Origin of the sequence: Stenotrophomonas sp. B1-1, from assembly GCF_010894375.1 — a bacterium.
GTDB lineage: Bacteria > Pseudomonadota > Gammaproteobacteria > Xanthomonadales > Xanthomonadaceae > Stenotrophomonas.
This window is the reverse complement of record NZ_JAAIUZ010000011.1, coordinates 227,361-342,703: the sequence shown is the minus strand read 5'-3', so window position 1 is coordinate 342,703 and position 115,343 is coordinate 227,361. Positions and strand designations below refer to the sequence as shown.

Sequence of the window (115,343 nt, the reverse complement as noted above, 5' to 3'; positions counted from 1 at the left end):
CGATCCACGCCCTGCTGGCGAAGACCGGCTGGACCCTGGACCAGGTCGACCTGTTCGAAGTGAACGAAGCCTTTGCCGTGGTGGCCATGGCGCCGATGCGTGAACTGGGCATCAGCCACGACAAGCTCAACGTGAATGGCGGCGCCTGCGCACTGGGCCATCCGATCGGCGCCTCGGGCGCACGTCTGGTGGTCACCCTGGTCAACGCCTTGCGCACGCGCGGCGGCAAGCGCGGCATCGCTACCCTGTGCATCGGCGGCGGCGAAGCGACGGCAATCGCCATCGAGTTGATCTGAAAGGAATTAACGGCGATTTCGCAAAAATGAATGCGGGAGCGCTTGACACCCAATCTTGGCTTGTCATCATGTTGTCGGCGCGCAGTTGCGCGTTGCCTAATCTAACGACGAGGATTCACACAATGAGCATCAACAAGCTGCTGGTCGCTATGTCCCTGGCCCTGGCCCTGGCCGCCTGCTCGAAGCAGGAAGCTGCCCAGGACGCCGCTGCTTCGGCCAACGAAGCCGCCACCGAAGCCCAGGCTGCTGCCGACCAGGCCGCCGCTGCCGGCGCCCAGACCGCCGACGCTGCCCAGCAGGCCGCTGACACCGCCGCCACCGCTGCCGACGCTTCGACCGACGCTGCTGCCCAGGCTGGCGCTGCTGCCACCGACGCTGCTGCCGGCGCTGCTGCCGACGCTGCCAAGGCCGGTGAAGCCACCGCCGAGCAGGCCAAGGACGCTGCTGAAGAAGCCAAGAAGTAATAACTTCTTTCTTCACGCTGTTCTGGAAAAGCCGCTGGTTCGCCAGCGGCTTTTTCTTTGCCTGAATGCCGCTGTTGGCCTCGCGACCGGGCCTTCACAGCGGCCTGAATAGGCTGGCGTCCCATCCATCGCTGTACCGGAGACCGCCATGAAGATCCGCACGCTGACCACTCCCCTGCTGGCCGCCTCGCTGGTGCTGGCCCTGGCCGCCTGCAAGGGCCCGGAAGCCGAACAGGCCCGCCAGGATGCCGCGCAGGCCGCCGACAGCGCGGGCGCCGCCGCGCGTGATGCAGTGGACCAGGCCGCCGCGGCCACCCGCGAGGCCGCTGACAAGACTGCTGCGGCCTCCGAGCAGGCCGCCGCCGATACCCAGCAGGCGCTGGACAAGGCCGCCGATGCGACCGCCACCGCCGCCGACCAGGCCAAGGCTGCGGCCACCGATGCGGCCGCGCACGCCAGCGATGCCACCGCCGATGCCGCGCAGAAGGTGGCCGACAAGGCCCGCGATGTCGCAGATGACGCGAAGGCCAACGCGGCCCACGAAGAAGCCAAGCACTGATGTTTCCCCTGTCGCCGGGCCTGTTGGCCCGGCGACGTTACGGCAGGGCGCGCGCCAGCATCTCGCCCAGTTCCAGCCCCGGCGGCAACGTCCCCAGCGCCAGGCCATGCTCGCCCTGCAAGCGGCTGCGGATGAAGGCGTCGGCCATGGGGCTTTCCGCCCGCAACAGCACCGCGGCCTGCAGCAGCAGTGCCGTGCGCTCGCAGAAGGCGCGTGCCTGCCCCTCATCGAACCCGGGTGATTCTTCCCAGCGCTGCAGCGCCTGCGAGTAGCGCAGGTCGGCATCGGCCGCCGCCTGCAGTTCCTGTTGCAGGGCGGCCATTGTTTCCGGCTCACGCGCCAGCGCGCGCAGCACGTCCAGGCACTGGATGTTGCCACTGCCTTCCCAGATCGAATTCAACGGCGCCTGCCGGTACAGGCGCGGCAGCATCGACTCTTCCACGTAGCCAGCGCCGCCCAGGCATTCCTGCGCCTCGTTGACGAAGGCCGGGGCGCGCTTGCACAGCCAGTACTTGCCCAGCGCCGTGCCCACCCGCGCCAGCGCGGCTTCTGCCGGATCGATGGCGGCGCGATCCACCGCGCGGGCGATGCGCATGGCCAGCACCGTGGCCGCCTCCGATTCCAGCGCCAGATCGGCCAGCACGTTGGTCATCAGCGCATGGTCCACCAGCGGTTTGCCGAACGCGCGCCGGTGCCGTGCATGGTGCAGCGCCTGGGCCAGGGCCATGCGCATTTCCGCCGCCGCGCCCAGCATGCAGTCCAGCCGGGTCATCATCACCATGCCGATGATGGTGGCCACCCCGCGCCCTTCCTCGCCCACGCGCCAGGCCTGTGCACCGCAGAACTCCACTTCGCTGGACGCATTGGCCCAGTCGCCCAGCTTGTCCTTCAATCGCATCAGCCGGAACGCATTGCGGTCACCATCGGCCAGGCGGCGTGGCATCAGCAGGCAGGTCAGCCCACCGGGGGCCTGCGCCAGCACCAGGAAGCCATCGCTCATCGGCGCGGAGAAGAACCACTTGTGCCCCGACAAGCGATAACGCTCGCCGTCGATCGGCTCGGCGTGGGTGCTGTTGGCACGCACGTCCGAGCCGCCCTGCTTTTCGGTCATGCCCATGCCCAGCGTGATGCCGGCCTTGTCGGCCACCGGCACATCGCGCGAATCGTAGACAGGCGCGGCCGCCTTGCGTGCCCACTCGGCCAGGTGCGGCTGCGAGCGCAGCACTGCCACCGCGGCGTGGGTCATGGTGAGCGGGCAACTGGTGCCCGCTTCGGCCTGGTGATGCAGGTAGCTCAGCGCCGCGCGCGCCACGTGTGCGCCCGGTTGCGGTTCGTGCCAGGACAGCCCGGCCACGCCGTGCTGCTTGGCCGTGCCCATCAGCTGGTGGTACGCCGGATGGAACTCCACCAGATCGATGCGGTGCCCCTGCGCATCGTGCGTGCGCAGGCGCGGCCGGTCGCGGTTGGCATCGAACCCCAGGCGGTACAGCTCATCGCCGGCCAGTGCGCCATACACCGCCAGGCGCGGTGCGAAGGCACCGCCGCCCTCACGCTGCACTGCCTCCACCAGCGCGACATCGTCGGTCCATAACTGCCGCCCGGCGAACGGTGGTGGCTGGTTCAGCACCACGTGCGTTTCGTAGGGAACGTTGCTGTTGAAGCCCGGTCCGTTCATCCATTGCTTCCCGTTGCGGAAAAGGAGCCCCTCGATTGTGCCGCATCGTCCGGCCAGCGCCCGTTCAGCGCGGTTCTCACCGCCTGCACGAGCGCCGCGCCAGAGTGGCCACATGAGCGACAACGAAGATCTGGTGGTATTGCGGCCAGAAGGCCTGTACTGCGCCGCCGGCGATTTCCACATCGATCCGTGGCGGCCGGTGCCGCGCGCGGTCATCACCCATGGCCATGGCGACCACGCGCGCCCGGGCATGGGCGAATACCACTGCAGCACCGGCAGCGTGCCGATCCTGCGCTGGCGCTTGGGCGATGTGCCGCTGCACGCGCATGCCGAAGGCACGCCCTTTTCGCTGGGCCGGGTGCAGGTATCCCTCCACCCGGCGGGGCATGTGCTGGGCTCGACCCAGGTGCGCATCGACGATGGGCGCCAGGTCTGGGTGGCCTCGGGCGATTACAAGCGCCAGCACGATCCCACCTGCACGCCGTTCGAGGTCGTGCCCTGCGATACCTTCATCAGCGAAGCCACCTTCGCCCTGCCGATCTACCGCTGGCCACACACCGCCGATGTGGCCGCCGACATCGTGGCCTGGCGCCGCGAATGCGCCGCGCGCGGGGAAGCGGCGGTGCTGCTGTGCTATGCCCTTGGCAAGGCCCAGCGCGTGCTGGCCGAGCTGCTGCCGCTGGACGATCAGCCGGCGTGGCTGCACGGGGCCATCGCCAATGGCGTGGCGGTCTACCGCCAGGCCGGGGTGGACATGCTGGACACGGTGACCGTGGCCGAACAGGGGCGTACCCCGGATGCAGCCGGGCAGCTGATCCTGGCCCCGCCGTCGGCGGCGGGCACGCCGTGGCTGCGCCGCTTCGGCCGTCATCAGTTGGCGTTCGCGTCGGGCTGGATGCAGCTGCGCGGCAACCGGCGCCGGCGCAATGTTGACCGCGGCTTCGTCATTTCCGACCACGCCGACTGGCCGGCGCTGCTGCAGACCATCGAACAGACCGGCGCGCGGCGCATCATCGCCACCCACGGCAACACCGATGCGTTGATCCCCTTCCTGCGCGAGCGCGGCGTGGCCGCCGAGGCCTTCCGCACCGATTTCGGGGCCGAGGAATGAAGGCCTTCGCCGCGCTCTACCAGCGCCTGGACCGCAGCACCGCAACGCTGGACAAGCGGGCCGCGCTGGTCGACTACTTCCGCACGGCACGTCCACGCGATGCGGCATGGGCGCTGTACCTGCTGAGCGGGGGCAAGGTGGGCGGCGCGCGCCGCAAGGTGGCCGCCAGCGGTGAGCTGCGCCGCTGGATCACCGAGGCGTCCGGGCTTCCGGCCTGGCTGGTGGAAGACAGCTATGCGCAGGTGGGCGACCTGGCCGAAACGTTGACCCTGCTGCTGGATGACCCGGCAACGCCCGCCCCCGAACGGGCCCTGGCCGACTGGATCGAACAGCATCTGCTGGCGGTGGCCAACCAGGACGAGACGGTACGCCACGCCGCCGTGCTGCAGGGCTGGCAGCAACTGCCCGCCGCCGAACGCCTGGTGTTCAACAAGCTGCTGACCGGCGCCCTGCGCGTGGGGGTATCGCAGCGATTGGTGCAGCAGGCGCTGGCCGAATGGTCGGGGCTGGACATCGCCCGCATTGCCCAGCGCATGCTGGGTGAGTGGGTGCCCTCGCCCGCCGCGCTGGCGCAGCTGCTGTCGCCAGACGAACTGCCGACCGACCGCCAGCAGCCCTACCCGTTCTTCCTGGCCTCGCCGCTCGAAGGCGCACCGGACGAGCGGCTGGGCGCGCTGGATGACTGGTTGCTGGAATGGAAGTGGGACGGCATCCGCCTGCAGCTGCTGCGCCGCAATGGCGAGGTGGCCCTGTGGTCGCGCGGCGAAGAGCGGCTGGATGGTCGCTTCCCCGAAATCGAACAGGCCGCCGCCGGACTGCCCGATGGCTGCGTGATCGACGGCGAGCTGCTGGCCTGGGACAGCGCCGATGACCTGCCGCGCGCCTTCACTGCCCTGCAGACCCGCATCCAGCGCCGCAAACCCGGTGCCGCCACCCTGCGCAACACGCCGGTGCGCGTGCTGGCCTACGACCTGCTGGAACGCGATGGCCAGGATCTTCGCGAGCTGCCGCTGCACGAACGCCGCGCGCAGCTGGCGCAGCTGCTTGATGCACTGGCCGATCCTCGCCTGCAGCTCTCGCCACCGGTGCTCGCCGAGGACTGGGCCGAGGCCGCGCGCCTGCGTGACGGTGCCCGCGAACGCGGCGTGGAGGGGCTGATGATCAAGCGCCGCGATTCGGTCTACCAGGCCGGGCGCCGTCGCGGCGACTGGTGGAAATGGAAGATCGAGCCGCTCACCATCGATGCGGTGCTGCTGTACGCGCAGGCCGGCCATGGGCGGCGCAGCACCTTGTACACCGACTACACCTTCGGGGTGTGGGACGGTGACGCGCTGGTACCGGTGGCCAAGGCCTATTCGGGCCTGGACGACAAGGAGATCCTGGCGCTGGACCGCTGGATCCGCGCGCACACCCGCGAGCGCTTCGGCCCGGTGCGCAGCGTCGACGCCGTGCAGGTATTCGAGCTGGGATTCGAAGCGGTGAACCGCAGCAGCCGACACAAGTCGGGCATCGCGGTGCGCTTCCCGCGCATCCTGCGCTGGCGCCACGACAAGCCCGCCGGCGAGGCCGACCAGCTGCACACCCTGCAGGCACTGGCGCGATGACCCGTGCGCAGGCCCTGCAGCGCCTGCAGGCGTGGTTCGCCGCGCGCGGCTGGCGCCCACTGCCGTTCCAGCGCGCGATGTGGCGGCACTACCTGGCGGGCGAATCGGGCCTGCTGCATACGCCCACCGGCAGCGGCAAGACCCTGGCGATGTTCGGCGGGCCGTTGCTGCAGGCCTTGATCGATCCACCACCGGCGCCGGCGCGGGCCAGCGCGGTGCGTCCGCTGCAGGTGCTGTGGGTCACCCCGCTGCGGGCACTGGCCAGCGATACCGCACGCGCACTGCAGACAGTCATCGATGGCATGGGTCTGGGCTGGAAGGTCGGCCTGCGCAGTGGCGATGCCAGCAACCGCGAGCGGCGCCAGGCGCGCGAGGGGCGCGTGGATGTGCTGGTGACCACGCCCGAATCGCTGGCGCTGTTGTTGAGCTATGCCGATACGCTGCCGCGCATGCAGCACCTGCGCTGCGTGGTGGTGGATGAGTGGCATGAACTGCTGGGCAGCAAGCGTGGCGTGCTGTTGCAGCTGAACCTGGCACGGTTGCGCGATGCCAGCCCCGGCCTGCAGCTGTGGGGGCTGTCGGCCACGCTGGGCAACCTGCAGCAGGCGCGGCAGGTGCTGCTGCCCGACCAGCCCGACGCGCCGCTCGTGGAAGGCGCGCGGCAGCGACCGGTGCAGGTGCAGACCCTGCTGCCGCCGGCCGGCGAACGGTTTCCGTGGGCCGGCCACCTGGGCCTGGTGCAGTTGCCGCGGGTCCTGCATGCGATCCAGGGCGCACGCAGCACCCTGCTGTTCACCAACACCCGCGCGCAGGCCGAACTGTGGCACCAGGCGCTGGCCGCGGTGTGGCCGGAAGACGCCGACAGCCTGGCCCTGCACCACGGCTCGCTGGACCCGACCCTGCGCCAGCAGGTGGAAGACGGCCTGCGTGCAGGCAGCCTGCGCTGCGTGGTGGCCACCTCCAGCCTGGACCTGGGCGTGGATTTCCCGGAAGTGGACCAGGTGCTGCAGCTGGGCAGCCCCAAGGGCGTGGCGCGCCTGCGCCAGCGCGCCGGCCGCGCACGCCATCGCCCTGGCGCCAGCGGCCGCATCACCTGCATTCCCAGCCATGCGCTGGAAGTGGCCGAATTCGCGGCGGCACGCAACGCGCTGCGCGAGAACGTGGTGGAAGCACGCCGTCCACGGGTCCTGTCGCTGGACGTGCTGGCCCAGCACGCGGTGAGCTGCGCGCTGGCCGGCGGCTTCCAGGCCGATGTGCTGCTGGCCCAGGTACGGCGCACCCACGCCTTTGCCGATCTGACCGATGCGCAGTGGCAGGCCGTGCTGGACTTCATCGTGCAGGGCGGCCGGGCGCTGTCGCAGTATCCGGATTTCCACAAGGTGCAGATCGATGACAGCGGCACCTACCGGGTGCCCGATCGCCGCCAGGCCCTGCGCCACCGCTTGTCGATCGGCACCATCAGCAGCGATGGCAGCGTGCGCGTGCAGTTCCTGCGCGGCGGCAGCCTGGGTTCGGTGGAAGAACAGTTCGCAGGGCGCCTGCGCCCGGGCGACCGCTTCCAGTTCGCCGGGCGCCTGCTGGAGCTGGTGCAGCTGCGCGACATGACCGCCTATGTGCGGGTGGCACGTGGCCGCGGCGACGGCAGCGTGCCGCGCTGGCAGGGCGGCCAGCTGCCATTGTCGATGCCACTGGGGCAAGCCTTGCTCGCAGTGCTCTCCGGAAGTGATGACAGTGCCGAATCAACGTGGCTGGCGCCGCTGCTGGCGCTGCAGGCACGCGTGTCCGCGCGGCCCTCGCCGGCGCAGCTGCTGGTGGAGGACGTGCGCCGCCGCGAGGGCCAGTTCGTGTTCATCTACCCGTTCGCCGGGCGCCACGTGCATGAAGCACTGGCCGCGCTGCTGTCACTGCGCTGCACGCGGCTGCAGCGCAACAGCATTGGCTATGCGGTGAACGATCATGGCCTGGTGCTGGCACCGGCACAGCCGATCACCCTGGATGCGCAGGCGTGGCATGCGTTGTTCACCCGCGACGGGCTGCTGGACGATCTGCGCGCGGCCGTGAACCTGGGCGAGCTGGCACGCCGCCAGTTCCGCGGCATCGCGCGCGTGGCCGGACTGCTGGTGCCCAGCCTGCCCGGCGGCATGCCGCGCTCGCTGCGCCAGTTGCAGGCCTCTGCGGGCCTGCTGCATGACGTGCTGCGCCAGCATGACCCCGAGCACGTGCTGCTGGCCCTGGCCGAGCAGGAAGTGCTGCAGGACGCATTGGATCTGCCCGGGCTGCAGCAGGCGCTGGCACGCATTGGCGGTCAGGCGGTGTCGCTGCAGCATCCGGCCTCACTCACGCCGCTGGGTTTTCCGCTGTGGGCCGAGCGCCTGCGCGGCCAGTTCAGCAACGAAGACTGGCGTACCCGCGTGCAACGCGCCGCGCAACAGCTGGAACGCCGCCATGACCACTGAGCTGGCCATGCAGCTGGGCGGGCAGACGCTGCGCCTGCTCGGCGCGCGTGCATTGCTGTGGCCGGCCCGGCAGGCCCTGCTGATTGCCGACCTGCACCTGGGCAAGGCCGATGTGTTCCGCCGCGCCGGCATCGCCTTGCCCGCCGGCGGCACCCTGGGCGACCTGCAACGGCTGCAGGCGCTTGTGCAGCAGCACGCGTGCCGCGAGCTGTGGATCCTGGGCGATATGCTGCATGGCCCGCTGCACCGCACGGCGTGGCTGGCGCAATGGCTGGCCTGGCGCGAACAGCAAGCGGGCCTGGACGTGCATGTGATCCGTGGCAACCACGACCGCCAGCTTGCCGCAGCGGCGCTGCGCGTGCAGCTGCACGATCAGGTGCGACTGGGGGACATCGTGCTGCGCCACGAACCACAACCCGAAGCCGGCGCCTGGGTGATTGCCGGCCACCTGCATCCGCAGATCGCCCTGCCGGCGCTGCGCCGGCGCTTTCCAGCATTCTGGCTGCGCCCGGGAATCACCGTGCTGCCCGCGTTTTCCGCGTTCACCGCGGGCGTCGTGATACAGCCCGCGCGCGACGAACAGCGCATTGCCTGTGTGGAAGGCAGCCTGGTGCCGGTACCGCCCCGCCAGGCTTAGGCCGGGCGGGCCAGCATGTCGGGCATCAATCGAAACGTGGGCTCGCTGTTGCCGACGTGGCGCGGCAGTGCACGCACCGCCGCCAGCATTTCCTGCGCACAGGTGCGGATGTAGCCATGGTGTTCGGCGCCCGCGTGGCTGATCAGGCTACCCACGTGGAATTCAAAGACATCCTCCAGCACGTCGGGCTGGTCTTCGTGCAGCATCTGCAGCAGACCGCGCAGTTTGCAGATTTCCGATTCCAGCTCGTGGACCGCGAACAACATGGCATCCTCCTTCGAACGTGCGGCGCATCCGGGCCGCAGCAGGCCGCGACGGCGCGGCCGCCCGGGCCATGCGCGAAGTTCGATCACGGAGTGTTCGATCACGGAAAGGAAAACGGGCGACGCGGCGTGCGCGTGCACAGCTGTTCTCGCACAACCGGGGTGAGATGTTCGTTAGTTCAGGTGACGGGCACGTTCACGGCAGCGCTGATCGCACTGCTGCTGGCGGCCGCACGCGGCGCTTCGGCCAGCGCGGCAATGAAGCCCGGATCCAGCGGCAGTGCGCCGAACCAGCCGTGCTGGGTGCCGCTGAGCACGCGCAGCATGTGCCCGCGCCCGCCCGGCATGCGCCCCATCGGGCCAAGCAGGACGTCGCGCGCATGCGCCCATAGATCGCCATTGGACTGGAACAGCGGCGTCAGCCAGCGGCTCCAGCGCTGGTACACCGCTACATGCGCACGCCGCTGTGCCTGGTAGGCCTGCAGCGCCGCTTCGCCACGGTGGCTGCGCAGCGCATCGCGCAGCGCCAGTGCATCGATCAGGGCCATGTTCACGCCCTGCCCCAGCTGCGGGCTCATCGAATGTGCGGCATCACCGGCCAGCACCAGGCGGCCATGGTGCCAGCGCTTCATCACCGCATCGCGGTACACCGCGCGTGCCAGCTGGCCGGCATCGACCAGGTGCGCGAAGCGCGCGCTGGCCTGCGGCCACAGGGCATGCAGTTCCTGCAGCCAGGGCGCCATGCCTTCCTGCTGCCAGCGCTCGAAATCATCACGCGGCAGGCTCCAGAAGAAGCTCAGGCGCGGCGTGGCATCACCGGGGCGGGTGCCCACCGGCAGCAGGCCGATCATCTTGCGCGCCGCCACGTAGCGTTGCCGCAGCTCCTGCATGTGCGGCCAGTCTTCGGCTGGCAGCAGGCACCACAGCGCACCCCACGGGTACACCCGGTCCAGCGCGGTGCCGCCTTCTACGCTGTCGCGCAGGGTGGATGCCGCACCATCGGCGGCCACCACCAGGTCGAACGGGCCGTGCCAGCGCCCCTGCGCATCGCGTACGCGCCCCTGTGCGCTGTCCACCGCCTCGATAGCGGTGCCCACGTGCAGGTGGCCGGCGCCTTCGCGCGCATCTTCCAGCAACGAGAACAGCGCGCCGCGCTGCATGCCCAGCCCGTGCAGGCGTGCATCCAGACCGGCATAGCCCATGTCCATCACCGCGCGTTCGCAGGGCGTATCGCCGTACAGGCGGTGCACCGGCGCGGCGTGCGCACGCACGGCGTCGAGCAGGCCCATCTGCCACAGCACCTGCAGGCCGCTGGGCTGCAGCAGGAAGCCGGCCCCTACCGGGCCCGGCGTGGGCACGCGTTCGAAGATCTCCACCTCGTGGCCATCACGGGTGAGCAGGATGGCCAATGCCTGGCCAGCGGTGCCGTAGCCGATCACGGCAATGCGCAGTCGTTCCGTCATGCTTGCATTGTGCCCGAGGCGGATTGCCAATGGCGAAGGGAACCCGCAACGGCATCCACGCATGGCGTGGATCTACTGGCCGACGCCGGAGCGCCCGCCGTTCCGTCAGCCACCCGCAATCCCCGCCCGCCGTTGCCCTGCGCAAAAAAAACCCCGCCGTAGCGGGGTTTTCAACGCACTGTCGAGTGGATCACTCGGCCGGCGTAATGTTCGAAGCCTGGGCACCCTTCGGGCCCTGGGTCACGTCATAGGTGACACGCTGGCCTTCCTGCAGGCTGCGGAAGCCCTTGGAGTTGATGGCGGAGAAGTGCGCGAACACGTCGGCGCTGCCATCCTCCGGCGAGATGAAGCCAAATCCCTTGGCGTCGTTGAACCACTTGACGGTACCGTTCGGCATGTTAATGCGAGACCTTTGCAATGAATGGGTGGTGTACGCTGAACCCGCGTACCGGCTGAGTATGCAAAGCTTGCCCGAGGATGACAATCACCCCCGCGCCAATTCGCCTACCAGTTCCGGAAGTCCGTTGCTGGCGGCCTGCACGTTTGCCAGCACTTCGGCCATGGTGATCTCCTCGCCGTCGCCACAGCCGGCGGCCCAGTTGGCCACGATCGCCAAGCAGGCGTAGTCCAGCCCCAGCTCCCGTGCCAGCGCGGCTTCAGGCATGCCGGTCATGCCCACCAGATCGCAGCCATCGCGGCGCATGCGGGCGATTTCGGCAATGGTTTCCAGGCGCGGGCCCTGGGTGGCGCCGTAGCAGCCGCCGTCGTGCACCTTCACCCCGGTCACTTTCGCCGCCGCCAGGATCTTGCTGCGCAGCATCGGCGTGTACGGGTGACCGAAATCGACGTGGACCACGTCGGTGCCGTCTTCTTCGCAGATCGTGCTGATACGACCCCACGTGTAATCGATTACCTGATCCGGACAGGCCAGCACGCGCGGACCGAAATCGTCGCCGATGCCGCCCACCGTGTTCAGCGCCAGGACGCGCTGCGCGCCGATCTGCTGCAGCGCGGCCAGGTTGGCGCGGTAGTTGATCTTGTGCGGCGGCAGCGAATGGCCCTCACCGTGGCGGGCCAGGAAGGCCACGCGGTGGCCCAGCAGGGTGCCGACGCGCACCGGGCCCGACGGACGACCGAAGCGGGTTTCGACCTCGTGGGTCTGCACATCGTCCAGCTTGGCCAGGTTGTAGACACCGGTACCGCCGATCACGGCCAGGGCAATCTGTTGCATGGGAATCACTCCAGAAAAAGACGAACGCCGGCACCCGAGGGCGCCGGCGACAGGGTGGGATCGGCCGCGGACGGCCGTGCCGTCACTCCTTCATGGCATAGATGGCCGGCACGCAGCGCAGGGTCTCGTTCACATCCATGCCGAAGCCGAACACGTAACGGTCCGGCAGCTCGATGCCGGCGTAATCGGCGGTGACGTCCGGCAGGCCGCGGTCGTGCTTCTTCACGGTCATCGCAGCAATGCGCACGTCGGTGGCGCCCTGTTCCAGGCACCAGGTGCGCACGCCCTGCAGGGTGTAGCCCTCGTCCAGGATGTCGTCCACCAGCAGCACGCGGCGGCCGAACAGCGAGGTGGCCGGCTTGTGCTTCCAGACCAGGTCGCCGCCGGTGGTTTCACCGCGGTAGCGGGTGGCGTGCAGGTAATCGAACTGCACGTCCTGGCCGCGCGCGCCCAGTTCCAGTGCCAGCTGGCCGGCGAACGGCAGTGCGCCGTGCATGATGGACAGGAACAGCGGCACCTCGCCCTTGTAGTCGCGCGCGATGGCGTCGGCGATGCTGGCAATGGCCTTGTCGATGGTGGGGCGGTCGACCAGCAGGTCAGCCTGGGCCAGGGCCTGGGAAATGGTGAGGTTCGGCATCAGACGGTTCTTCCAAGGGTTTGCAGCAGATGGGATTGGGTGGTGCCATGGCGGGCATCGGCCAGCAGGCCGTCCCAGCCAAGTGCGCCGCGGCCAAGCAGGCCCAGCAGCGCGGCGGTATTCAGTGAACGGCCCTGCACGGCATGCAGGGCTTCATCGACCAGCTCGGGGTGGCAGACCAGCACCACATCGCAGCCGGCATCCAAGTGGGCATGCACGCGCGCCGGCACGCCACCGGCGCTGTGCGAAGCGGCCATGCCGATGTCATCGGAGAACACCACGCCGCGGAAGCCCAGCTCACCGCGCAGGATGTCCTGGATCCAGCGCGGCGAATAGCCGGCCGGCTCAGGCGCCACCTGCGGGTAGATCACGTGGGCCATCATCACCGCATCGGCACCGGCGGCAATGCCGGCGCCGAACGGCACCAGGTCCTGCGCGCGCAGTTCGTCCAGCGCGCGCGGGTCGACGGCGGTATCGACGTGGGTGTCTTCCAGCACGGTGCCGTGGCCGGGGAAATGCTTGAGCGTGGCGGCCATGCCCACCGCGTGCATGCCGCGCACATAGGCGGCAGTGAAGGCGGCGACCACCTGCGGGTCTTCGCTGAAGGCACGGTTGCCGATGGCGCGGTTGCCACGGGCCAGATCCACCACCGGGGCGAAGCTGAGGTCCAGGCCGCTGGCGCGCACTTCACTGGCCATCAGCCAGGCGTGCTGTTCGGCCAGCGCCAGCGCCTGCTGCGGATCGCGCGCGTAGAGGGCGCCGATGTCCTGCAGCGGCGGCAGTTCGCTGTAGCCCTCGCGGAAGCGCTGCACGCGGCCGCCTTCCTGGTCCACGCAGAGCAACTGCGGGCGCGGTGCGGCGGCGCGGATGGCGGCGGTCAGATCGGTCACCTGCTGGCGCGAGGCGAAGTTGCGCTTGAACAGCACCACCCCGGCCACGGCATCGTGCTGCAGCCAGTCGCGTTCCTGGGCGGTCAGTTCAGTGCCGGCAACGCCGATCAGCAGCATGGGTCGATCTCCACAACAGGCGCCCGCATGGCGCAGTGCCGCATTGTCGCAGAACCGGCCGATGGACGCAGTGTTCGGCGAAATGGGGAGACGGGGTCAGAGCCCCTGCGGGGATCCGACCCCGGGGTTGGATCCCCCGCAGGGGCTCTGACCCCGCGCGGTCTAGACCGCGCAGCCGTCCGGGCCGCAGGCTGCTTCACCCGCGGCGGCCGAGGGGGCGCCCTGCTCGGCGGCAATCTGGCGCAGCGCCTGGGCGAAGGCTTCCGGCGGCTGCGCGCCGGAAATCGCCCAGCGCCCGTCGATCACGAAGGTGGGCACCGAGGAAATGCCCAGCGCCTGCGCGTCGGCCAGCTTGGCCTGCACCTGGGCCAGGCCACGATCGGATGCCAGCATCTGTTCGATCTCGGCTGCGGCCAGCCCGCCGGCCGCGCCGGCCTTCACCAGTACGGCAGGGTCGGCCAGGTTCTGGCCGTGCTCGAAGTGGGCGCGGAACAGCGCTTCGCCCACCGCGTCCTGCACGCCGTGTTCGCCGGCCAGCCACAGCAGGCGGTGCGCAGGCAACGTGGTCACCCGCACCTGGCCCTGGCCGAAGTCCATTGGCAGGCCCTCGGCCTGCGCGGTGGACTGGGTCTGGCCCAGGATCTGTTCGGTGCGCTCGGCCCCGCCGAACTTGCGCGCATAAGCCTGGCGCAGCGGGACCGGCGTGGCGTCAGCGTCCGGGTCCAGCTGGAACGGCTGCCAATGGATGTCCAGGGCGGGCGCATCGGCGCCCAGCAACTGCACGCCCTGCTGGAAACGATGCTTGCCGATCCAGCACCAGGGGCAGACCACGTCGGAATAGATATCGATTCTCATGCCCCCAAGATGGGGGCCGCCCGCCGCGGCAAAAGGGGGCGCTACCGCGCGATCACCGCTTCACCACTGTGAATAGGGATGACTGGCCAGCGCGACGTTGTAATAGCGCGCGTCGTCGGTCACTTCCGCGCCCACCCAGTCCGGCAGGTCGATGGCCTGGTCGGCACTGTCCAGTTCCACCTCGGCCACCACCAGGCCGGCGTTGTCGCCCAGGAACTCATCCACTTCCCAGGTCAGCCCGGCGTGTTCGACCAGATGGCGGCGCTTGTCGATCAACCCGCCCACGCACAGCGCCAGCAGGTCGCGGGCATCGTCCACGGGAATGGGGTAATCGAACTCCTGGCGGGTGTGCCCCAGGGTGCGCGACTTCAGGTTCAGCGCCGCCTGTTCGCCTTCGATGCGCACGCGCACCGAGGCGTTCTGGGTGCCGCGATCCAGTGCGCCCATGTCGTTGATATAGCCCTGCGCCATCGGAATGACCCGATGCGCGGCGGTACGCCAACCGTCGCCGGTCACCAGAAACTTGCGTTCGATTTCAATGCCCATGGGCGAAGTATGCGGCCGCCAGCAGCGACCTGCCTACCCGGCGCGCGGCCGCCGCACTACACTGCGCCACCCTGCAAGGATCGCTGAACCATGACACTGTCCCTTTCCACGCTGCGCCCGCTGGCGCTGGCCCTGCTGCTGCCCGCCGGCGCATGCCTGGCCCAGGCCCCTGCACTGCCCACCCTGCAACAGGCGCAGGACGCGATGGATCTGGCGATTGCCGAGCAGATCGCCGCGCGCCCGCGCAGTGACAGCAGCAGCCTGGTCGCGATGGCGTTCCGGCCCACGCTGGAATCGCTGAGCAGCTGCGCGGTGGGCAGCACCGCCGACACCGCCACCTGCATCGTGGTGGGCAGTGCGGGCATGAAATCGGGTGCGCGCCTGCTGCACCTGGCCTGGGTGGATGGCCAGTGGACCCTGCCCGATCCGCGCCGCCTGCCGACGCCCGCGCCCAGTCGCGAGGAAGTACAACCGCTGCTGCGCGCGCACCTGGCGACCGTGGCGGCGCGTGAGAGCGATGCCGAGGAGCGGGCGCGCTTCATGCTGGCCGTGCGCGATGCGCAGGTGCTGGAGGTTGCCGACTGCGAGGTGCCCGACGAGCGTGCCGTATTCGAATGTGCGGTCACCGCCCAGGTGGGCGATGAGCAAGGCACCGAAACGCTGGCATTCATCCGCGAGGATGGCCAGTGGCGCAGCGCGCCGGCGCCCCGATAGCCGACGCGCGGCCACCTGCGGCGGCGGGCACCGGGGTATTGCCGGTGCCCGCGCGTTGTCAGCGCTTTTCGAAGACCGCGATGCTTTCCACGTGCGCGGTGTGCGGGAACATGTCCATGGCACCGGCGCTGACCAGGGTGAAGCCCTGTTCGTTGACCAGGTAGCCGGCGTCGCGCGCCAGCGAACCGGGGTGGCAGCTGACATAGACGATGCGCTTGAACTGCTTCAGCGGCAGCTGCTGCAGCACTTCAATCGCGCCCGAGCGCGGCGGGTCCAGCAGCAGCTTGTCGAAGCCCTGGCGCATCCACGGGGTGGCGCGCTGGTCCTGGGTCAGGTCGGCGCTGAAGAACTGTGCGTTGGCCAGGTCGTTGCGCTCGGCGTTTTCGCGGGCGCGCGCGACCAGGCCGGCATCGCCTTCCACGCCCACCACTTCGCGCACCTTGCGGGCCAGCGGCAGGGTGAAATTGCCCAGGCCGCAGAACAGGTCGAGCACGCGTTCGTCAGCACCGGGCTCCAGCAGCTCCAGCGCGCGGGCGATCATCGCCTCGTTCAGCTTGGCGTTGACCTGGATGAAATCCAGCGGGCGGAAGGCCAGTTCCACGTCCCACGGCGCCAGCCGGAAGGACAGCGGCACGCCCTGCCCGTCCAGCGGGTGCACGGTGTCCAGGCCGCCCGGCTGCAGGTAGATGGCAAACCCGTGCTGCTGGCCGAACGCGGCCCAGGCGGCGCGGTCGGCGTCGCTGAGCGGCTGCAGGTGGCGCACGGTCAGGGCAATGGCGTTGTCGCCGCCGATGAACTCGATCTGCGGAATGTCGCGCTTGCCATCCAGGCCTTCGATGAAGGTGGACAGGTCCTGGACCTTGGTGCCGATTTCCGGGATCACGGTCAGGCACTGGCTCAGGTCGGCCACGAAACGCGGATCCTGTTCGCGGAAACCGACCAGGGTCTTGTCCTTCTTTTCCACCCGGCGGACCGAGAAGCGGCCCTTGCGGCGGTAGCCCCAGCTGTCCCCGACCAGCGGCGGCAGCACGGTGCCCGGGGTGACGTGGCCGATGCGCTCCAGGTTGTCCATCAGCACGCGCTGCTTGGCCACGATCTGCTGGCTTTCGTCCAGGTGCTGCAGCACGCAGCCGGCACAGGTGCCGAAGTGCGGGCACTTGGGGGTGACGCGCTGCGGCGAGGCCTGCAGCACTTCCACCGTGCGCGCCTCGTCGAAGTGGCGGCTGCGGGCGGTCTGTTCGGCCATCACCACTTCGCCCGGCAGGGCGCCGCTGATGAAGGTGACCTTGCCGCCTTCGCCTTCACGGCGGGCGACGCCACGACCGTCATGGCTGAGGTCGAGGATTTCGGTCTGGAACGGGGTACGGTCGATGCGGGAACGGGATCGGGCCACGTGGCGACAGGCTGCGGGCAAAAAAGGGCGCACATTGTCGCAGATCCTGGCCGGGCGGGCCGATGGCCGCTTGCACACGCCGCCGCCGTGCATGATGATTGTCCACAGCTGACATGGAGGCAGCCCTATGCAGATGACCCCGCGGACCAGCCGGCCCCGCTTCCTGCTTGTCGAGGACGACATCATCAGCCGCGGTTTTTTCAAAGCGGCGTTGGAAACGTTACCAGCCGATGTGGACACTGCTGACTCACTTGCCAGCGCGCTTGCCCGTGGCGAGCCGGGCACGCATGACCTGTGGCTGATCGACGTGAACCTGCCCGACGGCAATGGCGCCCAGCTGCTGCAGGCGCTGCGCCAGTCGCATCCGGACACCCCGGCCCTGGCCCATACCGCCGACGGCGATGCCTCCATTCATGCCAGCCTGCGCGAGGCCGGCTTCAGCGACACGCTGGTGAAGCCGCTGGGCCGTGATCAACTGCTGAAGGCAGTGCGCCGGGCGCTGGTGAACAGCCCGGGCGCTGCGCCGCTGCCGCCGGCTGCGGTGGAGCTGGCCGTGGAGGACTGGGATGAGACGGCCGCCCTGGCGGCACTGAACGGCCAGCGCAACCACCTGATTGCCCTGCGTGAGCTGTTCCTGGCCGAGCTGCCGGGGGTCCGCGATGCGGTCGAACAGGCGGTGGACCAGCACGACGAGCGCCAGCTGCGCAGCCAGCTGCATCGGCTGCAGGCCAGTTGTGGCTTCGTGGGGGCGGCCCGGCTGGGCCGCGCCGTGCGCCAGCTGCACCACGCGCCCGACTCCGGGCAGGCCCAGGCGGGCTTCCGCGCCGCGGTAGCTTCCCTGCTGCACTGAGGGTGTGGGTGTGTCGGCAGGGCTTGCAGCCCTGCACCTGCCGAATCAACGTCAACGGCCGAAGCAACAGCAACAGCGGGCTATCCGTGGGATGGCGGGATGGTTCCGGTGGCGGGGGACGGCGCAAGTACGTCCATGTAGCCTCGGTCGCGCCATCCATGGCGCTCACGCCCCCGCCACCGGACCCACCCCGCCTTCGACAGTTGGCCGCGATCTGTCGGAACGGCACGGGGTCGGATCCCGTTGCTGCGCAACGGGCTCTGACCCCAGAAAGAATTCGGTATCTGACAGAGTGTGTCGACCAAGGTCGACACCTACCAGAGCAAGATGCGGTGCCGACAGATCGCGGGGGACTGTCACCGGTTCCCAGCGGCCAGTAGATTCACGCCATGCGTGGGTGAATCTCAATCGGAATCGAAAGTTTCGAAGATCTACCGTGTCGACCAAGGTCGACACCTACCAGAGCAAGACGCGGTTCCGACAGATCGCGGAGAACTGTCGAAGGCGGGGGGGGGGGCCGGTTGAGGGGGCGTGAGCCGCATGGATGCGGCGACCGAGCTTACATGGGTGAGGGCGCTTTGCTTGCGAAGCACTGCTTCGCAAGCGCCCGAACGCCCAGCCGCCAGCGGCTGGGCCGGGCGCCGGAGGGGGACTTGCAGCGTCCCCCTCAACCGGACCCACCCCGCCATCCCACGGATAGCCCGCTTTTGACGTTGACGTTGACGTTGACGTTGACGGTAGCGGGTGCAGGGCTGCAAGCCCTGCCGACAAACCCCTCAGCGGCGGGGGGTCAGCTGCTCCAGCAGTTCCCAGGATTTCAGGCCGCGTGCGCCCAGGTGATGGGCCAGCACCCGCCGCATCGGCAGCCGCAGGCTGGCCAGGTCGGCCGCATCGGGTTCTTCGTCGGCACCCAGCGCCAGCAGCGCCGAACCGGTGGCCGCCGCGCTGCGCTCGCCATCACGCACGCTCAACAGCCGCTGCGGACCCTCCTGCGGGTCCAGGGCGTAGCGCGCCGCCGGATCGATCGGCTGGCCGTCGCTGGCCGTTTCCAGATCGAAGCCCAGGCCCAGTGCCGCCAGCAGTTCGCGCTCGAAACGGCGCAGGGTCCAGGCCAGGCCGGCGCCCACCGCCAACCGTGCGCGCGCTTCGCCGTAGGCCAGATAGAGATCGGGCAGCGGGTCCTGGCGCGGGGCCAGGCGCAGGGTCAGTTCACTCAGGTAGAAACCGGCCAGCATGGCCTGCCCCACCAGCCGCGGGGCTGCATCCAGGGCCTCGGCACCGCGCAACTGCGCCAGCTCACCGCGCTGTTGGGCGCTGAAGCGGATCCATTGCAGCGGCTGCAGGGCGGCGCGCAGCACCTGCCCTTTCGCGGTGGACACCCCGCGCGCCAGCACGCCAATACGGCCATGCTGCGCGCTCAGTACCTCCACCAGCAGGCTGGTCTCGCGGTAGGCCCGTGCGTGCAGCACGAACCCGGTGTCGTCCTCGATCAGCATCGAAGCGACCGCAACGGCTTACTCGTAGCCGAAGGCCTTCAGTGCGGCCTCGTCGTCGGACCAGCCTTCACGCACGCGCACCCAGGTTTCCAGGAACACCTTGGCCCCGAACAGACGCTCCATCTGCAGGCGCGACTTGGCCCCGATCTCCTTCAGGCGGGCGCCGCCCTTGCCGATCACGATGGCCTTCTGGCCCTCGCGCTCGACCCAGATGACCGCGCCGATGCGCAGCAGGTTGCCGTCTTCGGTGAAGCGCTCGATTTCCACCGTGGTGGCGTACGGCAGTTCTTCGCCCAGCTGGCGCATCAGCTGCTCGCGCACCAGTTCGCCGGCCAGGAAACGCTGGCTGCGGTCGGTGATCTCATCCTCGCCGAACATCGGCGGGGCTTCCGGCAGCAGCTTCAGCACGTCGCGCACCAGCGCTTCCAGGCCGTTGCGCTTCTGCGCGGAAATGGGATGCACGGCGGCGAAATCGCGGCCGTTGGTGACTTCCTGCAGGAACGGCAGCAGCGCGCCCTTGTCCTTCAGGCGGTCGATCTTGTTGACCACCAGCACCACCGGCACGCCGGCGTCGCGCAGCACGTTGAAGGCCAGGCTGTCCTCTTCGTCCCAGCGACCGGCTTCGATCACCAGCAGGCCGGCGTCCACGCCTTCCAGCGAGCCGCGGGCAGCACGGTTCATCACCCGGTTCATCGCCCGCTTCTGCACCTTGTGCAGCCCCGGGGTGTCGACCAGCACCAGCTGGCCTTCGGGATAGGTGGCGATGCCCAGCAGGCGATGGCGCGTGGTCTGCGGGCGGTTGGAGACGATGCTGACCTTGGCGCCGACCAGCGCATTGGTCAGGGTCGACTTGCCCACGTTCGGGCGGCCGATGACGGCCACACTGCCGCAATGATGGGGAATCTGTTCGCTCACTTGGAATCCAGTTGTTCAAGGACGGCCGCAGCCGCCTGTTGTTCGGCAATCCGCCGCGAGGAGCCTTCGCCCTCGATGCTGGCGGCGGGGTCGGCTACGTTGCAGCGTACCCGGAAGTGCTTGGCGTGGTCGTCACCGGATTCTGACACCAGTTCGTACTGCGGCAACGCCTTCTGTCGGGCCTGCAGCCATTCCTGCAGGCGGGTCTTGGGGTCCTTTTCCGGCCGCCCGGTGGCCGGCAGCGCCTCCATGGAGGCACTGAACCAGGGCAGCACCACCGTGCGGCAGGCCTCGAAGCCCCCATCCAGGTAGATCGCGGCCACCACCGCTTCCACGGCGTCGGCCAGGATCGAGTCGCGGCGATGGCCGCCGGATTTCATCTCACCAGCGCCCAGGATCAGGCGCTCGCCCAACTGCAGGGTGCGCGCGATCACCGCCAGCGCCTCTTCCCGCACCAGCGCGGCGCGGGCGCGGGTGAGCGCGCCCTCGTCGGCCTTGGGCCAGCGGTGGTACAGGGCCTCGGCCACCATCTGGTTGACGATGCTGTCGCCCAGGAATTCCAGGCGCTCGTTATGCGGCGCACCGGCACTGCGATGGGTCAGCGCCTGCTTCAGCAGGGCCGGATCGCGGAAGCTGTGACCGATCAGGTCACCACGTTGGAAAGGTTTATTCGGCACCGCTACGGGTCAGGTCCTGGGTCGATTCAAACTTGCCAACCACGTCCAGGTTGCCGACCAGCGGGCGGCGCACTTCGTAGTTGACGGTAAGGGTCCAGCCGCCATCGCGTCGGGCGAACTTGACGTTGGCCGGCTTCACGTTGTCCGAGTAGTTGATGTACAGCCGCTTGAAGAACAGGTCCTGGATCTGCGCCGGCGCCATGGTGCCCACGTTGGGCTCGGCCGCCAGGCTCTTCATGGCCGAACGCACCGAGTAGTACTCCTGGTACATCGGGAACAGCTTCATGCCGATGTACAGGAAGAACCCGACCACGGCCAGTACGACCAGGAACGAGGTCAAAGTCATGCCGCGCTGCGTGTTCATCGTCTTCATGGCGTTTCTCCCCAGATACGCGAATGGATGTGAAGTCAGTTTCAGTTGATGCCCGAACCGATACGCGACGGTTCGAAGCCGTCCTTGCAGAACCAGCCCGAGCAGTTCAGCCAGATCAGGAAGGCCTTGCCGCGCAGGTTTTCTTCCGGCAGCAGGCCCCAGAACCGGCCGTCGTCGCTGTTGTCGCGATTGTCGCCCATCACCAGATATTTACCAGCCGGCACGGTCCACTGGCCCTGGCCGCGCGGGAAATCGGTCTCCAGCACGGTATGGGTGCGGCCCGGCAGGTGCTCGACCAGCAGGTTGGCGCCTTCGCCCTGGCCACGGTGGCCGGCGTAGATGCCCTTGTTGTCATACTTCAGCGCTTCGCCGTTGAGGGTGACGCTGTCGCCGTCGAAGGACACCGTATCGCCCGGCACGCCGATCACGCGCTTGATGAAGTTCTCGCCCTTGGCCGGGTCGTTGTCGCTGTGGCCGGGGAAGTGGAACACCACCACGTCGCCGCGCGAGGGCTCGCCCACCGGCACGAACTTGGTGTTGCTGATCGGCAGGCGCAGGCCGTAGGAGAACTTGTTGACCAGGATGAAATCGCCGATCAGCAGGTTGGGCATCATCGAGCTGGACGGAATCTTGTACGGCTCGGCAATGAAGCTGCGCACCACCAGCACGATGGCCAGCACCGGGAAGAAGGCGCGTGAGTAATCCACCAGCACCGGCTCGGTGTCGAGCAGGCCGGCGCGCTGGGCACGGCGCTTGGCGAAGTACAGCTTTTCGGCAAGCAGGATCAGGCCCGAGGCCAGGGTCAGTACGACCAGGAGGATCTCAAACAGTTTCATTCAGGGTCCTTTGCAACGTCACCGGACGAACGGCCCCGAAGGGCCGCTGCGGGCTTACTTGTTGTCCATCTGCAGCACGGCCAGGAAGGCTTCCTGCGGAATTTCCACGCGGCCGACCTGCTTCATGCGCTTCTTGCCTTCCTTCTGCTTTTCCAGAAGCTTCTTCTTGCGCGAAACGTCGCCACCATAGCACTTGGCCAGCACGTTCTTGCGCATGGCCTTGACCGTGGTGCGGGCGATGATCTGCGAGCCGACGGCGGCCTGGATGGCCACGTCGAACTGCTGGCGCGGGATCAGGTCCTTCATCTTCTCGCACAGCTCGCGGCCGCGGCGGTCGGCGTGGCTGCGGTGCACGATCAGCGACAGGGCGTCGACCTTGTCACCGTTGATCAGCACGTCCACGCGCACGAACGGGCCGGCATCGAAGCGCACGAAGTGGTAGTCCAGCGAGGCATAGCCACGGCTGACCGACTTCAGCTTGTCGAAGAAGTCCAGCACCACTTCGGCCATCGGCAGCTCGTAGCTGATCTGCACCTGGCTGCCCAGGTAGTTGATGCCGATCTGGCTGCCGCGCTTTTCTTCGCACAGCTTGATGATGTTGCCGATGTACTCCTCGGGGGTGAGCACGTTGGCGCGGATGATCGGCTCGCGGATCTCTTCCACATGGTTCACCGGCGGCAGCTTGGCCGGGTTGTCCATGTTGATGATGGTGCCGTCGGTCTTCAGGACCTCGTAGACCACCGTCGGCGCGGTGCTGATCAGGTCCAGGTTGTATTCGCGTTCCAGGCGCTCCTGCACGATTTCCATGTGCAGCATGCCCAGGAAGCCGCAGCGGAAACCGAAGCCCATCGCTTCGGAGCTTTCCGGCTCGAAGCGCAGCGCGGCGTCGTTCAGGCGCAGCTTGTCCAGCGCTTCGCGCAGGTCCGGGTAGTCCTCGGCATCGACCGGGAACAGGCCGGCGAACACGCGCGGCTGCATTTCCTGGAAGCCCGGCAGCGGCTTGGGCGCCGGATCGGCGGCCAGGGTGAGGGTGTCGCCCACTGGTGCGCCGTGCACGTCCTTGATGCTGGCGGTGACCCAGCCCACTTCACCGGCACGCAGCGCCGGCAGCACTTTCCGCTTCGGCGTGAACACGCCGACGTTGTCGACCTGGTGGGTACGGCCGGTGGACATGACCTGCAGCTTGTCGCCGGCCTTGATCTGGCCCTGCATGACGCGCACCAGCGAGACCACGCCCAGGTAGTTGTCGAACCAGGAATCGATGATCAGCGCCTGCAGCTTGTCGGTGTCGCGCGGCTGCGGTGCCGGGATGCGGTGCACGATGGCTTCCAGCACGTCCTGCACGTTCAGGCCGGTCTTGGCACTGACCGGCACGGCGTCGGCGGCGTCGATGCCGATCACGGCCTCGATCTCGGCCTTGGCGCGTTCGATATCGGCGGTGGGCAGGTCGATCTTGTTGATGACCGGCACCACTTCCAGGCCCTGCTCGACGGCGGTGTAGCAGTTGGCCACCGACTGCGCTTCCACGCCCTGGGCGGCATCGACCACCAGCAGCGCGCCTTCGCAGGCGGCCAGCGAACGGCTGACTTCATAGGAGAAGTCGACGTGGCCGGGGGTGTCGATGAAGTTCAGGTGGTAGGTCTGTCCATCCTTGGCCAGGTACGGCAGCGACACCGACTGGGCCTTGATGGTGATGCCACGCTCGCGCTCGATCGGGTTGGAGTCGAGCACCTGCGCTTCCATCTCGCGGGCCTGCAGGCCGCCACAGAGCTGGATGATGCGATCGGCCAGCGTGGACTTGCCGTGGTCGACGTGGGCAATGATGGAGAAGTTGCGGATGTTCCGCATCGAATCAGAAGACATAGGTGGCGGCGGCGCGCGGCGTCGTCAGGGTAACGGTGGATTATCGCATGCCCGGGGCCAGCCCGCTTGGGCGCGCTCGCGGGGCGGCTGGAAATGGCCGAAGCCCCGCCAGAGCGGGGCTTCGGGGGATTGCCAGGGCCGCCAAGGGCGGCCGTGAAGGCGTTACTGGCCGGCCTTGACCGCCACGAAGGCGCTGTTGCCGCTGTTGGCACGCACCAGCAGCAGGACCACATCGCCCTTCTTGTAGCCGGACAGCGCGCGGTTGAGCGCGTCGACACGGCCGACCGGGGTATTGCCGACACGCAGGATGACCATGCCCGGCGCCAGGCCGGCATCGCGGGCACTTTCACCCTTCACCCCGGTAATGCGCACGCCCTCGCCCGCATCCAGGCCGAGCTGCTTGCGCTGCGGCGAGGTCAGCTCGGTCACGTCCAGGCCCAGCAGGGCGTTGGCACCGGTCTGCGGGGGCGCATCCGCGTCGGCGGTGGACGTACCACGGCCGTCGGCCTGGCCGTCTTCGGTCAGCGCGGTCAGGGTGGCGCTGAGCTCACGCGGCTTGCCGTCGCGGTAGACCACCAGGGTCACCTTGCTGCCCGGCGCCATGGCACCGATCAGCGGCGGCAGATCGGACCAGGTGTTGACCGCGCGGCCATTGACCGAGCGGATCACGTCACCCAGTTGCACACCGGCCTTCGCCGCGGCGCTGCCCGGCACGATCTGGTTGACCAGGGCGCCACGGCTGTCGGGCAGGCCCAGGCCCTGCGCTTTGAGCGAATCGACCTGCTCGACCACCGCACCCAGCTGGCCACGGGTGACCTTGCCACTCTTCTTGATCTGCTCAACCGCGCTCATCGCCAGGTCGATCGGGATCGAGAAGCTGATGCCCATGTAACCGCCGGACGCGGAGTAGATCTGCGAGTTGATGCCGACCACTTCACCGCGGGTGTTCAGCAGCGGGCCACCGGAATTGCCCTGGTTGATCGCCACGTCGGTCTGGATGAAGGGCACGTAGCGCTGGTCCGGGCCACCGGTGCTGCGGCCCAGCGCGCTGACGATGCCCGCGGTGACCGAATGATCCAGGCCGAACGGCGAACCGATCGCGACCACCCACTGGCCCGGCTTCAGGGTGTTGGAATCGCCCAGACGCACGGTCGGCAGGTTCTTGCCTTCGATCTTCAGCAGGGCCACGTCGTACTGCTGGTCGCTGCCGACCACCTTGGCGGTGAACTCGCGGCTGTCACCCAGCTTGACCTTCACATCGCTGGCATCGGCCACCACGTGGTAGTTGGTCAGCACGTAGCCGTCGGGCGAGATGATGAAGCCCGAGCCCATGCCACGGCCCTTGATGCTGGGCCCGCTGTCGCCCCCACCCTGCCCCGGCATCGGGAAGTCCGGGCCGAAGAAGCGGCGGAAGAATTCGGGCATCTCGTCGTCGCCGGGGCCCATGCCGCCGCGCGCCTGGCGGTTCTGGCGCACGATGGTGGTATCGACGTTGACCACGCCCGGGCCGACCTGTTCGACCAGGTTGGTGAAATCAGGCAGGCCACTGACCAGCGGCTGCGCCGGTGCGCGGGGGGCGGCGGCCGCTGCGGCCGGCTGCGCCGGGGCGGCCGGTGACGGCGCCTGCGCGCAGGCCATCAACGGCAGGGTCATCACCAGCAGGCCCATGGCATGGGTACGGAATCGGGCAGTCATCGGACGGCAACCTCCGGATCGGATGGAAAACGGGAGAGGCGCCCCGCCAGCGGCGGGGCGTGGACCGGCGCGCTCCAGGTCAGTCGCGCGGGCGGGGCGGCGCCGGCAGATCGTCCTGCAGGCGCGGCTCGAAGGGATAGAACGCGGCGCCACCGGACGCGGCCGGGAAGCTGGCATTGAGGGCGCTGCCGCCGGCCGGGGCCAGGCTGGACTTCGGCCAGGGCCGTGCCTGCAGGCTGCCGACATCGCCGAAGGGCAGATGGCGGGTGTTGGCGGTGGGCACCGAGGGCGCCAGCGGCACCGCGGCCGTGGCCACGGCGCGCTGCGGCGCCTCGTCACGCTGGGCCACGCGCGCGGCCTGCTGGCTGCGGGTGGCACTGGCGCGGCGGGCATCCTGGCGGCGGCTGGCGGCCATGGCCACCGCCGGCACAGCAGCCACGGCCATCGCGGCGCTGTCCACCGACGCTTCGGTTACCGGCGCGGCAGCCGGCGCCAGTTCGGCCTGGCTGGCCACCACCTGCGGGGCCGGGGCTTCGCCGGGTGCGGGGGGCTGCAGCTTTTCGCCGCCCATGAACAGGGCCACGGCGGCCACCGAGGCTGCCAGTGCGGCACCGCCGCCCCAGGCACGCCAGCCCGTGCGACGCACCTGCCGGCGCGGTTCAGCCACCGGCGCGGGTTCGGCGGCAATCGCCGCGGCCACGCGTTCGCTGAAACCGGCCGGGGCCAGCAGCGAGGCCTGGCCACGCATCACATCGCCCAGCAGCTGCCAGCGTTCCTGGCAGCCGGCCAATTCCGGATCATGTTCCATGCGGCGCAGCAGGAAGCGCGCCTCGTCGGCGCCCAGCTCGCCATCGACCAGGGCCGACAGCTGTTCGCGGTGGCGCTGGTCCAGGCGTTGCCCGGCCGGGGATTGATGGTTCTGCGATTCGTTCAACGGGTTACTGGTCATACGCGGCTCTTCTCGCGGGTGGCGCTGCCGATGTCCAGCAGCGGCCGGAGTTCAGTGTCGATCGCCTCGCGCGCCCGGAAGATCCGCGAACGCACGGTGCCGATCGGGCACCCCATCTTCTGCGCGATTTCCTCGTAGCTCAGGCCTTCCACCTCGCGCAGGGTGATCGCCGACCGGAGTTCTTCCGGCAGCGCGTTGACGGCCTTCATCACCGTCTGTTCCAGTTCCTGGCGCATCAACTCGCGTTCGGGCGTGTCGGTGTCGCGCAGACGGGTGCCGCTGTCGAACTGCTCGGCATCACCGATGTCGATGTCATCGGTGGGCGGGCGTCGATTGTGTGAAGCCAGGTAGTTTTTGGCAGTGTTCACGGCGATCCGATGCAACCAGGTTGAGAACTGGGCGTCGCCGCGGAAGCTTCCAATGGCGCGATAGGCGCGCATGAAAGTGTCCTGGGCCACGTCCTGACATTCGCTCCAGTCGGCGATGTAGCGACCGACAAGGGCCACCACGCGATGCTGGTACTTGCGCACCAGGACATCGAACGCGGCGCTCTCGCCGTGCTGCACGCGCCGGACCAGTTCCAGATCCAGCTCCTGTGGTGTTTCAACCTCGGCCATGAGGGGCCGCACTCCTGTCAGCCCAACCGACGTCGGGCAATGAGACTGCCAATCCCGGGAAAAGTTCAGTCGCCGATCACCCGGCGCCGCACCAGCTTTTAACCACCGTTCCGCTAGCGTCCGGTTCCACGGCCATGGATCCGGGGTCGCCTACCCCTCCTATTGGGATTTGACGCGGGGGAAACAACCTCTGGATCATAGCCGCTTCTCCATACACAACCGGATGGAACGTCCATGCTCTCAGGCTTCGATGGGCTCCGCTTCAGCCACTGGCACCCCGAAATCCGTGAAGACGGCGTGGTGGTCCTTACCCTGGATCGTCAGGACACCAGCGTCAACGCGATGTCGCAGGACGTGCTGCTGGAACTGGGCGACCTGCTCGAACGCATCGCCCTGGACCCGCCCAAGGGCGTGGTGATCCAGTCGGCGAAGAAGGCCGGCTTCATTGCCGGTGCCGACCTGAAGGAGTTCCAGGAATTCGACCGCCGCGGCACCGTGAACGATGCCATCCGCCGCGGCCAGTCCACCTACCAGAAGCTGGCCGAGCTGCCCTGCCCCACCGTGGCGGCCATCCATGGCCACTGCCTGGGCGGCGGTACCGAACTGGCGCTGGCCTGCCGCTACCGGGTGGCCTCCAATGACAGCAGCACCCGCATCGGCCTGCCGGAAACCCAGCTGGGCATCTTCCCGGGCTGGGGCGGCAGCGCGCGACTGCCGCATCTGGTGGGTGCGCCGGCGGCGATGGACCTGATGCTGACCGGGCGCACCCTGTCGGCCTCGGCCGCGCGTGGCATCGGCCTGGTCGACAAGGTGGTGGCACCGGCCGTGGTGCTCGATACCGCCGTGGCGCTGGCGCTGTCCGGCACCACCCGGCCGTTCAAGCAGCGCGCGACCGCATGGGCGACCAATACCTGGCTGGCGCGCACCCTGCTGGCACCGCAGATGGTCAAGCAGGTGGCGCGCAAGGCGAAGAAGGACCAGTACCCGGCGCCGTACGCACTGATCAGCACCTGGCAGCGCAGCGGCGGCAAGCCGATCCAGGCACGCCTGGATGCCGAGCGCCGCGCGGTGGTGAAGCTGGCCAGCACGCCGACCGCGCGCAACCTGATCCGCATCTTCTTCCTGACCGAGCGCCTGAAGGGCCTGGGCAGCGGTGATTCCGGCATCCGCCACGTGCACGTGGTCGGTGCTGGCGTGATGGGTGGCGACATTGCCGCCTGGGCCGCCTACAAGGGCTTCGAAGTGACCCTGCAGGACCGCGAGCAGCGCTTCATCGACCCGGCCATGGAGCGCGCCCAGGCATTGTTTGCCAAGAAGGTGCGCGATGAGAGCAAGCGCCCGGCGGTGGCCGCGCGACTGCGTGCCGACCTGGAGGGCAACGGCGTGGCCGAAGCCGACCTGGTGATCGAGGCCATCATCGAGAACCCCGAGGCCAAGCGTGCGCTGTACCAGACGCTGGAACCGAAGATGAAGCTGGACGCCCTGCTGACCACCAACACCTCGTCGATTCCGTTGGTGGAACTGCGCGACCACATCCAGCGCCCGGCGCAGTTTGCCGGCCTGCACTACTTCAACCCGGTGGCGCAGATGCCGCTGGTGGAAATCATCCACCACGACGGGATGGCGCCGGAGACGGAGCGCCGCCTGGCCGCGTTCTGCAAGGCGCTGGGCAAGTTCCCGGTGCCGGTGGCCGGCAGCCCGGGCTTCCTGGTCAACCGCGTGCTGTTCCCGTACATGCTGGAAGCGGCCACCGCCTATGCCGAAGGCATTCCGGGCCCGGTGATCGACAAGGCGGCCGTGAAGTTCGGCATGCCGATGGGGCCGATCGAGCTGATCGATACCGTGGGCCTGGACGTGGCTGCCGGCGTGGGCCGTGAACTGGCCCCGTTCCTGGGCCTGCAGATTCCGGCGGCGCTGCAGACGGTGGAACCGGACAAGCGCGGCAAGAAGGACGGCCAGGGCATTTATACCTGGGAAAACGGCAAGCCGAAGAAGCCGGACGTGGCCAGCAACTACCAGGCCCCGACCGATCTGGAAGACCGCCTGATCCTGCCGCTGTTGAACGAGGCGGTGGCCTGCCTGCACGAAGGCGTGGTGGCCGATGCGGACCTGCTGGATGCGGGTGTGATCTTCGGCACCGGTTTCGCCCCGTTCCGTGGCGGCCCGATCCAGCACATCCGCGCGGTGGGTGCCGATGTGATCGTCGAGCGTCTGAAGGCGTTGCAGCAGCGCCACGGCGACCGCTTCGCCCCGCGCCCGGGCTGGGACAACCCCGCCCTGCGCGAACCGGTGGTGTGAGTTGGTCGGCCGGGCCTGCGGCCCGGCACCCGCAGAGGCAACAGCAACAGCCGAAGCCAGAGCCGGAGCAACAGCCGGCTCTGGCTTTTCTATTTGCTGGGCGGGGCGGTGTGGGCTGGCAGGACACGCCGTAAATCCATCCCTGGAGGCTCGTAGGCGCCTTGCTCGTGTGCGCAATCCTGCGCACACGGCAAGACCGGGGTTGGGCGTCCTGCCCAACCCGCCCGAGGCATGCCTCGGGCCCATGGCGCCTGCGGTCCTGCCAGCCCACACCGCCCCACCCCTGACAGTTTCCCGGCGACGGTGGGTAAACAGCCACTTCATTTGGGATCACTACGAACTGGTGGGTGGCTACCTTGGGGGCCACCAGGAGCGAAGCGACCGGCGTTTGAATTTGATTTTCTTTTTTCTTTTCCGTGGCTGACGCGCACGGAAACCGTCAGGGCCGGGGCGGGTTGGGGGCGCGGGACCGCAGGCGCCATGGATGGCGCCTACGAGCCTCCAGGGACGTATTCACGGCGTGTCCCGCGCCCCCAACCCGCCCCGGCCCAACACGAAATTCGCACCGCCCAGCCACGAGGGGCTGCGCCGTTGGCGGGAACCCCGTCGAGCAAGCTCGACGCTGCGGAACAGGCTGTTACCCGCATGGGGCATGTCGCCGTCACCACGGCGTGCCATGCTGGCGCCCTTGATTCCTGCCAGCGAGAACGCCCGCATGACCACCATCATCGCCCCGCGCGTCCACGACATCGGCGGCCTGGAAGTGCGCCGCGCCGTGCCCACGCTGCAGGCCCGCAGCATCGGTTCGTTCGTGTTCGTCGACCAGATGGGCCCGGCCATCATGCACCCCGGCACCGCCATCGACGTGCGCCCGCACCCGCATATCGGCCTGGCCACGGTGACCTACCTGTGGTCCGGCGCCATCGGCCACCGCGATACGCTGGGCTCGGACCAGGTGATCCGCCCTGGCGATGTGAACTGGATGACCGCCGGCCGTGGCATCGCCCATTCCGAGCGCACGCCGCCGCCGGATCGCGGCCACGACAACCCGATCCATGGCATGCAGACCTGGGTGGCGCTGCCCAAGTCGCATGAGGAAATCGAACCGGCGTTCTACCACCACGCCGCCGCCACCCTGCCCGAGCAGCGCCGCAACGGCGTCTGGCTGCGGGTGATCGCCGGCCGCGCCTACGGCGAGGAATCGCCGGTGAAGGTCTTCGCCGATACCCTGAACGTGGCCATCGACCTGGACCCCGATGCCGAGATCGACATCGACAATGGCCACCACGAACGTGCGCTGTACATCCTGGAAGGCCAGGCCCAGCTGGATGGCGTGGACATTCCCGCCCAGCACCTGGTCATTCCCGAAGCCGGTGCCATCGGCCGCCTGCGCGCAAAGACGCCGGTGAAGGCGATGCTGTTCGGCGGCGAGCCGCTGGATGGGCCGCGCCACCTGTGGTGGAACTTCGTGTCCAGTTCCAAGGAACGCATCGAACAGGCCAAGCACGATTGGGAAGCCGGTCGCTTCGGCACGATCCCGGGTGACGACAAGGAATTCATTCCGCTGCCGCAGTATTGACGGCAGTCGAGCACGCTCGACTCTACTCAGCCACAGTCGAGCAAGCTCGACTCTACGGGCTGTACACATGTTCATCACCGGCCGCCCACTTCAATGCGACCGCACGCATCCGCGCGCCACAATGGAGTGCACGTCATGGGCATGGGAAAGCGCTTGGCCGCCGAATTCCTCGGCACGTTCTGGCTGGTGTTGGGCGGCTGTGGCAGCGCGGTACTGGCCGCCAAGTTCGGCGGCGACGGCAATCCGCTGGGTATCGGTTTCCTGGGCGTGGCGCTGGCCTTCGGCCTGACCGTGGTCACCGGTGCCTATGCGTTCGGCCATGTGTCGGGCGCGCATTTCAATCCGGCCGTCAGCGTCGGCCTTTGGGCCGGTGGCCGCTTCCCGGCCCGCGATCTGCTGCCGTACATCCTGGCCCAGTGCGTCGGTGGCCTGCTGGCGGGCTTCATCCTGCTGCAGATTGCTTCAGGTGCCAGCGGCTTTGCCATCGATGGCAGCCAGGCCGGCGCGTTCGCCAGCAATGGGTACGGCGCACTGTCGCCGGGCGGCTACAGCGTGGCGGCCGCCTTCCTGTGCGAAGTGGTGCTGACCGCGGTGTTCCTGGTGGTGATCATGGGCAGCACGCACGGCAAGGCGCCGGCTGGCTTTGCGCCGCTGGCCATCGGCCTGGCCCTGACCCTGATCCATCTGATCAGCATTCCGGTGACCAACACCTCGGTGAACCCGGCCCGATCGACCGCCGTGGCCTTCTTCGCCGGCAGTGGGGCTACCGGCCAGTTGTGGCTGTTCTGGGTGGCGCCGCTGCTGGGCGGCGTGATTGGCGGGATGATCTACAAGTGGGTCGGCAGCGACCGGTGATCTCCGCCGCGTCCATTGCGGCCGTCACCCGGCCGCAATGGTTACATTTGCAACCGCAATTTGTGCGATCGCTCACGTTCCGTTAAGGTCGGCTTGACCTCCCGTGCACGTGCCGGGAACGTCGGCATCCGGGGATGGGATGCCCGCGCCGCCGGTGCCATCGGCGGGGACTCTAGGCCACACCACCTTGGGGGAATGCATGAAGTTCGTGCCTGTTCTGTTGTCGAGCCTGTTGTTTGCCGCGGCCAACGCCGCCGCACAGGCGCCGGTTGACTGTCCTACGCTGCCAGCCAGCAGTGGCCTGCAGTGGCAGCAGCAGGTGCAGAGCGATTTCCTGATCTGCCGCGCCAGCACCGCCGACGGCCGCGAGGTGCTGAGCCTGATGCTGAGCCAACGCGATCCCAACATTCCGCTCAGCCGCTCGCTGCGCGAGGAAAAGGGCAGCTTCGGCGGCGAATCGATGTACTGGTACAAGCCCGACCTGGGCGGCCAGCAGCCGCCCGGCTATGCCGAGCGCCGCATCAGCGTGGTCAAGCTGGACAAGGGCCGCTACGCGCAGATCGCCCTGTACCCGGGCAGCACCCAGGAAATGGGCAGCCTGCAGCAGCTGGCGCAGGGCATGAGCCTGAACCCCACTGCCGTGGCCGACGGCCGCTGAATGAGCGCGGGGATGACTGCCTGGCAGCCTCCCCGCCATCCCGCCCGACCCATCGCTAGCGCCGGGCCATGCCCGGTGAACTGCGTTGCGTGGGCGCGGGAAAAAACGCCGGGTGGGACCCGGCGCTACCGCTCAGAAGCGGCCTTCCTGGAAATCGACGAAAGCCTGCATCAGTTCCTGCCGGGTGTTCATCACGAACGGCCCGTGGCGCATGACCGGCTCGCGCAGCGGACGGCCCGCCACCAGGATCAACCGCGCGCCCTCGGCGCCGGCCGACACGTGCAGCTGCTCGCCACCGCCCAGCACGGCCAGTTCCTGCCGCGCCACATCGCGCGCCGCATCCTGCTCGCCCACGGTCAGCGCACCTTCGAACACATAGGCGAAGGCGTTGTGGCCTTCCGGCAGCGTGTACGTCCAGGCGCGATCCGGCGCCAGGGTGATATCCAGATAGACCGGATCGGTGGCCGGCTGCGCGATCGGCCCTGCAGTGCCATCGACCGTACCGGCGATCACCTTCACCTGCACGCCGTCGGCCGGCTGCACCACCGGAATGCGCTCGGGCGCGAACTCCTGGTACTTCGGGTCGGTCATCTTGTCCCGCGCCGGCAGGTTCACCCACAGCTGGAAGCCACGCATCTGCCCGCTTTCCTGCTCGGGCATTTCCGAATGCACCAGGCCGCGGCCGGCGGTCATCCACTGCACGCTGCCCGGGGTCAGCAGGCCTTCGTTGCCGTGGTTGTCGCGATGCCGCATGCGCCCGTCCAGCATGTAGGTGACGGTCTCGAAGCCCCGATGCGGATGCTCCGGGAAGCCGGCGATGTAGTCCTCGGCGCGGTCGGTGCCGAATTCATCCAGCAGCAGGAAGGGGTCCAGATCCGGCAGCGAGGGGCCACCGATGACCCGGGTCAGGCGCACACCGGCGCCATCGGACGTGGGCATGCCACGGATCGTGCGCAGCACGCGCACCGGCTCGGGAAGACTCATGGCAACTCCTGTGGGATGGATGCCCATGAAGATGGACGCTGCAGCGCGGCGGGCCAATGGATGGCGCCGCAACCGATTGTTCCATTGCTGGTGTTTGCCGCGCGTCATGTCCGCCACGCGGCATCGCCTGCGTTGTGTTCGACCAAAGTACTACCGAAGAAGGCTCCCGTGGACATTGACCCTGCCAAGGGCACGCGGGACTCTTTCACTGTCTTTCCGGGAGAGAGCACCTCATGAAAGGGTTTTCCAAACTGGGCTGGGCCGCACTGGCCCTGCTCGGCGCGTTCTGTCTGGGCACCGTCGCCCTGCGCCGCGGCGAACACATCAACGCACTGTGGATCGTGGTGGCCGCGGTATCGCTGTATCTGGTCGCCTATCGCTACTACAGCCTGTTCATCGCCAACAAGGTGATGCAGCTCGATCCGACCCGGGCCACCCCGGCGGTGATCAACAACGACGGTCTGGATTACGTTCCGACCAACAAACACGTGCTGTTCGGCCACCACTTCGCCGCCATTGCCGGCGCCGGCCCGCTGGTGGGCCCGGTGCTGGCCGCGCAGATGGGCTACCTGCCCGGCCTGCTGTGGCTGGTGGTGGGCGTGGTGCTGGCCGGCGCAGTGCAGGACTTCATGGTCCTGTTCCTGTCCAGCCGCCGCAACGGCCGTTCGCTGGGTGACCTGGTGCGCGAGGAAATGGGCCAGGTGCCCGGCACCATCGCCCTGTTCGGCGCCTTCCTGATCATGATCATCATCCTGGCGGTGCTGGCCATGGTGGTGGTGAAGGCGCTGGCGGAAAGCCCGTGGGGCATGTTCACGGTGATCGCCACGATGCCCATCGCGATCCTGATGGGCGTGTACATGCGCTACATCCGGCCGGGCAAGATCGGTGAGATTTCCGTGGTGGGCCTGATCCTGCTGCTGGCCGCGATCTGGTTCGGCGGCAAGGTGGCGGCCGACCCGGTCTGGGGCCCGGCGTTCACCTTCACCGGTACCCAGATCACCTGGATGCTGATCGGCTACGGTTTCGTCGCATCGGTACTGCCGGTGTGGCTGCTGCTGGCCCCGCGCGATTACCTGTCGACCTTCCTGAAGATCGGCACGATCATCGCCCTCGCCATCGGTATCGTGGTGGTGATGCCGGAACTGAAGATGCCGGCACTGACCCAGTTCGCCGCCAGCGGTGACGGTCCGGTGTGGAAGGGCGGCATGTTCCCGTTCCTGTTCATCACCATCGCCTGCGGCGCGGTGTCCGGTTTCCATGCGCTGATTTCCTCGGGCACCACGCCCAAGCTGCTGGCCAATGAAGCGCACATGCGCTACATCGGCTACGGCGGCATGCTGATGGAATCGTTCGTGGCGGTGATGGCGCTGGTGGCTGCCTCGATCATCGATCCGGGCATCTACTTCGCCATGAACAGCCCGGCAGCGGTGATCGGTGCCGACGCCGTGTCGGCCGCGCACTACATCACCAACACCTGGGGCTTCACCATCACCCCGGAACAGTTGAATGCCACAGCGGCGGCGATCGGTGAACCGACCATCCTGCACCGCGCCGGTGGTGCGCCCACGCTGGCGGTGGGCATCGCGCAGATCCTGCACGAGGCCATTCCCAGCAGCAGCGACGCGATGATGGCGTTCTGGTACCACTTCGCGATCCTGTTCGAAGCGCTGTTCATCCTGACCGCCGTGGATGCCGGTACCCGTGCCGGTCGCTTCATGCTGCAGGACCTGCTGGGCAACTTCGTGCCGGCCCTGAAGAAGACCGAATCGTGGACGGCCAACATCATCGGCACGGCCGGCTGCGTGGCGCTGTGGGGCTACCTGCTGTACACCGGTGTGGTCGATCCGTTCGGTGGCATCCAGACGCTGTGGCCGCTGTTCGGCATTTCCAACCAGATGCTGGCCGGTATCGCGCTGATGCTGGGCACGGTGGTGCTGTTCAAGATGAAGCGTGACCGCTACGCGTGGGTGACCGCCGTGCCGGCCGTGTGGCTGCTGATCTGCACCACGTATGCAGGCTTCATCAAGATCTTCGACAGCAACCCGGCGCAGGGTTTCCTGGCCCAGGCGCACAAGTTCCAGGCCGCCATTGCCAGTGACACCATCACCGCACCGGCCAAGAGCGTGGCGCAGATGCAGCAGATCGTGGTGAACGCTTACGTCAACACCGGCCTGACTGCGCTGTTCCTGCTGGTGGTGGCCTCGGTGCTGGTGTATGCGATCAAGACCATCCTGGCTGCCCGTCGCAACCCGCAGCGGACCGACCGCGAGACCCCGTACGTGGCGCTGAAGCCGCACGAAATGGTGGATCTGTAATGAGTACCCAACTGGTTCCGGTAGGCCAGTACCAGGCGCACCGCCGCATCTGGCGGCGCCTGGTGCAGACCGCGCGCCTGTGCTGTGGCATTCCTGATTACGACAACTACGTCCGGCACATGCTGGAAAAGCATCCGGATCAGGAGCCGATGGACTACAAGACGTTCTTCCGCGAGCGACAGGAAGCGCGATACGGCGGCCGCAACGGCGGACGCTGCTGCTGAGGTGCTGTGTGGGTGCCGGGCTTGCAGCCCGGCGCCCGCAGAAGCCGGAGCAACTGCAACTGCAAGAGCGTCGGCTCTGGGTTTCTGTTTGTTTGGCGGGGCGGTGTCGGATTGCGGGGACGCCGCAAGTACGTCCATGTAGGCTTGGCCGCGGCATCCATGCCGCGGACACCCCGCAATCCGACACCGCCCCACCTTCGACAGATTGCCGGTGACGGCGGGACACACGCGGGGTCAGATCCGTTTTCCGAAGGAAACGGATCTGACCCCATTTTGTTTATCGATATCTGACAGATGTGCCGACCAACGGTCGGCACCCACCTAAAGCCGCGCGACCGAGCCTCCATGGACGGATTCACGGCGTCCCCCGCAACCGGCCCCACCCCGCCATCCCACGGAATGTCCGCTGTTGCCGTTGCTTCAGTCGAGCATGGCTCGACTCTACAGCGGGTGCAGGGCTGCAAGCCCTGCTGGCCTATTCCACCAGGGTGATGGGCGTGAGGGTGACCTTGGCGTTGTTCGCCGCGCCCATCCGGTCGGTGTAGCCCTGCCCGCGCTGCAGCAGGTAGATGCTGTCCAGGTAATCGATGTCGTTGGCAAACCACGATGTCGGCATGGCCTTGAGGATCGCCCCGGCGATATCGGCAATCACCGCGTACTCGGGAGCGAACGCGCCCAGCGCCGTCTTCACGCCGGTGGCCAGAGCGACCAGCAGCTCCTGGTAGTTGGTATCGCCATCGTCTTCAAACAGCTGCACATTGGCCGCGTTGAAGCGGTAGTTGCCCCAGATCACCAACGGCTGTTGGGGCGTGTAGTCGGTCTGGTCATGGTCCAGCCACGGCATGTCCACTGTCATCATTTCCGGTTCGGTGGCGTCGACCTGCAGGCCTGACACGACCGCGAACACTTCGGCCGCGCCCAGCGCCCACGGCTCCTGATCGTCATTCAGACGAATACGGTCCAGGCGGGTGATGTCCAACGAAGCGCTGGCGCCGTCGGCCGACAGGGTGATGCGTTCGGGCGACTGCAGCCCGCGCGCGCGCAGACCCGCATTGACCAGGGCCATGCCCTCCTTCACTGCACGGCGGGTATCCACGTCCACGATCAGCACGGGCACATCCGGCGCGTGCCGGGCATCGAGCAGGTGCGCGCGGCCCTGCGCGTCGTAGGCGGTCAACGTGGTCCAGTCGCGGTCGTTACCACGTGGCAGGCTGGCCACCCACAACCGCTCCGGTGCGACCGCAGCCAGCGAGGCACCTGCAGGCACGAACGCCCGCAGCTGCAGCAGCCCCGGCCCCTGCTGGACCAGGCCCTTGCGCTGGCGCACCTGCTGGTCCTGCGTGGCCAGTAGCGTGCTGGCGCGGGTGCGTGCCTGCGGATCGAAGCGGGCCATCACCTGCTGCAGGGCGACTCCCTGCTCCGGCCCCGACTGCAGGGCAGCGCGCGCACTGGCGGCAAACCCCGGCTGGGCCAGCAACGCGGCAACCTCGCGCGCGCTGCTTTCGGTGATCGCCTGTACGTCAGCGCGCTGCGGTGTCAAAGGCGACTGCGCGAAGGCGCTGCCAGCGGCAAGCACCAGGGTCAGTACTGCCGCACGAAACATCCGTTCTTTCGTCATGGTCATACCTGGGCACAGGCTGGCGGCTGCCAGCGGAAGTGCCCACGGTACGGAGCGCACCGGATCGGTTCCGGTATGCACCGCACAATTCGTGCGGTTGCCGGGGAATGCGTCAGGCGCGGCCTGCGCATTCCCCCGGCCGGTTACGCGCCGGCCATCGCCTTCAGGATCAAGCCGGTGACGTAGGCCAGGCCGGTGCCGGTGGCATAGCCCACCGTTCCCAGCAGCACGCCCACCGGCGCCAGCGACGGATGGAACGCAGCGGCCACCACCGGCGCCGATGCGGCCGCGCCAATGTTGCCCATCGAGCCGACACCAAAGAAGAACAGCGGTGCGCGCACCAGGCGTGCCACGATCCACAGCACCAGCACGTGGGTGGCCATCCAGATCAGGCCCAGGACGAACAGCCAGGGGCGATCCAGCAGCGACAGCAGGTCCATCTGCATGCCGATGCAGGCAATCAGGAAGTACAGGAACACGGTGCCCAGGCGCGATGCACCGGCCGATTCCAGGCGCCGTGCGCGGGTGAAGCTCAGGCCCAGGCCGAAGGCGGTGGACAGCAGCACCACCCACACGAACTGGCTGTCCAGGCTGAACTGGCTGGACCAGCCGACGTTGGCCTTGAACCAGGCGGCCAGCTGCGCGGCAATGGCATGTGCCAGCCCCACCCCGCCCAGCGCCACGCCGACGATCACCATCAGGTCGGTGAGGGTGGGAATGCGCGAATTCTGCGCTTCATAGGCGCTGATACGCGCCTTCATTTCATCGATGGCGCGGGTATCGGCACCGCTGCGGGTGTCGATCTGCTGTGCGCGGTTGGCCAGGAACAGCAGGATGGCCATCCACAGGCTGGCGCAGGCCACATCGACCACGGCGAACTGGCCGAAGGTGGTGGCGTCGGTGCCGAAGATCTCGCGCATGGCCACCATGTTGGCGCCGCCACCGATCCAGCTGCCCGCCAGCGCGGCCATGCCCGCCCAGGTATCGCCGGCCACGGTTTCCGGATGGATGAACTTCATCACCTGGAACGACACGATGGCACCGAGCATGATGCCTGCCGTACCGGCGCAGAACACCAGGATCAGCTTCGGGCCGAGCTTGGCGATGCCTTTCAGGTCGATCGACAGCGTCAGCAGCACCAGCGCCGCCGGCAGCAGCACGTCGCGGGCGACCGGGTTGTACAGGGCCGTGTTGTGGCCATCGATCAGCCCAACGGTGTTGTAGATGGCCGGAATGAAGTAGCACAGCAGCAGGGCCGGCACCCAGGCGAAGATCTTCTTCAGCAACGGGGTGGGGCCACTGGCGGCCCAGAAGATCAGGGCCAGGGTGGCAGCAATCAGGCCAAGGCCTACGATATCGCTGGTGATCAGCGCGGTAGCGGGTTCGGTCGGCATGGGATCCTCTGTCGATCGAAAGGGCGTGGAAAAAAGAAGTGCCGCATCGGTGCGGCACGGCCCGAGGTTAACATCCTCTTCACGCAGGGTCATGCTGCAGTGCCGGCCACCCTGCCCTTCCTCAACGGAGCCTGTGCCATGCAACTGGGAGCTTTTTCAGTCAGCCTGTCGGTGAAGGACCTGGCCGCCTCGCGCTCGTTCTACGAGGCGCTTGGGTTTTCGGTGACCGGCGGCGATGCCAGCCAGCACTGGCTGGTGCTGCGCAACGACGGCATCGTGATCGGGCTGTTCCAGGGCATGTTCGAAGGCAACCTGCTGACCTTCAACCCGGGCTGGGACCAGCACAAGCAGGAACTGGCCGACTTCCAGGACGTCCGCGAGCTGCAGGCCGCCATTGAAGGCAAAGGGATCGAACTGGCCGTGCGCACCGACCCCGATGGCCAGGGAACGGGCTATGTGCAGCTGGCCGACCCGGATGGCAACGTGATCCTGATCGACCAACACGTGACGCGGCCGAAAGCGCGGTAATCCGCGCCGGTTGGCGGCGGTAATCCGCTTTGGTAAGCGTCGACCTTGGTCGACGACCGACGTGCCAACCAAGGTTGGCACCTACCGGGCGTCGGGCGGTAATCCGCTTTGGTAGGCGTCGACCTTGGTCGACGACCGACGTGCCAACAAAGGTTGGCACCTACCGGGCGTCGGGCGGTAATCCGCTTTGGTAGGCGTCGACCTTGGTCGACGCACGACGTGCCAACCAAGGTTGGCACCTACCAGGCGTCGGGCGGTGATCCCCTTTGGTAGGCGTCGACCTTGGTCGACGCACGGCGTGCCAACCAAGGTTGGCACCTACCAGGGACCGACGTGCCAACCAAGGTTGGCACCTACCAGGGACCGACGTGCCAACCATGGTTGGCACCTACCAGGGACTGGCGTGCCAACCGGGGTTGGCACCTGCCACGCGTTCGGATCAGGCCGGGCGCGATGCGGCGAAGTCGAGCGTGACCCGGGTGCCGCGTGGTTCGCAGGGCTGGAACTGCAGCGTCCAGCCCAGGTGCTCGCAGAGACGGGCAATCAGTTCCAGGCCGATGCCACCGCGGTCGGCGCGCTCACCGCGGGCCAGCCGCGCATGGATCGCGGCGATTTCTTCCGGACTCATGCCGTGCCCCGGGTCCTGCAGGGTCAGCACGGCCTGCGCGTCCAGGCTCAGCGCGATGTGGCCGCGCCCGCTGTTCTCGATGGCGTTGCGCAGCAGGTTGCCGATGGCCGCCTGCACCACCGCCAGCGGCGCAACGATATCCACCGCCGCCGCCTGGATGCCGATGCTCAGGTCCTTGTCACCCAGCAGGTGGCGATGGTCGTCAACGATCTCCGGCAGCAACTGGTCCAGCGCGATGCGCTCGGCACGCGAGCTCAACCGTGCCGGATCACGTGCCAGCACCAGCAGCAGTTCGATCAGCTCTTCCACGCCCAGCGCGGTGCGCAGCACCCGCTGCATCTGCTGGCGCGCGCGCTCGGGCAGGCCCGGCTGCTCCAGTGCCAGTTCGGCCGCGCCGGTCACCACGGCAATCGGCGTGCGCAGTTCGTGGCTGGCCGTGCTGATGAACACCCGTTCGCGCTCGACGAACTGTTCATTGCGGTCCAGGTAATCGTTCAAGGCATCGGCGATGGTGTGCAGCTCGGAGCTGCCACGCGGATCCACCTCGATGCGCTGGCCCTGCTCGCCAGGGCGCAGTGCGCCGATGTTGCGCGCCAGCAGGCTCAACGGCCGCACCATGCGCTCCATGCCGAAGGAAGCCATCATCACGGTAACGAAGATCATGATGATGCCGGCCAGCATCACCCAGCGCGTGGCGAACTGTTCCAGGTCGTGGAAATCGGTGATGTCCAGCGCCAGCGCCACGCGGCCCAGGGTGGGCGTATCGCGCACCATGACGGCCGTTTCGCGGTCGTCGATCAGCACGCCGTCGTGCAGGCCGGGATGCAGTGTGCGCACGCTCTCGGGCAGGTCGGGCTGGCCGAACCGGTACAGGCTGAGCGTGTCCGAATCCTGCCAGTGATAGTCCGGCTCATGCCGGGTGTGTTCCAGGATGCTGTCCAGTTCGGAATTGAGCAGCGCACGCCAGGCGGCATGTTCGGCATGCTCGTGCACGTAGTTGCCGACGCTGAACACCGCCAGCGACAGCAGCGCCAGGTAGCCCAGCAGCCACCACACCACGCGCCGGTACAGCGGGCCGGGCTTACGCGCGCGGGGCATTGCTGTCGTCCTCTGCCGCCGGGCCGGCAGCCAGGCGGTAGCCCACCCGCGGCAGGGTGTGGATCAGCTTGTCGGCGAAGGGACCGTCCACGCTGCGGCGCAGCTCATACACGTGCGAGCGCAGCAGGTCCCCATCGGGCGGTTCATCGCCCCACAGGGCGAATTCCAGTTGCTGCCGGGTTACCGCACCGGGGCTGGCGCGCATCAGCACTTCCAGCAGCTTGCGGCACGCCGGATACAGGTGCAGTGCCTGTCCGCCACGCTGCGCTTCCAGGGTGGCCAGGTCCAGCACCAGATCGGCCACCTGCAGGCGCTTGCGTGGATTGCGGCCCTGGGCCCGCAGCAGCAGCGCCTCCAGCCGCACCTCCAGTTCCGGCAGGGCGAAGGGCTTGGTCAGGTAGTCGTCGGCGCCGGCGCGGAAGCCGGCGATCTTGTCGGGCAGTTCATCGCGGGCGGTCAGCATGATGACCGGCACTTCCGAACCGTGCTCGCTGCGCAGACGGCGCAGCACTTCCGGCCCCTCCATGCGCGGCAGCATCCAGTCCAGGATGACCGCATCGTAGGGATGGCTGCCGGCCAGGTGCAGCCCGGTGATGCCATCGGGGGCCACATCCAGCACGTGCCCGCGCGACTCGAAGTAGTCGAACAGATTGGCCACCAGCTGACGGTTGTCTTCGATCACCAACAGGCGCATGCGTAGCGGATCCACGGGAACTGGCCCCATGGTAGCCCTGCCCGTGTCGGAAAGCGGTCGGGATGGCGCCCTTCCGACAGGTTTCCCACGCCGCCAAGCGCAGCCTGTGGGTTTTGCCCCGGAGCCTGCCGTGCCCGACGCCCTGCCCCGCCGTTGGCTGCAACCCCTGCTGTGGCTGCTGGTTGCCGTTGCCCTTGCGGCTGGTTTGGGGCTGCGCCAGCCGCAGCCGCCGGATGAACCACGCTTCGTACTGGCGGCCCGCAGCATGGTCGAGAGCGGGCAGTGGCTGCTGCCCCATCGCGGGGTCGAACTGTATGCGGAAAAACCCCCGGTGTTCATGTGGTTGCAGGCGGCCGCGTACCAGCTGGTGGGAAGCTGGCAGTGGTCGTTCCTGCTGCCTTCGCTGCTGGCTGCGCTGCTGACGCTGTGGCTGGTGGCGGACCTGGCGCGGCGCCTGTGGTCGCCCCGTCATGCGCTGTTCGCCGTGGCCGCGCTGTTCTGCACCCTGCAGTTCGGCCTGATGGCCAAGCGCGCGCAGATCGACATGGTGCTGGTGGGCATGACCACGCTCGCCCTGTGGGGCGTGCTTCGCCATCTGTGCGAACGCCGCAACCTGCCCGCGTTGTGGCTGGCCGGGGTCGCCGCCGGCGTCGGCACGGTGACCAAGGGCGTGGGCTTCCTGCCGCTGCTGATCGTGCTGCCCTGGCTCGGCTGGCGGCTGCACCGGCGCCACCTGGGACGGGCCGTGGACGGCCCGCACCCGGCCACCCTGCTGTGGTTGCTGCCGGCCTTCCTGCTGGGCACGGCCGTCTGGCTGGCGCCGCTGGGCTGGGCCCTGCTGCATGAGCCCAGCACCGCATTGCAGTCGTATGCGCATGAGCTTCTCTTCAAACAGACCGGCACGCGCTACGCCAACGCGTGGCACCACCGGCAACCGGTCTGGTACTACCTGCAGGTGATGGCCACGCTGTGGCTGCCCGGCAGCCTGCTGTTGCCCTGGCTGCTGCGGCCGTGGTGGCGGCGCCTGCGCCGCGGCGACCTGCGCCATTGGCTGCTGCTGGGATGGGCGGTGCTGGTCCTGGTGTTCTTCAGCGCCAGCCCCGGCAAACGTGAGGTCTACGTGCTTCCCATGCTGCCGGCGCTGGCGCTGGCGGTCGCGCCACTGCTGCCGGGCCTGCTGCGCCTTGTGTGGGTGCGGCGTTACCTGTTCGGTTACAGCGCCGCGCTGATGCTGTGCACCGGTACGCTGGGCGTGCTGCTGATGAGCGACAGCGCATGGGCGCAGGCACAACTGGCACGACGGGCGATGCCCGAAACATTGCTGCCGGTGCTGGGACAAGGGCTGTTGAGCTTCGCCATCGCCGTGGCAACGCTGGCCGTGTGGCTGCGGGTGCGCCGCGCAGGTCTGTTGGTGCTGCTCAGCCATGGCCTGCTGTGGCTGCTGTACGGCGGCCTGCTGATGCCGGCGCTGGATCCCTTCGCCTCGGCTTCGGCGGTGATGCAACGGGTTGGCCAGCGGATCGGGCCCGATGCCGAACTGGCGATGGTTGCCTGGCGGGAGCAGAACCTGTTGCAGGCCGATCGGCCGGTGCAGGAGTTCGGCTTCAAGCGCCCTTGGGACGAGCAGTGGCACTCCGCGGGGCCGTGGCTGGCGCAAGCCCCGCACACACGCTGGGTACTGGTGCTGGACCAGGCCATGAGCCCCTGTGTGGACCGCGCGCAGGTGATCGATATCGGCGTGGCCAACCGCAATCACTGGTTGCTGCTGCCAGGTACGGCCTGGAACGTGGATTGCCATGCGGCAACGGTCGGGATGTCGCAGGAGGAATACTGAACGGATCGCGGCCGGCGCCGGCAGATTAACCCGTCGCCAACACCGGTCCGACCCTTCTCCGACACGTTGCTGACCAGCATGGCCGCGATTCCCGCCACGGCACCGGTCCGCATGCCCGCACATCCTCTTGCCCCCGCACTCGCGATTGCCCCATCCCGGCTGGGCTCACGCTTCGCGCTGACCCACCTGTGGCTGCCGTTGGCCATTGGCATTCCAGCGTTCGCCCTGCTGATGGGTTTCGGCGGGGACCAGTGGCTGGCCGATCACGTGTACCAACTGCAGGGCGGGCACTGGGCCTTTCAGCACGCGTGGCTGACCGGCACCCTGGTGCACCAGGGCGGCAAGTGGCTGAGCACCCTGGCCGCCCTGGTCGCCATCCTGCTGTGCTTCCACCACTGGCGGCGCGGGCGTGACCGCACGCTGCGCTGGGCGCTGCTGTACGTGGTGGCTGCCGTGGCACTGGGCACCGGGCTGGTATCGCTGCTGAAGGCGCTGGTGCCCATGGACTGCCCGTGGGACCTGCTGCGCTATGGCGGCCACGATGCCTTCGTGGGTCTGTTCGATCGCCGCCCGCAGGGCATGCTGGCGCGTGCCTGCTTCCCGGCCGGCCACGCCAGTGCCGGTTATGCATGGCTGTGCCTGTACTTCTTCGCCCAGCTCTGGCGCCCCAGCTGGCGCTGGGTGGGGCTGGGCATCGGCCTGGCCGCCGGGCTGGTGTTCGGCGTCAGCCAGCAACTGCGCGGTGCGCACTTCCTTTCGCACGATGTCGCCACCGCGCTGCTGTGTTGGCTGTTGTCGCTCGGCCTTTTCCTGGGCGTGCAGCGCTGGCTGGCGCGGCCGCGCCGCCAGGAGGCACAGGCATGAACGCATCGGTTGAACGCTCGCCGCGCCTTCCCGCGCTGGCATCGCTGCTGCAGTGGCGGCCGCTGCTGTCCACCGAAGCGCTGATCGCGCTGGCCAGCCTGTTCTTCGCCGTCGCAGGCAACGGGCTGTTCTGGCACAGCGCGATGGCCAGCCACCCCGGCAGCCTGCGCTATGCACTTTCGCTGCTGCTGTTGCTGCTGGGCGCACATGGCCTGCTGCTGGGGTTGCTGGTGTGGCGCTGGAACGCCAAGGTGATGGTCAGCCTGCTGTTGCTGGTCACCGCGTTCGCCGCGCACTACATGGGGCGCTACCACATCTATCTGGATGCGGACATGCTGCGCAACGTACTGGCCACCGACCCGAAGGAAAGCCGGGAGCTGATGACCGCCTCGCTGCTGTGGCCGCTGCTGTGGCTGGCGGCCGTACCGATGCTGCTGCTGTGGCGCGTGCAGCTGCGCAGGCGAAGCTGGGGCCGCACGCTGCTGTGGCGCGCGGGCTTCCTGCTGCTGGCAGCGGCGACCGCGCTGGGCGGTGCGCTGTTGTCGTTCCAGGATGTGTCGGCACTGATGCGCAACCAGCGCGAGGTGCGCTACCTGGCCACGCCGGCCAACGTAATGCTGGGCCTGCCGCGCGCACTGCGCAGCGACAACCCGGTGCAGCGCGCGCCGAAGCTGCCGATCGGCACCGACGCCATGGCCACCCCGCGCGCGCCGACCAGCAAGCCGCGGCTGCTGGTGATCGTAATGGGGGAAACACTGCGTGCGCAGGACTGGGGCCTCAACGGCGGCCGCAACACCACGCCCGAGCTGGCCCAGGCGCCGGTGATCAATTTCCCCGACATGCACTCGTGCGGCACCAGCACCGAAGTCTCGCTGCCGTGCATGTACTCGCCCTGGGGCCGGCACGACTACGACGAGAAGAAGATCCGCGCGCACCAGTCGCTGCTGCACGTACTGAACCGCGCCGGCATCACCCCGCTGTGGCGTGACAACCAATCGGGCTGCAAGGGCGTATGCGAAGGTCTGCCGTTCCAGTCGCTGGCCGATGCGACCACGCCTGGGCTGTGCGCGGATGGCCGCTGCATGGATGAGATCCTGCTGCAGGACCTGGCCACGCAGGTGCGCACGAAGCCCGGCGACCGGGTGGTGGTGCTGCACCAGCTGGGCAACCATGGGCCAGCGTATTTCGAGCGTTATCCTGCCGCGTTCCGTCGATTCACCCCCACGTGCGACACCCGCGACATCGGCCAGTGCAGCCGCGAACAGATCACCAACAGCTACGACAATGCAGTGCTCTACACCGATCATTTCCTGGCCCGAACGATCGGCACGCTGCAGGGGCTGGACGACTACGACACGGCGATGATCTACCTGTCCGACCATGGTGAATCACTGGGCGAAAAGGGCTTGTTCCTGCATGGCGTGCCCTACGCCATCGCGCCGGCCGAGCAGACCCGGGTACCGATGACGATGTGGTTCTCACCGGGCTTCGCGCACAGCCGTGGCTTGGATCTGCAGTGCGTGCGCAAGCGCGCGGCGGCGTACACCGACCACGACAACCTGTTCCCCTCAGTGCTGGGGCTGATGCAGGTGAAGACCGCACTGTACGAACGCGACCGCGACGTGTTCGCCAACTGCGCACGGTAGGGGTGTTTGTGGCAGGGCTTGCAGCCCTGCACCTGCCGAATCAACGTCAACGTCAACGTCAACATCAACGTCAAAAGCGGGTGTGCTGAGGGTTGGCGGGGTGGGTCCGGTCGAGGGGGACGCTGCAAGTACGTCCATGTAAGCTCGGTCGCCGCATCCATGCGGCTCACGCCCCCTCGACCGGACCCACCCCGCCTTCGACAGTTTCCTGCGATCTGTCGGAATGACGGGGTCGGATCCCGTTGCTTCGCAACGGGCTCTGACCCCAGATTCATTTGGATATCCGACAGAATTCATCCACGCATGGCGTGGATCTACTGGCCGCCGACCAACTGTCAGAGGTGGGGCGGTGTCGGATTGCGGGGTGTCCGCGGCATGGATGCCGCGGCCAAGCCTACACGGGTGAGGGCGCTTTGCTTGCGAAGCACTGCTTCGCAAGCGCCCGAACGCACAGCCGCCAGCGGCTGGGCCGGGCCCCGGAGGGGTACTTGCGGCGTCCCCGCAATCCGACACCGCCCCGCCAGCCCACGACACGGATGAATTCAGTCGCTATCTGACAGATGTGTCGACCAAGGTCGACACCTACCAACAACCGCGCGGAACAACTGGCGCAGTCAGCAACAGCCGCGGCCAACTGTCAGAGGTGGGGCGGTGTCGGATTGCGGGGTGTCCGCGGCATGGATGCCGCGGCCAAGCCTACACGGACGTACTTGCGGCGTCCCCGCAATCCGACACCGCCCCGCCACCCCACGGATACCCAGCTTTTGACGTTGCCGTTGCAGTGAGCGGGTGCAGGGCGCAGCCCTGCCGGACCTTTGCCACTTGCGGTGGCTGCGGCTGCCCACTAGCCTTCGGCCGTCGTTCACCACCCAAGGACTACCCGTGAAACACCGCCATCTGCTGCTGGCCTCGGCAATCGCCGCCGCCACGCTGGCCCTGGTTGCCTGCAAGAAGGAAGCTACCCCCGGTTCTGAAGCCGCCGCCCCCAGCGCGCCGGCCGGGGAAACCGCCGACCAGTTCGTTGCCCGCATCAACGCTGAATACAAGGCCGCCTACCCCGAGATGACCTCGGCGCAGTGGCTGTCCTCTACCTACATCAACAGCGATTCCGAACGCATCGCCGCCAAGGCCAACGAACGCTCGCTGACCCAGCTCAACAGCTGGATCGAACAGGCCGCCAAGTTCGAAGGCCAGCCGATGAGCGAGGACAGCAAGCGCGCCATCCACCTGCTGAAGCTGATGTCGTCGATGCCGGCGCCGCGCGATGCCGCCAAGCTGGCCCAGCTGACCCAGATCGCCACCCGCATGGAAGGCAGCTACGGCGCCGGCAAGTACTGCACCGACGCCAACGATCCGGCCTCCTGCCGCCAGCTGGGCGACCTGGAACAGGTGCTGTCGCGCAGCCGCGACTATGACAAGCAGCTGGACGCCTGGCAGGGCTGGCACAGCACTACCAAGGGCATGCGCGGCGACTACCAGCAGTTCGTCAGCCTGGTGAACGAAGGCGCCAAGGGCATGGGCTTCAGCGATGCCGGGCAGATGTGGCGCAGCGGCTACGACATGCCGCCGGAACAGATCGGCCCGGAAACCGACCGCCTGTGGGAACAGGTCAAGCCGATGTACGAGCAGCTGCACTGCTACACCCGCGGCAAGTTGGACAAGACCTATGGCAAGGACAAGGCCGAAGTGGGCAACGGCCTGATCGCCGCGCACCTGCTGGGCAACATGTGGCAGCAGGACTGGTCGAACCTGTGGGACCAGCTGGAGCCCTACCCCGGCGCCGGCAGCCTGGACATCACCGCCGCGCTGGAAAAGCAGTACCAGACCAACCTGAGCGCGGCGCTGGACAAGGCCGGCAAGGACGCCGATGTGACGGCGCGCTACAAGGCGCAGCGTGAGGCCGAGCTGCGCACCGCACGGCAGATGACCGAACGCGCCCAGGACTTCTACGTCTCGCTGGGCATGCCTTCGCTGCCGCAGTCGTATTGGGACAAGACCCAGTTCATCAAGCCCGACGACCGCGACGTGGTCTGCCACGCCAGCGCCTGGGACATGAACATGGAAGGCGACGTGCGCACCAAGATGTGCATCAAGCCCAACGAAGAAAACTTCACCACGATCTACCACGAGCTGGGCCACATCTATTACGACCTGGCCTACAACCCGCTGCCGCCGCTGTTCCAGGGCGGTGCCAACGATGGCTTCCATGAAGCGATCGGCGACACCATCGTGCTGGCGATGACGCCCAAGTACCTCAGCTCGATCGGCCTGGTCGATGCCCCGACCGAAAGCCGCGAAGCGGTGATCAACAACCAGATGCGCATGGCGCTGTCGGGCGTTTCGTTCCTGCCGTTCGGCCTGATGATTGATCGTTGGCGCTGGGGTGTGTTCGATGGTTCGATCACCCCGGACAACTACAACAAGTCCTGGTGGGACCTGAAGGCCAAGTACCAGGGCGTGGCCCCGGCCAGCGCGCGCGGCGAAGAATTCTTCGATCCGGGCGCGAAGTACCACGTGCCGGGCAACACCCCGTACACCCGCTACTTCCTGGCCCGCATCCTGCAGTTCCAGTTCTACAAGGGCCTGTGCGATGCGGCTGGCTACAAGGGCCCGCTGCATGAGTGCACCTTCTACGGCAACAAGGAAGCCGGGCAGAAGTACTGGGCGATGCTGAGCAAGGGCGCCAGCCAGCCGTGGCAGGCCACGCTGAAGGAGCTGACCGGCAGCGACAAGCTCGACGCCGGCCCGATGATCGAGTACTTCACCCCGGTCAACGAGTGGCTGAAGCAGCAGAACGAAGGCCAGATGTGCGGCTGGCAGGCCAGCGCGGCACCGGCGAAGTAAAACGGAAAGGGGCGGATCCGCGAGGATCCGCCCCTTTCAAGCAATGCAGTCGAGCATGGCTCGACTCTACAAACGTAAGGCAGGCCTCAGCCCTTCTTCGCCGCCATCACTGCGGCCAGCTCGGCCTTGAACTCGTCGAAGGTCTGACCCTTCTCCTGCACTTCGGCCTGCGCCGCATCGCGCAGCGCATCGGAATAGATCAGGCGCACCGGCGTGCCATTGCGCTCGTGCAGCTCACCGGCCTGCATGATCATGGCCAGCACGTGCGCGGCGCTGTGGGTCTGGCCGGCAATGCGGCCATCCATGCCCAGCACCCATTCGCCATCGCGGCGGACCACACCGGCCAGCAGCGCACGCTGCGGATCGCGCAGTTCGGCATGCGGTTCGACCGGCGAAGCGGTGGCCGCCGCCTTGTTGGCAGCCTGCTTTTCCTGGCGGCGACGCTGGTCGCGGCGGATCTTGGACGTGGTGGACATGGGGGGTCGTATCGCACAGCAAGGGGGCGCAAGAATAACCCAGCCCGGCCGCCGCGCCGCTTCACGCCAGCGGCGGCTGCTCCTGGACAGGGGCCTGCAGGGCGCGCTGGCGCAGATGTTCCCAGTACCAGAACACGAAGCCGGCGGCGAAGAAACCGGCCTGGCCCAGCGCCAGGTGCAGGGGGCTGGCACTGAGCAGCGGCGAGACCACACCGGCCACCACGGTGCTGATCATCAGCTGCACGAAGGCCTGCAACGACGAGGCCAGGCCACGCTGGTGCGGGTACATGTCCAGCACCGCCAGGGCCAGGATCGGGAAGATCAGCGCCATGCCGGTGCCGCCCAGGAAGATCGGCAGCACCGCCCAGGGCAGTGCCAGCTGCGGCGCCAGCGCCACGTAACCGATGTTCAGCAGCGCCGACAGCGCGCACAGGGTGAAACCGATGCTGATCTGGCGGGTCGGCAGGGTCCGCCCGGCCATGCGCCCGGACAGGAACGAGCCCAGGGTCATGCCGCCGATGGTGGGAATGAACAACCAGGCAAAGCCGCCTTCGCCCAGGTGCAGGTGCTGCATCACGAACACCGGCGCCGAGGCGATGTACAGGAAAATGCCACCGAAGTTGATGCTGCCGGCCAGCGCCAGCCGCAGGAAGCGCGGGTTGAAGCCGATGCGCACGTAGTCGCGCAGCAGGCCGCGCGGTGACAGCGGTACGCGGGCCTCCACGGGGTGGGTTTCGGGCAGGAAACGTGCCGCGGCCACCAGCAGCAGCAGCGAGAACACCACCAGGAACCAGAAGATGAGCGGCCAGCCGGCGCCGCTGAGCAGGATCCAGCCGCCGATGATCGGTGCGATGGCCGGGGCGATGCCGAACAGCATGGACACCTGGCTCATCAGCCGCTGCGCGTCATGGCCGTGGTACAGATCGCGGATGACCGCGCGGCCGACGATCATGCCCACGCCGGCCGACAGGCCCTGCACGGCGCGGAACACCAGCAGGGTGCTCAGATCGGTGGACAGCGCGCAGCCCACCGAGGCGCCGACGAACACCACCAGACCGCCCAGGATCACCCGCTTGCGCCCCCAGGCGTCGGAGAGCGGGCCGTGGGCCAGGCTCATCAGGCCGTAGAACAGCAGGTACACGCTGATGGTCTGCTGCACCGCCACTTCATCCACGGCCAGGCGCTGGGCCAGCTGCGGAAAGGCCGGGAAGATGGTGTCGATGGAGAACGGCCCGAACATGGCCAGGCCGGCCAGCAGCAGGGCCATGCGACGGGTGGAGGGTGCAACGGCGGCGGTCATCGGCGGGCGTCCGGCAGGGCCGTGCGCAGCATGCACGGCAGGCGCCGCTTCCCCGTGGCAGGGACGGCGCCAGATGAATACGAGAGTCCGCCCATGATAGGCGCCCCAGCCTGCCGGCGCCATGCATGAACGCGGTCGCTCACGGTCAGGGCCATCCTTCATTCAGCCCCGTCAACGCGGCCGCGACCCACTGCGCCGGCCCGGCAACCGGCTATAATCGGCGGGCAACACGGTGGGAGAAGCGGAACACCGCTGCCGAAGGCGCAACGCCCGTAATCGCTCAGGCCCGATACCACCCGTAACACAACTCTGGAGAGACCGGTTCGATCCGGCGCCGAAGGGGCACGAAGCTGCGGTTTTCCGCGCTTTTAAACTCTCAGGCAAAAGGACAGAGGGGCGCCCCGCAGACCGCCGACCGGCGGCTTGTGCCCGTGCGTGTGCCCTTCCCTGACGGATCCTTCGCCATGTCCCAGAACACCCCCTCCCTGCGTGAGCTCGAGCACCACAGCGCGTTCGTTGAACGCCACATCGGCCCCAACGACGCCGAGATCGCGCAGATGCTCGACGTGGTTGGCCACGCCACGCTGGATGCGATGACCGATGCCATCGTGCCGGCGAAGATCAAGTCGCCCGCGCCGCTGGCCCTGCCCGAATCGATCACCGAAGTGCAGGCACTGGCCAAGGCCCGTGCGATCGCCGACAAGAACACCGTGCTGCGCAGCTTCATCGGCCAGGGCTACTACGGCACCCACACGCCGAACGTGATCCTGCGCAACATCCTGGAAAACCCGGCCTGGTACACCGCCTACACCCCCTACCAGGCGGAAATCTCGCAGGGCCGCATGGAAGCGCTGATCAACTTCCAGACCCTGTGCGCCGACCTGACCGGCATGGAGATCGCCAACGCCTCGCTGCTGGACGAAGCCACCGCCGCCGCTGAAGCGATGACCCTGGCCAAGCGTTCGGCCAAGTCGAAGTCGGATACCTTCTTCGTGCACGACGCGGTGCACCCGCAGACCCTGGAACTGCTGCGCACCCGCGCCGAGCCGATGGGCATCGTGCTGCGCGTGGGCACCCCGGCTGAAGCACTGGAAGCCGAAGCCTTCGGCCTGCTGCTGCAGTACCCCGATACCTTCGGCCAGGTGGGCGACTACAAGGCGCTGGTTGATGCCGTGCACGCGCGTGGCGGCCTGGTGGCCGTGGCCACCGACCTGCTGGCGCTGACCCTGCTGGCCGCCCCGGGCGAATGGGGCGCGGACATCGTGGTCGGCAACAGCCAGCGCTTCGGCGTGCCGTTCGGCTTCGGTGGCCCGCATGCGGCCTTCATGGCCTGCCGCGATGCCTACAAGCGCTCGATGCCGGGCCGCCTGATCGGCGTGTCCATCGATGCGCAGGGCAACCCGGCCTACCGCCTGACCCTGCAGACCCGCGAGCAGCACATCCGCCGCGAGAAGGCCACCTCCAACATCTGCACCGCGCAGGTGCTGCTGGCGGTGATGGCGTCCATGTACGCCGTCTACCACGGCCCGGATGGCCTGACCCGCATCGCCCGCCGCACCCACCGCCTGGCCTCGATCCTGGCCGCGGCGCTGCGCACGGTCGGCGTGCAGGTCGGTGGCGACTTCTTCGACACCCTGCACATCACCGGCGTGCACGCCGATGAGATCCACGCCAAGGCCCGCGCCGCCGGCTACAACCTGCGCGCGATCGACAGCGACTCGGTGGGCATCAGCCTGGACGAGACCACCACCCGCGCCGATATCGTGGCCCTGGCCGCCGTGTTCGGTGCCGGCCTGGACGTGGAAGCGCTCGATGCCAGCACCGCCGATGCGCTGCCGGCCGGCCTGCTGCGCCAGTCCGCGTTCCTGACCCACCCGGTGTTCAATACCCACCACAGCGAGCACGAACTGCTGCGCTACCTGCGTTCGCTGGCCGACAAGGACCTGGCGATGGACCGCACGATGATCCCGCTGGGCTCGTGCACCATGAAGCTCAACGCCACCGCCGAGATGATCCCGGTCACCTGGCCGGAGTTCTCGCAGATCCACCCGCTGGTGCCGGCCGACCAGGCGCTGGGCTACAAGGAACTGATCGAATCGCTGGAAGCCATGCTGGTGGAATGCACCGGCTACGATGCGGTCAGCCTGCAGCCGAACTCCGGCGCGCAGGGTGAGTACGCCGGCCTGCTGGCGATCCGCGCCTACCACCGCTCGCGCGGCGAAGGCCACCGCGACATCTGCCTGATTCCGGATTCGGCGCACGGCACCAACCCGGCCTCGGCGCAGATGTGCGGCATGAAGGTCGTGGTGACCAAGACCGATGCCAACGGCAACGTCGATGTCGAAGACATCCGCGTCAACGCCGAGAAGTACAGCGACCGCCTGGCCGCGATCATGATCACCTACCCGTCCACGCACGGCGTGTTCGAGGAAGAAGTGGTCGAGATCTGCGAGATCATCCACCAGCACGGCGGCCAGGTGTACACCGACGGCGCCAACATGAACGCCCTGGTCGGCGTGGCCAAGCCGGGCAAGTGGGGTTCGGACGTGTCCCACCTGAACCTGCACAAGACCTTCTGCATTCCGCACGGCGGCGGTGGCCCGGGCGTGGGCCCTTGTGCAGTGAAGGAACACCTTGCACCGTTCCTGCCGGGCAAGCTGGGCGACAACGGCCCGGTCGGCATGGTCAGCGCGGCCAGCTTCGGCAGCGCCTCGATCCTGCCGATCAGCTGGATGTACATCGCCATGATGGGCACCGAAGGCCTGCGCAAGGCCACCCAGGTGGCCCAGCTCAACGCCAACTACATCGCCAAGCGCCTGGCCCCGCACTTCAAGACCCTGTACACCGGCCGCAACGGCCTGGTGGCACACGAGTGCATCCTGGACGTGCGCCCGCTGGAGAAGACCAGCGGCGTGGGCGCCGAGGACGTGGCCAAGCGCCTGATCGACTTCGGCTTCCATGCCCCCACCCTGAGCTTCCCGGTGGCCGGCACGCTGATGGTCGAACCGACCGAAAGCGAATCGCTGCACGAGCTGGACCGCTTCATCGACGCGATGATCCAGATCCGCGAAGAGATCCGTGCGATCGAAGACGGCCGCCTGGACCGCGAGGACAACCCGCTGAAGAACGCCCCGCACACCGCCACCGCGGTGACGGCCAGCGAGTGGACCCACGCTTACCCGCGCGAACTGGCCGCCTTCCCGCTGCCCAGCCTGAAGCTGCAGAAGTACTGGCCGCCGGTGGCGCGCGTGGACAACGTGTACGGCGACAAGAACGTGATGTGCGCCTGCATCCCGGTCGATGCCTACAAGGACGACGAAGTCGAGGCATGATCGACAAACGGCCCGCGCAAGCGGGCCGTTTTCGTTCAGGGTAGCGCCGGGCCATGCCCGGCGAGCGCAGCGGCTGAACCGATCACGGGTCCGGCATCTGCCCCAGGCTCAACTGCCACGACACGCCGAAGCGGTCCTGCACCCAGCCATAGCGGTTGCTGAAATCGTAATCGCCCACCGGCATCAGCCAGTGCCCGCCCTCGCCCAGCACCCGCGCCGCACGCTCGAACTGCTCGGCGCCGGAACATTCCACGAAAAGGGAGATCGACGGGCTGAAGGTGAAATCGTGCACGTCCAAGCTGTCGAAGCACAGATAGTGCGTGCCACCCAGCAGGAAGATCGCCTGCCGCACCTGCCCCGGCACGCCCGCGCCGGCGCCTTCGGGATGGCGCTGCAGGGCCAGCAGGCGGAAATCGGCGAAGGCTTCGGCGTACAGCGCCAGGGCGGCCTCGGCCTGGCCGGTGAACATCAGGAAAGGACGGCTGCGCAGCATGCGGTGCTCCTGTTCGACGGGTCGTTCAGGACCCAGGCCATCAGGATCGCACCGCAGATGTAGGCAGCATGTATCGATCACGCCGGGCCACGCCCGGCGGCTTCGATCCGAAGGCGGCGGTCAGGCCTCGCGCAGGCGCCGTGCGATCGCGCTGCCGGCCGCGATGGTCGCCGTCAGCGCCACCATGGACAGGAACTGCAGACGGGTCTGCGCTTCGCTGAGCAGCAGGCCGAAGATCAGCGCCAGGATGGCCAGCGCGCACACCGTCAGCCACGGGAAACCGGCCATGCGGAACGGCAGGCGCGTGCCCAGGCGGTCGGCGCGGCGGCGCAGCACCAGCTGCGAGACCAGCGACAGCGTCCACACCAACAGGCAGGTGGAGCCGACGATGTTCAGCAGCACCGGCAGCACCTTGTCCGGGAACAGCAGTTCCATGATGGTGGCGGCGAAGCCGAACAGCACGCTGGCCAGCACGGCGATCACCGGCACCTGGCGCGGGTCGGTCCAACCCAGCACGGCCGGCGCTTCGCGGCGCTGGGCCAGCGAGAAGATCATGCGCGAGGCACCGTACAGGTTGGCATTGAGCGCCGACAGCAGGGCAATGACCGCGATCAGGGTGATGGCCGTGGCCGCGCCTGGAATGTTGGCGACCTGCAGGACGGCGGCAAACGGCGATTTCAGCGACTCGCTGTTCCACGGCACCACCGCGATGATGACGCTGAGCGAACCGATGTAGAACACCAGGATGCGCCAGGCCACGGTACGGATCGCGCGGGCGATGCTGCGCTCGGGGTCTTCGGTTTCCGCGGCGGCCACCGCCACGATCTCGGTGCCGCCAAAGGCGAACACCACCACCAGCAGGGCCGCACCGATGCCGGCCAGGCCCTTGGGCGCGAAGCCGCCGTGCTGGGTGAAGTTGCTCAGCCCCGGCGAGGTGACCTGCGGCAGCCAGCCCATCAGCAGGGCGATGCCGATGGCGATGAAGGCCAGGATCGCGGCGACTTTCAGGATGGCGAACCAGAACTCGAACTCGCCGAAGTTCTTCACCCCCAGCAGGTTGATGGCGGTGAAGAACAGCATGAAGGCCAGCGCAGCCATCGGTACCGGTACTGCGGGCCAGACGGTGGCCAGCAGCCCGGCCGCGCCCACCGCCTCGGCAGCGATCACGATCACCAGCTGCACCCACCACAGCCAGCCCACGGTGGCACCGGCGGTGGCCCCCATGGCATCGGCGGCATACACCGAGAACGCACCGCTGGTCGGCTTGGCCGCGGCCATCTCGCCCAGGGCGTTCATCACGATGATCACCAGCGCGCCGGCCACCAGGTACGACACCAGTACCGCCGGCCCGGCCGCCTGCACGCCTACACCGGAGCCCAGGAACAGCCCGGCGCCGATCGCGCTGCCCAGGCCCATCATGATCAGCTGGCGCGGCTTGAGCGAATGGCCCAGGCGCGAGGTCGAAGCGGTCGAAGAAGGGTTGGCGGGCATCGGCAGGGCTGGCGGCGGCTACAGGGGCGACACCTTACATTGTCCCCCACCCGGCGGGATAGGCACAGTGCAGCAGGGCGCTCAGGCCGGCAGCGGTTCGCCGATGCGGGCCCGGTAGGCGCGCGGCGAAAAGCCGGTTTCCGCCTTGAATTTACGGGTGAAGGCGCTCTGGTCGCTGAAACCGCAGGCCTGGCCGATGCAGGCAATGCTGTCCTGGCCGTGCAGCAGGTGCATGGCCATCTGGATGCGCAGGCGGGTCAGCACCTGCTGCGGGGTCATCTGGAACACCTTGCGGAAGCTGCGCTCGAGCTTGGACAGCGAGAAGCCGGTGATGTCCAGCAGGGTCTGCATGCGCACGTTTTCGGCGTAATGCGCGTTCAGATGGGCCAGCGCCAGTCGCAGCTGTTCGTACTGCGCGCCCAGGCTGTCCTTCTGCCCCAGATCGCGGGAGATACCGATCAGCCCCTGGATCTGCCCCTCCACCAGCAGCGGTCGCTTGCAGGTCAGGCACCAGCCCGGCTCGCGGTTGGCGAACAGGTGCAGCTCCATCAGGTTCTCGATCACTTCACCGCCCAGCACGCGCGCGTCCTGGTCCACGTAGTCGGCGCTCAGGCCGGTGGGATAGATCTCGGCGGCGGTGCGCCCGATCACGTCCTTGCGCGCACGCAGCCCCAGCCGCCGCAGCATGGTCTGGTTGACGTGGGTATAGCGCCCCTGCCGGTCCTTCATGAAGAACAGCACGTCCGGAATGGCGTCGAACAGGGCTTCGATGTCGGTGGGCTCGACTCGCATGCGGCAAGCATACCCGAGCCGGCTTTTGCCCGTACGTTCACCCGCGGCGGACCGTGGGTTAACGGACCGGGCGCGACTGTCATGCCCTGCCCCCTCGTACCCCGGAGATACCCTGATGGCCGCCAGCAAGCCCACCGGCAAGCGCGCAACCGCCCCGTCGCAGAAGACCCAGAACCCGCCGCGCGGTGAGGGTGACGAACTGCACCTGCAGGCCGGTGGCACGCACCCGGCCATGACCACCGCCCAGGGTATCCCGGTGGCCGACAACCAGAATTCGCTACGGCAGGGGCCGCGCGGCCCCACCCTGCTGGAGGATTTCATCCTCCGCGAGAAGATCACCCACTTCGACCATGAGCGCATTCCCGAACGCATCGTGCATGCGCGCGGCACTGCGGCCCATGGCTATTTCCAGTTGACCACGTCGCTGGGCAAGTACACCCGCGCCCGCGTGCTCACCGAGGTGGGCGCGAAGACGCCGGTGTTCACCCGCTTTTCCACCGTGGCCGGCGGTGCCGGCTCGGTCGATACCCCACGCGATGTGCGCGGCTTCGCGGTGAAGTTCTACACGCCGGAAGGCAACTGGGACCTGGTCGGCAACAACATCCCGGTGTTCTTCATCCAGGACGCGATGAAATTCCCCGACCTGGTGCACGCGGTGAAGATGGAGCCGGACCGCGGCTACCCGCAGGCCGGCAGCGCGCACGATACGTTCTGGGATTTCATTTCGCTGATGCCCGAATCGATGCACATGATCATGTGGGCGATGAGCGACCGCGCCATTCCGCGGTCACTGCGCATGATCGAAGGCTTCGGCGTGCACAGCTTCCGCCTGTTGAACGAGGCCGGTGATTCCACCTTCGTCAAGTTCCACTGGCGGCCGAAACTGGGAATCCAGTCCACCGTCTGGGACGAAGCGGTGAAGCTGCAGGCCGCCGACAATGACTTCCACCGTCGCGACCTGTTCGAGGCCATCCAGCGCGGCGACTTCCCCGAATGGGAACTGGCCGTGCAGCTGTTCAGTGAGGAAGATGCCGAGTCGTTCCCGTTCGACCACCTGGACCCGACCAAGATCATTCCCGAATCGCTGGTGCCGCTGCAGGTGATCGGCAGGATGGTGCTGGACCGCTGGCCGGACAACTTCTTTGCCGAAACCGAACAGGTGGCGTTCTGCCCGGCCAACGTGCCGCCGGGCATCGACTTCAGCAACGACCCGCTGCTGCAGGGCCGGTTGTTCTCGTACCTGGATACGCAGCTGACCCGGCTGGGCGGCCCGAACTTCCATCAGATTCCGGTCAATGCGCCCAAGTGCCCCTTCGCCAACCACCAGCGCGATGGGCACATGCAGATGCAGGTGCCGAAGGGGCGCGTGGCCTATGACCCCAGCTCGCTGGAAGACGACAGCCCGCGCGAGACGCAGGCCGGTTTCCGCAGCCACGCCACGGCCGACGACGGACGCAAGGGGCGCACCCGTGCGGAGAGCTTCGCCGACCACTACAGCCAGGCGCGTGCGTTCTTCCGCAGCCTGGAAAAGCCCGAGCAGGCACATCTCGCCTCGTCCCTGGTGTTTGAACTGTCGAAGGTGGAAACCCTGAAGGTGCGCGTGCGCACCGTCAGCCATCTGCGCAACATCGATGAATCGCTGGCCAAGCGCGTGGCCGACGGACTGGCCCTGGTGGAGCTGCCCGAACCTGCGCCGACCGCAACGCCCGCACGCGACATGCCCGCCGTTCCGGAAGTGCGCATCATCGGCCGTACCAAGGACACGCTGCAGGGGCGCTGCATCGGCATCCTGTTCGACGAAGGCTCGGACGCGGGGTTGATCGCCAGCCTGCGCAAGGCCGCACAGAAGGTCGGCGCCGAGGTGAAGCTGGTCGCGCCGAAGGTAGGCGGTGCGCGCCTGAGCGACGGCAAGGTGCAGGCCGCCGACGGCCAGTTGGCCGGCACGCCGTCGGTGCTGTTCGATGCGGTGGCGGTGGTGCTCAGCGCTGACGCCGCCAAGGCACTGGTCAAGGAAGCGGCCGCCGTGGAGTTCGTCAGCCATGCCTGGGCCCATCTGAAGGCAATCGCCAGCGATGCGGGCGGCCAGGCGCTGTTGAAGGCTGCACGCGTGGGCAACGATGCCGGCATCGTCGAGGCCGAGGACGCCAAGGGTTTCCTGGCTGTCGCGGCCACCCGCCAATGGGCGCGCGAACCCAAGCTGCGCCTGCTGGCCTGAATCTTCCTCCCCGGAGAAACGACATGTCCCAGGGTGACAAATCCGCGTACACCGACAAGCAGAAGCGCCAGGCCGCGCACATCGAAGAAAGCGAACGCGAGCGCGGCGCCAGCAAAAGCACGGCCGAGCGTATTGCCTGGGCCACCGTGAACAAGCAGGACGGCGGTGGCAAGCGCAGTGGCAGTGGCCGCAAGGACCACCGCTAGCGAACGGCGCGTCAGCCCGGCAGGGCCTTCACCCAGTTGGACACCACGGTGGCGGCCGCGTCGGTGCGCGCCTGCAGCAGCAGGTGTGGCCCTTCCAGGGTGACATGCCGGGCGTCCGGCAGCAGCGCCTGCAGTTCGGCCACGCTGGGCGGCCACAGCAGGCGGTCCTGGCGGGCCTGCAGGCACAACGTGGGCACTGCAATGCGCGGCAGCGCCTGCCGCGCATCCACGCGCAGGGTGGCGGCAGCACGCTGGCGCAGCGTGGCTGCTGGCACCTGGGCAAGCGCCAGGCGCAGCTCACGCACGGTCTGCCGGCTGCGCCAGCGCCCCAGCAAGAGCCGCGACAGCAGCAGCAACGGTGGCATCGGCCACGCCGGCAGTGGCCAGGCGGGCGCGAGCAACGCTGCACCGGCAGCCGGAACCGGCAACGGCCGGCGCGCGAAGGTGGTGCACAGTGCCAGTCCGCGCAGCGCGGGTGGCGCCTCGGCCGCCAACTGCATGGCCAACGGGCCGGCGAAGGATTCACCCAGCAGCACGAACGGCTGGCTGGGCAGCTGCGGGCGCAGCAGCTGCAGCAGGCTGGCGTAGTCCTGCGGGCCGTTGCTGGGCAAAGCCAGCGCGCGGGTTGGCACACCGTGCGCGCGGACGGCGGCCAGGAACGCGACCGACAGGTGGCCGGTGCCATCCAGCCCCGGCAACATCACCAGGCAGGGCGGCACCGGGCCGGTCAACGTTGCGCCCCCGGCGCGGGTGCGGCCGGCGCCGGCGTGCGCACCGCGACCGGCAGCGCCTGCAGCTTGCGCACGGCGGCGATCGGAATCGCTTCGGCACGCCGCTGCTGTGGCCACCAGACAAACAGGAACGCGCTGCTGGAACCGAGCAGGCGTGCGGTGCCCGGCAACGGTGCTGCATCGCCATTGAGCTGCAGCTGCACGACTTCGCCGCGCCCGTGGTTGCGGATCTGCTCGCTGCGCACCATCACATAGTTCGCCGCGCCGACGGCCATGAACCCGGCCACACCCAGGGTCATCGCGGTGAGGGCGCGCAGCCCCACTCCATCCCAGCTGGTCAGCACCGAGCGCGACAGCGCCACCCGCCACAGCATGCTGCGCTGGCGCAGCGTCTGCAGCTTGGCCGCATTGCGCGCGCGCAGGGTGTCGGGCCAGCTAACCAGCAGCACCAGCAACACGCCCAGCAGCAGCAACAGCACGTAGGCGGGGTCGCGCATGCCGGCCACCAGGAAGTCGCTGGGCTGCATGTAATCCAGGATCGACAGTTCAAAGCCTTGGTAGAACCAGAAACTGCACCACAGGCCCAGCAGTGACACCAGCAGATAGGCCACGGTGAACAGCAGCGCCGGTTCGCGGCGCATGCGCCGCAGGGCCCTCATCACCAGGGAATCATCGTCGCCACGGGTCAGCGGCAGCATCGACCAGTCGGTCGGTGGCTCGCGCGCGGCAACGGCTACGACCTCGATATCCTGCAGCCGTGGCACATCGCCATAGGCCGGTTCCGGTTCCCTGCTGTCCATGCGCGATCCCCCTTTGCCCCCGAGCATCGCCGAAAACGGCGCCCGGCGGTAGAGTCGAGCTTGCTCGACTGCCTGCGCGGGTAGATCAAGAGCAGTCGAGCAAGCTCGACTCTACGTTCTTGACCGCCGCAGTCCCGGTAGAGTCGAGCAAGCTCGACGCTACCGGGGGCGGCCGGTCAGGCCGCGCGCGCCATCGCAGCGCGGGCAGCGGTGCCCTGCTCCAGCTGGAACACCGCGACCGACGTGGCCAGCGCTTCGGCCTGTTCTTCCAGCGCGCGGCTGGCCGCGGTGGCTTCTTCCACCAGTGCGGCGTTCTGCTGGGTCACCTGGTCCATCTGCACCACCACCTGGTTGACCTGCTCGATGCCGGCGGCCTGTTCCTTGCTGGCCGCGGCAATATCGCTCATCAACTGGTTGGTGCGTGCGCTGGCCTGGGCCAGGCGCGCGATTGCGGCCTGCGATTCCACCGTCACGTCCAGGCCGCTGCGCACCTTGGCCGCCGAATCGTCGATCAATTCCTTGATCTCCTTGGCGGCCACGCCGGCGCGCTGGGCCAGGGTGCGCACTTCACTGGCCACCACGGCAAAGCCACGCCCCTGCTCGCCGGCACGCGCCGCTTCCACGGCGGCATTGAGCGCCAGGATGTTGGTCTGGAACGCGATGCCGTCGATGGTGGCGGAGATTTCCGAGATACGTGCCGAGGACTGGTCGATTTCACCCATCACCGTCGCCATCTGCGCCATGGCCTGTTCGGTGGCACGCACCGCGGCACCGGCCGCATGGGCTTCGCTGTCGGCCTGGCGGGCCAGCTCGGCATTCTGCCGCACGGTCGAGGTCAGCTCTTCCATCGAAGCCGCTGCTTCTTCCAGATTGGCCGCCTGCTGTTCAGTACGGCGCGACAGGTCACTGTTGCCGGCGGCCAGTTCCTGCGCCGCGTTGTTGATGCTGCCGGCCGCATCCTGGATGCCGCGCACGATGCCGGTCAGCTGCGCGGTGGTGGTGTTGGCATCGTCGCGCATGCGCGCGAACACGCCCTGGTACTGGCCCTCCATGCGCGCGGTCAGGTCGCCCTGGGCAATGGCCTGCAGCACGTCGGAGACATCGGAAATGCTGGACTGCGAGCTGGCCATCATCGCGTTCAGATGCTCGACCATGGCCTGGTACTGGAACTGGAACGCAGCGGCATCGCCACGCACGCTGAAATCGCCTGCGCCCGCTGCACGGGCCAGGCCGTCGATCTGCGCACTGATGGCCATCAGGCTCTGCTTCACCGCAGCCAAAGTGCGGGTAAACTCGCCCTTCTCGCCCGGGTACTGCGGCAGATCACGGCTGAGATCGCCAATTGCGTAGCGCTGCATGACCTCGGCCATCAGCAGTTCCACCTGCACGTGCGATTCCACCAGCGTGTTGGTGGCCTGCACCATGCGGCCGAAGTCGCCGGGGAAGGCGCTGGCGTCCATGCGGTAACGGATCGCGCCGGCCTCGTGCTGCTCGGCCATCTGCAGCTGCGCGCCGATGGCGGCCTGCACGCTCTGCCGCACGCTGGCCATGGCCTCGCCCAGCTGGGTCAGCTCATCGCGGCCACCCAGGCGGAATTCCTGGTCCAGTTCGCCCTTGGACAGGCGCTGGGCCAACTGCACGGCACGCGCCAGCGGCGCGGTCATGCTGCGACCGATCATCATCGAAGCCGCAATGCCGACCAGCAGCGCAACGCCGCCCAGCACCAACAACTGCAGCAGGCTGCGCTCGCCCAGGCGGATGGCTTCGGCGGCCGCTTCGCGGCTTTCCTTTTCCTCGTAGGCCACGCCATCGGCCAGGGCCTGGTTCCAGCCATTGGCTGCTTCCTGCACCGGACCCAGGGTCAGGGCTACCGCGCCGGGGAAATCGCCCTGCGACATCAGCTCGCTGGTCTGCTTGTTGAGGGGCCGTGCGATGGCGCGCTTTGCCACGATGGCCTCGCCAATCGCCTTGCCGTCGGCATCACCGGGCAGCGCCTGGTAGCGGGTCCAGCTGGTTTCGTAGCGCTTGACCAGGTCGGCAATGCGCTGCTCGTCGGCCTCGCGCGCATCGCCCTGGCGGATCAGCATTTCGCGGCGCACGACCATCATCTGGTTGTTGGCGTCCAGCATTTCCGAGAGCAGCCGCACCTTGGCCACGCTCACGTCCACCACCTGCTGCATGGCGTGCTTCTGCACGGCAGTGGCGGTGGCACCGGTGGCGACCACGGCCGCGACCAGCAACAACAGCAGGCCAAAGCCAAGGCCAAGGCGCCAGGCAACCCTGACGTTCCTCAAGTAGTTCATCGATGCATCCAAAAACGTGGGGGGTCCGACCTTATCGGCCCGCCCTCACGCCGCCTTGACGCGCGCAGTGTGAACGCTTCCGGTGCCGTTCACGTTGTGCGGCCGGTTCACCTCAGCCGGCGCTGGGCTGCAGCGGGCAGGCACTGGCCAGGCGGCCGGCCAGGTCATCGCGCAGCGCGCTGAGGGCATGGATGCGCGCATCGATGTCGGCCAGCTTCTGCTGCAGGGCGATGGCCAGCAGTGCGCCGGCATCCTCCTGCTGCCACAGCGCGGGCAGGCGCTGGCCGATCTCGGCCAGGGTGAAGCCCAACTGCTGTGCGGTGCGGATGTAGTGCACCAGCATCGCCGTTTCCGGCGGGTAGTCGCGGTAGCCGTTGCCCAGCCGGCGGGCGCCGATCAGGCCCTGCTTCTCGTAGAAGCGCAGTGCTTCGCGGGACAGCCCGCAGGCCTGGGCCAGTTCGCCGATGCGCATGGATTCTCCAACAAAGCTTGACCTTGAAGTTTACTTCAGGCCTGACAGTGGGCGCTCTTTCAGAGAACGAGTACTCCATGCAGCTCCCCTCCTATCTGCGAATCGTCCGTGCCAGCGCCGCCTACGACCTGCTGGTCACCCTGCCCTTCGCGCTGCCCTGGGGCTTTTCCGCCGTGCATGCGGCCATGGCCGCGCTGGCCGCCGCCTGGTCGCTGCCCGGCACGGTGCCCGCGCTGGACCCGCTGCACATGTTGCTGGCCAACCTGCTGGGATCGGTCGTGGTGGTGTGGTCACTGGCGCGCTGGTGGGCGCCCAGCGTGTTGATGGGGCGTCTGGATGCCGTTGCACGCGGCTTGTTTGCTGTCTGGCAGGTGTACGCCGTGGTACACGGGGCCAGCAGCATCGTGCTGCTGTTCACCGCGGCCGAAGTGGCGTTCGGCGTACTGCAGCTGCAACGGATTGCGCGGCCTGCGGTCGAGAAGGCAGACACGCCCTGACCGTCCCGCTTCACAGACCCAAGGCGGCGCGTTCACGCAGGCTGGCCGCGGGGCACAGGCATGGTGGATGCGTACCCCGCCGGAGTTTTCCATGCTTTCACCCCGTGTAGCCGTCCTTGCGCTCTCGTTGTTGGCCAGCCCTGTGTTCGCGCAGGCGCCACCCGCCGGTCTGCCCGCGCCCATTGCCGAACAGGCCGGCCCGGACACCGCATTGCGCTCGCCGCTGCACGCGCAGGTACTGCTGGACCGCGCCAATTTTTCGCCCGGCCAGATTGATGGCGAAGTGGGCAGCAACCAGCGCCGTGCGGTGTCGGGCTTCCAGGCGGCGCACGGGTTGACGGTGACCGGCGAACTGGACGATGCCACCTGGAAGGCGCTGCAGGCCGATGCCACCGCGCCCCTGACCAGCTACACGCTGACCGCCGAAGACGTGGCCGGTCCGTTCCAGCCGGTACCGAAGACACCTGCTGCGCAGTCCAAGCTGAAGGCCCTGGGCTATGCCAGCGTGGAAGAAGCGCTGGGCGAGCGCTTCCACGCCTCGCCCGAGCTGCTGAAAGCGCTGAACCCCGGCGTGGACCTGGGCAAGGCCGGCAATCGCATCCAGGTACCCAACATCGCCCCGGCGCCGCTGGCGAAAGCGGCCAAGGTGCTGATCGACAAATCCGATTCCACCCTGCAGCTGCTGGATGCGCAGGGCAAGGTGATCGCGCAGGTGCCGGTGTCTTCGGGCAGCGAGCACGATCCACTGCCGATCGGCGAATGGAAGATCCTCGGCGTGTTCCGCGACCCGCCGTTCCACTACAACCCGAAGCTGTTCTGGGATGCGCGCAAGGGCGACAAGAAGGCGACGCTGCCGCCGGGTCCGAACAATCCGGTTGGCCGGGTCTGGATCGATCTGTCCAAGCCGCACTACGGCCTGCACGGCACCCCCGAACCCGGACACGTGGGCAAGACCGAATCGCATGGCTGCGTGCGCATGACCAACTGGGATGCGCTGCGCGTGGCCGATGCGGTGGACGAATCGGTGCCCGTGGTGATGCAGGAGTAATGCCATGCGGCTTTCGCAGCTGATCGTGCTGGGGGTGGTGTTCGGCCTGGGGTTGGGATGGTGGCTGCGGCGTGATGCCGAGCCTGCGCGTGCTTTCGTACCAGCGCCAACGCAGGCCACGGCGCAGAACGCGCCAGCGGCGTTGTCTGCGCCTGCGCCGGCCACTGCGCCGACGCCCGCGCCCACCGTGGCGCCAACCGCTGCCGCCGCCGCTGCGCAACCGATCGGCCTGCTGCTACCGGTGCAGGGCGTGCAGCGCGCGCAGTTACGCGACACCTTCACCGATGCGCGCAGCGAAGGCCGCGTGCACGATGCCATCGACATCATGGCGCCGGCCGGCACACCGGTACTGGCGGTGGCCGACGGTACGGTGGAAAAGCTGTTCGACAGCGAACGCGGTGGCCTGACCGTCTACCAGTTCGAACCCAGCGGGCAATGGTGCTACTACTACGCGCACCTGCAGCGCTACGCCGACGGCCTGGCGGAAAAGCAGGCAATCAAGCGCGGCGATGTGATCGGTTATGTGGGCAGCACCGGCAATGCCAGCGCCGATGCCCCGCACCTGCATTTCGAGGTGCATGTGCTGGGGCCGGAGAAGCAGTGGTGGAAGGGTGAATCGATCAACCCGTACCCGTTGTTCTAAAGCCCGCTGTTCTAGAGCCCAGAAGCAACCCGCACCGCCTCGCACGCGGCAATCAGGTCTTCGACCAGGCGACCGCTGACATCCAGCTCGCCCTCGTACTCGGCCAGGTTGCGCTGCTGGTGGCACTTGTCCAGCACGCGCCAGACCTCCGGGCCCACGCCCAAGGTGTGCTTCAGTGACTGGAACACGATGTAGCGGTTGCTGGGCCGGTAGCCCTGCCCGCGCAGTGCCGCCAGGCTCAGCGCGTGGGCCGCGTTGTAGGCCAGGTCGAAGCGGCTTTCCAGCGAAAGCGTGCCATTGCGTGCATCGCGCAGGCGCGCCAGGCCGGAACGCTGCAGTCCCTCGACCTCGCGCGCGTCCGGCGGTTCCAGCGAAAGCGGCTTACCCGGCCCGACCAGATTCTGCAAAGGCGAGGTCATCCTTTCCTCCAATCACCCACAGCTTGGGTTGTTCCAGTACCCGCTGCAGGAAGGCATTGCCTTTGCGCAGGCGCTCGCTCAGTTCGTCGTGCGTGTACAGCGTCGGGTTCACGGGCCGCCCCAGGCGTTCCTCCAGCGGGTCCAGCGCGGCCATCAGGTCAGCATAGCCCAAGGTGTTGGACACCAGCAGCAGATCGATGTCGCTGTGCGCGGTGTCGCTGCGCTTGGCCACTGATCCGTAGACGAATGCACAGGTGATCTGGTCCTGCAGCGGCTGCAATGCGTCGCGCAGCGGACCGGCCAGGCCCACGGTCTTGTGCACCAGCGACACCAGTTCGGCGTGGATGGGCGACTGCGCGTTGGCCCGGTAGCGCTTCTGGTTGCCCACCTTGCGTTGGTTCACCAGACCGCTGGCGACCAGCTTGGCCACTTCGCGCTGCACGGCGCCCGAGCCGGCGCCACTGCCGCTGATCAGTTCGGAAATGCTGAAATCGCTGCGGTCCTGACCGAACAGCAGGGCCAGCACCCGTTGCTGGGTCTGGGTGAACAGCGCGTCGGCCAGGCCGATGGGGCCGGATGAAGAGGCAGTGGCGGCGGATATACCCATATTGGGCATTATTGTGCCCATATTGGGTATTTGGCAAGTGCCTCGCCAGGCATGGCCCGGCGCTACCGGGCGGATACGCGGCGGCGCCAGCGGCGCAGGGCGATGCTGGCGATCGCCAGCCCGGCGCCGACGATCAGCAGGCCCAAGGCCAGCGGCTGCCAGAAGAAGAACGGCCACAACCATACGTAATCCAGATCGGTCAGCTTCAGCACGTCCATTGGCGGCAACAACTCCACCGAAGCCGCACGTCCAGCCAGCGCCGGCTCGACATCCAGCACGGTCACCCGCAACCAGGAACGGCCGCGCGGCAGCGCATCGCCGCGGCCGTAACCGAAGTACGCGTCAAACAGTCCCCCGCCCGCGATGGTTTCCAGCCGGCGCACGACGTCCGTGGTCGGAGGGCCGGCACGTACGCTGATGCGGAACTGCGCCTGCTGTGTGGGGGTTTCCACGCTGAAGCGCACCGTGGGGTCCAGCGCCGGATCCGCTGCTTCGGGCAGATAGCGCAGGCGCAGCCGCAGGCGATCATCAATGAAGCGGTAGACCGTCACCTGTGCAGAGGCGCCCGGCTGCAAGCGCAGCGGCAGCGTCTGCGTGCGAGACGCGAGGTGGTTGGCGACCGCGCCCAGCAGCAGCACAAGGCAGGCCAGCCCCCACAGGCTCCACAACACCCACAGGGTGATCCGCGCGACCGTCTCGCCCTTCACCGTTGTCCTCGTCATTGCACTACTTCCCTGCAGGCATGGCCCACACAGTAACGAAAAAGCCCCGCATGCGCGGGGCTTCTCCTTGCAACGACGCCGGGCATGGCCCGGCGCTACCGGTCAATCGCTCAGGCGAACGGGTCCTGCAACACCATGGTGTGGTCGCGGTCCGGGCCGGTGGAGACGATGCTGATCGGGCAGCCGGCCAGCTCTTCCAGCGAACGCAGGTAGGCGCGTGCGGCCGGCGGCAGGTCGTCCCAGTTGGTGATGCCGTGGGTGTTCTCGCTCCAGCCCGGGAACTCCAGGTACACCGGGGTGCAGTCTTCCCAGCCCTGCGCGTCCAGCGGCGCGTACTCGGTACGCTTGCCGTTGTATTCGTAGGCAATGCAGACCTTCAGCTTTTCCATGCCGTCCAGCACGTCCAGCTTGGTGATGCACAGGCCGCTGATGCCGTTGATGGCCACGGCGCGCTTCAGCGCGACGATGTCCATCCAGCCGCAGCGACGCGGGCGACCGGTGGAGGCACCGTATTCGGCGCCGCGGTCACGGATGCCCTGGCCGATTTCATCGTCCAGCTCGGTCGGGAACGGGCCGCCGCCGACGCGGGTGGCGTAGGCCTTGGCGATGCCCAGCACGTAGTCGATCGAATCGGCGCCCACGCCGGTACCGGCCAGCGCACCACCGACGGTGGTGTTGGAGCTGGTGACGTACGGGTAGGTGCCGTGGTCGATGTCCAGCAGGGCGCCCTGCGCGCCTTCGAACAGCACGCGCTTACCCTGCTTGCGCAGGTCGTGCAGGATGCCGGCCACGTCGGACTTCATCGGCTGCACGTATTCGCCGAAGGCCAGCGCTTCGTCGTAGGTCTTCTGGAAATCGACCGCTTCGGTGCCCAGGTACTTGGTCAGCACGAAGTTGTGGTAATCCAGCGCGGTGCGCAGCAGTTCTTCCAGCTGCTTGGGGTAATGCAGGTCGGCGATGCGGATGCCGCGACGCGCCACTTTGTCTTCGTAGGCCGGGCCGATGCCGCGACCGGTGGTGCCGATCGCCTTGCCACCGGCAGCGCGCTCGCGCGCCTGGTCCAGGGCGATGTGGTACGGCATGATCAGCGGCGCGGCCGGGGAGATCTTCAGGCGCGAACGCACTTCCACGCCAGAGGTTTCCAGCTCGGCGATTTCCTTCTGCAGTGCGGCCGGCGAGATCACCACGCCGTTGCCGATCAGGCACAGCGCATCGTCACGCAGGATGCCCGACGGGATCAGGTGCAGGACGGTCTTCTTGCCGTTGATGACCAGCGTGTGGCCGGCATTGTGGCCGCCTTGGAAGCGCACGACGGCGCCGATTTCCTCAGTGAGCAGATCGACGATCTTGCCCTTGCCTTCATCGCCCCACTGGGCACCCAACACTACGACAGACTGACCCATGACGGGCTCCTCGATTTTGTTGCGGCCATCGGGGCCGCGGACGGTTGACCCGTGGCGAGGCTGGCCAGCGCGTGGGTGGCGGCTCCAAACGGGGAGCGGCCGGCGATGGATGGCCCAGACACGGAAAAAGCCGAACGGGGAGGCCCGTCCGGCTTTTGTGCATTATCCGGGTTTCCGGGGTCCGCTGCCACCCTTCCGACGGACGGCTTCACCGGCCGGTCAGGCGCCCCGCCCGGTCGCGCCGGCCGCTGGCCGGCAATGCCAACCAAGGTTGGCATCTACCAAAGCAAGACCACGCATGTGAACGCAGGCGGCCCGGCAGGCCCTTCAGTGCCGGGCCCACCACAGCAGGCTCAGGCCGGCCAGCAGCACCAGCCCGCCGAAGCTGCGCAGGGCCGGGCTGGGCAGGTCCAGCAGGCGCTCGGCCATGCGCTTCCAGGCCAGCGGCGCGGCGAACAGCAGCAGCCCTTCCAGCACGGCCACCAGGCAGAGGGCGGCGAACAGGTCTTTCATGGGGGTACTCCGGAAAAAGCACGGGGCCCGGCTGTTGGCCGGGCCCCGTGGGTCATGCGTGAAACTCAGCGGTCGTTCTTCAGGTACTGCAGGAACGGGTCGTTCTTGTCCAGCACGATCACGCCGTTACCGTCGGTCATGGAGCCACGGTAGGCCTCCAGGCTGCGGTAGAACGCATAGAACGACGGGTCGGCAGCGCCGGCCTGGCCGTAGATGCGTGCGGCATCGGCATCGCCTTCACCGCGCAGGCGCTGGGCATCACGCTCGGCCTCGGCGATCAGCACGGTGCTGTCGCGGTCGGCCTGGGCGCGGATGGTCAGCGACTGCTCTTCGCCCTCGGCGCGCAGCTTGGCCGCTTCCTGCTTGCGCTGGGCGCGCATGCGCTCGTACACGTCGTTGATCACCTGGCTGTCGGTCGGCAGGTCCACCTGCTTGATGCGCAGGTCGATCATCTGCATGCCCAGCCCGGCCACCGCTTCGTTGATGCCCTTGAGCTGTTCGGCAATCAGTTCGCTGCGGTCGCCGGAGACCAGCTGCTGCAGGGTGCGCGAGTTGATCTGGTTGCGCAGCGAATCGGTGATGATCGGCGCCAGGCGGGCATTGGCCACGCGCGGGTCGCCACCGGTGGCACGGAAGTAGTCGCCCACGTTGGAGATGTAGCCGATGGCGAAGAAGTCGACGCTGACGTCCTTCTGTTCGGCGGTGAAGTAACGTGCCGGGGCGGTGTCCAGCACCTGGAAGCGGCGATCGAACACACGCACCGTCTCCACCACCGGCAGTTTGAAGTGCAGGCCCGGCTTGATGTCCGAACGGACCACCTTGCCCAGGTTCAGCACCATCGCCGTCTGGTCTTCACGCACCACATAGACCGAGCCCAGCAGGCCCAGCAGGGCCGCTACGGCGACCGCAATCCACATCGAACTTCTCATCGGCTGCCCTCCTCACGGCCACTGGGTCGCCCGGTCGGGCGGCCGACCGGCCGGCCCGGGTCACGGGAAGCTTCCACCGCCGTGGCGCCCGGCAGCGACGGCATCACCACCTCCGGGTTCACCACCGGGGCCGGCGCCGAGGCGCTGGGGCGGGTATCGCCGGTCATCGGCACGTAGATCAGCTGGCGGCCATCGCCACCGATCACCTTGCGGTTCTCGCTCAGCACCTGCTGCACGGTCTCCAGCCACAGGCGCTTGCGGGTGACTTCCGGGGCGTTCTTGTACTGGGCCTGCAGCAGGCTGAAGCGCTGCGCATCACCCTCGGCCTTGGAAACCACGGCCTGCTTGTAGCCTTCGGCGGTGGTACGGGCACGCGAGGCCTGGCCACGCGCTTCGGGCACCACCTTGGCGGCGTAGGCCTGGGCCTCGTTGATCAGGCGTTCCTTGACCTGCTGGGCGCCGTTGACCTCGTCGAAGGCCGGCTTGACCTCTTCCGGCGGACGGGCGTCCTGCAGGGTCAGGCCGGTCACGGTCAGGCCGGTCTTGAACGCCTTCAGCAGCGCCTGCAGGCGTTCTTCGGCGGCCACGGCCAGCGGACCACGGTTGTTCAGCACGGCATTGAGGTCGGCACGGCCGACTTCCTCACGCACCGCGCTCTGCGCCGACTGCTCCAGCACCTGGTTGGCATCGACCGTGCCGAACAGGTACTGCTGCGGGTCGTCGATGCGGTACTGCACGTTCAACGAGACATTGACGATGTTCTCGTCGCGGGTCAGCACCGGTACCTGGATCGAGAAGGTCTTGATCTCGGTGGCGTTGACCTTGGTGACCGACTCGATCGGCCACGGCAGCTTGAAGTTCGGGCCAGGGGTCAAGATGCGCGAGAACTGGCCAAAGCGCAGCACCACGCCGCGCTGCTGTTCGCCGATCAGCTGGAAGCTGGAGAACAGCACCAGCAGCACCACGGCCGCCGCCACCCAACGCAGGATGCCCCCGTCGAACAGATCCTTCAGCGGCCCGGGCAGACCGCCCCAGCCACCGCCATTGCCACCGCCGCGTGACCGGAACGGCCCACGTCGATTGTCCTCGGGGCCTTGTCCGCCCTTGTTGCCGCCGGGTGTATTCCAGGCCATGCACGCTCCATCAAGATATGGGCTGCGACGCGGGCCCTTCCCGCAACGCCAGCCGTGAACCATCTCCGATCATACAAGATGGGGCGGACCGGCAGGATTGAAAGGGTGGTGACGCGGTAAGGTTGTGTTTTCCTCGAAGTCAGGCAACGCCGATGGCCCCCACCCCTCCGTTCACCGCCTTCCGGATCGAAAACGACAGTGCCGGCTACCGCAGCGGCCTGACCCAGCTGGGCGTGGACGACCTCAACCCCGGCCAGGTGCTGATCCGCGCCCACTGGTCATCGGTGAACTATAAGGACGCCCTGGCCGGCACTGGCAAGGGCCGGATCCTGCGGCGCTTCCCGCTGGTGGGGGGCATCGACGTGGCCGGCACCGTGGTGGCTTCCAGCGACCCGGCCTGGCGCGAGGGCGATGCGGTGCTGGCCACCGGCTGCGGCCTGAGCGAGACCCGCGACGGCGGCTACAGCCAGTACGTGCGCCTGGAATCGAGCGCGGTGATCGCTCAACCCAGCGGCCTGACCCCGCGCGAGGCCATGGTGCTGGGCACCGCCGGCTTCACCGCCGCGCTGGCGCTGCTGCGCCTGCAGGACAACCGGCAGACCCCCGGGCACGGTCCGCTGGCAGTCACCGGCGCCAGTGGCGGTGTGGGCGCGCTGGCCGTGGATATCTTCAGCCGCGCCGGCTACAGCGTGCATGCCATCAGCGGCAAGCCCGAACAGGCGGGGTTCCTGCGCGACATTGGTGCGGCCGAGGTGCTGCAGCGTGACGCATTGGCTGATACCGCCCCGCTGCAGTCGGCCCGCTTCGGCGGCGGCCTGGACAATGCCGGCGGCCCGATGCTGGCCAGCCTGCTGGCGCAGACCGTGCCCTACGGCAGCGTGGTCAGCGCCGGCCTGGCCGCCAGCCCGGCGTTGGAGATGACGGTCATGCCGTACATCCTGCGCGGCGTGTCGCTGCTGGGGGTGTCCTCGGCCAGCGCCCCGCGCGATCTGCGCGAAGCGGTGTGGGCCAAGCTGGGCGGCGCATGGAAGCCGCAGCACCTGGACCGCATCTGCACCGCTGAAGTGGGCCTGGACGAACTGCCCGGCGTGTTCGAACGCATGCTGGCCGGCGGGTCGCTGGGGCGCACGGTGGTGCGGATCGACTGAGCGTTGCAGGCAGGCGACGGACGGCAGGGCGCGGCCCTCCCGCCATCACGTTGCCCGCACTACACTGCGGGCAACACATGGGGAACAACATGGCACGCATTCTGATCGTCGACGATTCACCGTCGCAGCTGTTGGGGATACAGCGCATCGTCGAGAAGCTCGGGCACCAGATCCTGACCGCCACCGATGGCGCGGCCGGCGTGGAAACCGCCAAGGCCGAGCTGCCTGACCTGGTGCTGATGGACGTGGTGATGCCCAACCTCAATGGCTTCCAGGCCACCCGCACGCTGGCCCGCGACGAGGCCACCCGGCATATTCCGGTGATCCTGGTCACCACCAAGGACCAGGACACCGACCGCATGTGGGGCATGCGCCAGGGCGCCAAGGCCTACATCACCAAGCCGTTCTCGGAAGACGAACTGTCCGAAGTGCTGGAGCGGGTGTTCGCCGGCCAGGGCTGAACCCGTTTCTGTAGAGTCGAGCCATGCTCGACTGCTCTTGGTTGCAGCAGTCGAGCATGGCTCGACTCTACATTTCATGGCGCCAGGGCGATCTCAGATCGTTTCGCCGAACGCCTTGGCCAGGTTGCGATAGGCCTTCTTCTGCGCATCGTCGGTCGCGGCCGGGGCCACGATCTCCAACTCCACGATCTGGTCGCCGTCGGGGTTGCCCGGCAACCCGCGACCGCGCAGGCGCAGCTTGCGGCCGGCATCGGAATCGGCCGGGATCTTCAGCTCCACGCTACCGCCCAGGGTCGGCACGCTGATGCTGGTCCCCAGCGCCGCCTGCCAGGGCGTCACCTGCAGGGTGTACAGAATGTTGCGCCCGTCCACCTCGAACTGCGGGTGCGCGGCATATTCCACTTCCAGCAACAGGTTGCCGCCGTGGTTGCCCTGCCCGGCCAGGCGGATCACCTGCCCCGGCCGGATACCCTTGGGCACGCGCACGTCCAGCTGCCGGCCATTGACCGTGATGCGCAGGCTGTCGCCCTTGTAGGCCGCTTCCAGCGGTACCGACAGCTTGGCCCGGGTATCGCGGTTGGGCGCGTGGCCCTGGCTGCTGAAGCCCGGGCCGGCGCCCGGCCCCTGGCCGCCGCGCTGGCGTGCGAACAGGCTTTCGAAGAAATCGCTGAAGCCGCCGCCGGCACCACCGCCGCCGCCGAACACTTCCTCGAAGTTGAAACCGCCGCCACCATAGTTGGGCGGCACGTTGAATTCCTCGCCGGGCCGGTAGCCCTGCGCGCGCAGCTGGTCATAGGCCGCGCGCTTTTCGGGGTCGCGCAGCGCCTCGTAGGCCTCGTTCACCGCCTTGAACTTGTCTTCCGCCCCGGCCTCCTTGCTGACGTCCGGGTGGTACTTGCGTGCCAGGCGGCGATAGGCGGTCTTGATTTCCGCATCGCCCGCGCTCGGCTCCACCCCCAGGGTGGCGTAGTAATCCTTGAATTCCATCCAGCTACCTCGATCTGCTTCGGCCGCGCCGGTGGCGCCGCCCCGGGTTCATTCTACGCGCCGGCGATGCTACGCCGCGCACCGTGCGGCCCTGGTGAGGCCGACTGATCCTGCGCAATGCAGCCGCCCTGCCGGTGCGGCAGGCTGAGGCTGGCGGCCCCCGCCGCAACGTTCCAAGATGGGGCGTGCACGCCGGGTTTCCAATGTCTTGACGCGTTCATCCCACCCACCCTTCTAGCCTGCCCCCGCAAGGAGTTCCCATGACCATCCACGTCGGCGACCGCATTCCGGAAGTCACCCTCAAGCGCATCCGCGAAGGCGTCGAGACCCTCGATACCCACGCCCTGTTCGACGGCCGCAAGGTCGTGCTGTTCGCCGTGCCGGGTGCCTTCACCCCCACCTGTTCGGCGCGCCACCTGCCCGGCTACGTGGAGGCGTTCGATGCGTTCCGCCAGCGCGGCATCGAGGTCTACTGCATGGCGGTCAACGATCCGTTCGTGATGAAGGCCTGGGCGGCCGACCAGCGCGTGCCCGACGGCCTGCTGATGCTGTCCGACGGCAATGCGGGGCTGACACGTGCGCTGGGCCTGGAGCTGGATGCCAGTGCCTCGGGCATGGGCATCCGCGCGCGCCGCTTCGCCCTGTACGCCGACGACGGCGTGGTGCAGGCGCTGTGGATCGAGGAACCCGGTCAATTTGAAGTGTCTTCGGCGCAGTACGTGCTGGAGCATCTGCCCACCTGACACCCCACCCAGAGGAAACGGCCAGCCATGTCCACCAAGCCAGCCAAGACCAGCAAGCCCAGTGCCACCGTCACCGCCATCAGCGACCGCAAGGCGCTGCGCGAGCGGGCCCGCCGCAACATCGAAGACGGTGCCATCACCGACAGCTACAGCGCCGACCGCAAGGCGGTGATCAAGCTGCTCAACGATGCATTGGCCACCGAGTATGTGTGCGTGCTGCGCTACTACCGCCACTACTTCATGGCCAAGGGCATGCTGGCCGATGCGGTGAAGGCCGAATTCCTGGAGCACGCCCAGCAGGAACAGGCCCACGCCGGCAAGCTGGCCGAACGCATCGTGCAGCTGGGCGGTGAACCCGACCTCAATCCGGACACGTTCTCGGCGCGCTCGCATGCCGAATACAAGGAAGGCAGCGATCTGCGCGACATGGTGCGGGAAAACCTGGTGGCCGAGCGCATCGCCATCGACAGCTACCGCGAGATGATCAATTTCGTCGGCGACCGCGACACCACCACCAAGCGCATCCTGGAAGAGATCCTGGCGCAGGAAGAAGAACACGCCGATGAGTTCGCCGATCTGCTGGATGGCTGGATCGGGAAATAGCGGCCCGGCAACCGCTCTGGTAGATGCCCACCTTGGTGGGCAGTTGTTCCGGGGTGTGCCAACCAAGGTTGGCACCTACCGTAGATGCCCACCTTGGTGGGCAGTTGTTCCGACGTGTGCCAACCAAGGTTGGCACCTACCAAAGCAGGTCGCGGCGCTACCGCAGCACGTTGAACCGCACCTGGGTCCAGGCGCCGTCGGACGCCAGCGCGGTCAACGTATGCGCGCCGGGCTCGGCAAATTCGCGCTGCATCAGCTGCGCACCCTGCGTCTGCGCGATCCAGCGGCCATCCAGCAGCCAGTCCACGTGCTGCTCGCTGCCCAGCGCGCGCAGCTGCAGGCGCACGCCATGCTCGGCATTGGGCGCACGCGCCAGTGCGGCGCCGTCGTTCAGTCCATCGATATGCAGGGCCACGCTGGCCTCGCGACCGTCGTCGCGACAATCCGGTGAGAGCGCCGGCAACTGCGAGGCGTCGCGCGTGGCCTTGGCCAACCACGGTGACAGCAACGCCGGCCAGCGCGCGATCTCGCCCGGCACTTCCACATGCGGCGCGCTGCAGTCGGCGGACAGGCGCAAGCCGCTGCGCGCATCGGCCACGTAGCGCTGCCGCCCCGGTTGCCAGCGCCGCGCGTCGCGCTCGGGGAAGGTCAGCGGCGCCGCACCGTCCAGCAGGAAGGCTGGCATGCGCCGCTGGCACAGCGACGCCGGCAGCCCCTCGGCGCGCTCACCGGTGGGCCAGCACACGTCTGCCTCGCTGACACTGGCCGGCATCGGCGCGGCCGCCGAATCACCGCGCTGGCGCGGCAGGCTGTCCACCACTTCGAACATCAGCGGCAAGGCGGTCACCGCACCGTACTGGCCGGGCAGCGGCGTGCCATCGGGCCGCCCCACCCACACGCCCACGGTGTAGTGGCGGGTGCCGCCGATCGCCCAGGCATCGCGGAAGCCGTAGCTGGTGCCGGTTTTCCACGCCACGCGCGGGCGCCCGCCGACATCGAAGGTGCCCACGCCGTAGCCTGGCCGTGGATTGGATTCAAGCATCTCGCGCACGATCCATGCCGCGCCCGGCGACACCAGTCGGCGCTCCACCATCGGCTCATCGGCGGTATAGCGCACGCGACCGGCAATGCCATTGCGATTCAATGCAGCGAACGCGCCCACCAAGTCTTCCAGGCGCGCGCCGGTGCCGCCGAGAATCAACGACAGATTGGGCTGCGCGCCCGGCGGGAATCGCAGCTGGATGCCGGCGTGGGACAGACGGGCGGCGAAGCGTGCAGCCCCCACCCGTTGCAGCAGGTCCACCGAAGGCACGTTCAACGACAGGCGAAGCGCGGTGGCCGCACCTACCGGGCCGTTGAAGGCCATGTCGAAATTTCCGGGACGGTAACTGCCGAAGCTCTGCGGCGCATCCACCAGCAGGCTTTCCGAATGGATCAGCCCATCGTCCAGCGCCATGCCGTACAGGAAGGGCTTGAGGGTGGAGCCGGGCGAGCGCCAGGCCTGCACCATGTCCACGTGCCCCAGCCGCTGCCGATCACCGAAGGACAGCGTGCCCACGTAGGCGCGCGCCTGCAGGGTCTGGTTGTCCACCACCAGCAGCGCGGCGGAGGTGCGCTCGGGCAGGCCGGAAAAATAGCTGGCCACGCGCTCTTCCAGGGTGCGCTGCAGGCCGATGTCGATGCCGCTTTCAATGCGCGCCTGGCCGGGATAGGTGGCGTGCAGCCGCTGCGCCAGCAGGGCCGCATGCATCGGCGGCCGCAGCGAGCGCGCCACCACGTTTTCGACGCGTGCATCAGACACCTCGTCGGCCGACCACACGCGCTGCTGGGCCATGCGCGCCAGCACCTTGTCACGTGCTTTCTGCGCCGCTTCCGGGTGCCGGTCCGGGCGCAGCCGGCTCGGTGCCTGCGGCAGCACCGCCAACAGGGCCGCCTCGGCATGCGAAAGCTGCGCCGCCGACTTGCCCAGGTACGCCCAGCTGGCTGCCTCCACACCTTCGATGGTGCCGCCGTAGGGCGCCCGTTCCAGGTACAAGGCCAGGATCTGCGCCTTGGACAGGTGCACTTCCAGCTGCACCGCGCGCAGCATCTGCTTCAGCTTGCCCCATGGCGTACGCGAGTGCGGGTCGAGGATGCGCGCCACCTGCATGGTCAGGGTGGAGCCACCGGACACGATGTGGCCGCCGCGCAGCAGCTGGGCTCCGGCACGCAGGATCGCCAGCGGATTGATGCCAGGGTGCTTCCAGAACCAGCGGTCTTCGTAGGTCAGCAGGGCCTGCAGGTACAGCGGCGACACGCTGTCCACCGTGGCCGGGTAGCGCCACACGCCTTCGGCATCGGCGAAGGCCCGCAGCGGACTGCCATCGGCGGCCACCACCAGCGTGCTGGTGTCGCGCTGCTTCGGTAGCGGCGGCGGGAACGCCCAATCCAGTACCAGCAGCAGGGCCAGCAGCGCGGCGGTGCCCCAGCGCAGCCACGGCCACAGGGGCCGCAGCCGGCGGCGCAGGGCCGCCAGCCGCATTCTGATCGATCGCTTCATGGTCTGCGGTCAGCAGGACGGGCCGCGCCACCGCGGCCCGTCCGCGCCATCACGGCTGCACCACCGTGATCGTGGTCGGGTTGCTGCGACCAACGCCACGCAGCTGCGGGCGGTACATGTCTTCCACCAGCGGCGGCGGCACTGTGTAGGTACCCGGGGTGACCGCGCGCACCAGGTAGAAGACGTTCGCCTTGCTGCCACGGGACAGCTTCAGCGCCGCCACGTAGCGGTCATCGCGGAACTCCTCGTGCTTGGTATCGGCCGCTTCGCCACGGTCGCTGATGGTGATGCCATCGACCACCACGTCGGCCCACTGCTTGGCATCGCCCAGGTTGAAGTTCTCGATTTCCAGGCCGGCCGGCAACAGGTCGGTCAGCAGTGCATCGGGCATGGTGGTATCGGCGGTGACGGTAACGCGCACGATCAGTGCCTCGCCTTCCTTCAGCGGGCGCGGCGTCCACGGCTTGCCATCGGTGCCGTAGTAGCTGCGCTCCACGCCCAGCACGCTGTTGTCCGGTGCCGGTGCCGTGCGCGGAATGCCGGCCACGTCGATGCTGGCGAACATCGGCGGCTGCCCCTGCGGGCTGAAGCGCACGCCGCTGGCCAGTTCGCCAGCGCTGAAGTTGCGACCGAACAGCTTGCGCTCGCCAATCGCTTCGGTGTTGCCACCGATCACCAGCTCACCGGCGACCAGCGCCTTCTGGTTGGCCGACAGCGCCTTGCCCAGGCGCGCGATGGCGACCTGTTCCTGGGTGCTCAGCCACATCCAGCCGGCATTGCGGCGCGCATCCAAGCCGCGGCCCAGATCAACGGCGCGGGCATCCCAGGCCGGCTTGGCCAGCTTGTTTTCATGGGTCAGCGCGATCATCAGCGCGTCGTCACGGATGGCACTGCCGTAGTCGCCGAAGTACGACGGCCGTTCGCTGCTGGACTTGGCGAACGCCGCCGCCAGTGCCGCCTGGCCACGCTTGGCATCGCCCTGCAGCGACAGCGCCACGCCCAGGTGGACCAGCGACAGGCCACCGACCGCCTTGCTGCGCTCGTTGTCGTACAGCGTGCGCAGGGTGCCCAGCGGGGCACGGTTGACCCGCGCCAGCACGTACCCCGAATAGGCCTGGTTGGCGAACTTCAGCTTTTCGCGTTCGTCCTGGCCATAGAACTGGTTGCCACCGGACAGCAGGTCCTCGCTCAACCGGTTCAGCGCCTTCTGCAGCACGTTGTCCGGCACGGCGAAGCCGGCGTCCTTGGCATCGAGCAGGAACTCGGTGATGTACGGGGTCAGCCACGGGTTCACGTAGCCATCGTCACCCCACATGGAGAAGTTGCCGTTGGCCACCTGCATCGATGCCAGTCGGCCGAACGCGCCTTCCATGCGCTCGCGACGGGTCTTGGCATCCAGGCCATCGGCACCCAGCATCGACGAGGTGGCCTGGTCCAGGATCAACGCCGCGTAGCCCTTGCTGGTGGTCTGCTCGGCACAGCCATACGGGTAGTTCAATGCGCCCTGCAGCGCACTGGCGAACGGAATGGGCGGCAGCGGGCTGACCAGCAGGCGCGCGTTCACCGATTCGGCCATCAGGCCCTCGGTCAGGCTGCCATCCAGGCTGACCGCGGCCAGCGGATCGAGCGTGCGCACCTGCGAGCGCACGACCTGCGGCCACGCCGCACGCACCGGAAGCTCGTAGCGGCGGTCGGCCTTGAAGCCGTTGCCGTCCACCCGCACCCGCACCTTGGCCACGCTGTGCCCCTCGCGCGCCGACAGCGGGAAGCTGAGCGTGCTCTTGGCATCGGCATTCAACTGCACGCTGCGCGTGCCTTCGGCCAGCGACAGCGGACCTTCGGTTTCCACCCGCACGTTGAACGCGCCCGGCTTGCCGGTGAAGTTCTGCACATCCAGGGTGACCGTACTGCGGTCGCCCGGGGCGAGCACGCGCGGCATGCTGGCTTCGGCCAGGATCGGTGCGCGCACCACGGTTTCCACGTCGCGCTTGCCGTACTGGTCGTCGCTGTAGACCACCGCCGACACGCGCAGGGTGCCGTTGAAGTCGGGCACCTTCAGGCGGATGCGGGCAATGCCCTTGGCATCCAGCTGCACCGGGCCGGAGAACAGGTCCACGGTCTGCACGCGCGCGGTCGGCCGCTTGGCCTGCGGCAGCGCCTGCAGGCCCATGTCGCCGCCGAACTTCAGCTTGCCACTGCCGCCATCGAAGCTTTCGATCACCCGGCTGTAGATGTCGTAGGCATCGATGCCCAGGCGGCGTTGGGCGAAGAAATGCGCGCCGGCATCGGGCACCGGGAAGCGGGTGATGTTGAGGATGCCCACGTCGACGGCCGAGACCGTGACATGCGCGGTCTTGCCGGCCAGCTGCGGTGCGCTGACCGTCACCGGCAGGTCCTGTTCCGGACGCATCTGCTTGGGCGCGACCAGGCCCACGGCCACGGCGCGACCCTTGCGGTCCATCGGCACGTGTACCACGCCCACCGCGCGCGCCGGGGTGATCTTGCTGGGCGCGGTACCGCCACGGAACACCAGCGCGGTGATGTAGACATCGTGGCGTTCCCAGTTGGCCGTGACCGGAATCTTGAAGGTGGCGCCCGGCTTGGCGTCGATCTCCTGCACGTACAGCATGCGATCGGATTCGACCATCAGCAGGCCCTTGCCGGCGTGCGGCGGGGTAACCGTCACCTGCAGGGTGTCACCGGCCTTGTAGCCGGTCTTGTCCAGGCCCAGCTTGACCTTGTCCGGGCGGGCGTCCAGGCCGCGGTTGTCATCGCCCCAGCTCCAGCCGGCACGGAACGGATAGCGACTGGTCAGGCCGGTGGACGGATCGAACACGTCCACCCGGTACTCGCCCCACTCCACCGGGAAATCGAAGGCCACCGCGCTGCTGCCGGCATCGACGGTGCGCGTTTCCTTGTTCTCGAAGCGGCGGGTGAAATCGTAGTCCCAGCGGTTGTCGTTGAAGGTCCAGTGGTAGTCGCGCAGCTCGCGCACCAGGGTTACCTTCAGGCCCTTGGCCGGCTTCGGCGTGCCCGCCGCATCCACGCGCAGCAGCTCGAAGCGCGCATTGCCGTTGGAATCAGCGCCATCATCGGGGTTGAACAGCGGGCGCACGCCGACCAGTGCATCGGCAGGCCACATCACCCGCTTCAGGGTGCGGGTGACCGTGCGGCCACCGGTCTCGTACAGGCTGCCCGACAGCACCACGGCAATCGGCGCCTTGGCCTTGGCCGCCTCTTCGGGCAGTGCAACGTCCTGGCGCAGCTGGCCGTTGGCCGGCAGCGTGGTATCGATCACGTCCTTGGCATCACGCGGCAGCTGCAGGGTCGCGTCGCCGAAGAAGTAACCCGGCAGGCCCTCCACCGGCTTCTGCTCAGCCGCTACGGCCATGCGCGCGGTGAAGCGGTTGCCATCGGCCGGCGCACCATACAGATAGGCGCCGTTGGCCAGCAGGCGCAGTTCCTCGCCCGGCTTCAGCGTCTTCTGCGCGCTGTCCAGGTCCAGCTTCATGCGCTCGGGCAGGAACTCCTCGATGCGCAGGGTCATGCCCTGGATCGCTTCCTTGCTGGCCGGGTCGGTACGGAACTCGACCTGCCAGCGCCCGGTCGGCGCCTCGGCGGGAATGACCTGCTCGAAATTGATGTAGCCCTGCTCGCCCGGCTGCAGGCGGGTCTCGCGGAAGGTCTTGCCGTCGGGCTGCTTCAGGCGCAGGAACACCGGCTGAGGCTTGACGGGCTTGCCGTCGTTGTCGCGCAGCAGCGCCGACAGACGCACGGTTTCGCCCGGGCGATACAGATCGCGCCCGGACCAGGCGTAGACATCGAACCAGGCGTTGTCACGGCCGGCCACGGCGAATTCGCTCAGGTCCAGCGCGGGCTGGTTGAACGGCAGGAAGCTGGTGTCCTTGCCACTGCTGGCCACCAGCACATGGGCCGCGTCCAGGGTGTAGTTCAGCAGGGCGTTGCCGTTGCCATCGGTGCTGCCCTTCAGCACCACCTCGCCCTTGGCGTCCAGCACGCGCAGGTCCACGCTCTTCAGCGCGGCGCCATCCTTCAACGAGGCGGTGTGGACGAACAGCTTGTCCTTGTAGGCGCGGGTATGCAGGCCGATATCGCTGACCGAGAAGAACGCGGTGTCGAATTCGCCTTCGTAATCACCGGTGCGCTTGAGCAGGGCGAAGTACAGGCCCGGTTCCTGCAGTTCCTTAATGTCCTGGGTTGGCAGATACGTCAGAACGCGCTCGTTCTGCTTGCCGCCCAGGATGAAGCGGTTGACGTAGACCGGTTCGGCCAGCTTGTTGATCGGGCTGCGCTCGTAATCGCTGCTCAGTTCCCAGCTGCCGCGACGGCCGCCGCGCTGGTACTGGCTGAAGAAGGTCGGCAGGTCCTTCTCGCGCACGCGCAGGAACTCGACGTCCACTTCCGGCACGTTCACCGACACCACCGGCAGGCCGCGGCTTTCCTTGGCCGGCAGCACGCTGCCCTGCGAGGCAAAGCCGGCCACGGGCTTCAGTTCGCCACTGAACACCTTCTGCTTCAGCTCCTTGCCCAGGCGATTGCCATCGGCGGCCAGCAGGTCCGGGGACACGACCAGGCTGTATTCCTTGCCGGCCTCCACGAACGGGTAGCGCAGGGTCAGGCCGTCATCGGACAGGGTCCAGCTGCTGTCTTCGGTGCCGACCTTCTCTTCGAAGCGCACCAGCTTGTCGAAATCCTGGGTGCCGACCAGCGGGCGCGAGAACTCCAGTGCCAGCGACAGGCCGTCATTCTTCTGGTCCGGATAGGCGCGCAGCAGGGTGAAGTCCTTCACCTGCTCGGCCTGGGTGGTGATCGCTTCACCACTGGCCTTGGGCAGCTGCCCACTGTCGTTGCGGCAACCGGCCAGGCCCAGCAACAGGCCTCCTGCCAGAACAGCCGCCGCCCAACCCCACCGCTTCCGCCGTGCCGGACCGCTCATGTCGTCACTCCTTGATCGAGGCGGCCATTATAGGGCCGCCGCGTCAAGGTGTTGACGGCGGGTGGCCGGTAGTCGCCAAAGTTGGTTGGCGCTGGGCCCCACGCACGCGCTGGCTGCCCACCAAGGTGGGCAGCTACCAGGCCCCGTGCAACTACCGGGGCCTCATTCGGCCGGCACCCGTACCTTGCCTTCCATCAGCACCCGGGCGCTGCGGCTCATGATCGCCTTGGTCACCGTCCACTGGCCGTCCACCTGCCCGGCCTGGGCGCCGACCCGCAGGGTGCCGGAGGGGTGGCCGAAGGTGACTGCCTCACGCTGGCCGCCACCGGCCGCGCGGTTGACCAGGGTGCCCGGAATTGCCGCGGCCGTACCGATGGCCACTGCCGCCGTACCCATCATCGCGTGGTGCAGCTTGCCCATCGACAGCGCGCGCGCATGCAGATCGATGGCCGAGGCCGGTATGGCTTTGCCGCTGGACGACACGTAGTCCTGTGCCGGCGCCACGAAGGCCACCTTCGGCGTGTGCTGGCGGGTCGCCGCGTCTTCCACCTTCGCGATCAGGCCCATGCGCAATGCACCGTGGGCACGAATGGTCTCGAACTTCTGCAGGGCCGCCTTGTCTTCGTTGATGGCCGGCTGCAGTTCGGTGCCGGTATAGCCCAGGTCGGCCGCGTTGAGGAAGATGGTCGGGATGCCAGCGGTGATCATCGTCACCTCGAAGCTGCCCACACCCGGCACGTCCAGAGTGTCCACCAGGTTGCCGGTGGGGAACATCGCGCCGGCATCGCCGTCATCGGACGGATCGATGAACTCCAGCTGGATCTCGGCCGCCGGAAAGGTCACGCCATCCAGCTCGAAATCACCGGTTTCCTGCACTTCGCCGTTGCACATCGGCACGTGGGCGATGATGGTCTTGCCGATGTTGGCCTGCCAGATGCGCACCGTGCACAGGCCGTCGCGCGGCACGCGGGCCGGGTCGACCAGGCCATTGGCAATGGCGAACGGCCCCACGGCCGTGCTCAGGTTGCCGCAGTTGCCGCTCCAGTCGACGAAGGCGGTATCGATGGAGACCTGTCCATACAGGTAATCCACGTCGTGATCCGGCACCGAGGCGGCGGAGATGATCACGCACTTGCTGGTGCTCGACGTTGCCCCGCCCATGCCGTCGGTGTGCTTGCCATACGGATCGGGCGAACCGATCACCCGCATCAGCAGCGCATCACGCGCGGGGCCCGGCACCTGCGCCGCTTCGGGCAGGTCCTGCAGGCGGAAGAACACGCCCTTGCTGGTGCCACCGCGCATGTAGGTGGCGGGAATACGGAGTTGCGGGAGGAAGGTCATCGTCGGATCCAAGCGTTTGAATGTCAGGAGATGTCTTGCATCAGCCCATCAAGGCCACGGTCAACACACCACACGCGTATGACGTGCACGCGCGCAGGCTGGTCAATGTAGTAAACGAGATAGCGTTCAAATGACGATACCGGGATGAAACGCAACGTGCCCGGCAACTGCGCGGCAAGATCGGCGTGTCTGCTGGAGCCCGAAGCGGGAAACAAGGCAATGCGCTGCAGGGTGGCCTCCAACTCGACCAGGAAACGCGTACCTAACGCGGCTCCTCCCTGTCGCGCAAACCACAGCGCGGCATCTGCAGCGTCGGTCTCTGCCCTCGGCCTCCAGTCAATCGCCTTCACGCTCCATCCTTTCGGTCAGTTCGCGACGCATGCGCTCGAACGTGTCAGCGGTCACAGGCGTGGCAGGCCCTGAGGCCAAGCCCTCGGCGATCAACTGTCGAAGCAATGCTTCCGCCTTGCTGCGCTGGCGCTGGCGGATCAGGTCGCGCACGTAGTCGGAGGTGCTGGAGTAACCGCCTTCGCGCACTTCCTCGTCCACGAACTGCTTGAGCGGATCGGTCAGCGAAATGTTCATGGTGGCCATCAGACTCTCCTTTGGCAGTTTTTGCCAAGTCAGTGTGCGCCCCACCCTGGTGTCGGACAAGCCCGCCCCCGACAGTCAGGGGCAGGCATTCAGCCCGGCCTCACGCCACCTTGGCGCCTTCCAGGAAGTCCTGTGCGAAGCGCTGCAGCACGCCGCCGGCCTCGTAGATCGCCACTTCCTCGTCGCTGTCCAGGCGACAGGTAACCGGCACCACCACGTCCTGGCCGTCGCGGCGGTGGATGACCAGGGTCAGGTCGGCGCGCGGGGTGCGCTCGCCCACTACGTCGAAGGTCTCGGTGCCGTCGATGCCCAGGGTCAGGCGGGTGGTGCCCGGCTTGAACTCCAGCGGCAGCACGCCCATGCCGATCAGGTTGGTACGGTGAATCCGCTCGAAGCCCTCGGCCACGATCGCTTCCACGCCGGCCAGGCGCACGCCCTTGGCGGCCCAGTCACGCGAGCTGCCCTGGCCGTAGTCGGCACCGGCGATGATGATCAGCGGCTGCTTGCGGTCCATGTAGGTTTCGATGGCCTCCCACATGCGCATCACCTTGCCTTCCGGCTCCACCCGCGCCAGCGAACCCTGCTTCACGCTGCCGTCGTCGTTGCGCACCATTTCGTTGAACAGCTTCGGGTTGGCGAAGGTGGCGCGCTGCGCGGTCAGATGGTCACCACGATGGGTGGCATAGGAATTGAAGTCTTCTTCCGGCAGGCCCATCTTCGCCAGGTATTCGCCGGCGGCGCTGGAGGCCAGGATCGCATTGGACGGCGACAGGTGGTCGGTGGTGATGTTGTCCGGCAGCACGGCCAGCGCACGCATGCCCGCCAACGTGCGTTCACCGGCCAGCGCACCCTCCCAGTACGGCGGGCGGCGGATGTAGGTACTCTGCGGGCGCCAGTCGTACAGCGGGCTGACCGCCGCGCCATGCTCCACGCGCACGTTGAACATCGGGTTGTAGACCTTGCGGAACTGCTCGGGCTTCACCGAGGCCTTCACCACGGCATCGATCTCGGCATCGCTCGGCCAGATGTCCTTCAGGCGGACTTCGTTGCCTTCGGCATCCACGCCCAGCACATCCTTTTCGATATCGAAGCGCACGGTGCCGGCGATGGCGTAGGCGATCACCAGCGGCGGCGAGGCCAGGAAGGCCTGCTTGGCATACGGGTGGATGCGGCCATCGAAATTGCGGTTGCCCGACAGCACGGCGGTCGCGTACAGGTCGCGATCGATGATTTCCTGCTGGATCTTCGGGTCCAGCGCGCCACTCATGCCGTTGCAGGTGGTGCAGGCGAAGGCCACGATGCCGAAGCCCAGCTGCTCCAGATCGGGCAGCAGGCCGGATTCTTCCAGGTACAGCTGCACGGCCTTCGAGCCCGGTGCCAGCGACGACTTCACCCACGGCTTGCGCTGCAGGCCGCGCGCGTTGGCGTTGCGCGCCAGCAGCGCCGCGGCGATCACGTTGCGCGGATTGGAGGTATTGGTGCAGCTGGTGATGGCCGCGATGATCACCGCGCCATCGGGCATCAGGCCCTGCGCCTGTTCGCCACGACCGGCCTCCAGCTTGGCTTCATCGGCAATGCCGCGCTCGGCCAGTTCGGCGGTGGCCACTCGCTTGTGGGGGTTGCTCGGCCCGGCCATGTTGCGCACCACGCTGGACAGGTCGAAACGCAGCACGCGCTCGTACTGGGCAGTGACCAGGTCGTCGGCCCACAGGCCGGTGGTGCGCGCGTAATTCTCCACCAGCGCTACCTGCGATTCCTCGCGACCGGTCAGGCGCAGGTAGTCGGTGGTCTGCGCATCGATGTAGAACATCGCTGCGGTGGCACCGTACTCGGGGCACATGTTGGAAATGGTGGCGCGGTCACCGATGGTCAGTGCCGCAGCGCCTTCGCCATAGAACTCAAGCCAGGCGCCGACCACGCGTTCCTTGCGCAGGAACTCGGTCAGTGCCAGCACCACGTCGGTGGCGGTGATGCCCGGCTGCGGCTTGCCGGTCAGCTCCACGCCGATGATGTCCGGCAGGCGCATCCACGAGGCGCGGCCCAGCATCACGTTCTCCGCTTCCAGACCGCCCACGCCAATGGCGATCACGCCCAGCGCGTCCACATGCGGGGTGTGGCTGTCGGTGCCCACGCAGGTATCGGGGAAGGCCACGCCGTCCTGCACGTAGACCACCGGCGACATCTTCTCCAGATTGATCTGGTGCATGATGCCGTTGCCCGGCGGAATCACGTCCACGTTCTGGAACGCCAGCTTGGTCCAGTCGATGAAGTGGAAACGGTCTTCGTTGCGGCGGTCTTCAATGGCGCGGTTCTTCTCGAACGCCTGCGGATCGAACCCACCGCATTCCACCGCCAGCGAGTGATCGACGATCAGCTGCACCGGCACCACCGGGTTCACCTTGGCCGGATCGCCGCCCTTGTCGGCGATCGCATCGCGCAGGCCGGCCAGATCGACCAGGGCGGTCTGCCCCAGGATGTCATGGCAGACCACGCGCGCCGGGAACCACGGGAAATCCAGATCGCGGCGGCGTTCGATCAGCTGCTTCAGCGAATCGACCAGCGTGGCCGGCTCGCAGCGGCGCACCAGGTTTTCAGCCAGCACACGCGAGGTGTACGGCAGCGTGGCGTAGGCGCCGGGCCGGATGGCATCGACGGCGGCGCGCGCGTCGAAATAGTCCAGCGTGCTGCCGGGAAGGTTCTTGCGGTAGTCGGTATTCATGGGCTGGCGGAATGCTTGGGGCGGGCCGGGTGCCGGCGATGCGGCGGCGAAATCACCCGGCCGGCAACGAGCCGGCCGGGTGCAGACAGCAGGTGGATCAGGCGCGCTTGTCGATGGCGACGAACTCGCGGTCTTCCGGGCCGATGTAGTTGGCACTCGGGCGGATGATCTTGCCGTCGATGCGCTGTTCGACGATGTGCGCGCTCCAGCCGGCGGTGCGGGCGATCACGAACAGGGGGGTGAACATGGCCGTCGGCACGCCCATCATGTGGTAGCTGACCGCGCTGAACCAGTCCAGGTTCGGGAACATCTTCTTGATGTCCCACATCACCGATTCCAGGCGCTCGGCGATGTCGTACATCTTCATGCTGGACTGCTCTTCGGACAGCTCGCGGGCCACGTCCTTGATGACCTTGTTGCGCGGGTCGGACACGGTGTAGACCGGGTGGCCGAAACCGATCACCACTTCCTTGCGCTCGACGCGGGCCTTGATGTCTTCCTCGGCTTCATCCGGGCTGTCGTAGCGCTTCTGCACTTCGAAGGCCACTTCATTGGCGCCGCCATGCTTGGGGCCGCGCAGCGCGCCGATGCCACCGCAGATCGCGCTGTACATGTCGCTGCCGGTACCGGCGATGACACGGCAGGTGAAGGTGGAGGCGTTGAACTCGTGCTCGGCGTACAGGATCAGCGAGGTGTGCATCGCACGCACCCACGAATCCTGCGGCTTTTCACCGTGCAGCAGGTGCAGGAAGTGGCCACCGATGGAGTCGTCGTCGGTTTCCACGTCGATCGCGCGGCCGTTGTGGCTCCAGTGGTACCAGTACAGCAGCATCGAGCCCAGGCAGGCCATCAGCTTGTCGGCGATGTCACGCGCGCCCGGATGGTTGTGGTCATCCTTCTCCGGCGCCACGCAGCCAAGCACCGATACACCGGTGCGCATCACGTCCATCGGGTGGGCCGACGGCGGCAGTTCTTCCAGCGCGGCCTTCACCGCGGCCGGAATGCCGCGCAGCGACTTCAGCTTGGCCTTGTACGAGACCAGCTCGGCGCGGGTCGGCAGCTTGCCGTGCACCAGCAGGTAGGCGATTTCCTCGAACTCGCTGGTATTGGCCAGGTCCAGGATGTCGTAGCCGCGGTAGTGCAGGTCATTGCCACTGCGGCCCACGCTGCACAGCGCGGTGTTGCCGGCGGCGGTGCCGGACAGGGCGACGGACTTCTTCGGCTTGAAGGTCGGGGTTGCGGTCGTATCGTTCATGTTTTCCCTCCGAAAACTGATGGTGCAGGGTACTGCTTATTTCTTGGCGGCGAACAGGGCGTCGAGCTGCTGCTCGAAGGCGTGGTAACCGATGCGGTCATACAGCTCTTCACGGGTCTGCATGGCGTCGACCACGTTGCGCTGGTGGCCATCGCGGCGCACCGACTGGTAGACGTTCTCGGCAGCCTTGTTGGCGGCACGGAAGGCCGACAGCGGGAACAGCTGGATGGCCACGCCGGCCGAGGCCAGTTCGTCGCGGCTGAACAGCGGGGTGGCACCGAATTCAGTGATGTTGGCCAGCACCGGCACCTTCACCGCATCGACGAAGCGGCGGTAGGTGTCCAGGTCATAGGCGGCCTCGGCGAAGATGCCGTCGGCGCCGGCCTCGACGCAGGCGATGGCGCGTTCGATGGCCTTGTCCACGCCGTCCACCTGGATGGCGTCGGTACGCGCGATCAGGAAGAAGTCCGGGTCGGTCTTGGCATCGGCGGCCGCCTTCACCCGGTCGACCATTTCACCCTGCGAGACGATTTCCTTGCCCGGGCGGTGGCCGCAGCGCTTGGCACCGACCTGGTCTTCGATATGGCAGGCGGCCGCACCGGCCTTGATCAACGACTTCACCGTGCGCGCGATATTGAAGGCGCTCGGGCCGAAGCCGGTATCGATATCCACCATCAGCGGCAGGTCGCAGACATCGGTGATGCGGCGCACGTCGATCAGCACGTCTTCCAGAGTGTTGATGCCCAGGTCCGGCAGGCCCAGCGAGCCTGCGGCCACGCCGCCGCCGGACAGGTAGATGGCGCGGAAGCCGGCGCGCTTGGCCAGCAGCGCATGGTTGGCGTTGATCGCGCCGATCACCTGCAGCGGCGATTCGGCAGCCAGGGCCTGGCGGAAGCGGGCGCCGGCGGAAACAGGGGTGGAAGCAGTCATGCGGCAGTCCAGTAGATAAGTCAGGGGTACAGGCGCAAACACCGTGCCAAGGTGCAAGCCATTGATTTCAAAAGGGTGACCGTGCAGGCAACCTGAAACATATGAAACATTGAAACAGGCGTATCATGAAACATCCTCAGTAACCGCCGCGCCATGTACCTGCCCCGCTCGCCCCTGCCCCCTGTCGATACCGACCGCCCGGTGATCTGGACCGTCAGCGTTTCGCGCCTGACCGGCCTGCTCGGCGATGTCATTCCCGAGTTCGACCGCCGCGCGCGCATCGAACAGATCAACCTCGGCTTCGAGGAGGCGGTGGAGGTGATCGGCCAGCGCCTGCGCCGCGAGCATTGCGACGTGGTCATTGCCGGTGGCTCGAACGCGGCCTGGCTGCGCGGCCGACTGGAGCTGCCGCTGGTGCCGATCCAGGCCAACGGCTTCGACCTGATGGAAGCGCTGGCGCGGGCGCGGCGCATCGCCAGCCGCATCGGGCTGGTCACCCACGCCAGCGACGTGCCGGTGTTCAGCAACTTCCAGCACAGCTTCGGGCTGGACATCGAGCACCGCCGCTTCGTCACCCGAGAGGACGCGCGCGACTGCATCGCCGATCTGCGCGCCAACGGCATCGAGGTGATCGTGGGCACCGGCATGGCCATCGACCACGCCGAGCAGATGGGCCTGCCCGGCGTGCTGCTGTACTCGGCCGATTCGGTGCGGCAGGCGTTCGAACATGCGCTGGAATTGACCCAGGCCCTGGCCCGTTCCGGTGGCCCCCCCCCCGCGCCGCGCCGGCGTGCAACGGCGCGCAGCGAGGCGCACGAGCTGCTGGGTGACAGCGATGCAATGGCACAGGTGCGTGCACAGATTGCGCTGTATGCGCCCCACGACAGCACCGTACTGGTGACTGGCGAGACCGGCACCGGCAAGGAACTGGTGGCACGCCAGCTGCACGCCGCCAGCGGCCGCCGCGGTCGTTTCGTGGCACTGAACTGCGGAGCGATCAGCGAATCACTGCTGGAGTCGGAACTGTTCGGTTACAGCGATGGTGCGTTCACTGGCGCACGCCGTGGCGGCCGCGTGGGCCTGGTGGAAGCGGCCGATGGTGGCACCTTGTTCCTGGATGAAATCGGGGAGCTGCCGCTGCCCCTGCAGACACGGCTGCTACGGGTGCTGGAAGAGCGCGAAGTGCTGCGGGTGGGCGCCACCGAGCCCACCTCGGTTGACCTGCGCGTGGTGGCCGCCACGCTGCAGTCGCTGGAACAGCGCGCGGCCGCAGGCAGCTTCCGTCGCGATCTCTATTACCGACTGGCTGCACTGCGCATTGCCCTGCCCGCGCTGCGCGCGCGGCGCAGCGATGTGCCACTGCTGGTCCAGCACTTCTTCCGCCAGCTGCGCGGCATCGATGCGCCGTTGGCCGAGGACGCCATGACCGTGCTCACCACTGCCGGCTGGCCGGGCAACGTGCGCGAGCTTCGCAACCTGGTGGATCGCCTGCGCATCCACTGGCAGCCAGGCGAAGGGCTGATCGACGCCGCGCGCCTGCTGCAGCTCGCACCTGAACTGCTGCGCGAAGGCACACCGGCCCTGCCGCTGGAAAACAACGGCAAGCGCCCGCCCCGCGCCCAACTGGAAAGCCTGCTGCAGGAACACCGCAACGACCGCGAAGGCATGGCCCAGGCACTGGGTGTATCGCGCACCACGCTGTGGCGCTGGCTGCGCGCGGAGGGGTTGTAGAGTCGAGCTTGCTCGACTTATCGAAGACCCGAGACGCTCCTTTGCCGTCCCCACCGCGCTTCGACGGCCAACCGGCCACTGCCCGCCGTGGCAATCCACAACAGCAACATACCCAACGCAACTTCGCTCAGATAGAAGAACCAGCTCAACCAATCCAGCACGCCCAGCCCCGCCGGAATCCGTGCAATGCCATCGGTCAGCGCCGCCACCGCGCATATCGCCGCGAGCATCAGGGCCGAGGGGCGGCTCAGACCCCCCAGTACCAGCAGGCCGCCCGCAATCCATTCAATCGCGCCGAGTACCGGCGCACTGAACACCGGGAACGGGATGCCGGCATCGACCAGCGTATGCACCATACGCTCGCGCCCCTCGTCGGTGAACACCTTGTTCCAGCCGGACACGCTGAACATCACCCCCGCCACGATGCGTGCTGAAAGCAGCAGCAGACCTTCAATACCACCGCGCGGGGACGGCACGGCAAACAGACAGCGCCAGGACGGCATGGCAACTCCGGAGCAGGGAACATCATCCCGAGTGTGCCGAGTGGCGGCCATCTCGGAGATGAAGCTCGCCGGTCCATTGGCGACATCTTGTTCCCTGCAGAACCGCAGAGGTGCGAGAGGGACCGAATGATCAATGCTATACCCGTTCCCAGAGGATTCCGCATTCGCGCCTTTGCACGACGGAGACCCACCAGCACTCCCGCACGACTGTTATATGCTCGAGAATCCTGCTCGTTGATGGAAGCTGCGGCTAGCGCATGCTCGCGGATGGAACGAACTGCCAAATAGCTCACACAGGACTACACCGGCACGCGATATCAATCAGAACCATGACGTTCAAAAAATCACTCCGCCAATCCCGATGAAAGGACGTCATATCCACGTACACCCTGACAATCGATAAGGACATCCAGTGAAAACCTCATCCGGATCACGCAACATCCTGACTGCATCCGTCACCCTGCTTGCAGCATCTGCGATATTCAATCTGAACGCAGCGACTCAGAACAGGGACATGGTTTCTGAAAAGTACGCAGACACTTACAGGACGTCCACCGAGGAGGCAACACAACGAATCGCCGCGTCGAGAGACGCCGGTCGACTGCAGCAACGCATCGCGACGGAAAACCCGGAAACGTTCGCAGGCCTCTACATCGAGCACTCGCCCGAATTCCAGATCGTCGTGCTGTTCACCAAAGATCCAGAGCGGAATCTAGCCAGGTATACGCAGAGCAGATTGTATTCCGCGAGAGTCGCGCCACGCTCCCTTGAAACTATACGGTCGGCACAAGAAGAAGTGGGCGAACAGCTGTCGAGATCGGAAATTCGTTTCGAAAGCGGAATCGACATCAGAAGGTCGGAAGTCGAACTACGGGTATTGGATGCCAGAAGAGCGGGAGAGGTGCTGGCAAAACTCCTTGCTGCAACAGACTTCATCAGGATCCACGAAACAACGGGGTTGCCTCAACCAACGGCACTTATCGGCGGATCCAAGGTCAGCGGCTCCAGAATGCACTGGACCATGGGACTGAACGTCGAAGAGCACGACATGCGGGTACCGGGGATCGTAACGGCCGGGCATTGCGAGAACAATCTGACATACTCGAACTCCGCTCTACAGTCGGTCACGGCCCTCTTGGCGGATAGGACGGACCTGTAGAGTCGAGCTTGCTCGACTGGCCCAAGCAGTCGAGCAAGCTCGACTCTACAAAGGCGGCCCCGCCCCCTGTCCGGTTGCGCACGCAACCTGCGTAGGGCTATCGGCATAGGGGGGGAAGCCTGATGAGCCACGCCGTACCGGGTCCGCGCCAGTTCCGCATCCGTGTCCATATCACCGCGCTGACCATGACCTGCATGGCCCTGGTCGCCGCACTGCTGATCGGCTGGGGCGTGATTGCCACCTACCAGCGCCTGGGCGCGGATGCCCGGCAGCGCGCCATGCGCGATACCACCCTGCTGGCCGAACAGTTGCGCCTGCAGTTTGCCCCGGCACAGGTGGCGCTGGGCCAGATCGGCGCCGGCCAGCTGCCCGCCCTGGCCGACGAACGCAGCCGCCTGGAACACGCCGCGCCGCTGCTGGCCGCACTGCGCGCGGCGCCAGTGGCAGCCTCGGTGTACGTGGCCTACCCCAATGGCGATCTGCTGCTGGCCCGATCACTGGCGGTGCCGGCCGTGCGCGAAAGCGTGGCGGCGCCCAGTACTGCCGACATGCTGCTGCAGACGCTCAGCCAACAGGTCGACGGCACGCGCGTGGCACGCTTCCACTTCCTGGATGCGCAAGGCCGGCCGCTACCGACACGCCCGTGGCCCAGCCACGACTTCGATCCGCGCCAGCGCAGCTGGTACCAGCAGGCGTGGCAGCGCCCGGGCAGCGTGCATGTCTCGGCGCCGTATCGCTTTGCCACCACCGGCCGCATGGGCGTCACGCTCAGTGAACGTGCCAGCACCGCCGATGCCGTGGTCGGTGTTGATGTGGCGCTGGACGATCTGGCCCAGGTGCTGGCCACGCTGCGGGCCACGCCGGGCACCGAGCTGGCGCTGCTGCATGGCAACGGCGAGATCGTTGCCAGCACGCTGGCCGCGCAAGCAGGCCACACCCCGCTGGCGCAGGCCCAGATACGCGCCACGCACAGCGGCCTGCCCGTGCAGTTCAACACCGCAGGTCGCACCTGGATCGGGTTGCGCTCGCGGCTGCAGACCGGGCACGGACAGACCTTCGATCTGCTGGAAGCGCTGCCGATGGACGAGCTGGCGGCCGACGCGCGCCGGCGTGCCGCGCAGACGCTGGGCCTGGCGCTGTTGCTGACCCTGCTGCTGCTGCCGCTGGGCTGGCTGGCCGGGCGTGCCCTGGGCCGCAGCCTGGTCGGCCTGCGCGAACGCAGCCTGCGTATTGCCCGCTTCGATTTCACCGGCGCACCCCTGCCTGCCAGCCGCGTGCGCGAGGTGAGCGAGCTGTCGCAGGCCATCCAGCATATGGGCGGCACGATTGCCGCGTTCCTTGACCTGACCGAATGCCTGGCCACCGAGCCGCAGATGGAGCGCATGCTGCAGCGGGTGCTGGAGCAAATGGTCAAGGCCACCCAATCGCGCGCGGCGGCGGTCTATCTTCCAGATGCACCCACCGGTGCCCTGCACCGCGCGGCTCTGGTGGGCACGCTGCACACGCCCTTGCCGGCGCACATCGCGTGGCCGACCGACGCGGCGCACGACCAGCCTCCGGCCGGGCAACTGCGACTGCCCCTGCGCGGCCGGCAGGGCAACCTGCAGGGACTGCTGCTCCTGGAGCACCCCACCGATGCCGCCCACGATGATGCCGCCTTCCTGCAGTTCACCCAGCGCCTGTCGGGCATGCTGGCGGTGGCCATCGAGACCCGCCAACTGTCCGAGGCGCAACGGCAGTTGTTCGAGGCACTCATCCGCCTGCTGGCCGATGCGATCGATGCCAAGAGCCCCTACACCGCCGCCCACTGCGAGCGCGTGCCGCAGATGGCCATCGAGCTGGCCGAGCACCTGCACCAGGCCGAAGACGGGCGCTACGCTGCGTTCCGCATGAGCGAAGGCGAGCGTGAGGCGTTCCGGCTTGGCGCCTGGCTGCACGACTGCGGCAAGGTCATCAGTCCCGAGCACATCGTGGACAAGGCCACCAAGCTGGAGGTCATCCGCAACCGCATCCACGAGGTGCGCCTGCGCTTTGAGATCCTGTGGCGCGATGCGGAACTGTCCGCCGCACGTGGCGAAACCAGTGCAGCCCAGCTCGCCAGCCGACAGCAGCAGCTGCAGGATGATTTCGCGTTCGTGGCCGGCTGCAACCTGGGCGGCGAATTCATGGCCGATGAAGCCATCGCGCGGCTGCAGGCCATCGGCCAGCAACCCTGGCAGCGCAACTTCGACGACCGCCTGGGCCTGTCGGCCGCCGAGCTTCGCCATCTGCAAGCACAGCGCCCGCAGGCTCCGTCCCTGCCGGCCGCGGCCACCCTGCTGCAGGACCTGCCCGAACACCGCGTGCCGTGGGGCAGCGACCGCCCGGCCGTGGAAGCAGGCGACCCGCGCAATACGCTCGGCTTCAACATGGAACTGCCCCCGTGCCAGCAGAACATCGGCGAGCTGTACAACCTGGGCATCCGACGCGGCACGCTCACCGACGAAGACCGCTTCCGCATCAACAACCACATCGTGCAGACCTACGTGATGCTGAAGGCCCTGCCCTGGCCGCCGGGCCTGGAAATGGTGCCGGAGCTGGCCGCCACCCATCACGAGCGGCTGGACGGCAAGGGTTATCCGCGGCGCCTGCCCGGCGACCAGCTGGGGTTGCTGGACCGGGTGATGGCACTGTGCGACGTGTTCGAAGCACTCACTGCCGCTGACCGGCCCTACAAGCCGGCCAAGCCGCTCAGCGAAACGCTGCGCATCATGGCGATGATGTGCAACGAGCAGCATCTGGATGCCGAGCTGTTCCGCTTCTTCCTGCGCAGCCGGTTGTGGGATGTGTTTGCCGAGCGATTCATGACGGCAGCACAGCGCGACCCTGTGGACGTGGAGGCGCTGGAAGGCCTGCTGACAGCCCCCCGGTAGGTGTCGACCTGGGTCGACACGGCGAAAGGCCAACCAAGGTTGGCCACTACCAGAGCAATGGCACCGCGCAGCCCGGTAGGTGTCGACCTTGGTCGACACAGCAAACCGCCAACCAAGGTTGGCGACTGCCAGAGCAGCGCGGCCCCGGCGTCGATCACGGGTACAGCAGGCGCTTGCTCCAGCGCCCTTCGGCACCCACTTCGTAGCACCAACGCTCGTGCAGGCGGAACTGCGCGCCGTACCAGAACTCGATGCGGTCGGGCACCACGCGCAGGCCGCTCCAGCCGTCCGGGCGCGGCACGTCCTGGCCTTCGAAGCGTGCTTCCACCTCGGCCACGCGCGCATCGAATTCTTCGCGGCTGGCTAGCGTCTTCGACTGCAATGACGCCCATGCGCCGATCTGGCTCATACGTGGGCGACTGGCGAAATAAGCATCGGCCTCAGCATCGGCCACCTGCGCGACCCGCCCTTCAATGCGCACCTGAATGCCGGCCTCGCGCAGGCTGCGCCACAGGAACAGCAGGGCCGCCTGCGGGTTGGCCTGCAACTCGCGGCCCTTGTGGCTGTCCAGATGCGTATAGAACACGAAGCCACGTTCATCGAAGGCCTTCAGCAGCACGGTGCGCGCCGACGGACGGCCCTGCGTATCGGCGGTGGCCACGGTCATCGCATTGGGCTCGACCTCGCGGCTCTGCCTGGCCTCCTCGAACAGGGCGGCAAAGGTGGACAGGGCTTCGGCGTAAAGGTCGCTCATGGTTCGCTTCTTCTCACTCGGATTGGGCTATTGTGGCGGCATGGTTGCTGCTGCGTACATGCCCGTGGTGAAAGGATTCCCCGAAACGCTTGCCGAGCAGGCGCTGGATGACGCGCTGGCCAGTACTGCCACGGTGCCAGTATTGGCCATCAGTGGCGTGCAGGGGAGCGGCAAATCGACGCTGGCCGCGCAGGTAGTTGCGCGCGCGCGGTCACGCGGCCTGAACGCGGCGGCCCTGTCCATCGACGATGTCTACCTGACCCGGGCGCAGCGCCAACGTCTGGCCCGCCAGGTGCATCCGCTGCTGATCACCCGCGGCCCGCCCGGCACCCACGACCTGCCGCTGGCCCACACAGTGCTCGACGCGGTGGCCGCGCGCCAGCCGCTGGCGCTGCCGCGCTTCGACAAGCTGGCCGATGAGCGCCTGCCCGAAGCGCAGTGGTCGGCGCTGGACGCACCGCTGGACCTGCTGGTGTTCGAAGGCTGGTTCCTGGGCACGCCCGCGCAGGCCGATGCCGAACTGGACAGCCCCTTGAACGCGCTGGAGCAGGAGGCCGACCCGGACGGGCGCTGGCGGCGCTGGTGCAACCAGGCCCTGGCCGACCACTACCCGGCGCTGTGGCAGCGCTGTGACCGCCTGTGGTTCCTGCAGCCGCCGGATTTCTCGGTGGTTCCGCGCTGGCGCTGGCAGCAGGAACAGAACCTGCAGGCGGCGCAGCCTGGTCGCCATGGCATGACCCGCCCACAGCTGGAGCGCTTCGTGCAGTACTACGAGCGTGTCAGCCGCCAGGCGCTGCGCGCCCTGCCAGCGCTGGCCGACCACGTGGTGCAGCTGGACGGGCAACGGCAGGTGCAGGCCGTGCGCTGACAGCGCCGCGCGGATGCTTCCAACCGCAACCATCGTGCCGGGCCCGGGGCGTGAAGGTGTTAGCATCACAGGGCATGAATCCTGCTCCGAACCTGATCCTGATCGGCCCGATGGGCGCCGGCAAAACCTGCATCGGCCGCCGCCTGGCCGAACGCTTCACGCTGCACTTCGTGGACGTGGACCAGGCCATCGTCGATACCGCCGGCGCCAGCATTCCGACCATTTTCGAGCACTCCGGCGAAGCCGGCTTCCGCGCCCATGAACGCCAGGCCCTGGCCCAGGTGCTGGCTGGCCAGGGCCAGCTGGTATCGACCGGCGGCGGCGCCGTGCTGGACCCGGACAACCGCGCCCTGATCGCCCAGCGCGGCTTCGTGGTGCACCTGCATGTGAGTGTGGCGGCCCAGCTGGAACGGCTGGCCCGCGACAAGGGGCGCCCGCTGCTGCAGCGCCCGGACCGTGAGCAGGTACTGCACGACCTGGCCGCCGTGCGCGACCCGCTGTACCACGCGCTGGCCGACATCACGCTTGACACCGACCCGTACACCGCCGCCGATGCGACCGCCCAGCTTGTCGTCAAGCTGGCCGCGCAATGGCAGCGCCAGGACCTGAACGCATGACCACCCCTTCCCTGCTGCAGGTCGCCGTTGCCGGCGACCGTCCCTACACCATCACCATCGGCACCGGCGCCCAGGCCGACGGCGCTGCGCTGGCCTCGCACGTGCGCGGCCGCCACGTACTGCTGCTCAGCGACAGCGGGGTGGCGCCGCTGTACCTGCCTGCCCTGCGCGAGGCCCTGCTGGCCGCACGCCCGGACCTGATCGTGGGCGAACACGTGCTGGCCGCCGGCGAGGCATCCAAGACCCTGGCCGAATTCGGCCGCGCCATCGAAGCACTGGCCGCGCTGGGTGCCACCCGCGATGCCTGCGTGTTCGCCCTGGGCGGCGGCGTGGTCGGCGACCTGGCCGGCTTTGCAGCGGCCTGCTGGATGCGGGGCGTGGACTGCGTGCAGCTGCCCACCACCCTGCTGGCCATGGTGGATTCGTCGGTGGGCGGCAAGACCGCGGTGGATATTCCAGCCGGCAAGAACCTGGTCGGCGCCTTCCACCCGCCGCGCGCGGTGATTGCCGATACGCGGGTGCTGGCCACGCTGCCGCCGCGCGAACTGCGCGCGGGCCTGGCCGAAGTGGTGAAGTACGGTGCGCTGGGCGATGCGGTGTTCTTTGAATGGCTGCAGCAGCACGCCGAGGCTCTGGTGGCCGGTGAGCAGGCCGCGCTGGCCGAGGCCATCGCACGCAGCTGCCGGCACAAGGCCGCCATCGTCGAACGCGATCCCTTCGAGAAGGGCGAGCGTGCGCTGTTGAACCTGGGCCACACCTTTGGCCACGCCATCGAGACCGAGCAGGGCTACTCGGCGCCCGGCCGCGATGCCCTGAACCACGGTGAGGCGGTGGCGGTGGGCATGGTGCTGGCCGCGCGGCTTTCCACCGATCTGGGCCTGGCCGACGATGCCGACCGCGTGCGCCTGCAGGCGCTGCTGGAACGGCTGGGGCTTCCGGTGGCCATTCCCGCCGGGCTGGACCCGCAGGCCCTGCTGGGCCGCATGCGGCTGGACAAGAAGAACGTGGCCGGCCGCCTGCGCCTGGTGCTGTGGCGGGGCATGGGCCGCGCCGAAGTGGTGCCGGATGTGGATGAAGCGGCGGTGCTGAAGGTCCTGGGCGCGGGCTGACCGTTTCCGGCGTCGCCGGGCATGGCCCGGCGCTGCCGACGGCGCGTTGCGGCAGGGCTCACCCCTGCCCCGCTACAATCGGCCCATGCATGTCTACCTGCAACATCCCGATGCCGGTGCGCAGGCGCCGCGCTTCCTGCGCCTGACCCTGCTGCCGGACCTGTTCGGCGGCTGGGAACTGCTGCGCGAGAGCGGCCGCGTCGGTGCGCGCTCGCAGCTGCGGCGCGAGCTGTTCCTGCAGGCCGATGAAGCCCGCCATGCCTTCGACAAGGCCCGCGATGCCGAACTGCATCGCGGCTTCCAGATTCTTTCGCACGGCGATTGAGCCGCTGCCCCTCTTCGCCCAAGGAATGCCCATCGTGACCAGCCCCCTCCGCAACGATCGCCTGCTGCGCGCCCTGCGCCGTGAACCGGTGGACTGCACCCCCGTCTGGCTGATGCGCCAGGCCGGCCGCTACCTGCCGGAATACCGCGCGACCCGGGCCAAGGCCGGCAGCTTCCTGGGCATGGCCAAGAACCCGGAAATCGCCTGCGAAGTGACCCTGCAGCCGCTGCGCCGCTTCCCGCTGGACGCCGCCATCCTGTTCTCGGACATCCTGACCATTCCCGATGCGATGGGCCTGGAGCTGTACTTCGTCGAAGGCGAAGGCCCGAAGTTCCGCCATCCGGTGCGTGACGAAGCGGCCATCGCCAAGCTGGCCGTGCCGGACATGGAACAGGACCTGGGCTACGTGATGGACGCGGTGCGCCTGATCCGCCGCGAACTGGACGGCCAGGTGCCGCTGATCGGCTTCTCCGGCAGCCCGTGGACGCTGGCCTGCTACATGGTGGAAGGCGGCGGCAGCAAGGATTTCGCGCGCATCAAGGCGATGGCGCTGAACCACCCGCAGGCCCTGCACCGCTTGCTGGAGGTGACCACCGAGGCGGTGATCGCCTACCTGGGCGCACAGCGTGCCGCCGGTGCGCAGGCCCTGCAGGTATTCGACACCTGGGGCGGCGTGCTGTCGCCGGCGATGTACCGCGAGTTCTCGCTGCGCTACCTGCAGCGCATTGCCGAAGGCCTGGAGCGTGGCGAAGGCAGCGAGCGCACGCCGCTGATCCTGTTCGGCAAGGGCACCGGCCTGCACCTGGAAGCGCTGTCGCAGACCGGTGCCGATGCACTGGGCCTGGACTGGACGCTGGACCTGGACGAGGCGCTGCGCCGCACCGGTGGCCGGGTTGCCCTGCAGGGCAACCTGGACCCGACCACGCTGTACGCCTCGCCCGATGCGATCGCCGCTGCGGCTGCGCGCGTGCTGGACACCTACGCCGCCGGCAACGGCGGTTCGCGCGAGGGCCACGTGTTCAATCTGGGCCACGGCATGTCGCCGGACATGGATCCGGCGCACGTGCAGGTGCTGGTGGACGCGGTACACAGCCACAGCCGCCGCTGATCGAGTCAAATACGTCACGGCGCGACGTTTATCGCGCCGTGACTTCACATGGGCGATCATGGCCGCCCCGCTCCACCGGCTCCCCACGCCATGTCCGATCCGTCCGTGCCGGCTTCGCCGTCCGACTACGCCCGTTTCCGTCCCCTGCTGTGGCTGGTTTCACTGGCCATCTTCATGCAGATGCTGGACTCGACCATCGTCAACACCGCGTTGCCGGCCATGGCCGCCAGCCTGGGCGAAAGCCCGCTGCAGATGCAGTCGGTGGTGTTCAGCTACGCGCTGGCGGTGGCCACGTTCATTCCGGCCTCCGGCTGGATCGCCGACCGTTACGGCACGCGCCGCACCTTCCTGGTGGCGATCATCCTGTTTACCCTGGGCTCGCTGGCCTGTGCGCTGGCCCAGCACCTGCATCAACTGGTCGGCGCGCGCGTACTGCAGGGCATCGGCGGCGCCATGCTGCTGCCGGTCGGTCGACTGGCAGTGATGCGCTCGGTGCCGCGCGAGGATTTCCTGCGCGCGATGAGCTTCATCGCCATTCCCGCGCTGATCGGCCCGCTGATCGGCCCCACCCTGGGCGGTTGGCTGGTGGAGATCGCCTCGTGGCACTGGGTGTTCCTGATCAATCTTCCCATCGGCGTGATCGGTTTCATCGCCGCCATGAAAATCATGCCCGACCACTACGCCAGCCACCGCGTGCGCTTCGACCTGCGCGGCTACATCATGCTGGCCTTCGCCATGGTGGTGCTGTCGCTGGCACTGGATGGCATTTCCGGACTGGGCACGCCGCACGCACTGGTGATGCTGATGACCGTGGCCGGCCTGGCGGCGCTGGTGGGCTACTGGCTGCACGCGGCCAATTCCACCGCGCCGCTGTTCTCACTGGCGCTGTTCCGTGTACCCAGCTACCGCATCGGCATCCTCGGCAATCTGTTTTCGCGCATCGGCAGCAGCGCCATGCCGATGCTGATTCCGCTGCTGCTGCAGGTGGGCCTGGGGCTGGGTCCGATGCACGCCGGCCTGATGATGGTGCCGGTGGCCGCCGCTGGCATGGTGTCGAAGAAGCTGGCGGTGAAGCTGGTCGAGCAGTACGGCTACCGTCGCGTGCTGATGGTGAACACCGTGCTGGTGGGCCTGGCGATGGCCAGCTTCATCCTGATGACGCCGGGCCAGCACCTGGGTTGGCGCCTGTTGCAGCTGGCGTTCTTCGGCGCGGTCAATTCGCTGCAGTTCACCGTGATGAACACCGTGACCCTGCGCGATCTGGATCGCGAGTTCGCCAGTTCCGGCAACAGCCTGTTGTCGATGGTGATGATGCTGGCGGCCGGTTTCGGTGCGGCGGCCGCAGGCAGCCTGCTGGCAGCGTTCGGCACGCACCTGGAAGGCCATGGCGCCACAGCGGCGCTGCATGCCACCTTCATCTGCGTGGGTGCGATCACCCTGACCTCGACGATGATCTTCTGGCAGCTGCCCGACACCAAGCCCGAACCGCGCCAGGTCGAATCGGTCGCGGAGTAGTTTTTCGGCAGGGCTTGCAGCCCTGCACCTGCTGTAGAGTCGAGCCATGCTCGACTGAAGCAACGTCAAAAGCAGGCATTCCGTGGGATGGCGGGATGGGTCCGGTTGCGGGGGACGCCGTAAATACGTCCCTGTAGGCTCGGTCGCGCCATCCATGGCGCTCACGCCCCCGCAACCGGCCCCACCCCGCCTTCGACAGTTGGCCGCGATCTGGCGGAACGGCACGGGGTCGGATCCCGTTGCTACGCAACGGGCTCTGACCCAAGGGAAAATTCGATATCTGACAGAGTGTGTCGACCAAGGTCGACACCTACCAACAGCAGAGTTGCCCCAAGCAGGTGCAGGGCTGCAAGCCCTGCCAACACACCCTACCGCCCCAGCACCCGGGCGATGGCTTCGACCAGCAGCTCACCGGTCACGGGTTTGCGCAGGAAGCCTTCGATGCCGGCCGCTTCCACCTGCTGCTGCAGATCCGGATCGGTGCGCGCGGTCACCGCCAGCAGCGGCAGGGTGTAGCCCTGGTTGCGCAGGTGCTGGGCCAGTTCGAAACCACTCAGGCCGGGCAGGTCCAGGTCCAGCAGGCCCACATCGAATTCGCCCGCGCTGATCTCGCGCAGCGCCGCCAGCGCATGCTCGGCATGCACCACCTCGTGCCCGCGCGCGGTCAGCAGGCCCGTCACCACGTCCGCCACGGTGCCATCGTCTTCCACCAGCAGCACACGCAGCGCCGGCAGGGAGCTGGCCGTGCCATCACCCTGCAGAGCGGCAGCGGGGTCACTGCCCTCCTCCAGGGCCAGCGGCAACGGCAGCCAGACCGCGAACGCGGTTCCCGTGCCCAGCTGGCTCTCCACCCGGATGCGCCCTTGCATGGCCAGGGCCAGTTCGCGGCAGATCGCCAGGCCCAGCCCGCTGCCGCCGTACTGGGCGGCGGTGCGTGCGCCATCGGCCTGTTCGAAACGGCGGAACAGACGCTGCTGCTGCTCCTGGCTGATGCCCGGACCAGTATCGCGCACGTCGAAGTACAAGCCATCATCGTCGTAGCGCGCGTGCAGGGTAATGCCGCCGCGCGAGGTGAACTTCACCGCGTTGGACAACAGGTTCAACAGAATCTGACGCACGCGCATGGCATCGCCGGTGGCCTGCAGCCCTGGCGGCAGGGCGTTGTCCAGGCTGAAGCGCAGGCCCTTCTGTGCGGCCAGCGGCCCCATCAGCGCCGCCAGGTCCTGCAACAGGGCGTTCAATGCGAACGGACGCGACTGCAGTTCCAATCGCCCCGATTCGATCCGCGCCAGGTCCAGCGCGTCGTTCACCAGGTGCAGCAGGTGCTCGCCAGCGTGCCGGATGGACTGGGTATAGCCGCGCTGCTGCGGATCCAGCGGCGATGACAGCAGCAGTTCGCTCATGCCCAGCACACCGGTCATTGGCGTGCGGATCTCATGGCCCAGGTTGGCCAGGAAGCGCGTCTTGGCCGCCGATGCCTGCTCGGCCAGTTCCTGTTTGTGCAGCGCCAGCTGGTAGGCGTGGCGGCGCTGCAGGCGGCGACGGTACAGCCAGGCGAACCAGCTGGTCAGCAGCAGCGCGATCGAGGCCAGCACCAGCAGCCCGGACAGGCTGCGCCACCACGGCGGCTGCACATGGAATTCCAGGCTCTGCACCCGCGACCAGACATGGTCGGCCGAGCGTGCCTGCACTTCCAGGCGATAGCTGCCCGGCGGCAGGCGCGAGAACAGGCGCTCGCCGGCCGGGCCCACTTCCACCCAGTCCGGATCGTAGCCAGCCAGGCGGTAGCGGTAGGTATTGGAAGCCGAATCGGCAAAGGACAGCAGTCGCGCGACGATACGCAGGTCACGGTCGCCGTCGGCAATCTGCAGTGGCGTGTCGTGGGTCAGGTCCAGCACCTGTTCGTTGCGGCGCACTTCCACCCGCTCGATCACCAGCGGCGCGCGGCGCGTGGACGGGCGTACCTGTTCGGGGTCGTACACCACCACGCCTGCCGGGGTGCCTGCCACCATGCGCCCGGACGCGGTGCTGATCAGCGTATGTTCGCGGAACTCCTGGCTGGGCAGGCCGTCGTGTACGCCATACAGGCGCACGCTCTGCCCGTCGGCGCCTACGCGCACCAGACCGCGGGCGCTGCTGGCCCAGACCACGCCCTGCGCGTCGACCACCACGCCGGTGGCGGAAATGGCCGGATAGCCCTGCTCGGCGCCGATCACCGCCTGCCGCTCCAGCCGCCCCTGGCGCCATTGGTAGCGGGCCAGTCGACCATCTTCGGACAGCCAGACCTGGCCATCGTGGCCCACATGCATGGCGTAGACCGCCGACGCAGGCGCGCCGGGCACGGGCTGGAAGCGGCCGGTCTCCGGCAGCCATTGCAGCAGACCGCGGCTGCTGGCCAGCCAGATGTGGTCCAGCGGGCCGCACTCCACGTCCAGGTTCAACTGCCCCAACTGCAGGCCGTCGCGACCACTTTCCAGTTCGCGCCGCACATGGCCATCCAGATCGCGCTGCTGCAATCCCGACGGCAGCATCAGCCACAGGCTGTCGCCATCGCAGGTCATCATCGCCTCGACCGTGCCCTCCATGGGCGCGTCGGTGGCCGCCTCACGTCCCCAGCGGCGCAGTTCGCGGGTGCGCGGGTCATAACGCATCACCGCATCGCTGGACCCGATCCAGACCTGGCCGCGTCGATCCTCGCGTACCGAGGTCAGCCAGTGCATGCCGTTGACGAAGGTGCGGTGCTGCTCGATCTGCCCGGTCAACGGGTCGAAACGGTCCAGCGCGCCATGGCTGCCCACCGTCCACACCCCGCCGCTGCTGGACGGGCTGGTACCCAGCACGAAGGCATTGCGCAGCGATGCGGGCTCGTCTTCCAGCCGCGAAAACACCGAGAACTGCCACCAGCGCGGCAGCAGGTGCCACAGGCCAGCATTGGTGCTGGCCAGCCAGATGCCGCCTTCGCGGTCTTCATACGCGCCGGTCCAGTTCGGGCGTACCCGGCCGCGGGCAATGGCGCTGTACAGCGGTACGTTCTGGAACTTGCCGTCCACGCCCCGGCCCAGGCCACTGCGGGTGTCCAGCCAGTGCCCGCCCTGTTCGTCGCGCAGCATCATGCCCAATACCTGGTCGCCGGCCGGCAGCGCCCACGGCGGTGCTTCGAAACGCCCGTCGGGGCGCCGCACGATGGCGCCGGCCAGCGTACTGATCCACAGACTGCCATCGGGTTCGGTACTGAGCCCGTTGATCATCGGGCTGGGAATCACATCGCTGCCGATCCGCTCGAAATCGGTGCCGGTCCAGCGCGCCACGCCATGCTTGGTGCCCACCCACAGGCTGCCGTCGGCCAGCGTGGCCAGGTAGGGCACGGACACGGCCGGCACGCTGCGCGGGTTGTTCGCTTCGGGCAGGAAGCGCTGCAGCCGTTCATTGCGATCCAGCCGGTACAGTCCGCCCTCATGGGTGCCGAACCAGATCGCGCCATCGGGCGTGGTCGCCAGGCTCCACACGGTGTTGCTGCCCATCAGGGGCTGGCTGCTGCGGTCGTAGAAGCGCAGTTGCCGGCGGTCGGCCGACATGCGCACCAGCCCGGCGTTCTCGGTACCGATCCACAGTTCATTGTGCGCGTCGACCAGCACGCTCCAGATACGGTTGTCGCGCAGGCCATCCTCGGAGCGCCAGATCCGGTAGTTGCGGCCGTCGTAGCGTGCCAGCCCGTCGTTGGTGGCGATCCACAGATAACCGTAGCGATCTTCGGCCATGCGATTGACCGTGTTCGATGGCAGGCCGTCGAACACCGTCACCTGGCGGGGCGTGGGCGCCACCGGCTGGGCCAGCGCGGGCACCAGGGCGAACAGGATCAGCAGCAGCGTCGCCGCCCGCAGATACGCCACCGATTGCCTCCTCACGCGTCCATGGATGGTGCCCGCAGGGCGGGCGTCGGCATGGTAAACCGAAAGGCGCGCAATTCACGCCATTAAGCTGCGCAACTACGCCGTGATCTGACGTTTGTTGCGCGCATGGGCGATGGCCGACACCAGCAGATCGCCGGTCACCGGCTTGCGCAGGAAGCCATCGAAACCGGCGGCCAGCACCTGTGTTTCGGCGTAGGCATCCGATCGCGCCGTGACTGCCACAAGCGGCAACTCGTAGCCCATCGCCCGCAGCTGGCGCGCAATGGCGGTGCCATCCAGGGCCGGCAGGTCCAGATCCAGCAGCCCCACATCGAAGCCGCCGGTGGCGATTTCGGCCAGCGCGCCCAGGCCATGCAGCACATGCACGACCTGGTGACCCCGTGCGCGCAGCAGACCCGCAATCACCTCGGCCACGGTGGTGTCGTCTTCCACAAGCAGGATGCGCAACGCCGGCAGCACCGGAACGACGGCAACCGATTCGCCGGCCGGTGGCGACGCCTGCGGCGCCCACGGCAACGGCAGGCGGACACGGAAGCGCGCACCGCGCCCCAACTGGCTGTCCACGTCGATACGACCGCCCATCGCCACCGCCAGCTCCTGGCAGATGGCCAGGCCCAGCCCACTTCCGCCGTAGCGCGACGCCGTGCGCGGCCCATCTGCCTGCTCGAAGCGGTGGAACAGACGCTGCTGCTGCTCGGTGCTGATGCCGGGCCCGGTGTCGCTCACTTCGAACACCAGCACGCCACCATCGTCCTGCAGCTGCACGCCGAGTGCGACGTGGCCGCGCTCGGTGAACTTGATCGCATTGCCCAGCAGGTTCAGCAGGATCTGCCGCACCCGCATTTCATCGCCACTCACACTCACCGGCCCGGGCAGGCGGTCTTCGCGCAGGAAGCCGAGCTGGCGCTGGTGGGCCATCGGCTGCATCAGCGCCTGCACCTGGTCCAGCAGCCCGGTCAGATCGAACGGGCGGATATCCAGCTCAAGCCGGCCGGCTTCGATGCGGGCCAGGTCCAAGGCGTCGTTCACGAGCCGCAGCAGATGGCTGCCGGCCTGCTGGATGGAGCCCGCGTAACTGCGTTGCACCGGGTCCAGTTCGGTGGCCAGCAGCAGTTCGCTCATGCCCAGCACACCGGTCATCGGCGTGCGCACTTCGTGGCCCAGAGTGGCCAGGAAGCGGCTCTTGGCCTGCGACGCCTGCTCGGCCAGTTGCTGCTTATGCACGGTCAACTGCCATTGCTGGCGCCGCCGCAGCCGGCGCCGGATCGACCACACCAGGGCCAACAGCAGCAGCGAGCCCAGCATCACGTAGCCGAAGATGGCCATGCCGCTTCGCCACCACGGCGGCAGCACCTTCACCTGCAGCTGTTGCGAGGGAGTCCAGGCACCGCTGCTGCTGGCCGCCTGCACTTCGATCAGGTACGGCCCGGGCGGCAGCCGCGACAGCGTGCGCTGGCCGTCGCTGCCCTGCTCCACCCAGTTCTGGTCGTAACCACCCACGCGGAAGCGGTAGCGGTTGCCCTGCGGGTTTGCATAGGACAACAGCCGCGCATCGATCTGCAGGTCACGGTCATCCGGGCCCAGCAGCAGCTCGCCGCCCGTCGGCAGCGGTTGCCACCCGCGCGCGTCGTCGCGGCGCACGCGCACCTGCGCGATCACCAGCTGCGATGCGGGCAGCGCGACGTCAGCTGCGTTCGGGTCGAACCCCACCATGCCGGTCTGGGTGACGGCCAGCACACGACCGTCGGCCCCCACCGCCGGCGGCCGCCCGGTGAATTCGGCGTCGGGCAGGCCGTCGCGTTCGTTGATCTGCTGCAGGCGCCGCTGCCTGGGGTCCCAGCGCAACAGGCCGCGTGGCGAGGTCGCCCATACGCGCCCATCCTCGGCCAGGGCCAGGCCGCCCATGCTGACCGGCGGCATGCCGTGGCTGGCGTCGATGCGCTGGATCAGGCGCAGGGTCAGCCCGTCCCACTGGTAGCGCTCGAACGCGCCCTGCCGGGCCAGCCACAGCTGCTGCGGATCGACCCACACCAGATCGTAGATGGCGCCACTGGATACCCCCGGCACCGCTTCGAAACGGTCGGCCTGCTCGCGCCACAGCCCCATTTCGCCCATGGCCCAGACCCGGCCGCGCGCATCGAAGCGGATCTGTTCGATCGGCACATCCGAGGCGCCGTGCAGGGCCGACAGCGGAACGGTGCGCAGCAGGCGGCCGTCAGCGGCACGCTGCTGCAACCCCAGGTTCATCACCGAAATCCACACCGACCCGTCCGGTGCCTGCCGCATCAGGTCGATGCGCTGGCGCAGGTCAGCGCCGCCGCCGATCGGCAGGTTGCGCAGTGCGCCGCTGGCCGGGTCGTACACGCTCAGTCGACCGGCACGCCCCAGCCACAGGCGTCCCTGCGGGCGCGGCAGCACCGACCAGACCGCACCGCTGCCCAGCTCTTTGTCGCTGGCCAACAGACTCAAGGTGCCCTGCGCATCGATGCGATAGACGCCATGGGCCGAACCCACGTAGTAGTTGTTGCCATCACTGGCGGCACTCAGCAGGTACTGGCTGTCCAACGGCTTGCCGTCCAGCTGGTACCAGGTGGAAAAGCGCCGCCAGTCGGGAGGCAGATAGGCCAGGCCCTGGGTCAGCAGGCCCACCCACAGCCCGCCTTCGTGGTCCTGCAGCATGTCCAGCACGCCGCTGTGACCGGTCAGGAAGCCACTGCCGCGGTCGCCCTGCAGGCGCCACAGTGCATCGGCATCGCCGCGCAGCAGGCCATCCGCAGTACCGGCCCAGTAACCGCCCTGGCGATCCGGAATGACCAGGGCCGCGCGCAGGGCCGGGCTGTCAGGCCACGCCGGCCGGCTGACCGCATCGTTGGCGTCGACACGATAGAGCCCGTCGTTCTGGGTGCCGATCCAGACCGCGCCATCGGTGTCGCGGCTCAGCCGCAGCACGCTCACATGGCTCAGCGCGCCCGCCGCGATGGCCTTGAAGCGGGTGCCATCCCAGCGCGCCACGCCGGCTTCGGTGCCGATCCACAGCCGCCCCTGCGCATCCACCAGGCTGCTGTAGATGGTGTCGCTGGGCAGGCCGGAAGGATCGGACGCATCGTGCCGGAACACCTGCAGCTGGCCATCTTCGGCCAGCCGGCACACACCGTGGGTGCTGGTGCCGATCCACAGTGCGTCGCCGGCATAGGCCAGGGTCCAGAACTGCCCCTGGCACTGCGCATCAATGCCATCGAAGGTACGGAAGCGATCACGGTCGGCATCCAGGCGGGCCAGGCCCTTGCCGTTGATGCCAAGCCAGACGCGGTCGCGCGGATCGATCAGCAGGGTTTCGATTTCGTTGCCCGGCAACGACCCGGCCTGTTCGGGGTCATGCTGCCAAACCCGCAGGGCGCTGCCGTCGTAACGGGCCAGGCCGCCATCGGTGGCCGCCCAGATGTGTCCCTGGCGGTCTTCGGCCAGTGCCACCACCATGCGCGAGGGCAAGCCTTCGGCCGCACCGAAGCGGCGCAGTCGCGGCGTTTCCCCTGCCATCTCCTGTGGTGTGGCCGCCGCCGCGAGCGACACCACCAGTGCCAGTGCGGCCAAGCCACGGCACCACCTGTGCCAACCGGTCTTCATCCTGAACCCCCTGTCCTGGCCCCGATTGTCACACAGCACCGGCGGCACTGCTGCAACAGCCTGTTTCCAGCCGCATTGCCACCACGAACTGTTGCAGCCGTGCACACGTCCAGAGCGCGGTGCTGTGCGTATGATCGGGGCTTCCTCCAACCGAGTACGTGCCCGATGCGTTTACGCCTGGCCCTGCTGCCCCTGCTGCTTGCGGTTGCACCGGCCTGGGCCGCACCCGACGTCTGGCGCATCGACCCGGTGCACACGCGCGTGCTGTTCGCCATCGACCACGCCGGCTATTCGCAGGCCCTGGGCACCATCTCCGGCAGCCAAGGCAGCGTGCAGTTCGATGGCGACAGCTGGCGCGAGGCCACGCTGGAGGTCGAGATTCCCGTGGCGCGGCTGGACCTGGGCGATGCCAAGTGGAACAAGGCAACCCTGGCCAGCAGTCTGCTGGATGGCGAACGCTTCCCCAGTGCGCGCTTCGTATCGACCCGGGTGGAACCGATCGATTCCACCCATGCGCGCGTGGTCGGCACCCTGACCCTGCGCGGTGTCAGCCAGGAGGTGGTGCTGGATGTGACCCTCAACGCGGTCAAGCGCTACCCGCTGCCGCCGTTCCGCCGCACCGCCGGCTTCTCGGCCACCACCACGCTCAGCCGCCGCGCCTTCGGCATCACCGCCTGGCCGGGTGTGATCGGCGACAGCGTACAGATCAGAATCGAAGCCGAAGCGGCGCTGGACCGCAGCGCGCGCCCGGGAACTCCCGCCCCCGACAGCCACTCCGACAGCCCGACGGCCCCGAAGGACACGCCATGACCGCCAAGAACACGCCCGCTGCCTGGGGCAGCGTCAGCCAGACCCTGCACTGGTTGATCGCCCTGCTGATCCTCGCCTTGGGCATCGTCGGCCTGACCATGGGCGAACTGCCGAAGACACCGAAGTATTTCTGGGTCTACACCGCGCACAAATCCATCGGTATCACCGTGCTGGCCCTGGTGCTGCTGCGCCTGGTGTGGCGCCTGTACGCCGGCGCGCCCAAGCCGGTGCCGGGCACGCCCAGCTGGCAGGAACGCATCGCCGGCGCCACCCACGTGCTGCTGTATGTACTGATGTTCGCCATTCCCCTTTCCGGCTGGCTGTACGACTCGGCCAGCGGCCTGCGCCCGTTCCGCTGGTTCGGCCTGGTGGATGTGCCCAAGCTGAGCGGGCCCGATCCGCAGGTGGTGGCCGTCTCCCACGCCCTGCACGAATATGGCTTCTGGCTGTTGATCGCGGTGGTGCTGGCCCATGCCGGCGCTGCCTTCTACCACCACCTGTTCCAGCGTGATGCCACCTTGTCGCGGATGCTGCCGCGTGGCTGGCTCGCCACCCCACAGAAGGACTGACCGATGACCCTGAAACTGACCACCCCGGCCGCCGTGGCCGCTGCCCTGGCCGGCCTGCTGGCCACTGCCCCGGTGCTGGCCGCCGATTACACCCAGGCCGCCGGCGCCGGCTCCATCCTGGTGTTTGCCAGCAAGTACGACGGTGAAGTGTTCACCGGCACCTTCCCGGGGTTCAGCACCAAGCTCAGCTTCGACCCGGCCAATCCGGCCGCAGGCTCGCTGGACGTGACCATTCCGCTGGCCGGCGCCAAGAGCGGCAACAGCGACCGTGATTCCACTCTGCAGGGCGCCGACTTCTTCGATGTCGGCAAGTTCGCCACCGCCCACTTCACCGCCAAGGGTTTCCGTGCCGTGGGCAACGACCAGTTCGCCGCCGACGGCACGCTGGAGCTGCGCGGGGTGAGCAAGCCGGTCACCTTCACTTTCAGCTGGAAGCCGGGCACCCAGCCGGTGCTGACCGGCAAGGCCACCGTGAAGCGCCTGGACTTCGGCGTGGGTGGCGGCGACTGGGCCGATACCAAGACCATCCCGGACGAAACCGCGATCAGCACCATCGTCAAGTTCGACGCGAAATAATGTGGGACCGCCGCCGGGCATGGCCCGGCGGCTTCACTGCACGGCCAGCCAGGCCTGCACGGTCACGGCATCGAACGGCCAGTCCAGCTCGCGGCCGCTGGCCTCATGCCGCAGCACCGGCACCCGCGTGCCGTAGCGGCTTTCCAGCGCCGGCTGGTCATCCAGGAACACCGAATCGAACTCCGGCGCCCGCGCCTTGGCCAGTTCGGCCAGGGCCAGGTCGCACAGATGGCAATCGTCTCGCTGGAACAGGGTCAGCACGATTCAGGCTCCGCCGGCGGAAATGCTGCGCCGCAGGCATGGCCCTGCAGCACGAACGGCTAGAATAGCGGCCTCTTCCGGTACCCGCAGTACGGCAACCATGGCTGTCAGCACGTTCGACGTTTTCAAGATCGGCATTGGCCCGAGCTCCTCCCACACCGTCGGGCCGATGAAGGCCGCCGAACGCTTCATCCACCGCTGGCTGCTGGACCCGGGCCGCCTGCACGAAGTGGCGCGCATCCGCGCCGACGTCTACGGCTCGCTGGCCCTGACCGGGCGCGGCCACGGCACCGACAAGGCCATCCTGCTGGGCCTGGAAGGCCAGCGCCCGAACCTGATCGACCCGGACATCATTCCCGCCACGCTGGAACGCATCCGCAGCAGCAAGCGCATCCTGCTGATGGGCCAGCACGAGATCGCCTTCGACGAGAAGCGCGACCTGGGCATGAACAAGCGGCAGAAGCTGCCCTACCACACCAACGGCATGCGCTTCACCGCCTACAACGCCGACGATGAAGTGATCGCCACCCGCGACTATTACTCGGTGGGCGGCGGCTTCGTGGTCAACCAGGACGATGCCGCCGACGACCGCATCGTGCCCGACGAAACGCCGCTGCCCTACCCGTTCAAGAGCGGCGACGAACTGCTGGCGCAGACCGCGCGCAGCGGCCTGAGCATTGCCCAGCTGATGTTCGAGAACGAGAAGTGCTGGCGCAGCGAAGAGGAGATCCGCGAGAAGCTGCGCGAGATCTGGAGCGCGATGCAGTCGTGCGTGGCGCGCGGCATCCGCGAGGAAGGCGTGCTGCCCGGTGGCCTGAAGGTAGGCCGTCGTGCACCGGCGCTGTACCGCGAGCTGTCCTCCAAGCCCGAGGCCGCCATGCGCGACCCGCTGACCACGCTGGACTGGGTGAACCTGTACGCGCTGGCGGTGAACGAAGAGAACGCTGCCGGTGGCCGCGTGGTGACCGCGCCGACCAACGGCGCCGCCGGCGTCCTGCCTGCCGTGCTGCATTACTTCGACCGCTTCTGCCCGGGCGCCAACGAACAGCGCGTGTTCGATTTCCTGCTTACTTCCGCAGCAATCGGCATTCTGTACAAGGAAAACGCCTCGATTTCCGGCGCCGAAGTGGGCTGCCAGGGTGAAGTGGGCGTTGCGTGTTCGATGGCCGCCGGCGGCTTGGTCGCCGCGCTGGGCGGCAACCCCAGCCAGATCGAGAACGCTGCGGAAATCGGCATGGAACACAACCTGGGCCTGACCTGCGACCCGATTGGCGGGCTGGTGCAGATTCCCTGCATTGAACGCAACGCCATGGGGGCGGTGAAGGCGATCAATGCCTCGCGCATGGCCATGCGTGGCGACGGCAAGCACAAGGTGTCGCTGGACAAGGTGATCAAGACAATGCGCGATACCGGCCGCGATATGCAGGACAAGTACAAGGAAACCAGCCGCGGTGGCTTGGCGGTGAACGTGATCGAATGCTGATCGCGTGTGGGGGGGGGGCGCGCGCTGCGCGCGATAGTCGAGCAAGCTCGACTCTACCTGCAGGTTGCGTGAACCCGCGCTGCGCGCGGTGGCGGTAGAGTCGACTGTCAGTCGACTGCTCTACCGACAGGCTGCGAGAGCCCGCGCTGCGCGCGGTAGTCGACTGACAGTCGACTCTACCGGCGGAGGCCGCGGCGGCAACGTTTTGCGGTTACGCTCGGGGTTCCCTGCCACGGAGAACCCCATGCGTCTGGTCGCTGCCGCCCTGCTTTCCTGCCTGCCCCTGTCCGCACTGGCCGCGCCGCCCCCGACCTACGGTGCGCGGCTGGAGGGCTTCGACTACGGCTACCCGGTGAAGACCTTCAGCCTGGAATCGCAGCAGCAGCCGCTGGAGATGGCCTACCTGGACATCGCGCCGAAGAAGACTCCCGTCGGCGTGGTCGTGCTGCTGCATGGCAAGAACTTCTGCGCCGCTACCTGGAAGGAAACCATCAAGCCGCTGGTGGCCGCCGGCTACCGGGTCATTGCCCCCGACCAGGTCGGCTTCTGCAAATCCAGCAAGCCCGAGCGCTACCAGTATTCGTTCGGGCAGCTGGCAGCCAACACCCACGCCCTGCTGCAGCACCTGCAACTGGGCGAACTGCCGGTCCACCTGGTCGGCCATTCGATGGGCGGCATGCTGGGCGTGCGCTACGCGCTTACCTATCCGCAGGATCTGCGCAGCCTGTCGCTGGTCAACCCGATCGGGCTGGAAGACTGGAAGGCGCTGGGTGTGCCGTGGCGCAGTGTGGATGCGTGGTACGCCGGTGAAATGAACATCAGCTATGACAGCATCCGCCGCTACCAGCTGGACGTCTACTACGACGGCAAATGGAAGCCGCCCTATGAAACCTGGGCACGCATGCAGTCGGGCATGTACGCCGGCCCTGGCAAGCAGGCGGTGGCCTGGAGCCAGGCGCTGACCTCGGACATGGTGTTCAACCAGCCAGTGGTCTACGAACTGAAGAACCTGCAGGTGCCCACCACGCTGTTCATCGGGCAGAAGGACCGCACCGCCATCGGCCGCGACCAGGCACCGGCGGAATTGAAAGCGACGCTGGGCAATTACCCCGCACTGGGCAAGGCGGCGGCGGCCGCCATTCCCGGGGCGACGCTGGTGGAATTCGCCGCGCTGGGGCATTCGCCGCAGGTGCAGGACCCGAAGCAGTTCAATGCCGCGTTGCTGAAGGCGTTGAAGACGCGTTGATGGCGCTCCGCCGGGCATGGCCCGGCGCTACCGTTGCAAGATCGGGGTAACGCCGGGCCATGCCCGGCGATGCCTCAGCCCACGATGCGCAGCACATCATCCAGCAGGGCGGCCGCCGTCACTTCGGCACCGGCACCGGGCCCCTGGATCAGCAGGGGCTGATGGCGGTAACGATCACTGTGGATGGCCACGCGGTTGTCGGTGCCAGCGCCCTGCG

99 protein-coding genes and 1 riboswitch (2 of these 100 cut by a window edge) are annotated in these 115,343 nt (G+C 67.7%); of the genes, 44 read left to right on the top strand and 55 right to left on the bottom strand.

The window, feature by feature from the left end; translation table 11 throughout:
- The 3 genes from G4G00_RS09455 to G4G00_RS09445 form a co-directional block, all read left to right on the top strand.
- A protein-coding gene (locus G4G00_RS09455; protein ID WP_108753788.1) for an acetyl-CoA C-acyltransferase crosses the window boundary here: on the top strand, positions 1-296 show its end. Its footprint begins 880 nt before the window's first position; the window shows 296 of its 1,176 coding nt (coding positions 881-1,176); the start codon falls outside the window, past its left edge; its stop codon occupies positions 294-296.
- Between the two features lie 122 nt (positions 297-418).
- Positions 419-760 (top strand): hypothetical protein, encoded by a 342-nt coding sequence (locus tag G4G00_RS09450; RefSeq protein WP_108750689.1) that lies wholly within the window; start codon positions 419-421, stop codon positions 758-760.
- A 148-nt stretch (positions 761-908) separates the two neighbouring features.
- On the top strand, positions 909-1,319 hold the full coding sequence (locus G4G00_RS09445) for a hypothetical protein (RefSeq protein WP_164272847.1): 411 nt from the start codon (positions 909-911) through the stop codon (positions 1,317-1,319).
- A gap of 37 nt (positions 1,320-1,356) precedes the next feature.
- On the opposite strand, the gene G4G00_RS09440 is transcribed toward G4G00_RS09445, so the two are convergent.
- Positions 1,357-2,994, bottom strand: a complete 1,638-nt coding sequence (locus tag G4G00_RS09440) for an acyl-CoA dehydrogenase family protein (protein WP_164272844.1) — start codon at positions 2,992-2,994, stop codon at positions 1,357-1,359.
- Between the two features lie 112 nt (positions 2,995-3,106).
- On the opposite strand from G4G00_RS09440, the gene G4G00_RS09435 reads away from it, so the two are divergent.
- From G4G00_RS09435 to pdeM, 4 genes are read left to right on the top strand one after another with little or no spacing between them, the layout of a single operon-like run.
- A complete protein-coding gene (locus G4G00_RS09435) occupies positions 3,107-4,105 on the top strand; it encodes a ligase-associated DNA damage response exonuclease (protein ID WP_108762603.1) in 999 nt (332 codons plus the stop codon).
- Positions 4,102-5,709 (top strand): ATP-dependent DNA ligase, encoded by a 1,608-nt coding sequence (locus G4G00_RS09430; protein WP_164272840.1) that lies wholly within the window; start codon positions 4,102-4,104, stop codon positions 5,707-5,709. The genes G4G00_RS09435 and G4G00_RS09430 overlap by 4 nt, the downstream gene beginning before the upstream one ends.
- Positions 5,706-8,165, top strand: a complete 2,460-nt coding sequence (locus G4G00_RS09425) for a ligase-associated DNA damage response DEXH box helicase (protein WP_164272837.1) — start codon at positions 5,706-5,708, stop codon at positions 8,163-8,165. Before G4G00_RS09430 ends, G4G00_RS09425 begins: the two co-directional genes overlap by 4 nt.
- A complete protein-coding gene (pdeM, locus tag G4G00_RS09420) occupies positions 8,155-8,802 on the top strand; it encodes a ligase-associated DNA damage response endonuclease PdeM (RefSeq protein ID WP_164272834.1) in 648 nt (215 codons plus the stop codon). The genes G4G00_RS09425 and pdeM overlap by 11 nt, the downstream gene beginning before the upstream one ends.
- Here the strand turns inward: pdeM and G4G00_RS09415 are convergent.
- From G4G00_RS09415 to G4G00_RS09380, 8 genes are all read right to left on the bottom strand, one after another.
- Entirely contained in the window at positions 8,799-9,068 is a 270-nt protein-coding gene (locus G4G00_RS09415; RefSeq protein WP_108753794.1) for a hypothetical protein, read from the bottom strand. The genes pdeM and G4G00_RS09415 overlap by 4 nt on opposite strands.
- Before the next feature lie 176 nt (positions 9,069-9,244).
- Complete coding sequence (locus tag G4G00_RS09410) at positions 9,245-10,528, bottom strand: NAD(P)/FAD-dependent oxidoreductase (protein ID WP_164272831.1); 1,284 nt, start codon at positions 10,526-10,528, stop codon at positions 9,245-9,247.
- A gap of 190 nt (positions 10,529-10,718) precedes the next feature.
- Positions 10,719-10,925, bottom strand: a complete 207-nt coding sequence (locus tag G4G00_RS09405; RefSeq protein WP_005410590.1) for a cold-shock protein — start codon at positions 10,923-10,925, stop codon at positions 10,719-10,721.
- An 87-nt stretch (positions 10,926-11,012) separates the two neighbouring features.
- Positions 11,013-11,759 (bottom strand): S-methyl-5'-thioinosine phosphorylase, encoded by a 747-nt coding sequence (locus G4G00_RS09400; protein ID WP_108750698.1) that lies wholly within the window; start codon positions 11,757-11,759, stop codon positions 11,013-11,015.
- A gap of 82 nt (positions 11,760-11,841) precedes the next feature.
- A complete protein-coding gene (locus G4G00_RS09395; RefSeq protein ID WP_108756865.1) occupies positions 11,842-12,396 on the bottom strand; it encodes a hypoxanthine-guanine phosphoribosyltransferase in 555 nt (184 codons plus the stop codon).
- A complete protein-coding gene (gene nagZ, locus G4G00_RS09390; RefSeq protein ID WP_164272828.1) occupies positions 12,396-13,403 on the bottom strand; it encodes a beta-N-acetylhexosaminidase in 1,008 nt (335 codons plus the stop codon). Before nagZ ends, G4G00_RS09395 begins: the two co-directional genes overlap by 1 nt.
- Before the next feature lie 162 nt (positions 13,404-13,565).
- Complete coding sequence (locus G4G00_RS09385; RefSeq protein WP_108750701.1) at positions 13,566-14,258, bottom strand: DsbA family oxidoreductase; 693 nt, start codon at positions 14,256-14,258, stop codon at positions 13,566-13,568.
- 60 nt (positions 14,259-14,318) lie between these two features.
- On the bottom strand, positions 14,319-14,804 hold the full coding sequence (locus G4G00_RS09380; RefSeq protein ID WP_108753798.1) for a CYTH domain-containing protein: 486 nt from the start codon (positions 14,802-14,804) through the stop codon (positions 14,319-14,321).
- Between the two features lie 90 nt (positions 14,805-14,894).
- Between G4G00_RS09380 and G4G00_RS09375 the strand changes: the two genes are divergently transcribed.
- Complete coding sequence (locus G4G00_RS09375; RefSeq protein WP_108753799.1) at positions 14,895-15,518, top strand: hypothetical protein; 624 nt, start codon at positions 14,895-14,897, stop codon at positions 15,516-15,518.
- Between the two features lie 58 nt (positions 15,519-15,576).
- On the opposite strand, the gene rlmD is transcribed toward G4G00_RS09375, so the two are convergent.
- Positions 15,577-16,911 carry a 23S rRNA (uracil(1939)-C(5))-methyltransferase RlmD gene (gene rlmD / locus G4G00_RS09370; protein ID WP_108753800.1) on the bottom strand — a complete coding sequence of 445 codons (1,335 nt, stop codon included), beginning with the start codon at positions 16,909-16,911 and terminating at the stop codon, positions 15,577-15,579.
- A gap of 127 nt (positions 16,912-17,038) precedes the next feature.
- On the opposite strand from rlmD, the gene G4G00_RS09365 reads away from it, so the two are divergent.
- Positions 17,039-17,761 (top strand): response regulator, encoded by a 723-nt coding sequence (locus tag G4G00_RS09365; protein ID WP_108753801.1) that lies wholly within the window; start codon positions 17,039-17,041, stop codon positions 17,759-17,761.
- A gap of 776 nt (positions 17,762-18,537) precedes the next feature.
- Here the strand turns inward: G4G00_RS09365 and recO are convergent.
- The 9 genes from recO to rpoE all read right to left on the bottom strand — a co-directional run bounded on the left by recO (position 18,538) and on the right by rpoE (position 27,182).
- Positions 18,538-19,257, bottom strand: coding sequence for a DNA repair protein RecO (gene recO, locus G4G00_RS09360; RefSeq protein ID WP_108753802.1), 720 nt, complete (start codon positions 19,255-19,257; stop codon positions 18,538-18,540).
- A gap of 18 nt (positions 19,258-19,275) precedes the next feature.
- Positions 19,276-20,172 (bottom strand): GTPase Era, encoded by an 897-nt coding sequence (era, locus tag G4G00_RS09355; RefSeq protein WP_108750708.1) that lies wholly within the window; start codon positions 20,170-20,172, stop codon positions 19,276-19,278.
- On the bottom strand, positions 20,169-20,849 hold the full coding sequence (rnc, locus tag G4G00_RS09350) for a ribonuclease III (protein WP_108750709.1): 681 nt from the start codon (positions 20,847-20,849) through the stop codon (positions 20,169-20,171). The genes era and rnc overlap by 4 nt, the downstream gene beginning before the upstream one ends.
- Positions 20,839-21,222, bottom strand: coding sequence for a DUF4845 domain-containing protein (locus G4G00_RS09345; protein WP_108750710.1), 384 nt, complete (start codon positions 21,220-21,222; stop codon positions 20,839-20,841). The genes rnc and G4G00_RS09345 overlap by 11 nt, the downstream gene beginning before the upstream one ends.
- Before the next feature lie 41 nt (positions 21,223-21,263).
- Positions 21,264-22,058 carry a signal peptidase I gene (gene lepB / locus G4G00_RS09340; RefSeq protein WP_108750711.1) on the bottom strand — a complete coding sequence of 265 codons (795 nt, stop codon included), beginning with the start codon at positions 22,056-22,058 and terminating at the stop codon, positions 21,264-21,266.
- A 54-nt stretch (positions 22,059-22,112) separates the two neighbouring features.
- Positions 22,113-23,906 (bottom strand): translation elongation factor 4, encoded by a 1,794-nt coding sequence (lepA, locus tag G4G00_RS09335; RefSeq protein ID WP_164272953.1) that lies wholly within the window; start codon positions 23,904-23,906, stop codon positions 22,113-22,115.
- Positions 23,907-24,083: 177 nt separating this feature from the next.
- A complete protein-coding gene (locus tag G4G00_RS09330; protein WP_164272825.1) occupies positions 24,084-25,616 on the bottom strand; it encodes a DegQ family serine endoprotease in 1,533 nt (510 codons plus the stop codon).
- Between the two features lie 79 nt (positions 25,617-25,695).
- Complete coding sequence (locus G4G00_RS09325) at positions 25,696-26,565, bottom strand: sigma-E factor negative regulatory protein (RefSeq protein WP_108753804.1); 870 nt, start codon at positions 26,563-26,565, stop codon at positions 25,696-25,698.
- Positions 26,562-27,182: an RNA polymerase sigma factor RpoE gene (rpoE, locus tag G4G00_RS09320; protein WP_108750715.1), complete on the bottom strand. Its 621-nt coding sequence runs from the start codon at positions 27,180-27,182 to the stop codon at positions 26,562-26,564. The genes G4G00_RS09325 and rpoE overlap by 4 nt, the downstream gene beginning before the upstream one ends.
- Positions 27,183-27,416: 234 nt before the next feature.
- On the opposite strand from rpoE, the gene G4G00_RS09315 reads away from it, so the two are divergent.
- The 4 genes from G4G00_RS09315 to G4G00_RS09300 all read left to right on the top strand — a co-directional run bounded on the left by G4G00_RS09315 (position 27,417) and on the right by G4G00_RS09300 (position 32,572).
- A complete protein-coding gene (locus G4G00_RS09315; protein WP_108753805.1) occupies positions 27,417-29,480 on the top strand; it encodes a 3-hydroxyacyl-CoA dehydrogenase NAD-binding domain-containing protein in 2,064 nt (687 codons plus the stop codon).
- Positions 29,481-30,195: 715 nt separating this feature from the next.
- Complete coding sequence (locus G4G00_RS09310; RefSeq protein ID WP_108754852.1) at positions 30,196-31,059, top strand: pirin family protein; 864 nt, start codon at positions 30,196-30,198, stop codon at positions 31,057-31,059.
- A 135-nt stretch (positions 31,060-31,194) separates the two neighbouring features.
- A complete protein-coding gene (gene aqpZ, locus G4G00_RS09305; protein WP_108753806.1) occupies positions 31,195-31,914 on the top strand; it encodes an aquaporin Z in 720 nt (239 codons plus the stop codon).
- Positions 31,915-32,113: 199 nt separating this feature from the next.
- Positions 32,114-32,572 carry a hypothetical protein gene (locus tag G4G00_RS09300; RefSeq protein ID WP_108753807.1) on the top strand — a complete coding sequence of 153 codons (459 nt, stop codon included), beginning with the start codon at positions 32,114-32,116 and terminating at the stop codon, positions 32,570-32,572.
- Positions 32,573-32,704: 132 nt separating this feature from the next.
- Here the strand turns inward: G4G00_RS09300 and G4G00_RS09295 are convergent, their stop codons facing one another.
- Positions 32,705-33,556, bottom strand: a complete 852-nt coding sequence (locus G4G00_RS09295; RefSeq protein WP_108753808.1) for a pirin family protein — start codon at positions 33,554-33,556, stop codon at positions 32,705-32,707.
- A 233-nt stretch (positions 33,557-33,789) separates the two neighbouring features.
- Between G4G00_RS09295 and G4G00_RS09290 the strand changes: the two genes are divergently transcribed.
- Positions 33,790-35,871, top strand: a complete 2,082-nt coding sequence (locus tag G4G00_RS09290; RefSeq protein WP_108753810.1) for a carbon starvation CstA family protein — start codon at positions 33,790-33,792, stop codon at positions 35,869-35,871.
- The gene (locus G4G00_RS09285) at positions 35,871-36,095 is read left to right on the top strand and encodes a CstA-like transporter-associated (seleno)protein (RefSeq protein ID WP_049467479.1); all 225 of its coding nucleotides are present in this window, start codon (positions 35,871-35,873) and stop codon (positions 36,093-36,095) included. Before G4G00_RS09290 ends, G4G00_RS09285 begins: the two co-directional genes overlap by 1 nt.
- 475 nt (positions 36,096-36,570) lie before the next feature.
- Here the strand turns inward: G4G00_RS09285 and G4G00_RS09280 are convergent, their stop codons facing one another.
- Both G4G00_RS09280 and G4G00_RS09275 read right to left on the bottom strand, forming a co-directional pair.
- Entirely contained in the window at positions 36,571-37,713 is a 1,143-nt protein-coding gene (locus tag G4G00_RS09280; RefSeq protein ID WP_164272822.1) for a DUF3103 family protein, read from the bottom strand.
- Positions 37,714-37,856: 143 nt separating this feature from the next.
- Positions 37,857-39,107, bottom strand: a complete 1,251-nt coding sequence (locus G4G00_RS09275; RefSeq protein ID WP_108753812.1) for a DUF819 family protein — start codon at positions 39,105-39,107, stop codon at positions 37,857-37,859.
- 138 nt (positions 39,108-39,245) lie between these two features.
- Here G4G00_RS09275 and G4G00_RS09270 point away from each other — a divergent pair, with 138 nt between their 5' ends.
- The gene (locus G4G00_RS09270; protein ID WP_108753813.1) at positions 39,246-39,635 is read left to right on the top strand and encodes a VOC family protein; all 390 of its coding nucleotides are present in this window, start codon (positions 39,246-39,248) and stop codon (positions 39,633-39,635) included.
- 439 nt (positions 39,636-40,074) lie between these two features.
- Here G4G00_RS09270 and G4G00_RS09265 read toward each other — a convergent pair whose 3' ends face one another.
- Both G4G00_RS09265 and G4G00_RS09260 read right to left on the bottom strand, forming a co-directional pair.
- Positions 40,075-41,361, bottom strand: a complete 1,287-nt coding sequence (locus G4G00_RS09265) for a HAMP domain-containing sensor histidine kinase (protein ID WP_164272819.1) — start codon at positions 41,359-41,361, stop codon at positions 40,075-40,077.
- Complete coding sequence (locus tag G4G00_RS09260) at positions 41,345-42,055, bottom strand: response regulator transcription factor (RefSeq protein WP_164272816.1); 711 nt, start codon at positions 42,053-42,055, stop codon at positions 41,345-41,347. Before G4G00_RS09260 ends, G4G00_RS09265 begins: the two co-directional genes overlap by 17 nt.
- A 130-nt stretch (positions 42,056-42,185) precedes the next feature.
- Between G4G00_RS09260 and G4G00_RS09255 the strand changes: the two genes are divergently transcribed.
- From G4G00_RS09255 to G4G00_RS09240, 4 genes are all read left to right on the top strand, one after another.
- Entirely contained in the window at positions 42,186-43,889 is a 1,704-nt protein-coding gene (locus tag G4G00_RS09255; RefSeq protein WP_164272813.1) for a glycosyltransferase family 39 protein, read from the top strand.
- 111 nt (positions 43,890-44,000) lie between these two features.
- Positions 44,001-44,753 carry a phosphatase PAP2 family protein gene (locus G4G00_RS09250; RefSeq protein ID WP_205515533.1) on the top strand — a complete coding sequence of 251 codons (753 nt, stop codon included), beginning with the start codon at positions 44,001-44,003 and terminating at the stop codon, positions 44,751-44,753.
- Entirely contained in the window at positions 44,750-46,399 is a 1,650-nt protein-coding gene (locus tag G4G00_RS09245; RefSeq protein ID WP_164272810.1) for a phosphoethanolamine--lipid A transferase, read from the top strand. The genes G4G00_RS09250 and G4G00_RS09245 overlap by 4 nt, the downstream gene beginning before the upstream one ends.
- Positions 46,400-47,281: 882 nt before the next feature.
- A complete protein-coding gene (locus G4G00_RS09240) occupies positions 47,282-49,243 on the top strand; it encodes a M2 family metallopeptidase (protein WP_108753817.1) in 1,962 nt (653 codons plus the stop codon).
- Positions 49,244-49,329: 86 nt separating this feature from the next.
- Here the strand turns inward: G4G00_RS09240 and G4G00_RS09235 are convergent, their stop codons facing one another.
- The gene (locus tag G4G00_RS09235) at positions 49,330-49,719 is read right to left on the bottom strand and encodes a hypothetical protein (protein WP_108750728.1); all 390 of its coding nucleotides are present in this window, start codon (positions 49,717-49,719) and stop codon (positions 49,330-49,332) included.
- A 61-nt stretch (positions 49,720-49,780) separates the two neighbouring features.
- On the bottom strand, positions 49,781-51,019 hold the full coding sequence (locus G4G00_RS09230; protein ID WP_164272807.1) for a multidrug effflux MFS transporter: 1,239 nt from the start codon (positions 51,017-51,019) through the stop codon (positions 49,781-49,783).
- A 299-nt stretch (positions 51,020-51,318) separates the two neighbouring features.
- Positions 51,319-51,421, top strand: a riboswitch (glycine riboswitch).
- 62 nt (positions 51,422-51,483) lie between these two features.
- Between G4G00_RS09230 and gcvP the strand changes: the two genes are divergently transcribed.
- Positions 51,484-54,351 (top strand): aminomethyl-transferring glycine dehydrogenase, encoded by a 2,868-nt coding sequence (gcvP, locus tag G4G00_RS09225; RefSeq protein ID WP_164272805.1) that lies wholly within the window; start codon positions 51,484-51,486, stop codon positions 54,349-54,351.
- Positions 54,352-54,433: 82 nt separating this feature from the next.
- On the opposite strand, the gene G4G00_RS09220 is transcribed toward gcvP, so the two are convergent.
- The 3 genes from G4G00_RS09220 to G4G00_RS09210 form a co-directional block, all read right to left on the bottom strand.
- Positions 54,434-54,844: a VOC family protein gene (locus tag G4G00_RS09220; protein ID WP_005418291.1), complete on the bottom strand. Its 411-nt coding sequence runs from the start codon at positions 54,842-54,844 to the stop codon at positions 54,434-54,436.
- A 120-nt stretch (positions 54,845-54,964) separates the two neighbouring features.
- Entirely contained in the window at positions 54,965-56,341 is a 1,377-nt protein-coding gene (locus tag G4G00_RS09215; RefSeq protein WP_199911451.1) for an amino acid permease, read from the bottom strand.
- Between the two features lie 75 nt (positions 56,342-56,416).
- Positions 56,417-57,127 carry an AraC family transcriptional regulator gene (locus G4G00_RS09210; RefSeq protein ID WP_108753821.1) on the bottom strand — a complete coding sequence of 237 codons (711 nt, stop codon included), beginning with the start codon at positions 57,125-57,127 and terminating at the stop codon, positions 56,417-56,419.
- 232 nt (positions 57,128-57,359) lie between these two features.
- Here G4G00_RS09210 and G4G00_RS09205 point away from each other — a divergent pair, with 232 nt between their 5' ends.
- Both G4G00_RS09205 and G4G00_RS09200 read left to right on the top strand, forming a co-directional pair.
- Positions 57,360-59,342: a catalase gene (locus tag G4G00_RS09205; protein ID WP_240336109.1), complete on the top strand. Its 1,983-nt coding sequence runs from the start codon at positions 57,360-57,362 to the stop codon at positions 59,340-59,342.
- Between the two features lie 23 nt (positions 59,343-59,365).
- The gene (locus G4G00_RS09200; RefSeq protein WP_108753823.1) at positions 59,366-59,548 is read left to right on the top strand and encodes a hypothetical protein; all 183 of its coding nucleotides are present in this window, start codon (positions 59,366-59,368) and stop codon (positions 59,546-59,548) included.
- 11 nt (positions 59,549-59,559) lie between these two features.
- On the opposite strand, the gene G4G00_RS09195 is transcribed toward G4G00_RS09200, so the two are convergent.
- The 4 genes from G4G00_RS09195 to G4G00_RS09180 form a co-directional block, all read right to left on the bottom strand.
- Positions 59,560-60,249, bottom strand: a complete 690-nt coding sequence (locus G4G00_RS09195; protein WP_108754855.1) for an alpha/beta hydrolase — start codon at positions 60,247-60,249, stop codon at positions 59,560-59,562.
- A 26-nt stretch (positions 60,250-60,275) separates the two neighbouring features.
- Positions 60,276-61,079: a hypothetical protein gene (locus G4G00_RS09190; RefSeq protein ID WP_164272800.1), complete on the bottom strand. Its 804-nt coding sequence runs from the start codon at positions 61,077-61,079 to the stop codon at positions 60,276-60,278.
- Positions 61,080-61,255: 176 nt separating this feature from the next.
- Positions 61,256-63,382: a methyl-accepting chemotaxis protein gene (locus G4G00_RS09185; RefSeq protein ID WP_164272797.1), complete on the bottom strand. Its 2,127-nt coding sequence runs from the start codon at positions 63,380-63,382 to the stop codon at positions 61,256-61,258.
- A 112-nt stretch (positions 63,383-63,494) separates the two neighbouring features.
- Positions 63,495-63,854 carry a MerR family transcriptional regulator gene (locus G4G00_RS09180; protein WP_108753826.1) on the bottom strand — a complete coding sequence of 120 codons (360 nt, stop codon included), beginning with the start codon at positions 63,852-63,854 and terminating at the stop codon, positions 63,495-63,497.
- A 77-nt stretch (positions 63,855-63,931) separates the two neighbouring features.
- Between G4G00_RS09180 and G4G00_RS09175 the strand changes: the two genes are divergently transcribed.
- From G4G00_RS09175 to G4G00_RS09165, 3 genes are all read left to right on the top strand, one after another.
- Complete coding sequence (locus tag G4G00_RS09175) at positions 63,932-64,351, top strand: hypothetical protein (RefSeq protein ID WP_164272794.1); 420 nt, start codon at positions 63,932-63,934, stop codon at positions 64,349-64,351.
- Positions 64,352-64,442: 91 nt separating this feature from the next.
- Complete coding sequence (locus tag G4G00_RS09170; protein WP_108754856.1) at positions 64,443-65,399, top strand: L,D-transpeptidase; 957 nt, start codon at positions 64,443-64,445, stop codon at positions 65,397-65,399.
- Between the two features lie 4 nt (positions 65,400-65,403).
- On the top strand, positions 65,404-66,042 hold the full coding sequence (locus G4G00_RS09165; RefSeq protein WP_164272791.1) for a M23 family metallopeptidase: 639 nt from the start codon (positions 65,404-65,406) through the stop codon (positions 66,040-66,042).
- 11 nt (positions 66,043-66,053) lie between these two features.
- Here G4G00_RS09165 and G4G00_RS09160 read toward each other — a convergent pair whose 3' ends face one another.
- From G4G00_RS09160 to hflK, 7 genes are all read right to left on the bottom strand, one after another.
- A complete protein-coding gene (locus tag G4G00_RS09160; protein ID WP_164272789.1) occupies positions 66,054-66,461 on the bottom strand; it encodes a hypothetical protein in 408 nt (135 codons plus the stop codon).
- The gene (locus G4G00_RS09155) at positions 66,424-67,068 is read right to left on the bottom strand and encodes a transcriptional regulator (protein ID WP_240336105.1); all 645 of its coding nucleotides are present in this window, start codon (positions 67,066-67,068) and stop codon (positions 66,424-66,426) included. Before G4G00_RS09155 ends, G4G00_RS09160 begins: the two co-directional genes overlap by 38 nt.
- A 62-nt stretch (positions 67,069-67,130) precedes the next feature.
- Positions 67,131-67,775 (bottom strand): hypothetical protein, encoded by a 645-nt coding sequence (locus G4G00_RS09150; RefSeq protein ID WP_164272947.1) that lies wholly within the window; start codon positions 67,773-67,775, stop codon positions 67,131-67,133.
- A 125-nt stretch (positions 67,776-67,900) separates the two neighbouring features.
- Positions 67,901-69,193: an adenylosuccinate synthase gene (locus tag G4G00_RS09145; RefSeq protein ID WP_108753832.1), complete on the bottom strand. Its 1,293-nt coding sequence runs from the start codon at positions 69,191-69,193 to the stop codon at positions 67,901-67,903.
- A 327-nt stretch (positions 69,194-69,520) separates the two neighbouring features.
- Positions 69,521-69,706, bottom strand: a complete 186-nt coding sequence (locus tag G4G00_RS09140; RefSeq protein ID WP_108750746.1) for a DUF2065 family protein — start codon at positions 69,704-69,706, stop codon at positions 69,521-69,523.
- Between the two features lie 65 nt (positions 69,707-69,771).
- Positions 69,772-70,635, bottom strand: a complete 864-nt coding sequence (locus G4G00_RS09135) for a protease modulator HflC (protein WP_108750747.1) — start codon at positions 70,633-70,635, stop codon at positions 69,772-69,774.
- Positions 70,632-71,768 carry an FtsH protease activity modulator HflK gene (gene hflK, locus G4G00_RS09130; RefSeq protein WP_108753833.1) on the bottom strand — a complete coding sequence of 379 codons (1,137 nt, stop codon included), beginning with the start codon at positions 71,766-71,768 and terminating at the stop codon, positions 70,632-70,634. The genes G4G00_RS09135 and hflK overlap by 4 nt, the downstream gene beginning before the upstream one ends.
- A gap of 152 nt (positions 71,769-71,920) precedes the next feature.
- Here hflK and G4G00_RS09125 point away from each other — a divergent pair, with 152 nt between their 5' ends.
- Both G4G00_RS09125 and pilH read left to right on the top strand, forming a co-directional pair.
- Entirely contained in the window at positions 71,921-72,916 is a 996-nt protein-coding gene (locus G4G00_RS09125) for a YhdH/YhfP family quinone oxidoreductase (protein WP_164272784.1), read from the top strand.
- 89 nt (positions 72,917-73,005) lie between these two features.
- Positions 73,006-73,377, top strand: coding sequence for a twitching motility response regulator PilH (gene pilH / locus G4G00_RS09120; protein ID WP_005410644.1), 372 nt, complete (start codon positions 73,006-73,008; stop codon positions 73,375-73,377).
- A 93-nt stretch (positions 73,378-73,470) separates the two neighbouring features.
- Here pilH and G4G00_RS09115 read toward each other — a convergent pair whose 3' ends face one another.
- Positions 73,471-74,364 carry a DnaJ C-terminal domain-containing protein gene (locus G4G00_RS09115; protein WP_108756896.1) on the bottom strand — a complete coding sequence of 298 codons (894 nt, stop codon included), beginning with the start codon at positions 74,362-74,364 and terminating at the stop codon, positions 73,471-73,473.
- A 260-nt stretch (positions 74,365-74,624) separates the two neighbouring features.
- On the opposite strand from G4G00_RS09115, the gene G4G00_RS09110 reads away from it, so the two are divergent.
- Together G4G00_RS09110 and G4G00_RS09105 are read left to right on the top strand one after the other, a co-directional pair.
- Entirely contained in the window at positions 74,625-75,107 is a 483-nt protein-coding gene (locus tag G4G00_RS09110) for a peroxiredoxin (RefSeq protein WP_108753836.1), read from the top strand.
- 27 nt (positions 75,108-75,134) lie between these two features.
- Positions 75,135-75,710, top strand: a complete 576-nt coding sequence (locus tag G4G00_RS09105; RefSeq protein WP_108753837.1) for a ferritin-like domain-containing protein — start codon at positions 75,135-75,137, stop codon at positions 75,708-75,710.
- Positions 75,711-75,867: 157 nt separating this feature from the next.
- Here G4G00_RS09105 and pbpC read toward each other — a convergent pair whose 3' ends face one another.
- The 8 genes from pbpC to prpB all read right to left on the bottom strand — a co-directional run bounded on the left by pbpC (position 75,868) and on the right by prpB (position 90,045).
- Positions 75,868-78,249 carry a penicillin-binding protein 1C gene (gene pbpC, locus G4G00_RS09100; protein ID WP_108753838.1) on the bottom strand — a complete coding sequence of 794 codons (2,382 nt, stop codon included), beginning with the start codon at positions 78,247-78,249 and terminating at the stop codon, positions 75,868-75,870.
- A 49-nt stretch (positions 78,250-78,298) separates the two neighbouring features.
- Positions 78,299-83,206: an alpha-2-macroglobulin gene (locus G4G00_RS09095; RefSeq protein ID WP_164272781.1), complete on the bottom strand. Its 4,908-nt coding sequence runs from the start codon at positions 83,204-83,206 to the stop codon at positions 78,299-78,301.
- Between the two features lie 162 nt (positions 83,207-83,368).
- Positions 83,369-84,547: a 2-methylaconitate cis-trans isomerase PrpF gene (prpF, locus tag G4G00_RS09090; protein ID WP_164272778.1), complete on the bottom strand. Its 1,179-nt coding sequence runs from the start codon at positions 84,545-84,547 to the stop codon at positions 83,369-83,371.
- Positions 84,548-84,570: 23 nt separating this feature from the next.
- Positions 84,571-84,897, bottom strand: a complete 327-nt coding sequence (locus tag G4G00_RS09085) for a type II toxin-antitoxin system RelE/ParE family toxin (protein WP_108753841.1) — start codon at positions 84,895-84,897, stop codon at positions 84,571-84,573.
- The gene (locus G4G00_RS09080) at positions 84,884-85,141 is read right to left on the bottom strand and encodes a type II toxin-antitoxin system ParD family antitoxin (protein WP_108753842.1); all 258 of its coding nucleotides are present in this window, start codon (positions 85,139-85,141) and stop codon (positions 84,884-84,886) included. Before G4G00_RS09080 ends, G4G00_RS09085 begins: the two co-directional genes overlap by 14 nt.
- Before the next feature lie 100 nt (positions 85,142-85,241).
- The gene (gene acnD, locus G4G00_RS09075; RefSeq protein ID WP_164272775.1) at positions 85,242-87,860 is read right to left on the bottom strand and encodes a Fe/S-dependent 2-methylisocitrate dehydratase AcnD; all 2,619 of its coding nucleotides are present in this window, start codon (positions 87,858-87,860) and stop codon (positions 85,242-85,244) included.
- A 97-nt stretch (positions 87,861-87,957) separates the two neighbouring features.
- Positions 87,958-89,115, bottom strand: coding sequence for a 2-methylcitrate synthase (gene prpC, locus G4G00_RS09070; protein ID WP_108753844.1), 1,158 nt, complete (start codon positions 89,113-89,115; stop codon positions 87,958-87,960).
- A 36-nt stretch (positions 89,116-89,151) separates the two neighbouring features.
- Entirely contained in the window at positions 89,152-90,045 is an 894-nt protein-coding gene (prpB, locus tag G4G00_RS09065; protein WP_108753845.1) for a methylisocitrate lyase, read from the bottom strand.
- 153 nt (positions 90,046-90,198) lie between these two features.
- Between prpB and prpR the strand changes: the two genes are divergently transcribed.
- On the top strand, positions 90,199-91,776 hold the full coding sequence (prpR, locus tag G4G00_RS09060) for a propionate catabolism operon regulatory protein PrpR (protein WP_164272772.1): 1,578 nt from the start codon (positions 90,199-90,201) through the stop codon (positions 91,774-91,776).
- Between the two features lie 17 nt (positions 91,777-91,793).
- Here the strand turns inward: prpR and G4G00_RS09055 are convergent, their stop codons facing one another.
- Positions 91,794-92,279, bottom strand: a complete 486-nt coding sequence (locus G4G00_RS09055) for a DoxX family protein (RefSeq protein ID WP_164272769.1) — start codon at positions 92,277-92,279, stop codon at positions 91,794-91,796.
- Positions 92,280-92,691: 412 nt separating this feature from the next.
- Here G4G00_RS09055 and G4G00_RS09050 point away from each other — a divergent pair, with 412 nt between their 5' ends.
- Together G4G00_RS09050 and G4G00_RS09045 are read left to right on the top strand one after the other, a co-directional pair.
- Entirely contained in the window at positions 92,692-93,438 is a 747-nt protein-coding gene (locus tag G4G00_RS09050) for a hypothetical protein (RefSeq protein ID WP_164272766.1), read from the top strand.
- A 122-nt stretch (positions 93,439-93,560) separates the two neighbouring features.
- Positions 93,561-96,350 (top strand): HD domain-containing phosphohydrolase, encoded by a 2,790-nt coding sequence (locus tag G4G00_RS09045; RefSeq protein ID WP_164272763.1) that lies wholly within the window; start codon positions 93,561-93,563, stop codon positions 96,348-96,350.
- Between the two features lie 154 nt (positions 96,351-96,504).
- Here the strand turns inward: G4G00_RS09045 and pdxH are convergent, their stop codons facing one another.
- Complete coding sequence (pdxH, locus tag G4G00_RS09040) at positions 96,505-97,104, bottom strand: pyridoxamine 5'-phosphate oxidase (protein ID WP_164272760.1); 600 nt, start codon at positions 97,102-97,104, stop codon at positions 96,505-96,507.
- 40 nt (positions 97,105-97,144) lie between these two features.
- Here pdxH and G4G00_RS09035 point away from each other — a divergent pair, with 40 nt between their 5' ends.
- The 6 genes from G4G00_RS09035 to mdtD all read left to right on the top strand — a co-directional run bounded on the left by G4G00_RS09035 (position 97,145) and on the right by mdtD (position 102,646).
- Positions 97,145-97,972, top strand: a complete 828-nt coding sequence (locus tag G4G00_RS09035; RefSeq protein WP_108753850.1) for a kinase — start codon at positions 97,145-97,147, stop codon at positions 97,970-97,972.
- 74 nt (positions 97,973-98,046) lie between these two features.
- Positions 98,047-98,589, top strand: a complete 543-nt coding sequence (locus G4G00_RS09030) for a shikimate kinase (RefSeq protein WP_108756910.1) — start codon at positions 98,047-98,049, stop codon at positions 98,587-98,589.
- Entirely contained in the window at positions 98,586-99,698 is a 1,113-nt protein-coding gene (aroB, locus tag G4G00_RS09025; RefSeq protein ID WP_164272757.1) for a 3-dehydroquinate synthase, read from the top strand. The genes G4G00_RS09030 and aroB overlap by 4 nt, the downstream gene beginning before the upstream one ends.
- A gap of 85 nt (positions 99,699-99,783) precedes the next feature.
- Positions 99,784-100,023: a WGR domain-containing protein gene (locus G4G00_RS09020; protein WP_108753853.1), complete on the top strand. Its 240-nt coding sequence runs from the start codon at positions 99,784-99,786 to the stop codon at positions 100,021-100,023.
- A 25-nt stretch (positions 100,024-100,048) separates the two neighbouring features.
- On the top strand, positions 100,049-101,131 hold the full coding sequence (gene hemE, locus G4G00_RS09015; RefSeq protein ID WP_108750768.1) for a uroporphyrinogen decarboxylase: 1,083 nt from the start codon (positions 100,049-100,051) through the stop codon (positions 101,129-101,131).
- Positions 101,132-101,221: 90 nt separating this feature from the next.
- A complete protein-coding gene (mdtD, locus tag G4G00_RS09010; protein ID WP_108753854.1) occupies positions 101,222-102,646 on the top strand; it encodes a multidrug transporter subunit MdtD in 1,425 nt (474 codons plus the stop codon).
- A 368-nt stretch (positions 102,647-103,014) separates the two neighbouring features.
- On the opposite strand, the gene G4G00_RS09005 is transcribed toward mdtD, so the two are convergent.
- Together G4G00_RS09005 and G4G00_RS09000 are read right to left on the bottom strand one after the other, a co-directional pair.
- Positions 103,015-106,536 carry a hybrid sensor histidine kinase/response regulator gene (locus tag G4G00_RS09005; RefSeq protein ID WP_164272754.1) on the bottom strand — a complete coding sequence of 1,174 codons (3,522 nt, stop codon included), beginning with the start codon at positions 106,534-106,536 and terminating at the stop codon, positions 103,015-103,017.
- A gap of 96 nt (positions 106,537-106,632) precedes the next feature.
- Entirely contained in the window at positions 106,633-110,181 is a 3,549-nt protein-coding gene (locus tag G4G00_RS09000; RefSeq protein WP_164272751.1) for an ATP-binding protein, read from the bottom strand.
- A 165-nt stretch (positions 110,182-110,346) separates the two neighbouring features.
- On the opposite strand from G4G00_RS09000, the gene G4G00_RS08995 reads away from it, so the two are divergent.
- From G4G00_RS08995 to G4G00_RS08985, 3 genes are read left to right on the top strand one after another with little or no spacing between them, the layout of a single operon-like run.
- A complete protein-coding gene (locus tag G4G00_RS08995) occupies positions 110,347-110,991 on the top strand; it encodes a YceI family protein (RefSeq protein WP_164272749.1) in 645 nt (214 codons plus the stop codon).
- Positions 110,988-111,560, top strand: coding sequence for a cytochrome b (locus G4G00_RS08990; RefSeq protein WP_108753858.1), 573 nt, complete (start codon positions 110,988-110,990; stop codon positions 111,558-111,560). The genes G4G00_RS08995 and G4G00_RS08990 overlap by 4 nt, the downstream gene beginning before the upstream one ends.
- 3 nt (positions 111,561-111,563) lie before the next feature.
- Complete coding sequence (locus G4G00_RS08985; RefSeq protein WP_108750774.1) at positions 111,564-112,136, top strand: YceI family protein; 573 nt, start codon at positions 111,564-111,566, stop codon at positions 112,134-112,136.
- A gap of 33 nt (positions 112,137-112,169) precedes the next feature.
- On the opposite strand, the gene G4G00_RS08980 is transcribed toward G4G00_RS08985, so the two are convergent.
- Positions 112,170-112,397 carry a glutaredoxin family protein gene (locus G4G00_RS08980; protein WP_164272746.1) on the bottom strand — a complete coding sequence of 76 codons (228 nt, stop codon included), beginning with the start codon at positions 112,395-112,397 and terminating at the stop codon, positions 112,170-112,172.
- A 100-nt stretch (positions 112,398-112,497) separates the two neighbouring features.
- Between G4G00_RS08980 and G4G00_RS08975 the strand changes: the two genes are divergently transcribed.
- Complete coding sequence (locus tag G4G00_RS08975; protein WP_108750776.1) at positions 112,498-113,880, top strand: L-serine ammonia-lyase; 1,383 nt, start codon at positions 112,498-112,500, stop codon at positions 113,878-113,880.
- A gap of 244 nt (positions 113,881-114,124) precedes the next feature.
- Positions 114,125-115,126, top strand: a complete 1,002-nt coding sequence (locus tag G4G00_RS08970; RefSeq protein ID WP_164272743.1) for an alpha/beta hydrolase — start codon at positions 114,125-114,127, stop codon at positions 115,124-115,126.
- 74 nt (positions 115,127-115,200) lie between these two features.
- On the opposite strand, the gene G4G00_RS08965 is transcribed toward G4G00_RS08970, so the two are convergent.
- Positions 115,201-115,343, bottom strand: partial view of a homoserine dehydrogenase gene (locus G4G00_RS08965; protein ID WP_164272740.1) — the end only. The gene runs 925 nt beyond the window's last position; only the last 143 of its 1,068 coding nucleotides appear in the window; its start codon lies off the right edge, out of view; it ends in the stop codon at positions 115,201-115,203.

Coding starts and splice junctions, on each gene's coding strand:
- G4G00_RS08970 (WP_164272743.1), top strand. CDS start 114,125: ATGCGTCTGGTCGCTGCCGCCCTGCTTTCCTGCCTGCCCCTGTCCGCA.
- G4G00_RS09220 (WP_005418291.1), bottom strand. CDS start 54,844: ATGCTGCGCAGCCGTCCTTTCCTGATGTTCACCGGCCAGGCCGAGGCC.
- G4G00_RS09140 (WP_108750746.1), bottom strand. CDS start 69,706: ATGAAAGACCTGTTCGCCGCCCTCTGCCTGGTGGCCGTGCTGGAAGGG.
- nagZ (WP_164272828.1), bottom strand. CDS start 13,403: ATGCTGCTGATCGGCGTTGCCGGCACTGAACTGACCGCCCAGGAACGC.
- G4G00_RS09045 (WP_164272763.1), top strand. CDS start 93,561: ATGAGCCACGCCGTACCGGGTCCGCGCCAGTTCCGCATCCGTGTCCAT.
- G4G00_RS09410 (WP_164272831.1), bottom strand. CDS start 10,528: ATGACGGAACGACTGCGCATTGCCGTGATCGGCTACGGCACCGCTGGC.
- G4G00_RS09175 (WP_164272794.1), top strand. CDS start 63,932: ATGCAGCTCCCCTCCTATCTGCGAATCGTCCGTGCCAGCGCCGCCTAC.
- lepB (WP_108750711.1), bottom strand. CDS start 22,058: ATGAAACTGTTTGAGATCCTCCTGGTCGTACTGACCCTGGCCTCGGGC.
- prpR (WP_164272772.1), top strand. CDS start 90,199: ATGTACCTGCCCCGCTCGCCCCTGCCCCCTGTCGATACCGACCGCCCG.
- G4G00_RS09450 (WP_108750689.1), top strand. CDS start 419: ATGAGCATCAACAAGCTGCTGGTCGCTATGTCCCTGGCCCTGGCCCTG.
- G4G00_RS09000 (WP_164272751.1), bottom strand. CDS start 110,181: ATGAAGACCGGTTGGCACAGGTGGTGCCGTGGCTTGGCCGCACTGGCA.
- prpF (WP_164272778.1), bottom strand. CDS start 84,547: ATGACCTTCCTCCCGCAACTCCGTATTCCCGCCACCTACATGCGCGGT.
- G4G00_RS09210 (WP_108753821.1), bottom strand. CDS start 57,127: ATGCGAGTCGAGCCCACCGACATCGAAGCCCTGTTCGACGCCATTCCG.
- G4G00_RS09300 (WP_108753807.1), top strand. CDS start 32,114: ATGAAGTTCGTGCCTGTTCTGTTGTCGAGCCTGTTGTTTGCCGCGGCC.
- hemE (WP_108750768.1), top strand. CDS start 100,049: ATGCCCATCGTGACCAGCCCCCTCCGCAACGATCGCCTGCTGCGCGCC.
- G4G00_RS09345 (WP_108750710.1), bottom strand. CDS start 21,222: ATGAAGACGATGAACACGCAGCGCGGCATGACTTTGACCTCGTTCCTG.
- G4G00_RS09325 (WP_108753804.1), bottom strand. CDS start 26,565: ATGACCAGTAACCCGTTGAACGAATCGCAGAACCATCAATCCCCGGCC.
- G4G00_RS09185 (WP_164272797.1), bottom strand. CDS start 63,382: ATGAACTACTTGAGGAACGTCAGGGTTGCCTGGCGCCTTGGCCTTGGC.
- prpB (WP_108753845.1), bottom strand. CDS start 90,045: ATGACTGCTTCCACCCCTGTTTCCGCCGGCGCCCGCTTCCGCCAGGCC.
- G4G00_RS09425 (WP_164272837.1), top strand. CDS start 5,706: ATGACCCGTGCGCAGGCCCTGCAGCGCCTGCAGGCGTGGTTCGCCGCG.
- G4G00_RS09080 (WP_108753842.1), bottom strand. CDS start 85,141: ATGGCCACCATGAACATTTCGCTGACCGATCCGCTCAAGCAGTTCGTG.
- G4G00_RS09190 (WP_164272800.1), bottom strand. CDS start 61,079: ATGGACAGCAGGGAACCGGAACCGGCCTATGGCGATGTGCCACGGCTG.
- G4G00_RS09445 (WP_164272847.1), top strand. CDS start 909: ATGAAGATCCGCACGCTGACCACTCCCCTGCTGGCCGCCTCGCTGGTG.
- gcvP (WP_164272805.1), top strand. CDS start 51,484: ATGTCCCAGAACACCCCCTCCCTGCGTGAGCTCGAGCACCACAGCGCG.
- G4G00_RS09110 (WP_108753836.1), top strand. CDS start 74,625: ATGACCATCCACGTCGGCGACCGCATTCCGGAAGTCACCCTCAAGCGC.
- G4G00_RS09165 (WP_164272791.1), top strand. CDS start 65,404: ATGCGGCTTTCGCAGCTGATCGTGCTGGGGGTGGTGTTCGGCCTGGGG.
- lepA (WP_164272953.1), bottom strand. CDS start 23,906: ATGCGGAACATCCGCAACTTCTCCATCATTGCCCACGTCGACCACGGC.
- G4G00_RS09145 (WP_108753832.1), bottom strand. CDS start 69,193: ATGGGTCAGTCTGTCGTAGTGTTGGGTGCCCAGTGGGGCGATGAAGGC.
- G4G00_RS09180 (WP_108753826.1), bottom strand. CDS start 63,854: ATGCGCATCGGCGAACTGGCCCAGGCCTGCGGGCTGTCCCGCGAAGCA.
- G4G00_RS09285 (WP_049467479.1), top strand. CDS start 35,871: ATGAGTACCCAACTGGTTCCGGTAGGCCAGTACCAGGCGCACCGCCGC.
- G4G00_RS08995 (WP_164272749.1), top strand. CDS start 110,347: ATGCGTTTACGCCTGGCCCTGCTGCCCCTGCTGCTTGCGGTTGCACCG.
- G4G00_RS09365 (WP_108753801.1), top strand. CDS start 17,039: ATGCAGATGACCCCGCGGACCAGCCGGCCCCGCTTCCTGCTTGTCGAG.
- G4G00_RS09440 (WP_164272844.1), bottom strand. CDS start 2,994: ATGAACGGACCGGGCTTCAACAGCAACGTTCCCTACGAAACGCACGTG.
- G4G00_RS09155 (WP_240336105.1), bottom strand. CDS start 67,068: ATGGGTATATCCGCCGCCACTGCCTCTTCATCCGGCCCCATCGGCCTG.
- G4G00_RS09415 (WP_108753794.1), bottom strand. CDS start 9,068: ATGTTGTTCGCGGTCCACGAGCTGGAATCGGAAATCTGCAAACTGCGC.
- G4G00_RS09115 (WP_108756896.1), bottom strand. CDS start 74,364: ATGGAATTCAAGGATTACTACGCCACCCTGGGGGTGGAGCCGAGCGCG.
- pbpC (WP_108753838.1), bottom strand. CDS start 78,249: ATGAAGCGATCGATCAGAATGCGGCTGGCGGCCCTGCGCCGCCGGCTG.
- G4G00_RS08975 (WP_108750776.1), top strand. CDS start 112,498: ATGGCTGTCAGCACGTTCGACGTTTTCAAGATCGGCATTGGCCCGAGC.
- pdeM (WP_164272834.1), top strand. CDS start 8,155: ATGACCACTGAGCTGGCCATGCAGCTGGGCGGGCAGACGCTGCGCCTG.
- G4G00_RS09135 (WP_108750747.1), bottom strand. CDS start 70,635: ATGAGAAGTTCGATGTGGATTGCGGTCGCCGTAGCGGCCCTGCTGGGC.
- G4G00_RS09105 (WP_108753837.1), top strand. CDS start 75,135: ATGTCCACCAAGCCAGCCAAGACCAGCAAGCCCAGTGCCACCGTCACC.
- G4G00_RS09385 (WP_108750701.1), bottom strand. CDS start 14,258: ATGAGAATCGATATCTATTCCGACGTGGTCTGCCCCTGGTGCTGGATC.
- mdtD (WP_108753854.1), top strand. CDS start 101,222: ATGTCCGATCCGTCCGTGCCGGCTTCGCCGTCCGACTACGCCCGTTTC.
- acnD (WP_164272775.1), bottom strand. CDS start 87,860: ATGAATACCGACTACCGCAAGAACCTTCCCGGCAGCACGCTGGACTAT.
- G4G00_RS09290 (WP_108753810.1), top strand. CDS start 33,790: ATGAAAGGGTTTTCCAAACTGGGCTGGGCCGCACTGGCCCTGCTCGGC.
- G4G00_RS09195 (WP_108754855.1), bottom strand. CDS start 60,249: ATGTTGCCGGGGCTGGATGGCACCGGCCACCTGTCGGTCGCGTTCCTG.
- G4G00_RS09435 (WP_108762603.1), top strand. CDS start 3,107: ATGAGCGACAACGAAGATCTGGTGGTATTGCGGCCAGAAGGCCTGTAC.
- prpC (WP_108753844.1), bottom strand. CDS start 89,115: ATGAACGATACGACCGCAACCCCGACCTTCAAGCCGAAGAAGTCCGTC.
- G4G00_RS09200 (WP_108753823.1), top strand. CDS start 59,366: ATGTCCCAGGGTGACAAATCCGCGTACACCGACAAGCAGAAGCGCCAG.
- G4G00_RS09125 (WP_164272784.1), top strand. CDS start 71,921: ATGGCCCCCACCCCTCCGTTCACCGCCTTCCGGATCGAAAACGACAGT.
- G4G00_RS09375 (WP_108753799.1), top strand. CDS start 14,895: ATGACACTGTCCCTTTCCACGCTGCGCCCGCTGGCGCTGGCCCTGCTG.
- G4G00_RS09095 (WP_164272781.1), bottom strand. CDS start 83,206: ATGAGCGGTCCGGCACGGCGGAAGCGGTGGGGTTGGGCGGCGGCTGTT.
- rpoE (WP_108750715.1), bottom strand. CDS start 27,182: ATGGCCGAGGTTGAAACACCACAGGAGCTGGATCTGGAACTGGTCCGG.
- recO (WP_108753802.1), bottom strand. CDS start 19,257: ATGCTGATCGAGGACGACACCGGGTTCGTGCTGCACGCACGGGCCTAC.
- G4G00_RS08990 (WP_108753858.1), top strand. CDS start 110,988: ATGACCGCCAAGAACACGCCCGCTGCCTGGGGCAGCGTCAGCCAGACC.
- G4G00_RS09280 (WP_164272822.1), bottom strand. CDS start 37,713: ATGACGAAAGAACGGATGTTTCGTGCGGCAGTACTGACCCTGGTGCTT.
- G4G00_RS09035 (WP_108753850.1), top strand. CDS start 97,145: ATGGTTGCTGCTGCGTACATGCCCGTGGTGAAAGGATTCCCCGAAACG.
- pdxH (WP_164272760.1), bottom strand. CDS start 97,104: ATGAGCGACCTTTACGCCGAAGCCCTGTCCACCTTTGCCGCCCTGTTC.
- G4G00_RS09265 (WP_164272819.1), bottom strand. CDS start 41,361: ATGCCCCGCGCGCGTAAGCCCGGCCCGCTGTACCGGCGCGTGGTGTGG.
- G4G00_RS09170 (WP_108754856.1), top strand. CDS start 64,443: ATGCTTTCACCCCGTGTAGCCGTCCTTGCGCTCTCGTTGTTGGCCAGC.
- hflK (WP_108753833.1), bottom strand. CDS start 71,768: ATGGCCTGGAATACACCCGGCGGCAACAAGGGCGGACAAGGCCCCGAG.
- G4G00_RS09270 (WP_108753813.1), top strand. CDS start 39,246: ATGCAACTGGGAGCTTTTTCAGTCAGCCTGTCGGTGAAGGACCTGGCC.
- G4G00_RS09020 (WP_108753853.1), top strand. CDS start 99,784: ATGCATGTCTACCTGCAACATCCCGATGCCGGTGCGCAGGCGCCGCGC.
- G4G00_RS09275 (WP_108753812.1), bottom strand. CDS start 39,107: ATGCCGACCGAACCCGCTACCGCGCTGATCACCAGCGATATCGTAGGC.
- G4G00_RS09395 (WP_108756865.1), bottom strand. CDS start 12,396: ATGCCGAACCTCACCATTTCCCAGGCCCTGGCCCAGGCTGACCTGCTG.
- G4G00_RS09430 (WP_164272840.1), top strand. CDS start 4,102: ATGAAGGCCTTCGCCGCGCTCTACCAGCGCCTGGACCGCAGCACCGCA.
- G4G00_RS09205 (WP_240336109.1), top strand. CDS start 57,360: ATGACCACCGCCCAGGGTATCCCGGTGGCCGACAACCAGAATTCGCTA.
- G4G00_RS09030 (WP_108756910.1), top strand. CDS start 98,047: ATGAATCCTGCTCCGAACCTGATCCTGATCGGCCCGATGGGCGCCGGC.
- aqpZ (WP_108753806.1), top strand. CDS start 31,195: ATGGGCATGGGAAAGCGCTTGGCCGCCGAATTCCTCGGCACGTTCTGG.
- G4G00_RS09310 (WP_108754852.1), top strand. CDS start 30,196: ATGACCACCATCATCGCCCCGCGCGTCCACGACATCGGCGGCCTGGAA.
- G4G00_RS09245 (WP_164272810.1), top strand. CDS start 44,750: ATGAACGCATCGGTTGAACGCTCGCCGCGCCTTCCCGCGCTGGCATCG.
- G4G00_RS09055 (WP_164272769.1), bottom strand. CDS start 92,279: ATGCCGTCCTGGCGCTGTCTGTTTGCCGTGCCGTCCCCGCGCGGTGGT.
- G4G00_RS09380 (WP_108753798.1), bottom strand. CDS start 14,804: ATGGGCATTGAAATCGAACGCAAGTTTCTGGTGACCGGCGACGGTTGG.
- G4G00_RS09250 (WP_205515533.1), top strand. CDS start 44,001: ATGCCCGCACATCCTCTTGCCCCCGCACTCGCGATTGCCCCATCCCGG.
- pilH (WP_005410644.1), top strand. CDS start 73,006: ATGGCACGCATTCTGATCGTCGACGATTCACCGTCGCAGCTGTTGGGG.
- G4G00_RS09160 (WP_164272789.1), bottom strand. CDS start 66,461: ATGACCTCGCCTTTGCAGAATCTGGTCGGGCCGGGTAAGCCGCTTTCG.
- G4G00_RS09235 (WP_108750728.1), bottom strand. CDS start 49,719: ATGTCCACCACGTCCAAGATCCGCCGCGACCAGCGTCGCCGCCAGGAA.
- G4G00_RS08985 (WP_108750774.1), top strand. CDS start 111,564: ATGACCCTGAAACTGACCACCCCGGCCGCCGTGGCCGCTGCCCTGGCC.
- G4G00_RS09330 (WP_164272825.1), bottom strand. CDS start 25,616: ATGACTGCCCGATTCCGTACCCATGCCATGGGCCTGCTGGTGATGACC.
- G4G00_RS09260 (WP_164272816.1), bottom strand. CDS start 42,055: ATGCGCCTGTTGGTGATCGAAGACAACCGTCAGCTGGTGGCCAATCTG.
- G4G00_RS09315 (WP_108753805.1), top strand. CDS start 27,417: ATGCTCTCAGGCTTCGATGGGCTCCGCTTCAGCCACTGGCACCCCGAA.
- G4G00_RS09230 (WP_164272807.1), bottom strand. CDS start 51,019: ATGACCGCCGCCGTTGCACCCTCCACCCGTCGCATGGCCCTGCTGCTG.
- G4G00_RS09295 (WP_108753808.1), bottom strand. CDS start 33,556: ATGAGTCTTCCCGAGCCGGTGCGCGTGCTGCGCACGATCCGTGGCATG.
- aroB (WP_164272757.1), top strand. CDS start 98,586: ATGACCACCCCTTCCCTGCTGCAGGTCGCCGTTGCCGGCGACCGTCCC.
- G4G00_RS09400 (WP_108750698.1), bottom strand. CDS start 11,759: ATGCAACAGATTGCCCTGGCCGTGATCGGCGGTACCGGTGTCTACAAC.
- G4G00_RS09405 (WP_005410590.1), bottom strand. CDS start 10,925: ATGCCGAACGGTACCGTCAAGTGGTTCAACGACGCCAAGGGATTTGGC.